This is a genomic window from Thioalkalivibrio sulfidiphilus HL-EbGr7, from assembly GCF_000021985.1.
GTDB classification, from domain to species: Bacteria; Pseudomonadota; Gammaproteobacteria; order Ectothiorhodospirales; family Ectothiorhodospiraceae; genus Thioalkalivibrio_A; species Thioalkalivibrio_A sulfidiphilus.
In genome coordinates this window covers 2,773,763-2,885,543 of the sequence record NC_011901.1, presented here as the reverse complement: position 1 = coordinate 2,885,543, position 111,781 = coordinate 2,773,763, and the positions used below count along the sequence as shown (strand labels likewise).

Below are 111,781 nucleotides of genomic sequence, written 5' to 3'. Positions count from 1 at the left end.
TACCTGCCGAAGCTCGTGATCCTGCGCGGCGAGGCGCAGCGTATCGAGACCTGGCGCGCCGAACTGGAACGGGACTACGCCCCGCGCCGCCTGGTGTTCGCCATCCCCGCCGATGCAAGCGATCTGCCCGAGGCCCTGGCCACCAAGGCGCCGAAGGGCGAGGCGGTGGCCTATGTCTGCACCGGCACCCGCTGCAGCGCGCCGGTGACGGATCTGGATGCGTTGCTGGAATAGCTGGGGTAAGGGCGGTTTGCCACAGAGGCCACAGAGGTCACAGAGGAAAGATCAACGCTTGGTATGCGTAGGTCGGGCTTCAGCCCGACAGCCGAGGCTTCGAGAGGCACCGTTGTCGGGCTGAAGCCCGACCTACGATCATGAGACCCGGCTCGCCTTTTTCTCTGTGACCTCTGTGGCCTCTGTGGCAAAACTGCTGTTTCACCCCAGTGTCACCTGAGCCCCGTCAATACCCCGGTCAACTTCACCGGCTAGACTTTCTCCCATGTCCTCCTTCTTCGCCCGAAACCGTTCCGCCCTCACCATCGCCGGTGTCGCACTGCTGCTGACGCTGTGGATCCTGAGCGGGGTGCTCACCCGCGAGCCGCCGCAGATCAATCAGCGCGCCGAGGCGCAGCCCATGACCGTGGCGGTGATGCGCAGCGCGGCGCAGACCGTGGAGCGCCTGCTCACGCTCCAGGGGGAGGTGCAGGCGGACCAGCGGGTGACGGTGCGCGCGGAGACGGCGGGGCGCATCGCGGCCCTGCCGGTGGAGCTGGGGCAGCGGGTGAGCGCGGGCGAGGTGATCGCGCGCATCAGCATGGACGATCGGGACGCGCGGCTGCGCCGGGCCGAGGCGGCGGTCAGGGGACGGGAGACCGATTACCGCGCCGCCCAGCAACTGGCGCGGGAGGGCTTTCAGGCGCAGCTGCGGGTGGAGACGGCGCTGGCGGAGCTGGAGGCGGCCCGGGCGGAACTGGAAGCCGTGCGCCTGGACATCGCCAACACGCATATCCGCGCGCCCATCGCCGGGGTGGTCAATCATCGCTACGCGGAGGTGGGCGACTTCGTCGGCCGTGCCGACCCGGTGGCCGAGGTGCTGGAGAACCATCCCCTGCGCGCGGTGGTGCAGGTGCCCCAGCACAACGTGCATCGGGTGCAGGTGGGCGGTCCGGCCCACGTGAGCTTCGTGGACGGCAGCGAGCACACCGGCACGGTGCGCTACATCTCGGCTCGGGCGGACACCACCACGCGCACCTTCCGGGTGGAGATCACCGTGCCCAACGAAGAGCGTTCGCTGCCCTCGGGGGTGAGCGTGCAGGTGCGCATCCCGGTGGAGCAGGTGATGGCCCAGCGCATCTCGCCGGCCCTGATCGGTCTGGACGACCGGGGGCGCCTGGGGGTGAAGACCGTGGATGACGACGACCGCGTGGCCTTCCACGTGGTGGACGTGGTGCGCGCCGATGCCGACGGTGTCTGGGTCACCGGTCTGCCGGAGGCTGCGCGCATCATCACCATCGGCCAGGGCTTCGTGAATGCGGGCGAGCCCGTGCGGGTGGTGGACGAAGGCGCCGGTTCATGAACGCACTGATTCAGGCGGCCCTGGATCGCAACCGCACGGTCCTGCTGGTGCTGCTGCTGATCCTCACCGCCGGCGGCATCAGCTACGTCTCCATCCCCAAGGAGGCGGCGCCGGACATCGACATCCCCATCTTCTTCGTCTCGGTCACCTATTCGGGCATCTCGCCGGAGGACAGCGAGCGCCTGCTGGTGCGGCCCCTGGAGCGGGAGCTGATGCCCGTGGCGGGGCTCAAGGAACTGCAGTCCCGGGCCGGCGAAGGCTTCGCGCTCATCCGCCTGGACTTCGAGCCGGGCTACGACAACCGCCAGGCCCTGGCCGACGTGCGCGAGCAGGTGGACCTGGTGCGCGGCGAACTGCCCCAGGGCACCGACGAGCCCCAGGTCATCGAGGTGGACCTGTCCATGTTCCCGGTGCTCACCACCACGCTCTCGGGGCCGGTGCCGGAACGCACCCTGGTGCGCATCGCCCGTGACCTGCGCGACCGTCTGGAGTCCCTGCCCGGGGTGCTGGAGGTGAACATCGGCGGCGACCGGGTGGACGTGCTGGAGGTGATGGTCGATCCCCTGGTGATGGAGACCTACCGCATTCCCTACCAGCAGCTCATCCAGGCCATCGAGCGCAACAACCGCCTGGTGGCCGCTGGCGCCATGGACACCGGCGCGGGACGGGTGACGCTGAAGGTGCCGGGGGTGATCGAATCCCTGGAGGACGTGCTCAACCTGCCGGTGATGGTGGACGCGGGCACGGTGGTCACCTTCGGCGACGTGGCCACCGGGCGGCGCACCTTCAAGGACCCGGAGGGCTTCGCGCGCATCAACGGCCAGCCGGCGGTGTCGCTTGAGATCCGCAAGCGCGGCGGTGCCAACATCATCCACACGGTGAACGACGCCATGGCGGTGATCGAGGCGGCCCGGGCCGACTGGCCCGAGGCGGTGCGGGTGGATCACCTGCAGAACATGGCCGACGACATCGCTGACCTGCTGGGGGACCTGGAGAACAACGTCATTCTCGCCATCGTGCTGGTGATGCTCACCATCGTCGCGGCGCTCGGCGGGCGCTCCTCCTGGCTGGTGGGGCTGGCCATCCCCGGCGCCTTCCTGGGCGGGATACTCGCCATCCATCTCATGGGCTTCACGCTGAACATCGTGGTGCTGTTCTCGCTGATCCTGGTGGTGGGCATGCTGGTGGACGGCGCCATCGTGGTGGTGGAGCAGGCGGACCGTTACCTGGCCGAGGGCATGGACCGGCGCGAGGCCTTCGGGCGCGCGGCGGTGCGCATGTCCTGGCCCATCATCGCCTCCACGCTCACCACGCTCGCCGTGTTCTTCCCCATGCTGTTCTGGCCGGGCATGGTGGGCGAGTTCATGTTCTTCCTGCCCGCCACGGTGCTGGTGACGCTCACCGCCTCCCTGCTCATGGCGCTCATCTTCATCCCCACCCTGGGCAGCCTGGTGGGGGCGCGGGACGCGAGCCGCCCCGCGCAGGTGGCGCGCATCCAGGCCGCCGAGCGGGGCGACTACGACCACATCGACGGCTTCACCGCCCGCTACGTGCGCGCGCTGCGTTACCTGGTCACGCACCCGGGGCAGACCTTCTCGGTGGCGGCCATCCTGGTGGTGGCGGCCTACGCCGCCTACGGCCAGTTCGGCCGGGGCGTGGACTTCTTCCCCCACGTGGAGCCTCGCTTCGCACAGGTGCAGATCCAGGCCCGGGGCGATCTCTCCGTGTGGGAGGCGGACGCCCTGGTGCGCCGGGTGGAGGCGCGCCTGCTGGACGTGCCCGAGATCCAGACCGTCTACGCGCGCACCATCGGTACGCCCCGGGAGCGGCTCATGGCCGACTATGCCGAGGACGTGATCGGGGTGATCCAGCTGGAGCTGATCGACTGGCGCCTGCGCCCGCCCGCCGCCGAGATCCTCGCCCGCCTGCGCGCCGAGACCGCCGACCTGCCGGGCCTGGTGCTGCAGTTCCGGGAACAGGAGGGCGGACCCCAGCAGGGCAAGCCCATCCAGGTGGAGGTCTCGGGCCGGGAGGTGGCGCAACTCTCCGAAGCCGTCACGCGGATACGCGCCCACATGGACCGGCTGGGCGGCTTCGTGGACGTGGAGGATGACCGCTCCCTGCCCGGGGTGGAAGTGCGCGTGGAGGTGGACCACCGGGAGGCGGCCCGCTACGGGGCGGACATCGGCCTGCTGGGCAACGCGGTGCAAATGGTCACCCAGGGGATACGGCTCGGCGGTTACCGGCCCGAGGATGCCGACGAGGAGGTGGACATCCGGGTGCGCTTTCCCTTCGATGAGCGCAACCTGGCGCAGCTGGTGAACCTGCGGGTGCCCACCGCTTACGGGCTGGTGCCCATCAGCAACTTCGTGGAATTCCGCCCCGCGCCCAAGACCGGCATCATCAAGCGGGTGGACGGGCGGCGCAGCTTCACGGTCACCGCCGATGCGGCTGCGGGCCTGCTGGTGGACGACCAGGTGCGCCGCCTGCAGGCGGCGCTGGCCGCGGAACCCCTGCCCGAGGGGGTGGAGATCCGTTTCCGCGGCCAGGCGGAGGAGCAGGCCGAGGCCATGGTCTTCCTGGAGCTGGCCTTTGGGCTTGCCGTATTCCTGATGTTCCTGATCCTGGTGACCCAGTTCAACAGCCTCTACCAGGCGGGGCTGGTGCTCTCCGCCATCGTGTTCTCCACCGCCGGGGTGCTGCTCGGGTTGATCCTGCGCCAGGAGGCCTTCGGCATCGTCATGAGCGGGGTGGGGGTGATCGCGCTGGCCGGTATCGTGGTGAACAACAACATCGTGCTCATCGACACATACAACGTGCTGCGCCGCCAGGGCCTGGACGCGGTCGAGGCGGCGCTGCGCACCGGCGCCCAGCGCCTGCGTCCGGTGCTCCTCACCACCATCACCACCATCCTGGGCCTCACGCCCATGGTGTTCGGGCTCACCGTGGACTTCACCGGGCGGGACTTCAGCATCGGCGCTCCCTCCACCCAGTACTGGGTGCAGCTGGCCACCGCCATCTCCGGCGGCCTGCTGGTGGCCACACCGCTCACCCTGCTGGTCACCCCGGCCATGCTGGTCTGGGGGGATCGGCGCGGACGGGATCATGGGCCGGCTCAATAGTTCAGGGCTATCGGGGTCTTAGTCACAATCTATCTGCCATCTGTCACACAAGGTCTATATTCGTTAGGAGTCTGCGCAATCCTCATGATGCCAGGACCCCTGGCAGGGAGCCGGTTTCCACATGTCCCAGCATGGCCTTCGTGACCACGGTTCAGTACCGCAACGGGGGGCTGACCCCCGGCAGTTGTCGACCTCCCAGGATCTCCATGACAGTTCCGCCCTTGCCATCATCCGGGAGATGCTGGACAAGGCGGACGTGCGCATCAACGGCGACCGCCCCTGGGACATGCTCATGCGCGACGAGTCGGTGGCCGAGCGGGTGCTGGCCTACGGCAGCCTGGGGCTGGGCGAGAGCTACATGGACGGGGACTGGCACGCCGAGCGCCTGGACGAGTTCTTCACCCGGGTGCTGGCCGCCCGGCTCGACCGGGAGGTGGAACACCCCATCCGGCTCGCCATTCATGCCATCCGGCATCGCCTATTCAACCTGCAGAACATGCGCCGCGCCTGGCAGGTGGGCGAGGCCCATTACGACCTGGGCAATGGCTTCTACGAGAAGATGCTGGACCGCCGCATGACCTACACCTGCGGCTACTGGGCGCAGGCCTCGGATCTCGAGTCGGCCCAGGAGGCCAAGCTCGACATGATCTGCCGCAAGCTGGATCTCAAGCCCGGCCAGCGGGTGCTGGACATCGGCTGCGGCTGGGGCAGCTTCATGAGGTTCGCCGCCGAGCACTACGGCGTGGCGTGCGTGGGGGTGACCATCTCCAAAGAACAGGCCGCCCACGGGCAGAAGCTGTGCGAGGGCCTGCCGGTGGAGTTCCGGCTCATGGACTACCGGGAGCTGGACGAGAAGTTCGACCACATCGCCAGCGTCGGCATGTTCGAGCACGTGGGCCACAAGAACCACCACACCTACTTCCAGGTGGCGCGCCGCTGCCTCAAGGACGGCGGCCTGTTCCTGCTGCACACCATCGGCAAGAACCGCCGCCACAGCACCCCCGATCCCTGGATCGACCGCTACATCTTCCCCAACGGCGACCTGCCGTCCCTGGACCAGATCGCCGAGGCGGTGGAGGACCAGTTCATCATCGAGGACCTGCACAACATCGGCGCCGACTACGACCGGACCCTGATGGCCTGGAACGAGAACTTCCAGGCCGCCTGGCCGGAACTCTCCGGACAGTTCGACGGGCGTTTCAAGCGCATGTGGGAGTACTACCTGCAGGCCTGCGCCGGTGCCTTCCGGGCCCGCACCATCCAGGTCTGGCAGCTGGTGCTGAGTCCCGACGGGGTGCCGGGGGGTTACCGAAGACCCCTGTAGGAGGCCCGACCCCGGGCCGAACGGGTATGGTGATCCTGCCGCGCAGATCTGATCACGCAGAGGGCGCAAAGACGCAAAGTGCGCAAAGGATATTGATCGAAAAAACTCTGCGTCCTCTGCGTCCTCTGCGTCTTTGCGCCCTCTGCGTGATCAGCGATACACAGATAACACCTCGGAAGGTCCGCGACAGGGTCGCCGCTCCTACTCATCTCCCTTCTTGCGTTTCAGGAACTGGATCCAGCCTTCCCGGCTCACCGGTCGCGTGCTCCAGTTCAGTTCGATGGACAGCATGCGGATGGCGAAGGTGATCAGGATCGTGAGCCAGCCGGCCAGCACCACGGCCAGCCCTAGCCACTGGGTCAGGGCCATGTAGGAGAAGCAGCCGCCCAGCACTGCCAGGGCATAGAACTGCCCTGGCCGCAGGATCAGGGGCGGATCGCCCGCCAGCACGTCGCGGATCACGCTGCCGCCCACGCCGTTGATCACCCCCACCAGCAGCGCCGTGGGGATGCTCAGGCCCGCCGCGAGCGACAGTTCGATGCCAACCACCGCGAAACCGCCGATACCCGCGGCGTCGATGATGGCCACGCCGCGGCGGTTGAAAAACGGGTGATCACCGAACAGCAGACCCACCAGCGCCGCCGCCGCGATGACGGCCAGGTACTCGGGATTGGTGGCGAACAGGGGCGGACCCTGCTGCAAGAAGAGGCCGTCGCGGATCAGGCCTCCGCCTGCGCCGGTGGCAAGCGCCAGGAAGAACATGCCCACGATGTCGTAGCCCTTGCGGATGGCCACCACCACGCCGGACAGGGCAAACACGAACACGGCGCCCAGATCGAAATAGATGGGCAGGGTGAATCCGTCGGCGGGGGAGAACATGGCTGTGTGGCTCCGGGGTGGCTTGGGTCTGCTGGAAGTCTAGGGGGTTTGAAGTGGGAAGTGGGAATTTGGAAGTGCGAAGCAGGTGGATCGCTTCGCGCCCCGTTTCCCTGGCCTTATCCATAGGGCGCCCCATGGGGCTTTGATGTGCAAAATAGCGCTTTTCAGTTCTCACTTCCCAACTCACGCTTGATTCCGCATTTTGTTTGACCTCGATCAATTGAGCGCCCGGTTTCGCTCCCGGCACGAAGGCTCGGGTTTTAGACTTGGACCAAGTCTTAAACCCGAACCCTCCATCCCAAGCTGCAAGGAGTACATCATGAAACTGAGGCAATCCCTCGGCCTGCTGGCCGGACTGGCCCTGGGCCTGGGTCTCGGCACCGCCGCGGTGGCGGACGCCGACATGGCACGCTACAAGCAGTTCTTCGAGCCCTTGCCCGCCATCGCGCCAATCCCGGCGGACAACAGCCAGACCGCCGTGAAGGTGGAGCTGGGCAAGATGCTGTTCTTCGAGCCGCGCATCTCCGCCAGCGGCGTAATCAGCTGCGCCACCTGCCACAACCCGGCCCTGGGCTTCACCGACCGCATCCCCCGCGCCGTGGGTCACATGGGGCAGGTGGGCGAGCGCAACACCCCACGGTCCTCAACGCCGCGTTCCTGGGCTCGCAGTTCTGGGACGGCCGCGCCGCGACCCTGGAGGAACAGGCCCTGGGTCCCATCGAGGCGGACATCGAGATGGCCATGCCGCTTGAGCAGGCCGTGCAGCGTCTCAGGGAGTTCGATGTCTACCAGGAGATGTTCGCCGAGGTATTCGGCAGTGATGACGCCATCCACGCCGACAACGTGGCCCTGTCCCTGGCCGCCTTCCAGCGCACCCTGATCACCCCCAACTCACCCCTCGACCGTTACCTGGCCGGTGACGAGAAGGCCCTGAGCGATCAGCAGGTGCGTGGCATGCGTGCCTTCGTGGATCGGGGCTGCGTGGCCTGTCATCGCGGACCGGCCCTGAGCGACAGTCAGTTCCATCGCATTCAGGTGCCCGGTTCCACCGATCTCGGCCGTTACCTGGTGACCGGCGAGGAGCAGGACAAGTTCGCCTTCCGCACACCGACCCTGCGCAACGTCGCGCTCACCTATCCCTACTTCAACAACGGCAACGTGAGCAGCCTGGCCGAGGCGATCCGCATCATGGCCCGGGAGATGCTCAATACCGAGTTGCCGGACAATGAGGTGGAGGACATGAAGGCCTTCATGCATGCACTGACCGGGGACATGCCGCAGTTCGCCATCCCGGCCCTGCCGTAACAAACGGATCGGATTCAATCAGCACAGGGAAGTGCCGCATAAGGTGAGAAGTGGGAATTGGGAAGTGCGAAGGAAACTGCCTTCCCACTTCCCATTTCGCACTTCTCACTTTTCACTTCTCACTTCAATCGACCCTTCCCACCTCAAGACGGCATCCGGTAATTCTCCTGGGTCATCAGGTCGATGCCGCATTCCAGGTTGGAGATCCAGTCCAGGAACTGGCCGATCATCTCCCTGCCCCGGAAGGCCGGGCCGTGCTGGGGCACCAGCATGTCCACGTTCATGTGGCGCACCATGTTGGCCCACAGTCGGGTCACCTTGCGCGATACCATGTAGCGGCGGTGGAAGCCCTCCATGTGCGGGATGTGGGCCGCAAAGTCCTCCACGAACGGCGACCCGGCCGGATCGTCCGCCACCGAGGCGCCCATGTCGCCGGAGAACAGGATGCGGCTCACCGGGTCGTAGAACTGGAAGTTGCCCACCGAGTGCAGGAAGTGGGCGGGCACCGCTTTCAGCACCGCATCGCCCATGGGGATGTCGCCGCCGCCGTCGGGCAGGGCCAGGCAGCGGCTGCCCACCTGGCTGCCCAGGTAGCCGGGGATCAGGTGCGGCACGAAGCGCGACCAGAGGCGGGAGCAGACCACCGTGGCGTTGGTGCGCGACAGCCAGCTGGACAGGGAGGCGATGATGTCCGGGTCCTGGTGGGAGGCCACCAGGTAGTCCAGGTCCTGCAGCCGGATGTGCTTGCTGATCTCCATGGACAGGGCGGTGAAGGTCAGGTCGCCGCCGGGATCGATCAGGGCCTCGTGTTCTCCATGGATCATCAGGAACTGGTTGGACTGGATCCCCTCCCCGGTGACCAGGTCGCCGAAGGAAAGGCATCGATGGTTGCCGTCGTCGTAAAGCACCGTGGCCATGGCATAAATGTCCTTGTTGATTGGGGTGTCCTAAAATAACGGGCTTTGCTGTCGGCAGATTTGACACTCGTCAAGATGCCGGTCAATTACCGTCCTGATGCAAGCCGATCCGGAGAGACCATGTCCAAGAGCCTGAGTGATTTCATCAAGGAAGCCCGCGAGCGCGTCGAGGAGGTGAGCGCCGATGACCTGCAGGAGGCCCTGGAGGAGGGCGAGGACCTGCTCCTGGTGGACATCCGCGAGCCCTATGAATTCGAGAAGGCCCACATCCCCGGCAGCCTGCTGATCCCCCGGGGGATGCTGGAAGGCGCCGCCGATCCCAACAACCCCCACCGCATCGAGGCCCTGTACACCGCGAAGGACCGCGCCATCGTGGTGTTGTGCAATACCGGCGGGCGCTCCGCCATGGCCGCCGACACCCTCCAGCAGATGGGTTTCGGCAAGGTGCGCAGCCTCTCCGGCGGGCTGAAGATGTGGGAGGCGGAGGACTACGAGATGGCGGCGGGGGCGTATGAGGGGCAACTGCCGTAAATGAAGTGAGAAGTGGGAATTGGGAATTGGGAATTGGGAAGTTCGAAGTAAAGGCCTTTCAGTTCTCACTTCCCAATTCTCACTTCGTTCATTAATCCGTCACCATCCCGTCACACCCCTGACAAAGGAGGGTCATAGCATGCGCAGCAGTGAGTACCGGAGACTGCACCATGCGCCATGCCGCCCCGCTGTCCGATCAGGACATCGTCCGATCCGAGCCGTCCCATGCCCTGCACGTGGAGCTGGCGGCCACCCGGGCGGACGTGGAGGCCTCCATGCGGCTGCGCTACCAGGTCTTCGCCGAGGAGATGGGCGCGCAGGTGGAGGGTGCCGAAGAGGGTCTCGACCGGGACTACTACGACGCCTTCTGCCATCACCTGCTGGTGCGCGATTCGGTCACGGGTCAGGTGGTGGGCAGCACACGCATCCTCACCGACCAGCAGGCCGGTGCCGCGGGTGGCTTCTACTCCCAGAGCGAATTCGACCTCACTGCCATCCGCGCACTGCCGGGTCGCATCATGGAGATCGGTCGCACCTGCATCCACCCGGACTACCGCACCGGCGGGGCCATCACCATCCTGTGGGCGGGCATGGCGCGCTTCATGGCCATTCACCGTTTCGATTACCTGATGGGCTGCGCCAGCATCGGCATGGCCGATGGTGGCGCGGAGGCCCATGCCATCATGGCGCGCCTGCGCGAGAAGCACCTGTCCGCGCCCGAACTGCGGGTCACACCGCGCCTTGCCCTGCCGCCGGTCAACCGCGTGTCCGACACCGCCAACATGCCGCCGCTGCTCAAGGCCTACCTGCGCATCGGCGCGCGCATCTGCGGCGAGGCCTGCTGGGACCCGGATTTCAAGGTGGCCGACGTGTTCATCCTGCTGAACATGGACCACATCCCCGCCCGTTATCAGCGTCACTTCCTGGACCGCAGCTGGCCGGCCCAAGGGGGACGCGGTCATGAAGTCCTTGAGAGTCACGTTTAGGCTGATGCTGCTGCTCGCCCACATGCTCATCGGAATGGCCGCGATCCTTGCCATCGGCCACCAGCGGGACGGGCATATCCCCCGCGGCCGGTTCGAGCGGGCGGTGCGCTGGTGGCTGGGACGCATCCCGCGTATCGCGGGTGTGCGGGTGCACGCCCGGGGCGTGCCCGCCGACGGTCCGGTGCTGGTGGTCTCCAACCACGTCTCCTGGCTGGACATCCCGGTGCTGGGCGGGCTTGAGTCGGTGGGTTTCCTGTCCAAGGCCGAGGTGCGCCGCTGGCCCATGATCGGCTGGCTCGCGGCACGCACCGGCACCCTGTTCATCCGTCGGGGTGCGAACATGTCGAACGCCGTCAGCGAGGCGATCGCCGGGGACCTGCGGCGTGGCCGCCGGGTGCACGTGTTCGCCGAGGCCACCACCACCGACGGCAGCGACGTGCGCCGCTTTCATCCCCGCCTGCTGGCGGCGGCGCAGGACACGGGCAGCCCGATCCAGCCGGTGGCGATCCGCTACCTGCCCACCCCGGATGGCCGTCCCAGCCCGGCGCCCTACTATGGCGATGCCACGCTGCTGTCGAGCGTGATCCAGGTACTGGCCGAACCGCGCCTGGACGTGGAAGTGAGCTTCCTGCCGGTGATTCACCCCGAGGGGCGAGAGCGCCGTGAACTGGCCGATGCCGCCCACCAGGCGGTGCGTGCCGTGGTGGTGAGTCAGGCCGTCACCGACACTCCGGAGCGCACATGAACCGGTCCCCGAACTTTCCGCAGGCAGGACAGTTCGGGGCGATGCGCGTGGGGCTCGTCACCGAGACCTGGCCGCCGGAGATCAACGGCGTGGCCCACACCCTTCACCACATGAGCGAGGGGCTGCTGGGCCGGGGCCACAGCGTGCACCTGGTGCGCCCCCGCCAGCACCGGGCCGACAGGCCCAACGGCGAAATCACGGGCCTGAGCGAACAGGTGCTGCCCGGTCTGCCCATCCCCGGCTACAAGGGCCTGCACTTCGGCCTGCCCGCCCGTGGCGCGATCCAGAAGGCCTGGGCATCCACCAAGCCCGACGTGGTGTACCTGGCCACCGAGGGACCCCTGGGTCATTCCGCCCTGGCGGCGGCGCGCTCCCTGGGTGTGCCGGTGGTGAGCGGTTTCCATACCAACTTCCACAGCTACAGCCGCTACTACCGGCTGGGCTTTCTCGAGCCCGCCGTGGCAGGCCTGCTGCGCCGTTTCCACAACCGCACCGACTGCACCCTGGTGCCCACGGAGAACCTGCGCGCCGAACTCACCGGCCAGGGCTTTCGCAACTGCGCGGTGCTCGCCCGGGGCGTGAACACCCGCCTGTTCGATCCCGCCCGCCGAGACCCGGACCTGCGTCAGAGCTGGGGCGTGGAGGGCGACGCACCGGTGGTGCTGTACGTGGGACGCCTGGCGGCGGAGAAGAACCTGGGTCTCGCCGTGGAGGCCTTCCGGGCACTGCAAAGCAAATGCCCCGCCGCCCGTTTCGTGCTGGTGGGCGACGGTCCCCTGGCCGCGGAACTCAAGCGCCAGCATCCGGACTTCGTCTTCTGCGGCATGCGCACCGGCGAGGACCTGGCCCGTCACTACGCCAGCGGCGACGTGTTCCTGTTTCCGTCCACCTCCGAGACCTTCGGCAACGTGGTGCTGGAGGCCATGGCCAGCGGTCTGGCCATCGTTGCCTACGACTACGCCGCGGCCCGGGAACACCTGCGCGACGGCCGCTCGGCGGCCCTGGCGCATCTGGATGATGGCCACGGCTTCGTGGCGCGTGCTCGCGCCCTGGTGGAAGACCCCGAGCGCATCCGCGTCCTGGGTGCCGCCGCCCGGGAGCGGGCACTGAGCGTGGACTGGGACCATATCTATGACACCCTGGAGTCACTGCTCCAGGCGCATGCAGCGGGAGGACTATCCCATGGGTCTGTTACAGCGAATCGGTGAAGCGGAAATGAACCTGTGCCTGGTGTTCAACCGGGCCAGCCTGCGTCCCGTCCCGGGACGGATGTTCGCGGTGGTCAGCCGCCTGGGCGATGGCGTGTTCTGGTACGTGCTGATGATCGCCCTGCCCGTGATCCACGGCTGGGAGGCCATCTGGGCCAGCCTGCACATGGCCGTGGTGGGCGCGGTGGCCCTGCCCATCTACAAGTGGCTGAAACAGACCACGGTGCGTTCCCGCCCCTGCGACCGGGATGCTCTGATCCACCGCAGTGTCCCGGCCCTGGACCAGTTCAGCTTCCCCTCCGGTCACACCATGCACGCGGTGGGTTTCACCATCGTGCTGCTGGCCTACTACCCGGAATGGGCGCTTCTGGTGGTGCCCTTCACGGTGCTGGTGGCCCTGTCCCGCCTGGTGCTGGGCCTGCACTACCCGACCGATGTGCTGGCCGGCGCGGGCATCGGTGCCACGGTGGCCCTGGTGAGTCTGGCCCTGTAGCTGAGCCTGCCGGGGCAGCCACGTTCTGGCCGTTCTGCTCCCGGCCCGGGTGCCATCCCGTAGGTCGGGCTTCAGCCCGACGCCGGAGCTTGCGTGGGACACCGCGCTGTCGGGCTGAAGCCCGACCTACTCCGTTCAACCCGCCATCAGGCCGGGTTGTCCGGTGCTCGCCGGCAAGGGTGGCAGATCGTCACGGGAAATTTCCTTGCACTTGAAACCGATTGCCTCCGGCCTCACTCTAAGTCTCATGCCTTCCCGCCTGCAGTGAGGTTTCCCCGGCATGAATACTCCCGGCCATTCCACCGGATGGCGTCCCTGGCTTGCCGCCGCCCTGATGGTCCCGCTCCTGCTCGTGGCCATGATGCTGGGCTTCTTCCTGTTCCTCGCCGTGCTCGGCCTGGCCGCCGTGTTCGCCATCGGCATGGCCGTGCGGCTGTGGTGGCTCAGGCGGCAGTTACACAGGTCCGGTGCCCCCACGGTCCTGGACGCCGAGTACGTGGTGGTCCGTGAGCGGATCACCCACGACCCGCGGCATGACTGACCCGCTCATCCCGGGATGAGGTTGCCCATGCTGGATGCAGTCCGTATCCGCTGGCGCGCCATGCGCAGGCGGGGTCACGTCTGGCTCAGGTCCCATCCCCGTGCACATGCCCTGCTGCACAGCACCGGCAGCCTGCATGGCAGTCCCGAGGCGATCGCCCGTGGCGTCGCGGTGGGGCTGCTGATCGGGCTCACGCCCACGGTGGGCATACAGACCGTCCTGATGATCGCCCTCTGCGTGCTGGTCGCGGGCAACTTTCCCGCCGCCTTCGCCATTTCCTGGGTGAGCAACCCGCTGACCCTCGCGCCCATGGTCTGGGCATTCCACGAACTGGGCGAGGTCCTCCTCTCGCCATGGGCCTCGCTGCTGGCACGGGGCGATGTCTGGTACCTCCGGGGCGCGGGCGACGACATCCTCTGCACCGCCGCCGGCAGCCTGGCGGTGGCCATCCCGGCCGCGATTGCTGGCTATTTCATCGCTCATGTCCTGTCGCAGCGATGGCACAGCCGGCGTCTTCGCCGGCTTCGATCCCAGGGCTCCATCGACTCGGATGTTTGATCCCTCCCGATTCACAGGTGCCGCATGACGCCTGGCATCAACGTCGCCAAAAAGGCCGGGGTCGCGCACACGGTCCACGAGTACGCCCATGACCCTGCCAGCGAGTCCTACGGCCTGGAGGCCGCAGAGAAGCTGGGACTGCCGCCCGAGCGGGTGTTCAAGACCCTGGTGGTGAGTCTCGACGGGCGGGAACTGGTGGTGGGCGTGGTGCCCGTGGCGGCCATGCTTTCCATGAAGCAGATCGCCCGTGCCGCAGGCGCCAAGAAGGCCGCCATGGCCGACAAGGCCGAGGTGGAGCGGGTGACCGGCTACGTGCTGGGCGGGGTGAGTCCGCTGGGGCAGAAGAAGCGCCTGAAGACCTTCATCGACGTATCGGCGCAGCAGTTTTCCAGCATCTTTGTCAGCGCGGGCCGTCGCGGGCTCGAGATCGAGTTGAGCCCTGGAGATCTCGCCCGACTGACGGATGGGCGGTTCGCCGAGATCAGCACCTAGTGTCCTGAGTCAGAGATTCGGAGACACGGCCATGATGAGCAGAAGGCAGTTTATCGCCGCAGCGGCGGTGGCGGGTTCCGGCATCGCCGTGGGTGCCTACGCCCTCCATGCGCAGAACGCCCGCACGCAATACCAGCGGCATGTGGAACAGACCTGGCGGCATGGCAGCAGCGAGACGGTGCAGGGCAGGGAATTGCTGCTCGAACTGGTGCGCTATGCGACGCTCGCGCCCTCCAGCCACAACACCCAGTGCTGGAAATTCCGCCTCGGCGAGTCGGCGGTCACCCTCTTGCCCGATTTCCAGCGCCGATGCCCCGTGGTCGATCCCGACGATCATCATCTGTTCGTGAGCCTGGGCTGTGCCACCGAGAACCTGGTCCAGGCAGCGGCGGCGCTGGGCTGGCATGCCGAGCCGAGCTTTTCCTCTGCACCTGCCGATGCGGTGAACATCCCGCTCTCGCCAACCCGTCCCGAGGTCTCGCCGCTCTATCAGGCCATTCCGGCGCGGCAATCGACCCGGGGCGAATACGACACCAGGCCGCTTTCCAGCGCTGAGCTGAATCTGCTGGAGGCCGCCGGCACCGGCCCTGGCGTCAGCGTGCTCCTGCTGACCGATCGTCAGGTCATGGAGAACGTGCTCGACTTCGTGATCCAGGGCAATAGCGCCCAGGTGCGCGATCCCGCCTTCGTCAGGGAGCTCAAGGACTGGGTGCGTTTCAACGGGGCCCACGCGGCAAGGACCGGGGATGGCCTGTTCGCGGGCTCGTCGGGGAATCCCTCCTTGCCGGCGTGGCTCGGCAGCCTGATGTTCGATCTGTTCTTCACCGAGCAGGCGGAGAATGACAAGTATGCGCGGCAGGTGAGGAGTTCGGCGGGGATCGCCGTGTTCGTCTCCGAACGGGACGACAAGGCCCACTGGGTGGAGGCGGGACGCGCGTTCGAGCGTTTCGCTTTGCAGGCAACGGCCCTGGGAGTGCGCACGGCACATCTCAACCAGCCCGTCGAGGTGGCCTCGCTGCGACCGGCGTTCGCCGGGCTGGTCGGTGCCGCGGGGTCAAGGCCCGACCTGGTCATCCGCTTCGGCCGCGGCCCGGAGATGCCCCGGTCCGTGCGCCGTCCGCTGGAGGCCGTACTGATCTGATTCGGGGCACCCGCCGTGGCCCACATGACGGGCGTGGATGTCTAGCCCGCATCACTCGCAGCGGGTGTGCATCGTCTCCAGCGCACTGCTGTCCAGCCGCGCCAGCGTCATGCGTTGCCCCCACACGCAGCCGGTGTCCAGGCACAGCACGTCATCACCCTGGTAGAGTCCCAGCGTGGACCAGTGGCCGAACACGATGCGTGTTCCCACGCTCCTGCGCCCGGGCACGGCGAACCAGGGCATGAGATGTGGCAGCTGTCCGCCGGGGGCGCCCTTGTATGCCATGTCGACGCTGCCGTCGGCGGTGCAGTAGCGCAGGCGGGTGAAGCAGTTGGTGATGAAGCGCAGTCGCGCCCAGCCCTGCAGTGATTCAGACCACTGGTCCGGCTCGTCGCCGTACATGCGTTCCAGCAGCGTCGGGTGGTCCGGGCCGCGCAGCACGGTCTCGACTTCCGAGGCACAGGCGCGGGCCATGGCCAGATCCCACTGGGGCGGCAGGCCGGCGTGCAGCAGGGTCCACTGGATGCGCGGGTCGTGGTGCAGCAGCGGACGGTGGCGCAGCCAGTCCATGAGCTCGGCGCGATCGGGTGCATCCAGGATGGGCTGCACCGTGTCCTTGCGCCGGACCTTGTGCACACCCTGGTGAATGGCCAGCAGGTGCAGGTCGTGATTGCCCAGCACGGTGATGGCGGCATCGCCCAGATCGCGCACGAAGCGCAGCGCCTCCAGGGATTCCGGCCCACGGTTCACAAGATCACCCACCAGCCACAGCTGATCGGCAGCGGGATCGAAGCGCACCTGCTCCAGCAGGCGCTTGAGCGGAGTAAGGCAACCCTGGAGGTCGCCGACGGCGTAGATGGACATGACCCAAGTGTGAAGGGCGAAGGGTGAATTGGGAAGTCAGAAGGCTCTGCCTTGCTTCTGTTTCCCATATCACAAACTGTGGTGTTCCAGTGTGATGCGCAGGAATCGATGTCTCTGCCAGCGCCCATCTTGACTGGTGTGGAAGCTGATGTTCAGCTCATACCCATCATGGATTGCTGATAGTTTTCGAGGCCGACACGTCCGATCAGCTCAAGCTGTGTTTCAAGCCAATCGATGTGCTCCTCCTCGCCCTCCAGAATCTCCTCGAACAACTCGCGGGTCACGTAGTCCCCGCAGCTTTCGCAATGGGCGATCGCTTCTTTGAGTGTGACATGGCTGTCCATCTCCATCTTGAGATCGCATTCCAGGATCTCTTTCACGGTCTCACCGATGTGCAGCTTGCCCAGGTCCTGAAGGTTCGGTAGGCCTTCGAGGAACAGTATTCGCTCGATCAGTCGGTCGGCATGCTTCATCTCGTCGATAGATTCTTCGTATTCATGGGCGCCGAGTTTCTCCAGGCCCCAGTTCTTGAGCATGCGTCCATGCAGAAAATACTGGTTGATGGCAGTGAGTTCGTTCTTGAGCACCTTGTTGAGATAACCGATGGTCTTCTTATCGCCTTTCATGAGCGTGCTTCCTGGGAGGGTTTGTGCGCCTGGTTGAGTATAGACAGCGGCATGCGACTGGGCCGTTGCGGAAGTCAATGAATCATGGTGTGGCCGGTATCAATGCGTGCTCTGGCAATGGGGTGGGCATGTCCTGCTCATAGAGGCTTTCCCGCAGGATGTTCCTCGCGCACGCGCCACATTTGCCGCATTCCGAACATACGCCCAGACATTGCCTGAGGGCCTTCATGCTTGAGGCTCCCGCGGCTACCGCCTGTTTGATGTCACCATCGGTGACGCCTCGGCACAGACAGACGTACATGATGACTGGACCTCCTGACACGGGGTGAGTGGATGAATGTCAGACTAGATGTTAATGATAATGATTGTCAATAGCGTTCAAGTTTGCGAGGTGCGTGGCTGCGCTTGACAGCTTTAATTAAGAATGATAATCATTAACATTCGATTGTGCGTCTCAGCTCCCAGATGGCGCCCCAGATCAAACCTCGGCCGTCAGCCAGCCCGGCAGCGAAAGCCCCAGTGGCTTTCTCACCCAGTCAGCATCGGCGCAGACATACAATTAGGAGACCTGCGTTATGCCTTGTCGTGTCAGTAAATCCGGTCAGCCTCTCAAGATGCAGAAACATTTCCCTCTCGTGCCAGCGTCATCATTTCGCCCGGTGCCGAATAGCGGCCCCGGGGCCCCATGCAAGGGGGAGTGTGCTGACTGTCCCCGACGCAAGTCGGGGAGGGAGGCGTGACGATGGCCGCAAATCGCATGGAACCCCTATCGCAGCACCAGCGCCACTGGTCCATTGATCTTCGGGATGTGCCCGCCTTGCTCAGGCTTCTGGAGGACCATGCCCTCACGGTAGATATCGGTCTGATCAGCCACGCCGGGGAGGTAGCCATCCGTGCGGCTGGCATCAGCTGCTGTCAGGAGGGGCCATGTCTGCGCTTGGCGGGGCCGGACGCTTCCCTGTGTATAGATCTGGAGAGGCTGTCTACCGCGCGTGCCGTTCGAGATGTCAACGGTTGCTGGGATCGCGTGAGCCTTGAGTTGTTGGCGGAGCAGGGTGAATACCGGATCTCCGTGCCCCGGTGTTTTGATTCAGCAGGTATCTGGGGTCGGGTTATGGAGGCCCTTGCAAGCAGTCATCAGGAGCCGCTGCAACACCTGGCGGACGGCTTCGATACCCAAGGCTGTGTGGATTCGCCGGCTCCCTCACAGTGATCAGGAGGGTAGATCCATGATCGGGAAGGCGCACAGCGATGTGCTTCGAATCGAGATTTCTGCCACGCGCCTGTTCGCGCTGTTGGCGGAGAATCGACTCCATGCCATGGACATACGATGCCTGGATGCAGAATCACGGATATATCTGAGGCGTCTGTTCCTGGATGCCTGCGTCCAAAACTGCAATCGATGTGAGCGGGTCTGTCATCGCAAGGGCGTCGGCACGGACTAGATTTTGTCCAGCACCAGATGCCGGAACCAGCCTCCCGCGAGGGCTGGCGTGTCCTCGACGAGGCGAAGCTCGTCATGCCCTGCCAGCAGTTCCTCGAAGATCACATCGGTGCGGGTGGCCAGGCGACTGATGACGGGGTTGATCATGCGCCGCAGTGGAGCACGCTGTCCCGGACGCAGGAACTTGTCCAGGATCAGCAGTCGCGCACCGGGGCGCGCAACACGAACGGCCTCGGCAAAGGCGCGTGCGGGCTCAGGCACGACAGCGAGGATCAGGTGCAGCACCACCGCATCGAATCGGTCGTTCTCGAAGGGCAGGGCCATGGCATCACCCTCGTGCAGTCCGATCTCGATCCCCAGCTGATCGGCGCGGCTGCGTGCCCGCGCCAGCATGGCGGGGGTCAGGTCGACGCCATGGTAGCGTCCGCCCGCAGGCAGATAAGGCAGGTCCAGACCCGTGCCGATGCCCGGCAACAGGATCTCCTGACCTGCCACCTCACCCAGCCGCGCCAGGCTGCGCCGGCGCGGACCGCGCAAGGCCCGGTCCACGAACAGGTCGTAGATGGGGGCCCAGAGGGTGTAGGTGTGTTTTAGAGACAAGTGGCAAGTCTCAAGTGGCTAGTGGCAAGGAAATGACAATCTTTTGAACTTCCTTGCCACTTGAGACTTGCTACTGGCCACTGCATTCAATGGAGGACACGTGGAATCGAGAGCATGAACGCCGGGATCTCGGCGTCGAACTCCACGCCGTCGTCGGCGCGCATCTGGTAGCTGCCCTGCATGGTGCCCACGGGGGTCTCGATCATGGTGCCGCTGGTGTACTGGAAACCCTCGCCGGGTTTCAGGTAGGGCTGTTCGCCCACCACGCCCTCGCCGCGCACTTCCTGCACCTTGCCGTTGGAGTCGTTGATGATCCAGTGGCGGGTGAGCAGCTTGGCGGGCACGCGGCCCACGTTGCGGATGGTGATGGTGTAGGCGAACACGTAGCGGGAGCCGTCCGGGTCGGACTGCTCCGGGATGTAGGTGGTCTTCACGTCCACTTCGATGTGGTGATCCTGGTTGTGCTGTGCGGTCATGGCCTTATGCTTCGGTCAAATAATTCAAAATTCAAAATTCAAAAGGGAATTACTGCCCACTGCCCGATTCACCCTTCGCACTTGTGAGCGCCCAGCGCGCCGCACCCATCAGCCCGGCATTGGGTTCGTTGATCACCTTCACCGGCAGCCTGGCCAACAGGTGGCTCATGGGCGGCTTGCGGCAGAAGGCGGCGATGAAGTCGCCGTTCTGCAGCAGGGGCAGGATGCGCGGCGCGATGCCGCCGGCGAGATATACGCCGCCGGTGGGCAGCACGCTCAGGGCCAGGTCGCCGGTCTGTGCGCCGTAGAGGCGCACGAACAGGCGCAGGGTCTCCCGGGCCAGGGGTTCGTCGCCGCGCAGGGCGAAACGGCTCAGGGCGGCGGCGGGATCGCCCTCGGCCATGGCCTCGGCCAGGGCGGGGCCGGGCGCGTGGCCCTCGGTCTGCAGGAAGGCGGCGATGCGGGCGATGCCCCGACCCGAGAGCAGGTGTTCACGGGTGCAGCGGCCTTCCTCCCGGGTGACGAACTGCCACAGGCGGATCTGTTGCGCATCGGTCGGGGAGAAGCCGGCATGGCCACCTTCGCCGGGCAGCAGGCCCGCGCCATTGGCGCACACGGCGCAGACCCCGAGACCGGTGCCGGCGCCCACCACCAGGCGCGGGCCGGCGGGATCGGGTTCGCCGGCCTGCAGGGTGGCGAGCGAGGAGGCGGGCAGGTCGTCCACGCTGTGGGCCACGCCTTCAAAATCATTGATCAGCACCACGCGGGCGATGCCCAGTGAGTCGGCCAGGGAGGCGCTGTCCAGCTGCCAGGGCAGGTTGGTGAGCCGGGCCTGCTGACGCTCGGCATCGCCCTCCACCGGGCCGGCGATGGCCAGGCAGGCGCTGCTGATGCGCGCGGGATCGACCCCTTCGTGCTTGAGGAAGGTGCGCGCCAGGGTCTCGAAGTCGGGGAAGGCAGCGCTCTCGAAACGCTGGGGGGTGTCCAGGTGCAGGCGGCCGCGTTCCTGACGGCCCAGGGCGATCAGGGTCTTGGTACCACCGATGTCGGCTGCCAGTACATGCATACGGGTAGTGTACTGCACCGTCCCGGGTCGTGGCTTCAGAGCCCCCGGAAAGCATCGGGGCAATGTCGTCTCAGTCTCCGCCGTCAGCGATCAGGGACCGTGCGGCATCCCGGTCCAGGTGCCACACGGGCGGACGGGCGGGTGCCAGCAGGGCGGCGGGCAGGGCGGCGTCCTCGGCGCCGGCCGGATGCAGCACCCGGGCGACGGTGTCGGCCTTGTCGCTGCCTGTGACCAGGAACCACAGGGCATCGGCCTGCTCCAGCGCCGGCCGGGTCAGGCTGATGCGCCAGTTGTCCTTCTCGGGCACATAGACGGCCGCCACCGGCCGATCCGTCACCGCCAGGATGTCCGTGCCGGGGAACAGGGAGGCGGTGTGCCCGTCCGGGCCCAGGCCCAGCAGCACCAGGTCGAACACGGGCATGCCCTCGCGCCGGGGCAGTTCGGACAGGTGTGCGCCGTAGCGGCGCGCGTCGCCCGCGGGGTCGTTCGGGTCCGTGACCATGGGGTGGATGTGTTCAGGGGCGATCGGCACCCGGTCGAGCCAGGCCTCCCGGGCCATGCGGTGGTTGCTGTCGAGATCGTCCTGGGGGACACAGCGTTCGTCACCGTAGAAGATCTCCCAGTGGGACCAGTCCCCGTGCCCGGGACCGATCTGTGCCAGGTGTTCGTACAGGGCGCGGGGTGTGCGACCGCCGGCCAGGGCGATGCGGAACACGCCGTGCGCCCGGATGCAGCGCGCGGCCAGGTCCAGGACCTCGCTGGCCACGGTCGCGGCCAGCTCCTCCGGGTCCGGGTGGATCCTGAGCTGTGGCTCGCGGGGGTGATTCATCGCTTCCCCTGCCGGGCCTCGGCCAGCACGCCGAGCAGGTGCCGGAAGGCCTTCTGGAAGGCCTCGATGCCCTCGCTCTCCAGGCGGTCGGTGATGCTTTCCAGGTCGATGCCCAGGTCCGCCAGCGCAGCCACCTGGGCCCGTGCCGTCTCCACGCCTTCGGCCAGGGTCTCGGCCACCGAGCCATGGTCCAGGAAGGCCCGGTAGGTGGCTGGGGGCAGGGTGTTGACGGTGTGCTCACCGATCAGGCTGTCCACGTACAGCACGTCGCTGTAGTCGGGGTTCTTGGTGCCGGTGCTGGCCCACAGCAGGCGCTGGGGATGGGCCCCGGCGGCAGTCAGGCGGGTGTGGCGCGCGCCGCCGCGCTGGTCGCGGAAATGGGCATAGGCCAGGCGGGCGTTGGCGATGGCCAGTCGGCCGCGCAGGTGTTCCGCCGGCCGCCCTTCCTGGATGCGTTCCTCGAGCAGCGGGTCCAGGACGCTGTCCACCCGGCTGACGAAGAAGCTCGCCACCGAGGTCACAGTCTCAAGGGCTTCGCCCCGCTCCAGCCGCGCCTCCATGCCGCGCATCCAGGCCTCCAGCACCTGCGCGTAGCGGGCCACGGAGAACAGCAGGGTGACGTTCACGTTCACGCCGTCTGCGATCAGCGTCTCCAGGGCCTCGACCCCGGCGCGGGTGCCGGGCACCTTGATCATGGCGTTGGGCCGGTCCATGCGCGCGAACAGGGCGCGGGCCTCGCGCACCGTGGCCTCGGCGTCGTGGGCCAGGTCCGGGGAGACCTCCAGGCTGACGAAGCCGTCGGCACCGCCGGTCTCCCGGTACAGGGGCAGGAATACGTCGGCGGCCCGCTGCAGGTCCTCGATGGCCAGCCGGAAGAACAGGGCCTCGTCGTTGAGTCCGGGGTCCGCCCGCAGGGCGTCGCGGATGGCCGTGCGGTACAGGTCGGTGCCGGCGATGGCCTTGTCGAAGATGGCGGGGTTGGAGGTGAGCCCGCCCAGGCCGTCCTCGCGGATCAGGCGCGCCAGTTCGCCGGAATCCAGCAGGTCCCGGCGGATGTAGTCATACCAGATGCTCTGACCCAGCGCGCGCAGGGCCCTGATCCGGTTTTCGGCGCTCATGGCGTATCCCGTCCCGTGTGGAGATGGAAAGTCTATTTTTGCCACAGAGGACACAGAGGTCACAGAGAAACAAAACCGAGTCGGGCTCGCTTTTGGATTTTACCTCTGTGTCCTCTGTGACCTCTGTGGCAAAAGGCCTTACGAGCTTTTATGCCAATTCAGACCTGAGCGCGTGGATGCGGTTCGCCAGGGCGACGAACTGGGCGACGCTCAGGGTCTCGGGGCGGGCGGCGGGGTCCAGGCCGGCGGCCTCGATGGTGTCGGCGTCCGCCATGCCGCGCACGGCGTTTCTCAGGGTCTTGCGCCGCTGGGTGAAGGCCTGGTTGACCAGGCTGGCGAACAGGGCCTCGTCGGCGGCCGGGTGGGGCAGGGTTTCCCAGGGGGTCAGGCGCACGTAGGCGGAGTCCACCTTCGGCGGCGGGCGGAAGGCACCGGGACCGACCCGGAACAGGGCCTCGGCCCGGCAGTGGTACTGGGTCATGACGCTCAGGCGGCCGTAATCCCGGGTGTTGGGAGCGGCGGCAAGCCGGTCCACCACCTCCTTCTGCAGCAGGAAATGCATGTCCCGGATGCGCGGCGCGCTTTTCAGCAGGTGAAAGATCAGCGGCGTGGAGATGTTGTAGGGCAGGTTGCCCACCACCCGCAGCTGTCCGCCCTCGGGGGCCAGCGTGGCGAAGTCAAAGCGCAGGGCGTCCGCCTGGTGCACCCGCAGTTCACCCAGCCCCTGGCAGCGTTCCACCAGGGGCGGGATCACGTCCCGGTCCAGTTCCACCACGTGCAGCACCCGGCATCGTTCCAGCAGGGGTGCGGTCAGGGCCCCGAGGCCGGGGCCGATCTCCACCAGGGCCTCCCCCGGCCGGGGCGCGATGGCGGCCACCATGCGTTCGATGATGGCCGTCTCGTGCAGAAAGTGCTGCCCGAAGCGCTTGCGGGGGATGTGCGACTCGCTCAAGGGGGATCAGCAGCGGTAGACGTCGAATACCTGGCGGCCGTCCTGCAGCGGGCCCATGGGCACGATGGTGTTGCCGTTCCAGTCCTTGGCGGCGGCATTGCGGGCGGTGGCCTCGGCCTCCTGGGCGAGCTTCTCCGGGGGACGACGCACGAAGCCTACCTTCTCGGTGATGGTCACGGTGGTGGACCCCAGGCGCTGGCAGTTGCGCACATCCGAGGCGGTGGCCACGCGCACGTGCTGGCCCTCGGTGGTCACGGGCACGAAGGTGCAGGCGCCGAGGCCCAGGGTGATGGCCAGGGCGCCGGTGAGGATGGCGCCGGTGCGGATCGGGGTGTGGATCATGGTCGTCTCCTTGAGTGTGTTGGATGGTTGTTCAAAGACCGTGGGCCGAGCGGGCCATCTCAATGGCCAGGCGCTCAGCCTCCATGAAGCTGCCTGCCTCGGCCCGGCCGCTGCCCGCCAGTTCCAGGGCGGTGCCGTGATCCACGGAGGTGCGGATCAGGGGCAGGCCCAGGGTGATGTTCACGGCGCGACCGAAGCCCGCGTGCTTGAGCACCGGCAGGCCCTGATCATGGTACATGGCCAGGATGGCATCTGCGTGTTCCAGGTGCCGGGGTGTGAACAGGGTATCTGCGGGCAGGGGGCCGATCAGGTGCAGGCCTTGCGTGCGCAGGCGCTCCAGCACCGGGCCGATGACCTCGATCTCTTCCCGGCCCAGGTGACCCCCTTCACCGGCATGGGGATTTAGACCACAGACCAGGATTCTCGGTTCGGAGATCGCGAATTTTGTTTTCAGGTCCTGATTGAGCACCCGCAGTACATGTTCCAGGCCCGCCGGGGTGATGGCATCGGCCACGGCCCGCAGGGGCAGGTGGGTGGTGGCCAGGGCCACGCGCAGCGCGCCGGCCGCGAGCAGCATCACCGGGGTGGGCGCGCCGCTGCGCTCGGCCAGGAACTCGGTGTGGCCGGTGAACGGGATGCCGGCGTCGTTGATGATGCCCTTGTGCACCGGCCCCGTGACCAGGGCGTCGAAGCGCCCGTCCAGGCAGCCGGCCACGGCGCTCTCCAGGGTGGCCAGCACGTGGCGGGCGTTGGCCGTGTCCAGGTGCCCGGGCCGCACCGGGGCGTTCAGGGCATGGGCCATGACCGTGAGGCAGCCCGCCGGGTCGGGGGCGGCCGGGGTCTGCGGATCGAAGGGGCGGATCTCCAGCGGCAGGCCGAGCAGGCGCGCGCGCTCGCGCAGCAGCGCCGGGTCCGACAGCACCACCCGCTGGGCCGCGCACGGCACCTGGGCGACCGCGACCACCAGGTCGGGACCGATGCCGGCGGGTTCACCGGGGGTGATGGCGATGCGAGGGGTGGTGGTCATCCTGGGCGGGTTGGGTCAGAAGGCATTATTCTCTCGCGGAGGCGCAGGGACGCGGAGAAGTGAATTAACAATGATTTTGATTTCCCTGTGACTCTGTGGCTCCGTGAGAGGATGGGTGTGATTGCTGAACACAAAGCCTGTCCTCTCACGGAGCCACGGGGACACGGAGAAAAAATTCTGAATAAAGTCTTTTCCCCGCGCCTCTGCGCCTCCGCGAGAGAAAATGCCGTTACAGCCCGCTCACGCGGGTCTGCAGACGCAACTCCACGTAGGCCTCGTCGCGCAGGCGGCGCAGCCAGAGCTCGGTTTCTTCCTCGCGCTTGCGCTCGCGGATGATCTCCCGGGCCTGGGCGCGCATCAGCTGGCGGGAACTGTCGTAGGTGCGGCGGTCCAGCACCTCCACGATGTGCCAGCCGAAGGGGCTCAGGAAGGGCTCGCTCAGGGTGTTGGGGGCCAGGGCGTTCATGACCTCCTCGAACTGGGGCACCAGGTCGCCGGGATCGGTCCAGCCCAGGTCGCCGCCGCGCATGGCGCTGCCCCGGTCGTCGGAGTGGGCGCGGGCCAGGTCGGCGAAATCGTTGCCCATGAGGATGCGGTTGCGCAGGCCGGCGATCCGCTCCCGGGCGTCCTCCTGGCTCAGGATGGCGGTGGGCTGGATGAGGATGTGCCGGGCGTGGGTCTGGGTGATCTGTGCCCGCTCGCCGCCGCGGCGTTCCTGCAGCTTGATCAGGTGGAAGCCGGAGGGGGAGCGGATCAGCTCGCTCACCTCGCCCTCGCGCATGAGCACCACGTTGCGGGCGAACAGGGTGGGTACCTGGGCGGCAGCGCGCCAGCCCAGGTCGCCGCCTTCCAGGGCCTGCTGACCGGCGGACTCGCTCAGGGCCAGCTCGGAGAAGTTCTCCCCGGCGACGGCACGCTTGCGGATGGCCTCGGCGCGCTCCCGGGCGGCCTGGATGTCGGCGGCATTGGCGCCCTCGGGCAGGGGCACCAGGATGTGGCTCAGCCGGTATTCCACGTCCCGGTCGATGGCGCCGGACTCGCTGGCGATCAGGTCGTCGATCTCCTGCTCGCTCACCTGGATGCGGTTTTCCACCTGGCGGCGGCGCAGCTGGCCGATGGTCATCTCGTCGCGGATCTGTTCCCGGAACACCTGGAAGTCGATACCGTCCGCCACCAGCCGGTCGCGGAACTCCGGCAGGCTCATGCTGTTTTCCCGGGCGATGCGCTCCATGGTCTGGTTGAGGGTGATGTCGTCGATGCGGATGCCGGCGCGGGTGGCCTGCTGCAGCTGCAGGCGTTCGATGATCAGGCGCTCCAGCACCTGCGGAATGAGCACGTCATCCGGCGGCAGTCGTCCGCCGCGGCTCAGGATCTGCTGGCGCACCGTGTCGAGCCGGTTCTGCAGCTCGCTGTGCATGATCACGTCGTCTTCCACCAGGGCCACGATGTGGTCCAGGGGGGCGTCGTCAGCCCGTTGGGCCAGCCCCTGTAAGGGCCAGGCCAGGGCCAGTGTCAGGGCCATGGCGGACAGAAGGAACAGCGTGTTGCGAATCTCAATCATAGGTCTCGTAACCCCGAATGCTTTCCCCCAGGAGGTCGCCCAGGCCCGTGCCCAGGCCGGCCAGTCCCTTGAGGATCAGCTGGAAATAGATGGCGTTATTGTACTCCCGCGCCTCACCCGCCGTCAGATAACGCCGCGCAACCAGGCGGGCCCGCCAGCAGCAGCTCTCGTATTCGAGGCCCGCCAGGACCTCCAGGTCGCGCTCGTCCCGCAGGCTGTAGTTGTAGCGGCCCACCAGATCCCAGCGGGCCGAGACCGGCCAGGCGGCGGACAGGTCCACCTGCTCGATCTCCAGATCCGGGCGCAGCGGGTCCTCGCGCAGGCGGTAGCCCAGGTTGGCGATGCGCCGACCCGGGCCCCGGTACTGCAATTGGGCCGTGGCCAGTTCCGTTTGTTCCCGATGAGGGTCCCACTGGATGGCGCCGCGGGTGGACCATTCCCGGGCGAGGCGCAGGGCCGCCTCCGCCACCAGGCTGGAGCTGTTCTGGGTGGCCGGGGCCTGGCCGGGCGCCAGGGTGACGCGCCGGTCATCGAAATACAGGATCTGGCCGATACTAGCCCGGTAGCGTTCCTCGCCGCTCATGGCGTCCAGGCGCCGGGAGGTCAGGGCGAGGGTGAGTTGGTTGGCGTCGCCCACCCGGTCTGCGCCAGTAAAGCGGTGATCACGGAACAGCTGGTCGAAGCTGAAGTCCATGCGCCCGGTGTCGAACAGGGGCAGCTCGTCCTGGTCCCGGTAGGGCACGTAGAGATAGTAGGCGCGCGGCTCCAGGGTCTGCAGGCCGCCGTCTGCCAGGGGGCGGTCGAAGAACAGGCCGCTGTCCACGCTGACGATGGGCACGCTGCGGTCGGGCCGGGTGTCCGTGCCCGGCGCGGTGTCCTCCAGCTGATAGCTGGTGTAGCGGTACTTCACGCCCGGTGTGAGGAAGCCCCAGGGCTGGCGCAGGGGCATCTTCACTCCGGGCATCAGGTCCAGGCGCTGGCCGGTGAGGGTATCCTGGCGCTCGAAGGCCACCCACTCCGCCCGCAGGCTGCCCTCCAGCAGGCGGGGGGTGGTGGGCGGGGCTGTGGTGAACAGTACCTGGGGCAGGCGCTGGTAGGGGCGACCGGCGGAGGGTATGGCCGGGTCCACGGTCTGGAAGCCCTGGAAACGGGTCAGCAGGTTCCAGCCATCACCCCGATAGTGCAGGTCGGCGCGGCTCTCCAGGTGAGTGGTGCTGGCGATGGCCAGGGAGTTGCCCAGGTCGCTGAGATAGTCGGCGTCGGAGACCTGGTTGACCTGCACGTCCAGGCGGGTGCGCTGGGTGGGCTCTGCCTGGTGGTTCAGGCTCACGGAGCCGCGCTCCTCACCGTAGTCCCGGTCGTCCAGGTATTCCAGGGTCAGCTCGCCGTGGCTGCGCGGGTTCAGGTAGCGGAACTCGCCGCCCAGCATCAGGCCCCGTTCGCCCAGGATGCGCGGGGTCAGGGTCGCATCCCGGTGTGGGGCGATGTTCCAGTAATAGGGCACCGACAGGTCCAGGCCCGAGGCGTCGGAATTGCCGATGCTCGGGTACAGGAAGCCGGACTTGCGCCGGTCGTCGATGGGGAAGCTGATGTAGGGGGTGTAGAACAGCGGTGCGCCCTTGAAGCGCAGCAGCACGTTGCGGGCCCGTCCCTCGCCGCTCTCCCGGTCCAGGTCCACCCGGCTGGCGCGCAGGATCCAGTCATCCTTGCCCTCGTCGCAGGTGGTGTAGCTGGCGTTGCTGAGGCGGAACCGCTCGGCGTCCACGCGCTCCACCCGGCTGGCCGCGCCCCGGGCGTGCATGGGGGCGTAGAAGTAGCGGGCGTCCTCGAACCGGCCCTGGTCCGTGTTCAGCAGCAGGTAGCCGCGCGGGCTTTCCAGGCGGAACTGGCTGTCCTCGAAACGCACCCCGCCCTCCGCTTCGGCCAGCCCCTGCCCCTCGCTGAAACGCAACTCGTCCGCGCTCAGGGTGCGGCCATCCCGGGACAGCTCCGCGTTGCCCCGGAAGATGGAAATCCCCAGCCGGTCAATCAGGGCCTCGTCGGAGTAGAGGTGGATGCGGGTGTCGCCGGCAGGCACCAGGGGGCTGAACGGCGCCTGCTCCGCCGGGCGGCACAGGGCCCAGGGATCAAACTCCTCGGCCAGGACGGGGGTTGAAGCCGCCGCCAGCGTCAGGGTCAACAATGTCCGTTTCAGCAGGTCCACGCTCACTGGTGCTTCCAGGCCGGGATGGCCGCGGCCGTGCCGCACAGCCATCCGGCCAAAAAGACAACGGCCCCGGGTAGGGGCCGTGCCGGATGATCCTGCCGTCTTCGGCAGGTGACCGCGCCGGGCAGGGGCTCAGCGACGGGACTTCTTCTTGGTGACGGCCTTCTTGGGTGCGGCCTTTTTCACGGTCTTCTTGGTGGCGGCCTTCTTGGGCGCGGCCTTTTTCACGGTCTTCTTGGTGACGGCCTTCTTGGGCGCGGCCTTTTTCACCGCCTTCTTGGTGGCGGCCTTCTTGGGTGCGGCCTTTTTCACGGTCTTCTTGGTGACGGCCTTCTTGGGCGCGGCCTTTTTCACCGCCTTCTTGGTGGCGGCCTTCTTGGGTGCGGCCTTTTTCACGGTCTTCTTGGTGACGGCCTTCTTGGGCGCGGCCTTTTTCACCGCCTTCTTGGGTGCGGCCTTTTTCACCGCCTTCTTGGTGACGGCCTTCTTGGGTGCAGCCTTTTTCACCGCCTTCTTGGTGGCGGCCTTCTTGGGCGCGGCCTTTTCCTCGGTCTTCTTGGTGGCGGCCTTCTTGGGAGCAGCCTTGGCGACGGTCTTCTTCTCGCCGGCAGCCTCGCCGGCCTTCTTCCCGGCAGCGGCCTTCTTGGCCTTCACGGCCTCCGCGGCCTGCTTCACGGCACTGACCTTGCGCTTGGGCGCGGGTTTGGCGGCAGGCTTGGCGGGGGCCGCTTCCACCGGCCGCTCGCTGGCGGCCTTGACCAGTTTTTCGGCGCCGCGGGTGACGGCCTGGAAGATCTCATCGATCTCGCCTTCCCCGTCGATGGTCTCCAGCACGCCCCGGCTCTGGTAGTAGCTCACCAGGGGCTTGGTCTGCGCCTCGTAGACGCGCAGACGGTTGCTGATGGTCTCTTCATTATCGTCGGCGCGGTGATGCAGGTTGCCGCCGCACATGTCACAGACGGTGTCGTGGCGCGGGGGCTTTGTGTAGCGGTTGAACACGGCGCCGCAGGATTCGCAGGTCAGTCGACCGCTGAGACGCTGCATGAGCAGGTCGAAGTCCACGTCGATCAGCAGGGTGCCGTCCAGGGGGCGGCCCATCTCTTCCAGCATGCGGTCCAGGGCTTCGGCCTGACTGATATTGCGGGGGAAGCCGTCGAGGATGAAACCGGCGTCGGCGTCGGGCATGGCCAGGCGCTCGCGGATCATGCCCAGGACAATCTCGTCGGGCACCAGCTGGCCGGCATCCATGGCGGCCTTGGCCTGCTGGCCCAGGGGGGTGCCGGCGGTGACGGCACTGCGCAGGAGGTCTCCGGTGGAGATCTGGGGCACCCTGTAGCGCTCCACCATGTGTTTGGCTTGCGTTCCCTTGCCGGATCCCGGCGCTCCCAGAAGCACGATGCGCATGGCGTCTCCCCCTCACTGTTCGCCCGCAGGCGCCACAGCCCGGCAGGCGAGGTTTTTTGGAAGTGTTTGGGCCTGACTTATACCTCCTCGGCCGGTGCCGCGCAAGAGAGTGACGGCCCGCTGTCGGCGGGCCGCGGAGCCGGTATAATGCGCGCTCCACACCGAATTCTCAGGAATCGAGGCATATGAACCTGGATAAGATTTCGGCAGGCAATGACCTGCCCAACGACATCAACGTGATCGTCGAGATCCCGGCCCATGGCGCGCCGGTGAAGTACGAAGTGGACTATGACAGCGGTGCGCTGCTCGTGGACCGCTTCCTGAACGTGGCCATGTTCTATCCCTGCAACTACGGCTTCGTACCCCACACCCTCTCCGAGGACGGCGATCCCGTGGATGTCCTGGTGCTGACCCCGGTGCCGGTCATGAGTGGCTCGGTGATCCGCTGCCGCCCCGTGGGCATGCTCAGGATGACCGACGAGAAAGGTCCGGATTCCAAGATCATGGCGGTGCCCGTCAATGACCTGCACTCCTCCTACGATCATGTCCAGAGCCCCAGTGACCTGCCTCAGTCGCTCCTGGCTCAGATCAGTCACTTCTTCGGCCACTACAAGGAACTGGAGCCCAATAAGTGGGTCAAGATCGACGAGTGGGTCGGTGTCGAGGAGGCCAAGGCGGAACTCGTCGCTTGCCAGAAACGCTTCCAGAAGAGCAAGGTCTGATGCCAGTGGCAAGTGGCTAGTCTCAAGTGGCAAGGAACAAGGGAAACCACCCTCTGACATGAAGGAACATCGTGATGGTTTTCCCTTGCCACTTGCCACTTGCCACTTGTTTTTATAGCCCCAATGGCTGTCCGACAGGCGATCAAGAACCACCAGCAGGAACAGCGCCTGTTCTTTTCCCGTGCCGTGATCATGGTGCTGGTGGTGCTGATCCTGGTCGGCACCCTGGCCACACGGCTCACCTTCCTGCAGGTGGTCAACTATTCCCACTTCACCACGCTTTCCCAGAACAACCGCGTGCGGCTGGAGGCGGTGCCCCCGCCCCGCGGCCTGATCTACGACCGCAACGGCGTGGTGCTGGCTGAGAACCGTCCCTCCTACCAGCTGGAGATCACCCCGGAACAGGTCCGTGACCTGGAGGACACCCTGGCCCGCCTCACGGACCTGCTGTCCCTGGAAGAGGCGGAAATCACCCGCTTCCGCCGCGAGCTGCGCGGCAAGCGCCCCTTCCAGGCGGTGCCGGTGAAGCTCAACATGAGCGACGAGGAGGTGGCGATCTTCGCCATCAACCGGCACCTGTTCCCCGGCGTGGACATCCAGGCGCGCCTGGCCCGGCACTATCCCCTGGGCGAGGAGATGGCCCACGTGGTGGGTTACGTGGGGCGCATCGACGAGCGCGAACTGGCGCGCATCGACCGGCGCAACTACAGCGGCACCACCCACATCGGCAAGATCGGCGTGGAGCGCTTCTACGAGGACGTGCTGCACGGCCGGGTGGGTTATCAGAAGGTGGAGGTCAACGCCCAGGGCCGGGTGCTGCGGGTGCTGGAGCGCGAGGCCCCGGTGCCGGGGCGGGACCTGGTGCTGAGCCTGGACGTGGGCCTGCAGGCCGCCGCGCGCCGGGCCCTGGAGGGGCGCAACGGAGCCGTGGTGGCCATGGACCCCAACACCGGCGAGGTGCTGGCCCTGGTGAGCAAGCCGAGCTTCGACCCCAACCTGTTCGTGCACGGCATCCCCGCCAGCGTGTTCAACGAACTGCGCAACGACCGCTACCAGCCCCTGTTCAACCGCGCCCTCTCGGGCCAGTACCCGCCCGGCTCCACCATCAAGCCCATCGTCGGTCTGGCGGGCCTGGAGGCTGGCGTGACCACGGCGGCACGCACCATGTTCGCCCGGGGCTACTTCCAGTTGCCCAATGACGATCGCCGCTACCGCGACTGGCGCCGGGAGGGACACGGGCTGGTGAACCTGGACAAGGCCATCGCCCAGTCCTCGGACGTGTACTTCTATGACCTGGGGGTGCGCATGGGCATCGACCGCATGTCACCCTTCCTGGGTCAGTTCGGCCTGGGGCAGGTGACGGGGCTGGACACCACCGGCGAGCGCCCGGGCCTGCTGCCCAGCCGGGAATGGAAGCGCGCCACCCAGAACATGCCCTGGTTCCCGGGCGAGACGGTGATCACCTCCATCGGCCAGGGCTACATGCTGGCCACGCCGCTGCAGATGGCCTCCATGACCAGCACCATCGCCACCCGGGGCGAGCGGGTGCGTCCGCACCTGCTGCGCGGCATCATCGACCCGGTGAGCGGCGACCTGCGCCTGCATGAAACCGAGTGGCTGACCCCGGTGCAGGTCTCCCGCCCGGAACACTGGGACCAGGTCATCCAGCCCATGATCAATTCCGTGCACCGCAGCAACGGCACCGCCTACTGGTCCACCGGGCGCTTCATCCGCGGCTATACCCTGGCCGGCAAGACCGGCACCGCACAGGTGTTCGGTCTGGCTGAGGACGAAGAGTACGACGAGGAGGGGCTGGCCAAGCACCTGCGCGACCACGCCCTGTTCATCGGTTACGCGCCGGCGGAGGCGCCGCGCATCGCGGTGGCCGTGATCTCCGAACACGGCGGCAGCGGCGGGCGTGTGGCCGCGCCCATCGCCCGCGAGGTGATCGACTACTACCTGTTGCGGGAGGAGCGCTGATGCGTACCCTGGTTCGGGCCCTGCACCTGGATATGGTGCTGTTCACCGGCCTGCTGTTGCTCGCCGGTGTCGGGCTGGTGGCCCTGTACAGTGCCACCGGCGAGAGCATGGACATGCTCAACCGCCAGCTAGTGCGCCTGGCCGTGGCCTTCACCGCGCTGCTGGTGATGGCCCAGATCCCCGCCGACAACCTCAAGCGCTGGAGCCCCTGGATCTACGTGCTGGGCATCGGCCTGCTGGCGACGGTGCTGGTCATGGGCGAGATGGGCAAGGGCGCGCAGCGCTGGCTGGACCTGGGCTTCGTGCGCTTCCAGCCCTCGGAACTGATGAAGATCGCCGTGCCCATGATGGTGGCCTGGTACCTGGCCGACCGGCCCCTGCCGCCGCGTTTCCTGGAGGTGGTGGCGGCGGGCCTGCTGGCACTCATTCCCATGGTGCTCATCGCGCGCCAGCCGGACCTGGGCACGGCGCTGCTGGTGGGCGCCGCCGGGCTGCTGGTGGTGTTCCTGGCCGGCATCCGCTGGCGCATCATCTTCGCCCTGGGCGCGCTCGCCCTGGTGGCGCTGCCGGTGCTGTGGCATTTCATGCGCCCCTACCAGCGCCAGCGGGTGCTGACCCTGCTCAACCCGGAAAGCGACCCCCTGGGTGCGGGCTATCACATCATCCAGTCCAAGATCGCCATCGGCTCCGGCGGGCTGTACGGCAAGGGCTGGCTCAACGGCACCCAGTCCCAGCTGGAGTTCCTGCCGGAACGCTCCACGGACTTCATCTTCGCGGTCTATGCGGAGGAGTTCGGCCTGCTCGGCGGGCTGCTGCTGCTGAGTCTGTACCTGCTGGTCATCCTGCGCGGCCTGTACATCTCCGTGAAGGCCCAGGACGCCTACGCGCGGCTGCTGGGCGGTTCCCTCAGCCTGACCTTCTTCGTCTACCTGTTCGTCAACGTGGGCATGGTCAGCGGCCTGCTGCCGGTGGTGGGCGTGCCCCTGCCGCTGGTCAGTTACGGCGGCACCTCCATGGTGACCCTGCTGGCGGCATTCGGTATCCTCATGTCCATTCACTCCCATCGGAGGCTGCTGGCCCGATGAGCCTGACTTCCCTTGCGTTCGCAGACCACCCCATGTCCCGTTTCCTGACTGTCCTGCTGCTTTCCCTCGCGCTGTCCGGCGCGGCCTGGGCGCAGCCGGCCTTCGTGGCCGGAGATCCGCCCTACCTGGAACGCGAGGCGGTGCAGCAGTTCATCGACGAGATGGTGGCCGAGGGTTTTGAGCGCCGCGAACTGGAGGCCCTGTTCCGGGGCGTGGAGCCCCAGCAGCGGGTGCTGGACCTGATCTCTGCACCTGCCGAGGCGCGGCCCTGGTACCGCTATCACCCCATCTTTCTCACCGAGCAGCGCATCCGCGAGGGCGAACGTTTCTGGCGCGAGCACGACGAACTGCTGGCGCGCGCCGAACAGGAGTTCGGTGTGGAAGCGGCGGTGGTGGTGGCGATCATCGGCGTGGAGACCTTCTACGGCCGCAACCAGGGCGGTTTCCGGGTGCTGGATGCCCTGGTCACCCTGGGCTTCGACTATCCGCCCCGGTCGCGCTTCTTCCGCTCCGAGCTGGGACACTTCCTGCGCCTGGCCCGTGAAGAGGGCCTGGACCTGCGCGACACCCGCGGCTCCTACGCCGGCGCCATGGGGCGCGGCCAGTTCATCTCATCCAGCTACCGGGAATACGCGGTGGATTTCAGCGGCGATGGCCGCCGGGACCTGATCGGTTCCTGGCCCGATGCCATCGGCAGCGTGGCCAACTATTTCCGCCGTCACGGCTGGGCCCAGGGCGAACCGGTGGTGGCCCGCGCCGAGGTGCAGGGCGAGGCCTACCGGGCACTCATGGGCGGCGGCTTCCAGGCCCGCCACAGCCTGGAGGACCTGGCCCGGCACGGCGTGACGCCCCGGGAGCCCGTGCCCGAGGACGGGCGTTTCTCCATCATCGAACTGGAGACGGAAAACGGCACCGAGGTCTGGCTGGGCTATCCCAACTTCTACGTGATCACCCGCTACAACCGCAGCCCTCTGTACGCCAAGGCGGTTCACCTGCTGGCGCAGGAGATCAGCCGGTCCATGACCAATTGAGGTGATGCGTGAAGCGTGAGGAGACAGGCGTGAGGCGTGCAAAGATGAATGCGGCTGTTCTGCTCAGGGCGGCGCTGCTGGCCCTCGCTGCCCTGACGCTGGCCGCCTGCGGCAGTCCCGGGTCAAAGAAACCGGCCTCGTCCACGGCCGGGCCGGCACCGGCGCATGTACAGGACGGTGCCCCCCGTCATCGTCCCGCGGATCTGTCCAGCATCCCCGACGCGGTGCCCCGTGTGGAGCCGCGCAGCCGCTACGGCAACCCCGCCACCTACGAGGTGTTCGGCGTGACCTACCGCGTCATGGATTCCGCCGATGGCTACGTGGAGCGGGGCGTGGCCTCCTGGTACGGCACCAAGTTCCACGGCCGGCGCACCTCCAGCGGCGAACCCTACGACATGTTCGCCATGACCGCCGCCCACACCCGCCTGCCCCTGCCCACCTACGTGCAGGTCACCAACCTGGAGAACCGCCGTTCCGTGGTGGTGCGGGTCAATGACCGGGGCCCGTTTGCCCGGGGCCGCATCATCGACCTCTCCTATGCAGCGGCATATCGCCTGGGCATGCTGGAGCAGGGCACGGCACTGGTGGAGGTGCGCGCCATCGATCCGCGCGCGCCGGGCACCCAGATGGCCCAGACCCAGCCCGCGCCCCTGGCCGGGAACACCGGCGGCGCGCCGTCGGTCTACGTGCAGGTGGGCGCCTTCAGCAGCCGCCACAATGCCGAGCAGCTGCTCGCCCGGCTCAATGGCCACAACCTGGGCCGGGTGGCGATCCACGAGGCGCCCGATCTGTCCGTCTACCGGGTGCGCATCGGCCCCCTGGCCAGCGTGGATCTCGCCGACAGCGCCGCCCGGGACCTGGAACGCATCGGCTTTCCCGACTACCGCATCGTCGTGGATTGACCGCCGTCCCGTTCCCGGCGGGAACGGCTGTGGTAGTGTACGGGGCCGGTGCATGGCCCCGTCGATGCAGCCTCTTCTCCCCAAGTGAACCCTGTCCGAACCCGAGAGTCCGACCCGATACCATGATTCAGCGCATTCTCCTCAGCCTCATCTGCCTCCTCCTGATCGCGCCCCTGGGCCAGGCCCTGGCCCAGTCCACCGTACGCGTGCCGCCGCCCTCGGACCTGGAGTCGCGCAACTACCTGATCATGGATCACCTGAGCGGCATGGTGCTGGCCGAGCGCGCCGCCGACGAGCGGGTCGAACCCGCCAGCCTGACCAAGCTCATGACCGCCTACCTGGTGTTCCAGGAGATCGAACGCGGCACCATCTCCCTGGACGACGAGGTGCGCATCAGCGAGCGCGCCTGGCGCACCGGCATGCAGGGCGCCTCGCGCATGTTCATCGAGGTCAACAACCGGGTGCGGCTGCAGGACCTGTTGCGCGGCCTGATCATCCAGTCGGGCAACGACGCCAGCGTCGCCCTGGCCGAGCACGTGGGCGGCACCGAGGGGGCCTTCGTGGACCTGATGAACGCCCAGGCCCGGGCCCTGGGCATGGTCAATACCCATTTCACCAATTCCCACGGCCTGCCCACCGAAGAGGCCCAGTACACCTCCGCCCGGGACATGGCCCTGCTGGCCAGCGCCCTGATCCGGGATTTCCCCCAGCACTACGGCTACTACTCCGAGCGCAACTTCACCTTCAACGGCATCACCCAGTCCAACCGCAACCTGCTGCTGTGGCGGGACAGCCAGGTGGACGGCCTGAAGACCGGCTGGACCCGTACCTCGGGCTACAACCTGGTGTCCTCCCGCGAGCAGGAGGGCATGCGCCTGGTGGCGGTGGTGATGGGCATCGATGCCCCCAGCCATCAGCAGGGCGGCATCAAGCGCGCCAACGAGTCCCAGGCCCTGTACAGCTGGGGCTTCCGCCAGTTCGAGACCCACCGCCTCTACGAGGCCGGCGCCGCGCTGACCGACGCGCGGGTGTGGAAGGGCGCCACCGACCGGGTGCCCATGGGCCTGAGCGAGGACCTGTACGTCACCGTGCCCCGTGGCCGCTACCGCGACATGCAGGCGCAGATGGAGCTGGACGCGAGCCTCGAGGCCCCGGTGCAGGCCGGCGAGGTCTACGGCGAGGTGCAGCTCATCCTGGACGGCGAGATCCTGAGCCGCCGCCCCCTGGTGGCCCTGGAATCCGTCGAGACCGGCGGCATCTTCCGCCGCCTGCTGGATTCCGTGCTGCAGATGTTCTAAGCATGACAGTACGTACCGGGCGGGCACGGCCCGCCCACTTGTATCTTGTCACTTGCCTCTTGTCTCTGGGCCTTTATGACTGTCTATCTCAACGGCGAATTTCTCCCTGAATCCGAGGCGAAGATCTCGGTGCTGGACCGCGGCTTCCTGTTTGGCGACGGGGTCTACGAGGTGGTGCCCGTGTTCGGCGGTCGCCTGTTCCGCCTGGAGCAGCACCTGGACCGCCTGGATCGCAGCCTGTCGGCAATACGCATCGACCCGCCCCTGGACCGCGCCGGCTGGACGCGCATGCTGGAAGACCTGGTGGCGCGCAATCCCGGCGACGACCGTTCCGTCTACCTGCAGGTGACCCGGGGCGTGGCGCGCCGGGACCATGCCTTCCCGCCGGACGTGCCGCCCACCGTGTTCGCCATGGTCAGTCCCATCAAGGCCCCGGACCCGGCCCTGTTCGCGCAGGGCGTGTCGGCGCTCACCGTGCCCGACACCCGCTGGAACCGCTGCGACATCAAGGCCATCACCCTGCTGGCCAACATCCTCGCCCGCCAGCAGGCGGTGGAGGCCGGTGCCGCAGAGGCCATCCTGGTGCGCGGCGGTTTTGCCACCGAGGGCGCGGCCAGCAACCTGTTCGTGGTGGCCGACGGGGTGATCGTCACCCCGCCCAAGGACACCAGCCTGCTGCCCGGCATCACCCGCGACCTGGTGGTGGAGCTGGCCCATAAACACGGCCTGCCGGTGATGGAAAGCGCCATCCCCGAGGCCAGCCTGCGCGACGCCGAGGAGATCTGGCTGACCAGTTCCACCAAGGAGATCCTGCCCGTGACCCGCCTGGACGAGCGCGCGGTGGGCGAGGGCCGGCCCGGCCCCGTGTGGCGGCGCATGTTCGACCTCTACCAGGACTACAAGCGGAAGCTGCGGACCGGCGAGCATGGCTGACGAAACCCTGATGGAATTCCCCTGCCGCTTCCCCCTGAAGATCATGGGGGCCGCGGTGCCGGAGTTTCATGCCCAGGTGGCCCGCATCGTCGAACGCCACGTGCCGGGCACCCCCGAAGAGGCCTACACCCAGCGGGCCTCCAGCGGCGGCCGCTACCTGGCCATCACCGTGGTGGTGGAAGCCCACAGCCAGGTGCAGCTGGACGCCCTGTACCGGGAGCTGACCGCCTGCGAGCTGGTGACCATGGTGCTTTGAAAGGAGAATTCAAAATTCATAATTCAAAATTCAAAGGGAAGGCCGCAGGTGCCTGCGTGGGTGGTACTGAGGTCCTCCTTTGAATTTTGAATCTTGAATTTTGAATCGCCCTTCCCGTGCCCGACATCATCCTCAAGCAACTCGGCCTCTGCGACTACGACCCCGTCTGGCGTCGCATGCAGGCCTTCACCGATACCCGCGATGAGACCACCGCCGACGAACTCTGGCTGGTGGAACATCCCCCTGTCTTTACCCTGGGTCTGAACGGCAAGCCCGAGCACGTGCTCGACCCCGGCCCGATCCCCGTGATCCCCGTGGACCGTGGCGGCCAGGTGACCTACCACGGCCCGGGCCAGGCGGTGCTCTACGTGCTGGTGGACCTGCGCCGCCGCGGCCTGGGCGTACGCGCCCTGGTCACCTTGCTGGAACAGGCGGTCATCGCCTTCCTCGCCGATCACGGCATCCGGGCAGAGGCGCGGCCCGACGCCCCGGGTGTCTATGTAAACGGCGCCAAGATCGCCGCCCTGGGCCTGCGGGTGCGCCGCGGCGCCAGCTATCACGGCCTCGCCCTCAACGTGGACCCGGACCTGTCCGCCTTCGCGCGCATCAACCCCTGCGGTTACGAAGGACTCGAGACCACCTCACTCAAGGCGCTCGGCGTGGAGATGGACGTGGAAACCGCGGGCAGGGCAGTGGCAGACAAACTGACGCAAAGCCTCACCCCGTAGGAGCGGCGACCCCGCCGCGAATGGCCCGTGCTCGCGGAAGCGTCATGGGGGATAGCTATGGGTGTCCCAAAGCATACCCGCTTCGGTCGCCCGCCCGGCGTATCAGGGCGTCGCATCTCCACCGGGATTGCCATGCCGCGTCACCAGAGGCTAAAGTCCCTGCAGGTACAAAGGGAGTCTTGTCCTGGTGGCACCTGCACACACCGCTCATTCAGCCCCCATCCAGCGGGCTGCGCACCGCCAGCCCGCCCCGGTTCAGGACGTGGGTGTAGATCTGTGTCGTGCGCACGTCGCTATGCCCCAGCAATTCCTGCACGGTACGGATGTCGTAGCCGTCCTCAAGCAGATGCGTGGCAAAGCTGTGGCGGAGCGTGTGGCTGCTGGCCGGTTTGAGGATACCGGCGGCGCGCACAGCCCCCTTGATGGCCCGTTGCACCGCCGACTCATGGAGGTGATGCCTGCGGCGGATACCAGACCGTGGATCGATGCCCGGCTGGCTGGCAGGAAACAGAAACTGCCAGGCCAGTTCCTTGCCCGCATTCGGGTACTTGCGCGAGAGGGCGTGAGGCAGGTAGACCGCCGCCAGGTTGTTGTCCCGGTCAAGGGCATGGATCGCAGCCACTTTCTCCCGCTGCCGTGTCAGCGGCTCCACCAGCGTGCCCGGCAGCATCGTGCGCCGATCCTTGCCCCCCTTGCCCTCGCGGACGGTCACCTCCCGGCGTTCAAGATCCACATCCTTCACGCGCAGGCGAAGCGCCTCCATCAGCCGCAAGCCGGAACCATACATCAGGCTCGCAAGCAGCCAGTACATGCCATCAAGCTGCGCAAGCAGGGCACGGACCTCGTCCCGGTTCAGCACCACGGGGAGTCTGGGTGGTTTCTTCGCACGGGTCACGCCGTCAAGCCAGGGCAGCTCGATACCCAGTACATCGCGGTAGAGAAACAGGATGCCCGCAAGCGCCTGGTTCTGGGTGGAGGGCGCCACGTCCTCCTGGACCGCCAGGTGCGTCAGGAATGCCTCGACCTGGGGCGCCCCCATGTCGAGGGGATGGCGTTTGCCGTGAAACAGAATGTAACGGCGGATCCAGTGGGTATAGGCCTGCTCGGTGCGCAGACTGTAATGCCTGACGCGACAGCGCTCGCGCACCTGATCGAGCAGCCGCGGTTGACGGGGTGCCTCCATGGCAGTGTTTCCTCCGTGAATGATCGCAGTGTTCCTGCGGCTCGTATCGTGCTGAATCAAGGGGTTACGGAGCCGCAGGAAGATTATACGACGATAATGTCGTGTTACAACACGCCACTTTTATGGCAGAAATCTAGTTAGGTTTCCAGGAGAGCTGGTGCAAACTGATTCAGAAATCAACAAGCTCATTAAAACGAAGCTTGCTTACATTGACCAAGACTGCGAGAGCGAGACTCGCAAAGAAGTTAATGATCTGTATTCGAATATCAAATACGAAAGCGGGCGGCTTCGTGTACCCGATTTTCAGAGTGTGGCGAATATTATGGTTTCGGTCATTTCATGCAAAGAAAAGCGGTTTAATGCTGAGATATCGCGAATCCTAAGCACCTCCGGTGGATTCCATAGCACGGATGAGCTGGAGCGCGCCAAGAAGCATGTTGCAGGCTACTTTGAGGGGGAGCGGTATCTTCATAGATTTGAAGGTTTCCTTGGAGGTGTTGAACGGGCGGCAGCACGCTACGGGCTAAAGTTTGACCGTCGAGCATATAGAACCGATATTGCGTCATCGCTGTACGAGGCAGGGGTACAAAATTCAACGCGGCGCGCATTGGCTTCAGTTCACGCGGAGCTCGCTATTCACCTGCGCAATGATCGGGTTAAAACCCCGGAAATTTTGCCTGGAGCAAACGATATCGTCGATCTGAAACCAAACTTCATGGGGTTGGGAATAAATTTCAATGCGCTAATAAAACGGATACAAGCGAAGTGCCGGAATGATAAAACCTAACAATGCCAGGCACAGCGACGGCTTTTTCGTTCCGGCTGCGCCTACACTACAAAGATGCACGTGCTGGCGGCGTTAGGCATACAAGCACTGTGGAGAGATTATGGACTTTCTAAAGGGTGCGAAAGAATTTGCAAGAAATCCATTAGGAATCATTGCGCTTTTTATTTCGCTCATATACGGATTTGCTAGCTTGTTACTGAACTCGGCTGCTGAAAAATTGACGGCCGCAGAACGATGGCCTTTGATTATTTTTATAGTTATTTTTCCAATAATGGTCTTAGTTTCTTTCTATTGGTTAGTAAAAAGCCATCATGGAAAACTTTATGCGCCGGGAGATTTTAAAGATGATAAATCATTCCTGCGAACATTAAGTCCTGAAGAGCAAGAAAAGAAACTGGACAAGGAGGTAAAGGAGTCATTAGTAGAAGATGATAAAGAGGTTGAAATAAAATGCGAATCTGTCTCTAGTAGCCAATCTTCAGCGGTAAAAGGCAGAGATTCTAAAATAGAGGAGCATCGTCGCTTTAGAGAAGAATTGAGTACAATTGAAAGCGCGGTAATTCAAATGATTTCTTCTGAGTTTAAAGTCAACGCCTCTCCTAATATAGGCATAGATGGAACAGATGCGCAGTTTGATGCGATGCTCCACACTGTGGAGCCATTTACCTTTCTCGAAATTAAAGTCTTAAGGTCATCTTTCCCGTCCAGTATGATTCTTGACCGGGTTTTATATCACGCTGTCATAGCCGACAAGTTCTTCGAGTCTAAATTTAAATTAATTATTGTGGTTGTTTACTATTTCGAAGATAGTCAGTTAGATCGCGTTGAGAGAATGTGGCGCCGAAAGGTAGATAATTGTCCGGCTGATATAGAACTTAGATTTATTCCGAAATCTAAGGTGGTAAATGCCTAACAAGGCACTCGTGCGGACAAAAACTACGCTGCGCTTCGTTTGTTCCGCACAGCTTAAACGTTAGTGGTCAAAAGGGAAACTCTTATGCAAGTAGAAGAACTATATGATTTAACAAGCTGGATACAAGCCGAGATTGTAGATAAACAAATTGTGCAAAAGTATCAGCAATTGCATAAAGTGCTCCAAGTCAACACTCAGCCAAATCAGCAAAAACAACCTTTTGAAGAGCAAAAATAGCAATTGATAAAAGCATTACAGAGTGTTGCTTTAGTTGAGTTATCAAATGGTCAAATCGAAGTTCTGAAAGAAATTGGTATCGCAGACAACGTGGGGCAGGAAGGCGTTGATCTATTAGAAGATACATTATTTAGAAATGCATTAGATATTGCTCACGCAGCAGAACGAGTTCAACAGTCAATCCAAAAAATTAGCGAAGGCGTTCAGTGGTCTCAGAAAACTAGAGAGCTACTTAATAAAATAATTACCACTGAGGAAGTAACCGAAATTGGCAATGCTGTTTTATTGCGAGTTCACTTTACCCGCGAGGCACACCTTTCAAATCTTACCGAATTAAAAGATTGGGGTAAAACATGGTGGGATATAGGGCGTGGAATAGGAATGGCGCATGGTCAGGCGCCAGAAGATATTCAAGTGGTTGGCGCCAGCAAAGGGTCATTGATTGTTAGCTTATTAAGCGCCTATCCAATCGCCAAAACTGTAAGCGCAATAATCATGGACGCGTTGAAAGTCATTGAAAAAGTCTATGATATAAAGAAAAAAGCTCAAGAAGTACGTGCATTAGAACTTGCTAATGACGAAGCCGAGAAAAGCCTAATGGAAGCAGCGGAGGCTGAAAAACAAAATGGTGTTGAAACAATAATTACTAAGAATATTGATGAAATTGGCTTGGATAGAAAGGCGGAAGGTGACAAGGTTAACGAATTAAGTAGCGCAATAAAGAAATTAGTAGATTTTGTAGAAAAAGGAGGCGAAATTGATTTCGTCATGCCTGACGAAGAGGAAAGGGGAGAAGGTGAAGAGCCTGATCAGAGTGCGCAAGAACGTGATGCATTACGTGTAATGTTTAAGGAAGTTCGTCGACTTGAAAAGAAAGTTCACCAGCTCGAGCACAAAGACCACTAACAAGTCGCTCGTCCGGACGCAAACTACGCGGCGCTTCGTTTGCGCCGCACAGCTACAACGTTGGGCGCAAATACCATGACCTCAAAGAAAGACTTCGTCCAATCTGCCATCACTGAACATCTAGCTCCTGTTCTCACCAAAGCGGGCTTCTATCGGTATCGGCCTAAGCACTTCTTGAGAATCCGCAGAGAGATGGTCGACTCCGTTGGTTTTCAGATGTCGAAGTGGGGTGGGCACGATTTCTATGTTCATTACTACATTAACCTGCTTTCCGACCCGCTCATGGATATTGATACTTATCGCATAGGCAAAAGAGTCGATGCACCGCCCGACAGAGACATCAATTGGGCCGGACCAGATGAGGCAACTGCCACAATCGCCATACAGAGCGTCACCAAAGTCGTTGAAGACAGCATCCTGCCCTGGTTTGAATCTGTGAGCACAGTCCGTGACTTTGTTGTCGAATACGTAGCCAAACCCGATACCCAACTGGACAGTCTGGATTTGAGCATTGCACTCCTGCATATCGGGTTCACCAATCGGCCTTGGTGGTCATGCGAGGCAATAAAAGATGCAAAACGATACAGTGAACCACCGGAGGCACACGAACGGGCCCAGATGGAGTACGCCGTTCAGTTGCAGCAGGCCATTGACTCCTTTAAGTATGAGGAATTATTGGCTCTGTGGCGAAGACAAAATGTCGATAAGTTCAAGTTGGCATGGATGCCGGCCGGTTTGGGACACCCATAATCCCCATAATCCTGGACTGGGGGCGGTTTGGGACACCCATAATCCCGGACTGTGGATGTCCCAAAGCACTAATCCTGGACTGGGGGCGGTTTGGGACACCCATAATCCTGGACTGTGGATGTCCCAAAGCAGGCCTAATGAGCATTGTTTGATCAGGGCCATGTGCGATGAGCCGAGATTCTGATGCTGCGGAGCAGCTTCGCGCCAGCTGGAACGCCAATGCCGATGCATGGAGCACGGCCGTACGCGAACACAGGATCGAGAGCCGGCGCATTGCGACAGATGCCTCGATTGTTCAGGCCGTACTCGCCCGCTCTCCCGAGCGGGTGCTGGATGTCGGGTGCGGGGAAGGGTGGCTCGCCCGTGTACTGGCCGCGGCGGGTGCAGAGGTGGTCGGCGTGGATGGTTCAGCCCGCCTCGTCGAAGCCGCACGCCAGCAGGGGTCGGGTATTTTTCATGAGATCACCTATGCCGAACTGGTGGCAGAGCCTGAACAGTTCGGCAAGGACTATTCCGCCGTGGTTTGTAACTTCGCCCTCTTGGAAGAGGACGTGGTGCCACTGCTCTCAGCGCTGCGACGTGTGGTCGCGCCGGATGGTGTGCTGTTCATTCAGACAGTCCATCCCTGGAGTGCGTGTGGGGAGGCCGGTTACCGCAATGCCTGGCGTATCGAAACATTCAGTGGCTTCGAGCAATGCTTCGCGGAACCGATGCCGTGGTACTTCCGCACCCTGGCATCGTGGGTGGACGTGTTGCAAACGGCTGAGTGGCAGGTCACAGAAATACAGGAACCGCTTCACCCCGATACCGGCAATCCCTTATCACTGCTGCTCATCTGCAAGACAAATGTCGCTGTGGTGTGAGTCTGAATGATAAAGATGTCACCTTTTCCTTGAATGACGACGATGAGTCTCCTCGATGTAATCCTTCTGTTTTCAGTCATGTCCCTTTTGGCGCTGGTTCCAAGTGCCAGCGTTGCTCTGGTTGTTACTCGTTCATCAACCGCAGGATTCCCGCATGGGGCAGCAGTCGCCGCCGGGATTGTGTTGGGCGACCTGGTGTTTGTTTGTCTGGCGGTGCTTGGATTGGCGGTGATGGCGGAGGCGATGGGGGGATTCTTTGTGGTCGTCAAGTACCTGGCAGGGGCCTACCTGATCTGGTTCGGTCTGTCTCTGCTGAGAGCCAAGCGGCCAACACTGGCGGGTACGCGTGATCGAAGCACGTCATCTTTGACGGTGAGTTTTTTCTCTGGCCTCATCCTGACCCTGGGGGATATCAAGGCAATATTCTTCTACGCAAGCCTGTTCCCCGCGTTTGTCGATCTGTCCTCCATATCTGCAACAGACCTTGCCTCGATTGTGGTGATAACCCTGCTTGCGGTTGGCGGTGTGAAAGTTGGTTATGCATACGCCGGAGTCAGAGTGGCAAGCCTGGCAGGCGGGCGCGGGGCTGGGCGCGGCGCAAAGGTTGCTGCGGGCGGTCTGATGATCGGTGTCGGAGCGTACCTGGTCGCGAAGGCATGACAGACAAATAGGGGTTGGTATTGGAGTTCTCCATGAAGATCGGTGTCTTCGGTGCACAGGGCCGACTGGGTGCGATGATCCTGCGAATCCTGGCGGGCCAAAACAGTGTGCGGGCCGCAGGGTTCGATGCATCCCCTGAGGGTCTCGATGCGATCATCAATGCCGCTCCGTTGCGAGACGCAGCGTTGCATCGGCGAGCCCTGAATTGCGGTTGCCATGTGATCGATGTGACTGTCGATCGCGGATTGATTCGCGAATTGCTCGCGCTAGATGACCTGGCGAGGCAGCAGGGCCGTTGTATGATGGCGATGGCAGGACTCTCCCCGGGGTTGACCGGCCTACTCGCGCGCGACATGCAGGCACGGGTCCCCAAGGCTGCTTGTATCCAGGTCAGCCTCTTACAGAGCAGTGCCGGAACCGCAGGTGAACAGGGAACCCGTGAAATGATTGACCTTCTCACCCGCTCCGGATGCGAATTCAAACAGCGGCCTTATCCCCAGCGTCCAGGAGAGCCGCCATCAATCCGAAAGCTGTTCGACCTGGATGGCCCGGAACTCGAATTCCTGGACGGAGCAGTGAGTGTGAGACTCGTGACTGGATTCGACAGTCGGCACATGAATACGATCATCAGCATTCTCGCGTTGCTCCGCGGTACTGCGCCGCAGATCTACAGCCGCTTGCGCGACACCATTGCACGGAGGAAGGCGCAAGCCGGGGAGTCTGGTGTCGAAGCCATCGAATTAGGCGCCGTGGCCCTAACTCGGGACGGCAATGTGTTGGCGAGCCGAATGTTAAGTCTGGCCTCCGATTACGGGGCGACGGCAGCTATCGCCTCTGCCTCGGCTATGCTTGCTGTCCAAGGCCGCACACAGACGGGCGCTGGCCATCTGCGTGATTTCATCGGCTTGGAGCCCCTTCTTGACCACCCCGTCGTGCGAGCCCAGGTGCTCTAGGAAACAAAAAAGGCAAAAAGGGGTCGGTGACAAATGGTTCTCATTTGTCACCGACCCCTTCGTCGTTCAACAACCTCTGCGCCCTTTGCGCCTCCGCGCCCTCCGCGTTAAATCTCCCTAACCCAAATCACCCCTCAGGAATCACCTTCTGCGCCTGCTGGTCCGCATGGTACGAGGACCGCACCATCGGCCCACTGGCCACCTGGCTGAAGCCCATTGCGTAGCCGATCTCGGCGAGACGGTCGAATTCCTCCGGCGTCACGTAACGCTTCACCGGCAGGTGGTGCAGGCTGGGCTGCAGGTACTGGCCCAGGGTGAGCATGTCGCAGCCGTGGTCGCGCAGGTCGCGCATCACCGCTTCGACCTCGTGCATCTCTTCGCCCAGTCCCAGCATCAGGCCCGACTTGGTGGGCACCTGGGGATGGGTCTCCTTGAAGCGCTGGATCAGGTCCAGGGACCAGTCGTAGTCGGAGCCGGGGCGGGCCTCACGGTACAGGCGGGGCACGGTCTCCAGGTTGTGGTTGAAGACGTCCGGCGGGGCCTCGTTGAGGATGGCCAGCGCCACGTCCATGCGGCCGCGGAAGTCCGGCACCAGGATCTCGATGCGGATGTCGGGGCTGTGGGCGCGGGTGGTGCGGATGCAGTCCACGAAATGGCGGGCACCGCCGTCGCGCAGGTCGTCCCGGTCCACGGAGGTGATCACCACGTAGCGCAGACCCATGGCGGCGATGGTGCGGGCCAGGTTCTCGGGCTCCTCGGCGTCGAGCGGCTCGGGACGGCCGTGGGCCACGTCGCAGAACGGGCAGCGCCGGGTGCAGATGTCGCCCATGATCATGAAGGTGGCGGTGCCGTGGCCGAAGCATTCGCCCAGGTTCGGGCAGGAGGCCTCCTCGCACACGGTGTGCAGGCGCTGTTCGCGCAGCACCCGCTTGAGGCGCTGTACCTCGGGGCTGCCGTGGGTGCGGGCGCGAATCCAGGCGGGCTTGCGCAGGGGTTTTTCCGTGGGCGCGATCTTGACCGGGATGCGGGCCACCTTGTCGGCGGCGCGCAGCTTGACTCCGGGCTCCGGTGACTTGCGGGTATCGGTCATGTCGGTTGTGTCTCGGTGTTGTAGGGTATGAACTGCGGGCATCAGTCGCCGCGCAGCATGTCCATGACGGCGCGGATCTCGGCCTCGGCCTCTTCCACGGGATCGATGCGGTCGCCGGCGCAGACCTCCGAGAGGCACAGGCGGGAGAAGGCGGGCACGGCGTCGAAGCGTGGCACGTCGTTGCGGCCCGCCTTGGCGTAGGCGTAAAGCTGGGCCACCTGGATCACGTCGCAGTAATCGACCTTCTCGCCGCCGGCGCGTTCCCAGTGATCCGCCTCGCGCACCACCAGGCTCATGTCAGGCCCCAGACCCCAGTGGTTGATGACCAGTTCGCCGGTCAGGGCGTGCAGGCGCGCGATGATGCGCTCGAGTTCCTCGGGATCGATGTCCGGCTGGTGTTTGCCCACGTAGTCGAGGATGGGCACCACGCCCACGTCGTGCAGCAGGCCGGCCAGCAGGGCGTGCTCGGCATCCAGGCGGCCGCAGTGGCGGGCGATCACGTAGCACAGGGCGGAGACGTGCACGCTGTGGTCCCAGAGGGTGTGCATGCGTTGTTTCAGGGACGGCACGTCGGTCTTGAACACCTGGCCCATGGCGATGCTGATGACCAGCTGCCGAGTGGCGTTCGTGCCCAGGCGCCGGATGGCGTCACGCACGTGGTTGACCGGCGCGGTGCCGCCGTACATGGCGCTGTTGGCGGCCTTGATCAGCCCGCCGGTGACCGCCATGTCCATCTGCACGATGCGCGCCAGGTCGTTGAGGTCCGTGGCCGGGTCCTCGGTGGCGCGCTGGATCTTCAGGGCCACGTCGGGGACGCTGGGCAGGTCCAGCTGGTTGCTCATGCAGTCCTGGTAGAGCCGGGCGATGATGGCGCCCTCGGTGGGGCCGTACTCCACGTCTTCCAGTTCGATGCCGGTGCTGGTCTCGTCCGCCTTGAAGGTCTCGAACAACTGGCGGTCCACCCGCAGCAACCGGCCCTGGGTGAGTGCCACGGCGTAGTCCTGCAGGCGCTCGTCGCCGAACAGGGGGCGCAGGGCACGGCTGGAATCCGCCTCCAGCACGTGGGGCTTGCCGTTGCTCATCAGGTTGACCTTGCCGGTCAGCAGGTAATTGATCCAGCGGTGTTCGTCCCGGGCGTTGAGACGCAGGCCGGGGTTCAGGTCCACCAGCTTCGCCTTCTCGGCCAGCCGCACACGATTCTCGGCCTTCAGTTCCTGCAGAGGCCAGAGCCGCGACAGGAGCTGGTCCAGAGGCTCATGCGTTGAGGACATGCTTGATGGCTTCCAGTTCGTCCCGGACCTCGTCCAGGATCGCCAGGTTCATGTCCGCGTCCACGCTGCCGATGTCCATCTTCTTGAAGGCGGGCACCTGGTTCGGGTCGGGCAGGCTGGCCATGCGCGGGGTGTTGAGGTAGCTGAGCAGCTGGCTGACGATCACCAGGTCGCAGTAGTCGGGCTTTTCGCCGGTATCGCGCATCCAGTTGTCCGCTTCCTCGGCCACGGTCACCAGTTCCGGGTCCATGCCCCAGTAGTTCATCACCAGCACGCCGGTCATGCCGTGCAGCTTGAACAGGGTGGATTCCAGGGCCTCGGGCGAGAGCTTGGTGCCCTGGTTCTCCATGTACTTGAGGATCGGGATCACGCCGATGTCGTGCATCAGGCCGGCCAGCAGGGCGCGCTCGGGATCGAACTTGCGGCTCTTGCGGGCCAGCACGTAGGCGATGGCGGAGACGTTGACGCTGTGTTCCCAGAGCTGGCGCATGCGTTCCTTGACCAGGGCCGAGTCGGCCTTGAAGGTCTGGCGCATGGCGATGTTGGTGGCCAGCATGCGGGTGGTCTTCAGGCCCAGGCGCACCACGGCGTCGCGGATGTTGGTGATGGGCTGGGCGCCGCGGTAGAGGGGGCTGTTGGTGGCGTGCAGCAGGGCACCGGCCACGGCGGCGTCCATCTGCACCACCTTGGTCAGTTCCGGGATGCCCACGTCCGGGTCGTCGGCCATGCGCTGGATGCGGATGGCCACCTCGGGCATGGGCGGCAGCTCCAGGCGGTTGTTCAGGGTGGCCTCGTAGATCTCCTGGAAGATGCGCCCCTCGTCGGCGTTGATCTCCACGTCGTTGACCTCGAAGCCGGCGGTGCGCTCGTCGTTGAGTCGTTCCGCGAACGCGGTCTTGTCGATCACCAGCAGCCGGCACGCGCTCTCGGCCACGGCGAACTCGTTGCTGATGCGCTCCGGGAACAGGGGCAGGCGGGCGCGGGGGGAGTCGGCAGTCACCCGGTTGGCCTTGCCCTGGCTCACCAGGCCCAGGCTGCCTTCCAGGAGATAGACCAGGTGCTCGCGGTGGTCGGTGGCGTTGATCTTGGCACCGGCGGCCAGGGTGTCCTGTCCGGCCTGCTGCAGGAGGGCCGCGCGGCCCTGCTCGCTGAGTTCCTTGAGGGGCACGAATTCACTGGCGATCTGCTCAAGTGATTGGGTCATGGTGCAGGTTCCCGGTGCTGCTGGTGGTTGGTTGAAAAATGATGCCCTGCATTCTCTCACAGGGTGGCGGCAATCCCAATTCCACGGTCCTGCCCGGGCGATGGGCGCGGTCCGGGCCCGGACAGGCGTGGATGTGCGCGCATCAGCGCTGGCGAAGCCTGCCGGTGAAGGCCTGGTCGGCGTCCACGAGGCCGTGCGCCTGGAGCCATGCCCGCGCGTCCTCGGCGTCGCCGTGGAACCAGGCCCGGGTATCGCCCAGGCGGAAGCTGTAGCCCCAGGCGTCCATGTCGTCCATGAGCCGTTCGCGGCCCACGCCGGGCAGGTGATCCGCCAGCAGGATTTGAAGGTAGCAGACCGCGCTTTCCTCGAGATCATCGCCGCCGGCGTCGGTGTGCAGGCCGCTGCGCCGGGCCGGGTCCATGCACAGGTAGTGGCAGGCCTCGTGCAGGGCCGAGTGCACCGGGGTGTCCGGGCGCACGTGCAGCACGTCGCCCACCAGCCCGGCCTCCGGCGCGCCCCAGTAGGAGCCCGGCAGTTCGGCGCCCTCGGGATGCACCCGGATCTCCAGCCCCAGCGGCTCGAACAGATCCCGCAGGCTGCTCAAATGCCCTGCTTCACAGACCAGCACGTCCATCATTACTGTTTGTCAGTTGTCAGTTGTCAGTTGTCAGTTGCAGGAGGGGTGGCTTGCGATCTTTCAGACCGGGCGGGCAGTGCTCCGGATGCCGCCGGTACCAGTCCATGGCCGCGTCCACGTAGGCGCGCAGGCCGGAGGTGACGTAGAAGCGCGCCTGGCTGGCGTCGTGGATGGGCGGGCTGCCGTTCTCGGCGATCACGGCCGCCTTGAGCAGGGCCAGGATGGTGGTGGCCGCCTGGCGTTGTTCCATGGCGGTGATGGCTTCCCAGGCGGCGGGTTCGAAGTACAGGCGCATCAGGTCGGGGCGCTGGCTGAGCAGCATGCGTGCCACCTGCTTCAGGGTGCGGTCGGCGCCTTCCCAGTCCTGGACCAGGCCGGAGCCGAGCAGGGTGCGCAGTTCCTCCCGGCCCTTGGCGGAGATCATGACACGACTTGAAGAGTCGGCCCCGGAGTCTCGCGGCTGAGGTATTGGTGGATGACGTCGGCGAGCTTCACGCCCAGGGGCTCCAGGCCGCCGTTGCCGAACAGCACGTTGAATTCCAGGATGAAGGGGTGGCCGTCCACCAGGGCCACGTCGAAGCCGGCGTGGTCGATCTTCAGCCGGCGGGCGAGATCGGCCACCAGGCTCACCGCCTGGGGCGGCACGTCCTCGAAGATCAGTTCTCCGCCCCGGGCGATGTTGTTGTGGAAACCGCCCTGGGGGGCCTTGCGCCAGTAGGCGGCCACCACCTGGTCGCCCACCACGGTGACGCGCACGTCCCGCTCGATGGGCAGGCGTTCCTGGGCGTACAGCACGTCGTGGGTCGCCGCCCAGTCGCGCAGGGCCTGGCGGTCCTCGATCAGCGCCACGCCGCGCCCCTCGGCGCTGCGCGGTTCCTTGAGTACCAGGGGGAAGCTGAAGGTGTCGAGGATCTCCTCCAGCGCCGCCGGCGTGGAGGGCAGGATCAGGGTCTCGGGCACGTGGGCGGGGGCGGCGGCCCACAGGGCGCGGGTCATGCGCACCTTGTCGTGGCCCAGGTGGTAGCTCTGGATGCTGGGGAACAGTCGCTTGTTGTACACCCAGGCCAGCACGTCCACCTGCCAGGAGGCGGGGAACAGCAGCCAGTCGGCGGCCAGGATCTCGGCCTCGTGCCGGTACATGAGTTCCGGCTTGAGATAGCGGGTGTCCGGGATGCCGAAGGAACGGTAGGCGTCGAAGGACAGCAGGCGCATGGGCGTGGAACGGACCGGGACAGGGGAGGGCGCCGGGGCGCCCGATGTCATCAGCCGTTGCTGGCCTCCCACTGGGCAGGGGTGAAGGGCTTGATGCTCAGGGCATGGATGGCGCCGCTGGCGATCTCGTTGCCCACGGTGGCGTAGACCCGCTGGTGGCGCTTGACCGGGTTCAGGCCTTCAAACTCGGCGCTGATCACCGTGGCCTCGAACTTGCCGTCGCCGCCGGTGACGGAGACCCGGGCGTCGGGCATGCGGCTGCTGATCAGTTGCTGGACCTGTTCGGGAGTCATGGGATGGGTATTCCTGGTGGCTTGAATCGAGCGGCCAATGATAGCGCCTGCCGGGGTTCTGCGTCAGCCGGCGTCCGCGTCCCGGGCGTCGCTGTGCTGGGCCTCGATCCCCAGGTAGGCGCGCAGGCTCGGCCACTGGCGCGCCAGCACCTGGTCCATGTAGGCGGACAGGAGGTGGGCGCGGTCGACGCCCTCCACCCAGCCGTAGATGGACTGGCGCAGGTCCGCGGGTCCGTTCACGTTCACGTGCAGGTCGTGCACCACCCGTTGCCATTCCGCCAGGGTGGGGCGCAGGTCCAGGGCGCGGAACAGGGCCTCCAGGCTCTGGATCATGGGCCGGGCATTCTCCGCCAGGCCCAGCTTCGCCGGTGTGATCGCCTCGTCCGGGTCGTCCCGCTGACCCAGCCACAGGCTGAAGGCCGCCTGGCGCAGGCTGTGGTAGAGGGGTTCGTCGGAGATGAAGCTCACCAGCAGGTTGCGCCGGTGGGCCTTGAGCGCCACCTCGCCATAGCGCCAGGTGCCGTCGCGCACGAACTCCGCCAGGCGCAGGTGGGTCTGGAAGGGTGCCCTGTGCAGCTGGTCCAGGATCAGGAAGGCGGGGTCGCCCTCGCTGAGCGCGCAGGCCTCGGCCATCACCCGGTCCAGGGCATCCATGGGCGCTTCGCCCGGGGCCTCCTGGGCGGGTTCGGCAGGGTCCATGCGTACCGGCGGCTGCGGCGGCGGGTCGGTGAATTCGTGGTAGAGCACGTGGCCGTGGCCCAGGGCGTGGCCCAGGGCATAGGCGAAGGCGCTGCGCCGCCGGCCGCTGTCGCCCTCCAGGTTCAGGCAGCGCAGGTGATCCCCGGGCGCGGACAGCAGGCACTGCACGGCATAGTCGTAATCCTGGTCGGAGACGAAGCCGTGTTCCGCAAGCCTTTGTTTCAGTGCCGTCATTTGGTCATGTCCCGGGAAGCTGCCATGATTATTGGTGCGCCCCGCTGGTTCATCAAGCCGGGGCCTGCCTGCGCCGACGGACGGCGCGCAGGGCCCGTTAAGATGTCATTCAAAGATGGAGGTCCCCATGCATTTCAAGCAGCTGTTCGAACCCGACTCTTCCACCTACACCTACCTGCTGGCCTGCGCCGAGACCAGCGAGTGTGTGCTCATCGACCCGGTGATCGAGACCGTGGAGCGGGATCTGGCGGTGATCAACGAGATGGGGCTCAAGCTCACCTGTGCCCTGGAGACCCACATCCACGCCGATCACATCACCGGCGCGCGCAAGCTCAAGGCCTTGAGCGGCTGCAGGATCGCCGGCCCCGCCATGGACGATCTGCCCTGCCGGGACATCGGCGTGCGCGAGGGCGAGCCGTTTCGCGTCGGCGGCATCACCCTCAATCCCCTCTACACCCCGGGGCACACGGACACCCACCATGCCTTCCTGCTGGAACACGGTGGCCTGAACCTGCTGTTCTCCGGCGATGCCCTGCTCATCGAGGCCTGCGGGCGCACCGACTTCCAGTCCGGCGATGCGCGCACCCTCTACCAGTCCATCCACGACAAGTTCTTCTCCCTGCCCGACGAGACCCTGGTCTATCCCGCCCACGACTACGAGTCCCGCCAGATCACCACCATCGGCCAGGAGAAGATGCGCAACCCGCGCCTGGGCCGGGGCAAGACGCTCGAGGAATTCGTGAAGATCATGGACGAGATGGACCTGCCCTATCCGCGCAAGATCGATTTCTCGGTGCCCGGCAACGAGCGCTGCGGCGAGTGCCCGGACAACGTGCCGGACGAGATGAAGCGGCTGTGCGAGGTGAGTAGGCAGGGGTGAGGGCAGTGGCTAGTGGCTAGTGGCTAGTCTCAAGTGGCAAGGAAAACCGGTTTTTTTCCTTTCCTTGCCACTAGCCACTTGAGACTTGCCACTGGCCCGTTGGTGAGCGCCTTTTCAGGCGCTCACCAACGGGCCTTTTCCCACATCTCCGGATTCGCCCAGTATCGCGGGTTCAGCCAGTCCGGGGTCTTCTTGTAGTCCTTGAGGTTGAAGCGGAACAGGTGGATGTTGCCTTGTGCCTGAGCGTAGCTGCGCACCCGGGTCAGGCCCAGGGCGATCAGGTCCTGTTCATGCCATCCGTTCTCGCCGCCCTCGGGCATGAGCACGTACAGGCTCTCGCTGTTCAGATCCCGCAGGCGGGCGATCATGTGGGTGGCCTGGTCGCGGTCCAGTGCCGTCAGGGCATCCAGCACCAGCACCAGTTCGTGGCGGTCCACGTCCTCCAGGGCGGGGTAGGCCTCGGTGGTGAACAGCCAGGTGATGGGCAGTGTGGGCAGGCGCGCGTGGATGGCCTCGGGCAACGGGTTGTCGGGCCCGCTGATCACCAGCAGGGAGCGGGGGCCCAGTTCCTCGGGCAGGTGGGTCAGGTCGGCGAGGATGCGCGGGTCCATGAAATCCCCCAGGTGTTGTCGATGAATGTGGCGGGCTGCCGGTATACTTCTGACAGCAAATTTTCCGTTCCAGTATATCGCGAGGACCCGCCATGTCGTTCGATGCCAAGCTCAACGAATTCCTGAGCAAACACCCCATGTCTGCCTCCCTCACCCCCAGCGAAGTGAGCATCCTGCTCGAATACCTGGACGAGGCCAGCTTCAAGAGCAAGCAGGTGATCGCGGAGATCGGCGAGGTGGGCGAGGCCCTGTATTTCGTGGTGGACGGCGAGGCCGCCCTGTACCACGACGACGCCGGGCGCGAGGTGGAGGTGGGGCGCATGAAGGAGGGCGAACTGATGGGCGAGATGTCCTTCTTCGACCGGGTGCCCCGGGCGGTGCGCATGCGCGCCCTGAAGAATGGCACCCGGGTGCTTAAGCTCACCCGCTCCATGTATGACCGCCTGCGCGTGGAGCGCCCCTACATCGCCGTGAACCTGCTGGAGTTCGCCATCATCAGTCTCGACCACCTGATCCGCCGGGTGAGCGAGGACGTGGCCACCTTCAACCGCTATTTCTACGCCCCGGGCAAGAAGTAGCCTTCGCGTCCATCGCCGGCGCGTCCCGTGCAGGTCCTCGAACTGCTCATCCTGCCGCCCGCCAGCGGCTTGATCGCCATCGTGCTCGGGCTGCTGTTCTGGGGGCGCCGTCTGGGCAAGGGGCTGGTGTTCGCCGGCATCGCCTGGCTCTACGTGGCGGCCACGCCCCTGTTCGCGGGCTGGCTGCTGGCGGGACTGGAGCGCGGCTACCCGGTCGCGCCGCCGCTGCCCGAGGCCGCCGGCGCCATCGTGGTGTTGGCCGGTGGCCGGCACCCGGATGCGCCCGAATATGGCGGCGAGACCGTCAGCCCCCATTCCCTGGAGCGCCTGCGCTATGGCGCGCGCCTGCATCGCGACACCGGCCTGCCGCTGCTGGTGAGCGGCGGGCGGGTGCGCGGGGATGAACCCGCCGCCGAGGCGGACCTGCTGGCAGACGTGCTGGAAGGGGAGTTGGGTGTGGCGGTGCGCTGGCGGGAGACCGAAAGCCGCAATACCTGCGAGAACGCGCTGTTCAGCGCGCACCTGCTGGCAGAGGCGGGCATCGAACATGCCCTGCTGGTGTCCCACGCCCTGCACATGCCCCGGGCCGTGTGGTGTTTCCAGCGCACGGAACTGGCGGTCACGCCGTTCCCCACCCTGCCGATGGGCGACCTGTCGCGCCATCGCGGCATCACGGTCGTGCTACCCCAGCCCCGCGCCCTGTGGCTGACGGGGCAGGCGCTGCATGAGTACCTGGGCCTGGTGTGGTACCGGGTGAAGTGGGAAGTGAGAATTGGGAAGTAGGAATAAAGACATCGAAAGCCATTCTTCGCCCTTCCCAATTCACACTTCCCACTTCAACTGTGCCATCCGCACTGGCATCCGCCGTTCCCCCCAATCGCCCGGCTGCGCTTCGAACACGCCGGGCAGCTTCGTGTCGCACCTCGGGCAATGACCCTCGGCGGTGAGCTGCCAGTGGGTGATGCGGTAGCCGTCGCGGCCTATGAGCCGTTCGCCGCAGCCGTGGCAGTAGGTGCTGGCGCCCAGCTCGTCGCGCACGTTGCCGGTGTAGGCGTGGTGCACGCCGTTGCGCCGGGCGATCTCCCGGGCGCGGGTCAGGGTGCTGGCCGGGGTGCGCGGCACGTCGGTCATCTTCCAGTCCGGGTGAAAGGCGGTGAAGTGCATGGGCACGTCCGGGCCCAGGTTTTCCACCACCCAGCGGGTCATGCGATCCAGTTCCGCATCGGAGTCGTTGTGGCCGGGGATCAGCAGGGTGGTCAGCTCCAGCCACACCTCGGTTTCGTGGCGGATGTAGCGCAGGGTCTCCAGCACCTTGTCCAGGTGGGCGCCGCAGGTCTTCCAGTAGAAGTCCTCGGTGAAGGCCTTCAGATCCACGTTCGCGGCGTCCATGTGGGCGAAGAAGTCCTCCCGGGCGCCGGGTGAGATGTAGCCCGCGGTCACCGCCACGGATCGGATGCCCCGCTCGCGGCAGGCGATGGCCGTGTCCACCGCGTATTCCAGGAAGATCACCGGGTCGTTGTAGGTGTAGGCCACCGAGCGGCAGCCCAGCCGCTCCGCGGTCCGGGCCAGGGCCTCGGGGGAGGCCTGGTCCATGAGGGTGTCCATCTCCCGGGATTTGCTCATGTCCCAGTTCTGGCAGAACTTGCAGGCCAGGTTGCAGCCGGCGGTGCCGAAGGAGAGCACCGGCGAGCCGGGCAGGAAGTGGTTGAGCGGCTTCTTCTCGATGGGGTCCACGCAAAAGCCGCTGGAGCGTCCGTAACTGGTCAGCACCACCCGGTCGTGTTGCCGGGCGCGCACGAAGCACAGTCCCTGCTGACCCTCGTGGAGCTTGCATTCACGGGGGCAGAGGTCGCACTGGATGCGCCCGTCCGGCAGGGCATGCCAGTAGCGGGTGGGGACGGTGGTCTGAATCTGGGGGGTGGTCATGGGAGGCGGGCCGGCCGGGCCGGCGGGGCAGGATAGTCCAATGAGATATGGGTCCCAGGATGGAGAATTTCAATCGGGTATTTCCTGTGCAGACACTATACTCGGGTGACGGACGCCGGAATTGCCGGCTCCCCGGGCACGCCAACAAGAACAACAATCCCAGCCGTTGGTCAAATACATACCCTATAAAATTCATGGGGTTGGTGATGGCCGTGTCTCCAGGTGTCGTGCAGGAGGAGTATCGAATGATCAGAATGGAAGCGAGGAGTTTGCAGGGTGCCGTCCGCCCGGCGGCGGTGGCAGGTCATTTCTATCCGGCGGACGCCGGTCTGTTGCGTACCGTCGTCGAGGGCCTGCTCTCGGACTTCGCCGAGGCCGAGCCCCCGGCGCGTCCCCCCAAGGCCCTGATCGTCCCCCATGCGGGTTATGTGTATTCCGGCGCCGTGGCTGCCCGGGCCTATAACCGGCTGCGGGGCGCCAATGGCATTCGCCGGGTGGTACTGGTGGGGCCGGCCCACCGGGTGGGATTCTATGGCATCGCGGCCCCCGAGGCCGCCTGGTTCGAAACCCCGCTCGGCCGTGTGCCCGTAGACCAGCCGGCGGTGGAACAGGCCTGCGAGCTGTCCTCGGTGTTCCGCTATGATGCCGCCCACGCACCCGAGCACTGCCTGGAGGTGCAACTGCCCTTTCTGCAGCGCACCCTGAGCGAGGACTTCACCCTGGTGCCCCTGGTGGTGGGCGGTGCCACCACCAATGACATGGCCCGGACCCTGGAGGCCGTGTGGGGCGGACCCGAGACCCTGGTGGTGATCAGCTCCGACCTCAGCCATCACCTGGATTACGACGCCGCGCGCATCGTGGACGAACGCACCAGCCGGGCCATCGAGACCCTGGACGAGGAGGGCATCGAGGCGGGCATGGCCTGCGGCCGGGTGCCCATCCAGGGCCTGCTGCGCCTGGCCCGCCAACGGGGCCTGGCGGCCGAGCGCCTGGACCTGCGCTGCTCCGGGGATACCGCCGGCCCGCGCGACCGGGTGGTCGGCTACGGGGCCTATGCCTTCGGTGACTGAGGCCCTGGCGCCCGGCGCCGGGCGCGAGCTGCTGGCGGTCGCCCGGGAGTCCATCCTGCATGGTCTGAGCCAGGGCGTGCCATCAAGCCCCGATCCCGCCGACTATGACCATCCCCTGCAGGCGCCGGGGGCGAGCTTCGTCACCCTGCGCTCCGCCGGCGGTGATCTGCGGGGCTGCATCGGGCACCTGGAGGCCCACCGGCCGCTGGTGCTGGACGTGGCCGGCAATGCCTTCTCCGCGGCCTTCCTGGATCCGCGCTTCTCACCGGTCAACGAGGCGGAGTTCACCCAGCTGGACATCCACATCTCCGTGCTCGGCCCTTCCGAGCCCCTGCCGGCGGACGCCTGGCGGGACCTGCCGTCCTACCTGCAGCCCGGCCACCATGGCCTGATCATCCAGCTGGGATCGCGCCGGGCCACCTTTCTGCCCGCGGTCTGGGCACAGCTTCCCGAGGCGCAGGAGTTCGTGGCGGCGCTGTACCGCAAGGCGGGTCTCGAGGCCTTTGCCGATGCCTCGGGTCGCATCACCGGCTTGAGCGCCTGGGTGTACACGGTCCACGAGATCCACTCGCAGACCTCGGCTTTCAGCTGAGCCAGCCCGTCAGTTCCCCAGCAGGCATGGGCCGGGCGATGAAGAATCCCTGGACCGCATCGCAGCCGTGTTCGCGCAGGAAGCTGGCCTGTTCCCGGGTCTCCACCCCCTCGGCGATCACCTGAAGTCGCAGGGTGCGGCCCAGGGCGATCACCGCCTCGGCGATGGCGGCATCGTCACTGTCCTGGCCGATACCGTCGACGAATTCCCGGTCGATCTTGAGCGCGTGCACGGGCAGGCGCTTGAGGTAGGCGAGGGAGGAATGCCCGGTACCGAAGTCGTCGATGGACACCCGCACGCCCAGTCGGGCGATGCGGCTGAGGGTGTCCACGGTGTGTTCCAGGTCCACGATGATCAGCCGCTCGGTGATCTCCAGCTCCAGACGCTCCGCCTCCAGCCCCGATTCCGCCAGCACGCGCTCCACCATGCCCGGCAGGTCCGGGTGACGGAACTGGCGGGGAGAGAGGTTCACGCTCAGGTTGAGGGCCGGCAGCCCCCGGTCCTGCCAGCCGCGCACCTCCCGCGCCGCGGTGCGCAGCACCCATTCCCCCAGGGGCTCGATGAGGCCCGTGTCCTCGGCCATCGGAATGAATTCCGCGGGCGGGACCAGGCCCCGCTCCGGGTGCTGCCAGCGCACCAGGGCCTCGACACCGCAGATGCGTCCGCTGCGCAGGTCCATCTGGGGCTGGTAGTGGACCTGGAACTGGCCCAGTTCCAGGGCCTGGTGCAGCTGGTTCTGCAACAGCAGGCGCTCCATGGCCCGGGTGTTCATGTCCGGGGTGTAGAAGCGGTAGCCGGCGCCACCCTGGGCCTTGGCCAGGTACATGGCGCTGTCGGCGTGGCGCACCAGGTCCTCCGGGTGCTCGTCGTCTTCCGGGTACAGGCTGATGCCGATGCTCACGTTGCAGAAATGCTCGTGCTCGCCCAGGCGGAAGGGGCGGCGCATGGCCTGCACCACGCGCTCGGCGGACAGGCTCGCCTGTTCGCTGTGCTCGATGTTCTCCAGGAGGATGATGAACTCGTCGCCGCCGAATCGGGCCACGGTGTCGCCCTCGCGCACGCAGCCCAGCAGCCTCTCCGCGGTCTGGCGCAACAACTCGTCGCCCATCATGTGGCCCAGGCTGTCGTTGACGTTCTTGAACTGGTCCATGTCCAGGAACAGCAGGGCCACCAGGCGCTGGTTGCGCGTCGCGTTGGCCAGGGCGTGCTGCAGGCGGTCCTTGAACAGGGTGCGGTTGGGCAGCCCGGTGACCGGGTCGAAGTTGGCCAGGTGCCTGAGCCGGTTCTGGTAGTCGTGGCGTTCGGTGATGTCCTGGGCGGTACCGCGCAACAGCAGGGGTTTGCCCTCGTCGTCGTAGACCAGCTCGCCGTCCTCGTGGAGGATGCGCTCGCTGCCGTCCGGGCAGGTGATGCGATGGTCGATCTCGTAGGGCAGGCCGTGCTCGAGGCAGCGGGCGATGGCCTCCTGCAGCCGCTGCCGGTCGTCCCCGGGGATCATCTCCAGGAAACGCTCGTAGTCCGGCGTGGTGAATTCCGGGCCCAGGCCCAGGAGGTTGTAGACCTCGGCGGACCAGTACAGCCGGCCGGTGGCGATCTCCCATTCCCAGTGGCCGAGGCGCGCGATGCGCTGGGCGTTGGCCAGGCGCTGCTCGCTCAGGCGCAGGGCGGACTCCACCCGGGTGCGTTCCTCGATCTCCCGGCGCAACTGCCTGACCACCTCGGTGAGGTTTTCGGTGCGCGCCTCCACCTGCCGTTCCAGGGCGTCCCGGCTGCGGCGCAGGGCCTGTTCGCTCTCCTTGAGCGCCGTGGCATCGGCAAGCACGGCGATGCACTGGCTGATCTCGCCGCGCTCGTTGAAGATGGGCGAGAGGGTGACATCGTTCCAGAACAGGCTGCCGTCCGGGCGCTGGCAGCGCAGGGTCCTGCGCATCGAACCACCGGTGCGCATCTGTGAGACCATCGCCGTGCAGGTCTGCCCGTCCTCGCCCTCGCAGGCCAGCAGGGTCAGGCTCCGTCCGAGCAGGTCCACCGCCGGGATGCCGGTGATCTGGGCGAAGGCGGCATTGGCGTAGCTGATGCGCTCGCCCTCGGCGTCCACGTCTGCGATGGCGATGCCGTTGTAGGCACTGTCCATGGCCCTGCGGAACAGGGCCAGGGTCTGGTGAAACTGGTGGCGCTCGCTGATGTCCCGCACGATCCCGGCAAACAGGTGCTCGCCACCGGCCTTGACCTCGCTCACGGCCAGCTCCATGGGGAACAGGCTGCCGTCCTTGCGCTGACCGTGGACCGTGCGGCCCACGCCGATGATGCGGCCCTCGCCGGTCTGCAGGTAGTTGCGCAGATACTGGTCGTGGCGCTCCCGGTCCGGCGAGGGCACGAGCAGACTGACGTTGGCACCCAGCATCTCCTTGCGTTCATAGCCGAAGATGCGCGTCACCGCCGGGTTCACCTCGCGGATGATGCCCAGGCGGTTGATGAGCACCACGCCGTCCACCATCTCCTCCAGGACGGCCCGCAGGACACCTTCGTTCAGGGTGTCGTAGCGGGACATCAGGTCCAGGGGCTGGGACTGATCGGTCATGGAAAGGTCCGGGGCGGGGAATATGTGATGCAGATCACATTATCTATGTTTTTATGGGCCAGTGAATAGTCGCTGGCCGACGGGATGGTGCGGATCATTGACAGATGTCATCAACACGACCGGTATTCCCTTGATCGCCTATCGGGTCCATCTTCAGGCCATGCTCCAACGCCTCCCGCGCCCTGTCGTCCTTGCCCTGTGTCTGGTGCTGCTGGCGGCGCCTGCCCGGGCCGTCGAGACCCTGGTGCTGGCGGTGGAATCCGTGGAAGGGGAGGGTTTCTCCCTCGCGGACCTGCGGGCCGAACTGCGCCCCGGCGAGGGGCGCCACGGGCTGAGCCTCGAGATCGGCCAGCTGCGGCTGGGCGATGAGATGCTGCTGGAGCGGGTGCGTCTGGAATGCCCCGCCCTGGCCTTGCAGGGCCTGGGCGGCACCTGCGAGCGGGGCAGCGTCCGGTTCGACCATCCCTGGCTGGGATCCCAGTCGCTCACCGCGGCCTTCACCTATGCCCATCCGGGCGTGCTCTCCCTGGAGCTGCAGGGCCTGCGTCTGGCCGGCGGGCGGGCGCAGTTGAGCGTCCGCCTCGACGGGGATCGCTGGCAGCTGCGCGGCAGGGGCGAGGGGCTGGACCTGGCGGGGCTGTCCCGGGTTTCCGGGCTTGCAGGCCATCCCTGGCCGGTGGCCGCCACCGGCTTTGCTGCATTCCGGCTCGATGCCCGGGGACGAGGGGCGCTGCCGGACAGCGCGACCCTGCAACTGGATCTGGCGGGTGCGGATTTCGCCAGCGAGGACGGGCTCAAGGCGGGCGAGGCACTGGCGCTCGGTGTCAATCTCGCCCTGCGCCGGGAGCGCGCCGACTACCGGGTCGAGCTGGCCGCGCGCTGGCACGCCGGTGGGGTCTACGTGCACCCGGTGTTCGTGGAGGCGGATGCACCCCTGAGTCTCGACCTGCGTGGCCGGATCAGGCCGGCCGACCGCCATCTCACCGTGGACAGCCTGCGTTTCGAGCAGCCCGGCGTGGCGATCCTGTCCGCCCGGGGCAGTTGGGCCACGGCGCTGGGTCTGGCGGGCCTGGATGCCACCCTGGACCTGGAGCGCCTGCGCCTGCCGGCGGCCTTCGATACCTATGCCCTGCCGTTCCTGCCGGGCACGGCCCTGGATGCCCTGGACAGCGAGGGCCTGCTGGCCGGGCGGGTGCGTCTGGGACAGGGGCAGCCCGTGGAGGCGGCCGTGCAGGTCGTGCGCCTGTTCGCGCACGACCGCATGGGGCGCTTCGCCCTGGATGGGGTGGACGCCGCGCTGAACTGGCGGGCCGACGGCACCGCGCCCGCCTCCCGGGTCGCCATGGACGGCGGGCATGTCTACGGCATCGCCCTGGGCGCGATCCGGTTCCAGCCGCAGATCGGTCGGGACGGGGTACGCCTGCCAGAGCCCGTGCACGTGCCGATTCTGGACGGCGCCCTGGAGATCCGCGGGTTCGAGGTGGCCGGTCTGGGCAGTGGGGCGACCCGTTGGGCCTTCGATGGCGGGCTCACGCCCATCAGCATGGAACGGCTCACCCAGGCCCTGGGCTGGCCGCTGCTCTCGGGTACCCTGGCGGGCATCATCCCCGACGTGCGTTACGAACAGGGCCTGCTCACCGTGGGAGGGCGTCTGCTGGTGCGCGCCTTCGACGGCACGGTCACCCTCGGTGACCTGCGCCTGCGCGATCCCCTGGGCGTGGCGCCGGAGCTTTCCGCCCAGATCCAGGTGCGCGGGCTGGACCTGGCGGAACTGACCCGCACCTTCGACGTGGGCCGGATCACCGGCCGCCTGGACGGTGACATCCGGGACCTGGTGCTGGTGCGCTGGTCGCCGGTGTACTTCGACGCGGTATTCCGCACGCCTCCCGGCGACCCCACGCCGCGACGCATCAGCCAGCGGGCCGTGGACAACCTGACCCGGGTGGGCAGCGGTGTGGGGGGTGCGCTCTCGGGCGGATTCCTGCGTTTCTTCGAGGACTTCTCCTACCGCCAGCTGGGCCTGAGCTGCCGCCTGGTGGGCGAGGTCTGCACCATGGACGGCGTCGCCCCCGCGCCCCAGGGTTACTACATCGTCCAGGGCTCGGGCCTGCCGCGCATCGACGTCATCGGCTTCACCCGCGAGGTGGCCTGGAGGGACCTGGTCAACCGGCTGGCCACGGTGGCGCTGGAGGGTGGCGGGCCGGTGGTGAGGTAAGGGGCAAGTCTCAAGTGGCTGGTGGCAAGGAGGGCCTGATATTCCGATGCGGAATGCCTTGGAGGAAGGGGCTCCATCCCTTAAATACTGTACAATTATTATGCTAATTATGACGTCATGGGCAGGTATTCGAAGCATTCTCCAATCATTGTATCTCAGAAATAGTTACTTAACTTACTGAAAAACAAAAATTAGTGCACTATTCCTGAGGCTTGTGCAAAAGAACACCTTGACCTGTGCGAAACATGTACTAAAGTTATGCACTCTTACACATAGTGTACAGGAGTGCGGCGTCATGAAACGAATCCTCGTATTGATGGTTTTCCTGCTGGCGGCGCTGTCGCTGGCGGGGTGCAACAGCAGTTCCTCTTCATCCTCATCCTCCGACCCGACGACCCAGGTGCGCGTCCTGCACGCTTCTCCCGACGCGCCCGCGGTCAACATCCTGGCGGGTGGTTCGCCCGTGCTGGAAGGCGTGGATTACAAGGATGGTTCCGGTTACCTGACCGTCCCGGCCGGCAGTCTTGAGGTGGCCGTCGACGGCCTTCTGCCTGGTGGAGCAACGTTGACCGTCATCGGTCCTCTGGACATTGATCTGGAGGCCGGGACCCAGTACACGGTGGTGGCGTTCGGGGAGGTGACGGAAATCAAGCCTCTGCTGATCACTGTCGACCGCGTGACCGTGGGTGCCGGCGAAACCCGCATCCAGGTATTGCACGCGGCACCCAACGCCCCTGAGGTGGATGTCTATCTGCTGCCTCCCGACACCAACACCGTTCCCGAAGGTGTCGCACCCGTCGGCACCTTCGAGGCTGAAGGCGTGCTCGGTCCCGTCAACGTCCAGGCGGGCAGCTACCAGATCATCGTGACCCTCGCGGATGATGCCGACACCATCGTGTTTGACTCCGGCACGGTTGATTTGCCCGGTGGCGCCGATCTGCTGGTGGTCGCGGTGCAGAATACAGCTGCCGGTGACGCTCCCATCAGCCTGGTGGTGATGGATGGCGAAGGTTCCACTGAGATCCTGGACAAGAACAGTCCGGCCAATGTACGGGTGGTGCATGCCTCGGCTGATGCGCCCAATGTGGACGTGGTGGCCAATGATGTTGTCACGCTGGTCAATGATCTTGCCTTCCCGGAGTTCACTGCATACCTGGCGCCTGCCCCTGATACCTACAACATCAAGGTTGGCCCCACGGGCAACGCCGTGGGCAACCCGGTCATCGAGGCGGATCTGACCCTGGAGGCCGGGCAGAGCTACACCGTGATTGCTGTAGGTACGCTGGCCGAGATCGAGCCCCTGGTCCTGGTGGACAACCGGCGTCGGATCGCCACCGAGGCCCGCGTGCGCATCGTGCATGCTTCGACGCTGGCCGGGAATGTGGATATCTTCGTGACCGATGCGGCCGATACCGATCTGACCACTGTCGATCCGGTGTTCAGCGATGTGCCCTTCAAGGCTGAGACCGGTTATGTGTCGCTGGCAGCCGGCACCTACTTTGTGACCGTGACGCCTGTTGGCGAGCCGGAAACAGCTGCCATCGGTCCCGTGGAGCTGGAACTCGAGGCAGGCGGCCTCTACGGCGCCATCGCCCGTGATCCGCTCCCGCCCGAAACTGACTTGGGACTTATCCTGCTGGACGACCTGGCGGAGCCCATCTAAGTCAGATCTGGGCTGCTCTGACAGTTCAGTCAAGAAGAGACTCGAAGGCCCGGCATGTCCGGGCCTTCGTTTTTTGCAGATCAATGCTCAGCATCCCTAGCGTGCAACACCTGCGGCACGCATCCTCCTTAGCTAGCCACTAGCCACTAGCCACTAGCCACTAGCCACTAGCCACTAGCCACTAGCCACTAGCCACTGCCCTCAAGCCCTATGCCGACTCTCCCCCGTCGTCACCCCGCCCGCGATCATGTGCGCCACGCGCAGGGGTTCGGGCATCAGTCCGTTGATCTGCAGGTTCTCGATCAGGCGTCGCGCCTGGGTCTCACCGATGCCCTGGCGTTGCACGAACACTCCCGCCAATGGCTCCATCGGGCCGGCCGCCTCGATGAGCCGCCACTTGCGTTTGCCACCCGGCACGTGATCCAGCAGCGCCCGGCGAATGGTGGAAAGGGACGGCTTTCGGCGCGCCACCACCAGCACCGGAAGCCCGGTCTCCCGGTGCAATCCCTCCAGGTCCACCACGTTGAAGCCGGCGAAGGCGATGCCCTGCAGCAGCACGGCGTGCAGCTGGGCGTGAAACTTCGAGGCGATGATGCAGGCAGCCAGGCGCCCGGTGGCATTGGCGCCGTCACGGCGCACCCGGGTGGAGAGCACGCCGTCCAGGCGTGCGCCGGCGAATACGGCACCCGCCACCAGCACGTCACCGCGATGGCTGCGCGCGAAGGGCGCGTCATCGAAACCCACCACGTGGGACAGCTGTTTGCTCATGGACCGGCTCCTGTGGCCTGCGTCGGCGCGCGCAGGTCGGGATCTGGACTACATAGTTGGAGTTGACCGCTGACCTGACCGGCCATGATCCCATGAGCGCCATGCAACTCACACCCTACGCACCGGGCCAGGCCCGGGGCACGCTCCGGCGTCCCCGGTCCGGCCCCGGGATCCTGGTCCTGGAGCATGGCGAACTGGACGGGCTGTCCGGGCCGTTCACGGGCCTCGTGATGGTGAGCGCCGCGCCGTTTTCCCATGCCATGATCCGGCTGCTGGATCTGGGCGTGCCGGTGGTCATGGCGGACCGTGCCCAGGCCGATCGCTTGCCCTTGGGTGAGCAGGTCTGGCTGGACGGCGAGCGGGGCCTGCTGGTCCATCCGGCAGGGGACATGGCCCTCGCATCACCACCCGCGTGGACAGCGGTCCCTGCCCGGACCGGGGACGGCGAGCGCATCGAGCTGCGCTGCACCGTGGGCGATGCCTCCGCAGCCGGTCGGGCGCGGGCGGCGGGGGCCACGGCCATCGGCCTGGTGCGTACCGAATACCTGCTGCCGGCGGACGACGCCGTGCCCGACGAGGCCTACTATCAGCAGGCGTTCGCGGACATCTGCCAGGCGGCCAACCCCCTGCCGGTGACTTTGCGCTTGCTGGATATCGCCGCCGACAAGCGGCCGTCCTGGCTGAGTGGCGCGGCGCTGCCCGGCGGCGCGTTGGGCATGCAGGGAGCGCGGCTGTTCAACGAGATCGAAGTGCAACGCATCGTCCAGGCCCAGGTGCGGGCGGCGGGCCGTGTCGCTCGCCAGCATCAACTGCGCCTGCTGATCCCCTACCTCACCTCGGTGGAGGAGTTCCTGCGCTGGCGCGAGGTAGTGCTGGCCGACCTGCCGGACCGGCTGCCCATCGGCGCCATGGTGGAGACGCCAGCCTTGGCCATGATGCTGGACCGGCTGATGGACGAGGCCGACTTCGTTGCCCTCGGCCTCAATGATCTGATGCAGTGCCTGTTCGCTGCGGACCGGGACCAGCCGGCGCTGGGGCCCTGGCTGGATCCCCACGCGCCGGCCCTGTACCGTTTTCTCGACGGGGTGGCCGAGGCCGCCGGTGCGCAGGTGGGGGAGATCCAGTTGTGCGGCCTGCTGCCCCAGCTGCCGGGCATTCTGCCGGTGTTGCTGGGTCTCGGCTTTCGCACCTTTTCCGTCACCGCCCACGTGCTGCCCTATCTGCATCGGCGCGCGGCACGGGTGCCCATGGCCGAGGCCCGGGCCCTGGCACAGCAGGTCTGTTGCGCGACGGATTCCGATGCCGTGCGTGCCATGTTGACGTCTTTCATGGAACAGAGCCGTCTTGACCCGTTGATTGCCGAAGACTAGTGTCCTGTCTGACAATTATCTTGCCATTCAGAGCCTCGCAAAAGCGCCAAGGCAAGGCGCGCACCGCAGCCAATGGCAAGCCCTTGGCAAGGTGCGCAACGCCGCACAGCCACGCTGAATGGCAAGATAATTGTCAGACAGGACACTAGCTTCACAGGAGAGGCCGATCTTTGCGATGCCTTGCATGGCATCCCGTCCACCGGCGCAAGCTCACCCAGGATCAGGGTGACGATCAGCCAGCCCCCCATCTCTTCGAGGATTCGAAACCATGCCCGCTTCATTGTCTGATACCCAGATCAGGGAACTGGAGGCACGCCTGAAGGACCGCCTCACGACGCTGGTGGAAGAGACCCGCCAGATCCTGCTGGCCTCCGACAAGGAACCCTACATCCGACTCGCGGGCGAGGTGCACGACATCGGCGAGCAGTCCGTGGCGGACCTGCTGGTGGACCTGGATCTGGCGGACGTGGACCGCCACGTGGAGGAGGTCCGTGATGTGGAGGCCGCGCTGCTGCGCATCGCCGGCCAGAGCTACGGCATCTGCACCGACTGCGGCGACGCGATTGCCTATGAGCGCCTGGACGCCTATCCCACCGCCAAGCGCTGCGCCCGCTGCCAGGCGCAGCATGAAAAGACGTTCATCTCGCCGGGGCATCCTTCCCTTTAAGTAAGCATGAGTGCCGCAGGGCGGATCCGGCGGTCTGTGTTGGTAATGAGGATCACGCAAAGAACGCGGAGACGCAGAGGACGCAAAGTGTTTTGATCAGGAATCCTTCGCGTCCTCTGCGCCTCCGCGTGCTTTGCGTCATCGGATCTGCTGAGGCTGGAACATGTCGGATACGTCGTTAAGTCATCGTTCATTCAACTGCCCGTACGCTCAGACTAGAATCAGTCATACACGACACTTTTCCTTCCCATGAGGAGTCCTGGATGAAAACCCTGCGAGTCGCACTCTGGATGCTGGTGGCCATGGCCCTGTCCGCCTGCGTGACCGTGAACATCTACTTCCCGGCGGCCGCCGCCGAGGATGCGGCACGCACCATCGTGCGCGACGTACTGGGCGCGCCCGAGGCCGCGCCTGCCCCTGCGCCCACACCGGAACCCGGCGCCCGCAATCGCGGCGCGGCCGTGCAGCTGGCGGGCAGCCTGTTGAACCTGGTCATCCCCCCGGCCCAGGCCCAGCAGCCGAACATCGACATCCGTTCCCCGGCCATCGACGCCCTGCGCGCCTCCATGCGCGCCCGCTCCCCGCAGCTGGCACCCCACTACCGCGCCGGCGCCGTGGGCTTCGGCCGCGACGGCCTGCTGGGTATCCGGGATCTGAATGCCGTGCCCCTGCGTGACCGGGCCACGGTGCAGCGCCTGGTGGCCGACGAGAACAACGACCGTACCGCCCTGTATCGCGAGATCGCCCGGGCCAACGGCCATCCCGAGTGGGAGGCCAACATCCGCGACACCTTTGCCCGGGTGTGGGTGGAAGAGGCCCCGGCCGGTTACTGGTACCAGGACGCCGGGGGCAACTGGCGGCAGAAGTAGGCTGCCATGAGCCAGACCGGTGATCCAGGCAACGGGCCGCCGTCGCTGCCCCTGCAGCCGGCGGCCCGGGACGTCTGGGACCGCAAATACCGGCTGCGGGATGCCACCGGCCGTCCCCTGGAGGACACGCCTGCCGAGACCCTGGCCCGGGTCGCCCGGGCCCTGGCCGACGTGGAGGCCACCCCGGCGCTGCGCGAACACTGGCGCGAACGCTTCCTCTGGGCCCTCAACCACGGCGCACTGCCCGCCGGGCGCATCCTGGCCAACGCCGGGGCCCGGGATCACAAGCGCGGCACCTCCACCATCAACTGCACCGTCTCCGGCACGATCCACGACACTCTGGACGAGATCCTCGGCAAGCTGCGCGAGGCGGGCCTGACCCTGCAGAGCGGCGCGGGCATCGGCTACGAGTTCTCCACCCTGAGGCCCAAGGGCGCCTGGGTGGCGGGCGCCGGGGCGCGCAGTTCCGGCCCGCTGTCCTTCATGGACGTCTACGACCAGATGTGCCGCACCATCGCCTCGGCCGGCGACCGGCGCGGTGCCCAGATGGCCACCTTCCACATCGGCCACCCGGACGTGCTGGAATTCATCGAGGCCAAGCGCGAGCCCGGGCGGCTGCGCCAGTTCAACCTCTCCCTGCTGGTGCCCGACGCCTTCATGGCGGCCCTGGATGCGGGCGCCGACTGGCCCCTGGCCTTCCCCCTGAGCCCCGCCGAGCAGGCGCGCACCGGCGCGGACCTGCAGGATCCGAAGCAGGTGGTCTGGCGCCACTGGCCCGAGACCGAGGGTTACATCACCGACGGCCACGGCCGCGTCGCCTGCCGGGTGCAGCAGTGGATACCGGCGGCGGCGCTGTGGGAGCAGGTGATGCGCGCCACCTACGACCATGCCGAGCCCGGCGTGATCTTCATCGACCGGGTGAATGCCGAGAACAACAACGGTTTCTGCGAATCGATCCGCGCGGCTAATCCCTGCGTAACAGCGGACACTTGGGTACAAACGGACCAGGGGCCGCGCCAGGTAAGAACGCTGGTTGATAGGGCATTTAATGCTCGATTGGATGGTAACGATCATCCAAGTGGGAGTGAGGGATTTTTTTTCACCGGCGTCAGGCCTGTCGTCATAGTGAGGACTGGTGAGGGTCACGCATTGCGTTTGACCGAGGACCATCGTGTGCGTCGCGTCATCCGGTTCACGCGTCATACACAAGAGACTGATTGGTGTTCTGCAGGGGAATTACATCCAGGCGATTTGATTCAACTCAATGATCATCGGGCCAATGCGCAATGGCATGGGAATTTCACAGCATCACAGGGCTATCTGCTTGGCCTCTTAGTGGGTGATGGGACGCTGAAGTCAGATGCGGCGGTTCTATCGGTATGGGCAGGGTCGTCCAAGGCTGACGATGCCGGTGATGGGACAATATCGTCCGGCGTTAAGGCAATCATGCGCAAGGCTGAACAGGCTGTCCGTGGCCAAAAGCATCGTAGCGATTTCGCCGGCTGGAGTAAGGTAGCCGGACGTGGTGAGTACCGTCTGAAGTGCGTCGCTTTGCGCGATTTGGCGTTCGAGGTTGGTATGCGCCCGGGCAACAAGCCAATCACGCCGGCCATAGAGTGTGGTTCCAGCGAATTTTGCCGATCCTTCCTGAGAGGTTTTTATGACGCGGACGGATCGGTGCAGGGTTCTCAGATCAAGGGTGTCAGTGTTCGTTTGGCGCAGTCGGATATCGCTCGTCTTGAGGCCGTTCAGCGCATGCTGCTAAGGCTCGGTATTGCCTCCAAGCTTTACAGGAATCGCCGAATCGAGAGGGAGTGCTATTTGCCCGATGGAAAGGGGGGTGAGAAAGCCTATACAACGCGAGCCCAGCATGAACTGATCATCAGTGGCGAGAATATTCTACGTTTTGCAGAGTTTGTCGGTTTTGGAGACACCGACAAGCAGGCTAGCCTGGAGAGGTTGATACAGGCCTACCGGCGTAGACCCAACCGTGAGCGTTTTGTCGCTCGTGTGGCGTCGGTTACGGTTGATGGGGAAGAACCCGTTTACGATGTTCGAATACCGGGCATCAACGCCTTTGATGCCAACGGATTCCATACGCATAACTGTGGCGAGCAGATGCTCCCGCCCTACGGCGCCTGCCTGCTGGGTTCCGTGGACCTGACCCGTTTCGTGCAGCATCCCTTCACCGGCAAGCTGCGCTTCGACTGGGACACCTACCGGGAGGTGGTGGCGGTGTTCACCCGCATGCTGGACAACGTGGTGGAGATCCACGGCCTGCCCCTGGCGCAGCAGGCCGAGGCCCTGGAGCGCACCCGGCGCCACGGCATGGGTTTCCTCGGTCTGGGGTCGGCGCTTGCCATGATGGGTATCCGCTACGACAGCCCCGAGGCGGCGGCCTTCACCGAGCGGGCCGCCCGGGAACTGGCGCTCACCGGCTGGCGCACGGGCCTTGAACTGGCGAGGGAAAAGGGGCCGGCGCCGCTCATGTACGAGCGCTTCACCGTCACCGAGCACCTGCTGGCCCGCTATCCCGCCCTTGCCGAGGACGGCATCCGGGTGGGCGACGTGCTGCCCGGCCGGGTGCTGCATGCCCGCTACAGCCCCTACATGCGCCGCATCGCGGGCCTCGATCCGGCCCTGGTGGCCGCGCTGGCCGAGGAGGGCGCCCGCTTCACCCACCACAGCGCCATCGCCCCCACCGGCACCATCGCCCTGTCCTTCGGCAACAACGTCAGCAACGGCATTGAACCGAGCTTCGCCCACACCTACCTGCGCAACATCCTGGGCCGGGACGGCGCCACCCGGGACACGGTGCCCGTGACCGCCTACGAGCTGCTGGCCTGGCGCGCCCTGGTGGACCCGGACGCCGACCCGGAGGCGAAGCAGGGTCCCCACCGCCTGCCCGAGGCCTTCGTCACCGCCGGCGACATCGCCCCCCGCGCCCATCTCGCCATCCAGGCCGCCGCCCAGCCCTGGATCGACGCGGCCATCTCCAAGACCATCAACGTGCCCACCGACTGCCCCTTCGAGGACTTCCGCGACCTGTACCGGGAGGCCCATGCCCTGGGTCTCAAGGGCTGCACCACCTATCGTCTGAACCCCGCCGCCTTCCAGGGCGTGCTGCTGCGCCCGGAGGACCTGGCCCACAGCCGCTACCGTTTCATCCTGCGTGACGGCCGCTGCCTGAGTCTTGCCGGCGACCGCTGGGTGCGTTACGGCGAGCACCGCGAGCTGGCCGCGAACCTCTACGGACAACTGCGCGAACGGGGCATCCGCGAAACAGGCGGGGAATTGCCGGCGCTTTCGCCCGAGTGCATCGATCCGCCCGGGGATCCACTGGAGATCAACGTACTGGTGGTGGAGGTGGCCTGCGAGACGCCCCACGGGGTGTCGCCGGTGTGTCCGGTGTGTGAATGAAGGCGCAGAGACAAGGGGCGAGATACAAGAGAAAAGTGAAGGCGTGGGTTGTGTCGCACGGTTGTGGTGGCGTTTTGCTATGTACGCCCCGGGCGGAGGGCACGTAGAATGAATTTTACGCCAGATCCATGGTGTCCTTTGGGTACGCCTGATCTGCGGAGTTGGCTGTTGCATGGGCTTGAATCATGCTGGAGTGCAAAATGTTGCTTGACGAGATCCGTTCAAACAAATCCTCCATCGTTGCGCTGGGTGAGCAATTCGGCGCGCGGCACATACGTGTCTTTGGCTCCGTGGCCCGGGGTGAAGAGCGCCCGGACAGCGATGTGGATTTCCTGGTGGAATTCCCCCGAGGCTATGACCTGTTCGAACAAAGACTGCCATTGACGGACCGCTTGTCTCATTTGCTGGGTCGCCGCGTGGAAGTGGTGCCGGAGCACGAGCTCAATCGCCACATCCGCGAACAGGTACTTAAAGAGGCCGTGGATTTGTGACCAAACCCTGGCAGCCCTATGCGCGTCATATTCTCGATGCCATTGCGAAGATTCATCGCATCGAGGCGCGTGGTGATCTGACTCAGGACGAGGTCCTCTATGATGCCGCGTTGCGCAATCTGCAAACCTTGTCCGAGGCGACTCAGTTGTTGCCGGAGGATAAGAAGGCAGCTTATCCGGATATTCCCTGGCGGGAAATCATTGGGTTCCGCAATATCCTGGTGCACAACTATCTGGGTGAAATTGACCCACTGACCGTCATGACGGTCGTCAGTCGACACCTGGCATCACTGGAAGCAGCCGTACGAGCCATGCTGGAGAATGAGCCAGACTCACCTTCTGGTGAGTGTTCTTGATTCAGGGAGTGGAGAAAAGCATATGGGCAAAACGATCGGCCGCGTATTCGTTCTTGCCTCCCTGAGCTATCTCTTTCTTATCATTCTTTTCGGTGCGATCTTCCAGGTACTGGATCCGGGTTCTGCAGGTGGGGTCGGGTACGCGACACCATTCCTGTGGTGTATCGCAGCCGTGCTAGCTGCAAACGTTTTCTTCAAATTCAATGGCAGGGATTTCTCGAATCAGGAAAGGCGATTCCTTCTTGGCACGTTGTTGGCATTCAATGCCCTGATCTACGCTGTCTCGCTCATTTCAACAGCAACTCTCAGCCTCGGGGTCGATGAGGCAATTGTGCTCACACTGTCGTTCTGGCTTGACGGCCTGGTGCTGTTCCTGACCCTGAAGTACGCATGGGCATTTTATGTTTACGGGAATTGATGCCCGCCAATGAGCTCGAAGGTGAGCCCTCCCCGCGTCCCTGCGCCTGAGCGAGAGAACTTTTTCTCAGGTGATCACACAAATAGCCTGATGCCCTCGCACAGACATCAGGGGGCAGGGTTGTCATTCATATGCCTTTCCACCGTGTCTCCGTGTCCCCGTGAGAGGATCGCCTTTCGGGGTTGCCGGTCCTGGCGGCTGACGCACCCCTGACGGGCTCTGTTACGCTTAATCAATCTATGGATACCCTCTCCACAGGACGTTTGAGTCGGCGCGCGGCACGGGCGAGGCGCTTTGCCATCACCCTGGTGCTGGCGGCGCTGCTGTGGTGGGTGCTGGCAGGCCATGCCTCGCTGCTCTCGCCCCTGGCCTGGCTCGCGATCCTGGGCGCGGCCGTCTCCACCCTGTTCCTGCCCCTGGGCCGACCCTTCCGCCTGAGTCTCTCGGCGCTGCCGGGTTTCGCCGTGTATTTCCTGAGCGCCTCGGTGGCCGGCGGCGTGGACGTGGCGCGCCGGGCCCTGTCGCCCGCCATGCCGCTCAAGCCCGGCTTCGTCTCCTACACCACCGAGCTGCCCCACGGTGCGGCGCTCACCTTCTTCATGGCGGTCATCAGCCTGTTGCCCGGCACCCTGAGCGTGCGCCTGGAGGGGCGTCTGCTCACGGTGCACGTACTGGATACCCGGCTGCCGATCGAGACTTCCCTGTCGGACCTGGAAGGTCACATCACCCGGGTGTTCATCATGGCACCAAGGCCGGGAGGGGCCGCATGAGCGGATTCCTGCTGGCCTCGGCCCTGTTCCTGCTGATCACCATCGCCGCGGGCATGGTGCGTGTGCTGCGCGGGCCCACCGACAGCGATCGCATGCTCGCGGCACAGCTGTTCGGCACCACCGGCGTGGCCATCCTGCTGCTGCTTGGCGAGGCCCTGGCCATGCCGGCGCTGGTGGATGTGGCCCTGGTGTTCGCGCTGCTCGCGGCGGTGGCCACGGTGGCCTTCGTGCGCCAGCGGGGCGGGCGGGAGACCGGAAATGATTGATGTGCTCAGCATCCTGCTCATCGCCGCGGGCCTGGTGTTCTTCGCCGCCGGCACGGCGGGCCTGTTGCGCTTCCCCGATGTCTACACCCGGCTGCACGCGCTCACCAAGGCGGACAACCTGGGTCTGGGTCTGGTGGTGCTGGGCCTGCTGATCCGTGCCGATGCCCTGGCGCCCATGTTCAAACTGGTGCTGGTCTGGGCCCTGGTGTTGGTGGCCGGGGCGGCGGCCTGTCACCTGGTGGCCCAGCGGGCCTGGACCCGGCTGGATGGGGAAGACCGGTCGTGAGCGCCTGGCTGTGGGCCTTCGACGCCGTGCTGCTGCTCACCCTGGTGTGGGTGGCCTGGCGCGTGCTGGCGCACCGGGAAGGGGAACTGTTCCGGGCGGTGGTGCTGTTCATCGCCTTCGGGCTGCTGCTGGCCGTGGCCTGGGTGCGCCTGAAGGCACCCGACATCGCCCTTGCGGAGGCGGCCATCGGCGCGGGGGTGACCGGGGCGCTGCTGCTGGTGACGCTCGGTCGGCTGAAGCGGCCTGCAGACCCTGAAACCGGGCGGGAGAAGGGCTCGTGACCCGAGCCGCGTCCCTGGCTTGCGGCGTGTTCGCGCTGCTCATCGGCGGGCTGCTCGCCGCCGTGCTCCTGCCCCTGCCGGATAACGCCGGTCTGCGCGCGCCGGTCAGTGAACACATGCACGTCTCTGGCGTGGACCACCCGGTGACCGCCGTACTGCTCAACTTCCGCGCCTACGACACCTTCCTGGAACTGGGTGTGCTGCTGCTGGCGGTACTGGGTGCCTGGTCCCTGGGGCGGCACACGCCCCTGCCGGCCCGTCCGGTGCCCGGCCCGGTGATGCCCGGCACCATTCGCCTGCTGGTCCCCGTGGCGGTGGTGATCGGCGTGTACCTGCTGTGGGCCGGCAGTCACGCCCCGGGCGGCGCCTTCCAGGCGGGGGCGGTGCTGGGCGCGGCCGGGGTGCTGTGGGTGTTGTCCCGGCCCCGGGACCTGCCCGCCCCGCCACCGCCCCTGCTGCGTCTAGGTCTGGCGGTCGGCGCCGTGCTGTTTCTCGCCGTGGGAGTTGCGGGCCTGCTGCTCGGATTCGGGTTCATGGGCTATGCGCCGGGGCAGGCCTACGTGTTCATTCTGCTCATCGAGACGGCGGCCACGGTGTCCATTGCGCTGACCCTGGTGGCCTTGTTTCTGGGCGGGGCGCCTGAAAAGTGAGAAGTGGGAATTGGGATGTGGGAAATGAAGGGCGAAATGTGAATTTGGAGGTGCGAAGTGAATAACGGTTTGCGAACTGAGATGACTTCACGAAAGCAAATTCATGACCCTGCGGTTTCGGGGTTGTGGACCTTTCTTCCCACTTCCAAATTCTTACTTCGCAATTGATCCCTCTCTACCTCATCGGCGGCGCCGCGCTGTTCGCCCTGGGCCTCTACGCCCTGGTGGTGCGCCGTCACCTGGTCCTCAAGGTGCTGGCCCTGAACGTCATGGGTTCCGGGGTGTTCATGGTGCTGCTGGCACTGGCGGCCCGGGGTGGGGCACAGCCGGACGCCGTGCCCCATGCCCTGGTGCTCACCGGTATTGTCGTCGCGGTGAGCGCCACGGCCTTCGCCCTGGCCCTGATCCTGCGGGTGAAGGCGGTCACCGGGCGGGCCTATCTGCCTGAGCGCAACGGGGACGATCCAGCGTGATGTTCGCCACGGGACTCGACTGGGCCGCCTGGGCGGTGGCCGTGCCGCTGGTGGGCGCGCTCCTGGCCGGGCTGCTGCCCCGGCTGGGACCTGTGCTGGGTCTGGTGTTTTCCCTGCTCACCGCGCTGGCCGTGGCCGGCGCGGTGATGGCTGTCTGGCACGAGGGGCCGGTGCGCGCGGGTCTCGGCGGCTGGGATGTGCCCCTCGGCATCGCCCTGTCCCTGGACGGGCTCGCCGCGCTGATGCTCGCCATGACCGCCGTGGTCGGGCTCGCTGTCAGCATCTATGCCCTGGGGTACCTGCACAGCTCGCAGACGCGCGGCAAGTTCTGGACCCTGTGGCTGTGGCTCTGGGCGTCCATGAATGCCCTGTTTCTCTCCGGGGACGTGTTCAACATCTACGTGACCCTGGAGCTGGTGGGGCTCGCGGCGGTGGCGCTCACCGCGCTCTCGGGGGGCGCGGCGGCCCTGGGTGCGGCCATGCGCTACCTGCTGGTGAGCCTGCTAGGCTCGCTGGCCTATCTCATGGGCGTGGCGCTGCTCTATGGCGGCTACGGGGTGCTGGACCTGGCGGCCCTGGGCGCGGCCATGGAACCGGACAAGGTCTCGCGCCTGGCGGCCGTGCTCATGACCGTGGGGCTGTTGATGAAGACGGCCCTGTTTCCCCTGCACGTCTGGCTGCCGCCGGCCCACGGCAGCGCGCCGGCACCGGTCAGCGCGGTGCTCTCGGCGCTGGTGGTGAAGGCCTCCTTCTATCTCATTCTGCGCCTGTGGCTGGACGTGTTTCCCGCGCTCACCGTGCCGGGCTTTGAGCTGTTCATGGGGGCGCTGGGGGCCGGTGCCCTGTTGTGGGGTTCGGTACTGGCCCTGCGCGCGGCGCGGCTCAAGCAGGTGGTGGCCTATTCCACCGTGGCGCAGCTGGGTTACCTGTTCCTGGTGTTTCCGCTCATGGCGGTAACGCCCGGGGCCTGGCAGGCGGTGGTGTTCTTCGCCCTGGCCCATGCCTGCGCCAAGGCCACGGTGTTCCTGGCCGCCGGCAGCCTGCAGCAGGCCGCCGGACACGACCGGCTGGCGCAACTGGGCGCCGTGATGCGCAAGGAACCGGTGACCGTGTTTGCCTTCGGCATCGCCGGTGCGAGCCTGGTGGGACTGCCGCTCACCGGCGGCTTCATTGCCAAGTGGCTGCTCGTGGATGCGGCGCTGCAGGGGCATGCCTGGGGCTGGGCATCGCTGGTGCTGGCCGGCGGCTTGCTGGCCGGGGGCTACGTCTTCCGTGTGCTGGGCCATGCCTTCGGGCGCGGTCCGGTAGACCCGGATCACCGCCCGGTGCCGGCCGTGATGGTCTGGTCGACCCTGGTGCTGGCCCTGGTCTCCGTGGCCCTGGGGTTTGCCGGTGCTGCCAGCCTTGAGCTCCTGGCGTTGCATGGAGGCCAGACATGAACTCGTCCTGGTTGCTGATCTTCATCCTGATGAGCTCCCTGGTGCCGGGGCTGCTGATCTTCTTCCTGCGCGAGGAGAGCCATGGCCTGCGCACGGCGCTCAACCTGGGTGGCGCGGGTCTGAAACTGATCCTGGTCGGATACCTGCTGCTGGGGGTGCAGCGGGGTGATGTTTACGAACTGCGGGCGGTGTTGCTGCCCGGCGTGGAACTGGTGCTGGCGGCAGATTCCCTGTCGCTGCTGTTCGCCACCCTGTCCTCGCTGCTCTGGTTCGTGACCACCATCTACGCGGTGGGTTACCTGGAGGGCTCTCCCAACCGCAGCCGCTTCTTCGGTTTTTTCAGCCTGTGCGTGAGCGCCACGGTGGGCATTGCCTTCTCCGGCAACCTCATCACCTTCCTGATCTTTTACGAGATCCTGACACTGGCCACCTGGCCCCTGGTGGTGCACCGGGGCACCGCCCAGTCCCTGCGCGCCGGGCGAATCTATCTCGCCTACACCCTGGCCGGCGGCGCGCTGCTGCTGGCTGCCATGGTCTGGCTGGCGCTGCTGGCCGGCTCCGGGGACTTCAAACCCGGCGGCTATCTCATGGGTCTTGAGCAGGAATTCCCGACCCAGCTGAAGCTCATCTTCGCCATGCTGGTGGCGGGTTTCGGGGTGAAGGCGGCGCTGGTGCCGCTGCACAGCTGGCTGCCCCGGGCCATGGTGGCGCCGGCGCCGGTGAGCGCCTTGCTGCACGCGGTGGCGGTGGTCAAGGCCGGCGCCTTCGGCATCGTGCGCGTGGTGGATGACGTCTACGGTCTCACCCTGGTGCTGGAGCTGGGGCTCGATCTGCCGCTCATGGCGCTCGCGGTGATCACCATCGTCTACGGTTCCGTGCGCGCCCTGTTCGCCGATGACATCAAGCGCCGGCTGGCGTTTTCCACCGTCAGCCAGGTCTCCTACATCGTGCTGGGGGTGGCGCTCGCCGGTCCTCTCGGGGCGGTGGGCGGCCTGGTGCACCTGGTGCACCAGGGGCTGATGAAGATCACCCTGTTCTTCTGCGCCGGCAACTTCGCCGAGACCCTGCACATCCACAAGGTCAGTGAGCTCAAGGGGGTGGGGCGGCGCATGCCGCTGACCATGCTGGCCTTCACCCTCGGCGCCCTGGGCATGATCGGTGCGCCGCCGCTGGCCGGGTTCATCAGCAAGTGGTACCTGGGGCTCGGTGCCCTGCAGATGGAGCAGCACTGGGTGCTCGCGGCCCTGGTGGTGAGCAGCCTGCTCAACGCCGCCTACTTCCTGCCGCCGGTGATCCGCGGCTGGTTCGGCCGGCGCGAGGAACCCTGGCACGACGAGCACATGAAACATCATCGCTTCGAGACCCACTGGATGCTGCTGGGTCCGACCCTGTTCGTCGCGGCCGTCGCCGTGGCGGCCGGGGTGCTGGCGGGCATGCCCTACAGTCCCCTGGACTGGGTGAGCCTGATCGTGGAGCGTGAGTACGCGCCCACGGGGGGTGGCCTGTGACCGCCGCGCTGCTGCTCGCCGTGCCCTTGCTGCCCCTGCTGCTGGCGGCGCTGGTGCCGTGGCGGGGCATGACCCGGCTGCAATGGCTGACGCCGCTGGCGGTGCTGCCCGGGCTCGCCGTGGTCCTGTTCCTGCCGGATGGCAGCCACGCCAGCTACTCCTGGCTGATCATGGGCATGGACCTGCAGCTGGATGCCACCGGGCGGGTATTCCTGCTGTTGACCACCCTGCTGTGGGGGGCGGCTGGTCTCTATGGTCTGGGTTACCTGCGTGGCCAGGACCACACGTCCAGGTACCACCTGTTCTTCCTGCTGGCCATGTCCGGCAACCTGGGCCTGGTGCTGGCCGCCGATGCCATGGGTTTTTACCTGTTCTTCGCGCTGATGAGCCTGTCCTCCTACGGGCTGGTGGTGCATGCCGGGGGCGACGCGGTCTATCGCGCCGGACGCATCTACCTGATCATGGCGGTGGTCGGCGAGCTGCTGCTGTTCGCGGGCCTGGTGCTGCATGTCTCCGCGGCAGGCGGCTACCACTTCAGCCTGATGGCGGCCACGCCCCTGCAACCCGTCACGGCCGCCCTGCTGCTCATCGGCTTCGGGATCAAGGCGGGTCTGATCCCCCTGCACGTGTGGCTGCCCCTGGCCCACCCGGCGGCGCCCACGCCGGCCAGCGCGGTGCTCTCCGGGGCCATGATCAAGGCGGGCCTGCTGGGCTGGCTGCGCCTGTTGCAGCTGGAGGGGCCCGGTTGGGAGGCCATGGGCTGGTTGCTGGTGACACTGGGGCTTGCGGGCGCCTTCCTCGCCGCGCTGGTGGGTGTGCTCCAAAGCCGCCCCAAGACCATCCTGGCCTACTCCAGCATCAGCCAGATGGGTTTGATGATCTGCGGCGTGGGACTGATCTTCCTGCTGCCCGATCTCGGCGACCTGCTGCTGGCGGCGGTGGTGCTCTATGCCCTGCACCACGGGCTTGCCAAGGGCGCGCTGTTCCTCGGCGTCGGCATCGTGGAGCGCAATCGTGCGCCCTGGGTCCTGGCGGTGCTGGCCTTGCCCGCCCTGGCCCTGGCCGGACTGCCCTGGACCAGCGGGGCCCTGGCCAAGCAGTCGCTCAAGTCCCCCCTGTATGAGGCGCTCCCGGCCTGGGCAGGCACGGTGGAGTCGCTGCTGACCCTGGCCGCCGTGGGCACCACCCTGCTCATGGCCCGTTTCCTGTGGTGTCTGTGGATCAAGGGCGCAGCCAGGCCGGGCCACCTGCCCTGGCAGATGTGGATGCCCTGGCTGGTGTTGTCATTCGCGGCCCTGGTCCTGCCCTGGGTCTGGGTGGGGCAGGCGGGTCCGGCCTGGTCCCTGATCTGGCCCTTGTCCCTGGGCGTTGTGCTGTCCCTGGCGGGTCTGCTGGCCTGGCGTGGCCGGCGGGTGCCGCAGGTGCCGGAGGGGGATGTGCTGTTGCCGGTGGAAGGCCTGGCACGCTGGCTGGCACGCACCGTCCGGTCCGCGCCCCGCCTCTGGCAGACCGCCGGTGACGGCCCCGCCCGTGCCCGCCTGCGCCTGGCCTGGCGCCGCACCCGTCAAGGCGCGGCGCGTCTGGAGGCGGGCCTGGGTCGCTGGGAGACCGTGGGCATCGTCTTCATGGCGCTGCTGGTGGGGGTGTTCGTGAGTCTGTGGGTTTGAGGGTGCTTGAAGGCGTTTAGCCACAGAGGACACAGAGGTCACAGAGAAAAAACCAAACGGCAAAACATGGGTCTCTCGCAAAGACGCGAAGCCGCAAAGAGAACTTTTTAAATGATCTTTTGTTTACTTCGCGACTTTGCGTCTTCGCGAGAGAAATGAGTTTTTTCTCTGTGTCCTCTGTGCCCTCTGTGGCTAAAACATCACAGCCCCCGCAAGCAGCCATGACAGGGTATCCTTAGCGATTTCCCACGTGCCCCTGTCCACATGCCGTTAGATCCGCTCAATATCCTCGTCATCTCTCTCGCCGCCCTGGTGGCCGGCGCCATCAACGCGCTGGCGGGCGGCGGCAGTTTTCTGACCCTGCCTGCCCTGGTGTTCACGGGCGTGCCGCCGGTGGCGGCCAATGCCACGGGCACGGCGGCGCTGTTGCCCGGGTATCTGGCCAGTGCCTGGAGCTACCGGGACCTGATCCGTGCGCCGGGCATCGGCCTGTCGGTAACGGCTGTGGTGGTGCTGGGCACCCTGGGCGGGGCGCTGGGCGCGACCCTGCTCCTGTTCACCTCCAACGAGGCCTTCCGGGTGATCGTGCCGTGGCTGCTGTTGTTCGCCACCCTGCTGTTCGCCTTCGGCTCACGCATCCACGCCCTGCTGTCCCGCCGCGCCTCGGCGGGCAGGGGTGGTTTCTGGGGGAAGCTGGGGATCGTGGGTGTATGCGGCTACGGCGGTTATTTCAACGGCGGCATGGGCATCGTCATGCTGGCCATGTTCCGCCTGCTGGGGGTGAAGGATCTGAACGTGGCCAACGGCCTGAAGAACCTGCTCTCGGCGGTGCTGACCCTGATCGCGGTGCTGATCTACGCCGCCGGCGGGGTGATCTCCTGGCCCGAGACCGTGCCCATGGCCATCGCCGCCACCGTGGGCGGCATCGTCGGCGCCTGGATCGGCCGGGCCATCCCGCCGCAACTGCTGCGCAACGGCATCGTGGTGGTGGGCGCCATCACCACGGTGCTGTTCTTCCTGGATATTTGAGGGGCGAATTCAAAATTCAAAATTCAAAGGGTAATCGCGGCCTCCCCCGTTGAATTTTGAACTTTGAATGTTGAATTGCCTTCAACTCACCAGCCAATGGCCTGCGGCAGCCACAGGGTGATGGCCGGGAACAGGATGATCAGGCCCAGGGCGACGATCTGGATGATCACGAAGGGCACGGCGCCCTTGTAGATGTGCGCGGTGGTGATGCCTTTCGGCGCCACCCCCTTCATGAAGATCAGTGACCAGCCGAAGGGGGGCGTGAGGAAGGAGGTCTGCAGGTTCATGGCGATCAGGATCGCGATCCACACCATGGAGAACTCCGGTACCCCGGCCAGGAAGGGCAGGAACAGGGGCACCACGATGAAGGTGATCTGGATCCACTCCAGGAAGAAACCCAGCAGGAAGATCAGCAGCATCATGAACAGCAGGGTGCCCATGGGGCCGCCGGGCACGAAGTCCACCATGGCCTCGATCAGGAACTCGCCGTCCAGGCCCCGGAAGGCCAGGGCGAATACCTGGGAGGCGATCAGCACGAAGAACACCATGGCGGTGATGCGCACCGAGACCATCACCGCCTCGATGAAGGTCTTGCGTTCCAGGCGGCCCATCAGGGCGGCCACCACCACGGCGCCCACGGCACCCACGGCGGCGGCCTCGGTGGGGGCGGCGATGCCGCCGATGATGGAGCCGAGCACCGCCAGCACCAGGGCGAGCGGCGGCAGCACCGAGGTGACCAGGTCCTTCAGCAACTGCACCGTGCTCACCTGGGCCCGCTCCTCGGCGTCGATGGCGGGCACGTCGGCGGAATTCCACCAGGCCAGGGCCAGCAGGTAGACCACGTACAGGCCGGCGAGCATCAGGCCGGGGATCAGGGCGGCGGCGAACAGGCTGCCGACGGACAGGTTCATGGTGTCCGCCAGTACCAGCAGCACCAGGCTGGGCGGAATGATCTGGCCGAGCGTTCCCGAGGCGCAGATGGTGCCGCAGGCCACGGACTTCTTGTAGCCGCGTCGCAGCAGGGTGGGCAGGGCCATGAGGGTGAGGGTGACGATGGCCGCGCCCACGATGCCCGTGGCCGCGCCCATCAGCACGCCCACCAGGATCACCGCCAGGGCCATGCCGCCGGGCAGGCCGCCGGCGGCATGACCGATCACATCCAGCATGCGTTCCGCTACCCGGGTCTTGTCCAGCATCACCCCCATGAACACGAACAGCGGGATGGCCAGCAGGGTGTAGTTGGTGATGGTGCCGAAGATGCGTGAGGGCAGCAGCTCGAACAGCCAGCCGTCGAAACCGATGAAGCCGAACACGAAGCCTACCGCGGCGATGGCGAAGGCCACCGGCATGCCGGTCAGTACCAGCACGAAGAAGGCCACCACCATCATCAGGGCGATGTACTCAAGCGGCATGGCGCGGATTCTCCTTGTCGTTGCGGGACGGCGTGCGGTAATGGAACACCAGCTTGCGCGCAGCGCGCAGGGCCTGGCGCAGGGCCTCGGCGATGATCAGCACGAAGCCGATGAGGATCATCATCTTGGGCAGGAACAGCCAGGGCATGCCGCCGGGGTTGGGCGAGCCCTCGTTGCGGGTGTAGGAGACCATCATGTAGTCCCAGCCGTAGAAGATCATCAGCGCGGAGACGGGCAGGGCGACCAGCACCATGGTGAGCAGGTCGAGCCACAGTTTCCCGACGCGGCTGAAGTTGTGAGAGAAGATGTCCACCCGCACGTGTTCGTCGTAGCGCATGGCGTAGGAGATGCCGGTCATCACCGACAGGGACAGCAGGTACCACTCCAGTTCCTGCAACCACATGGCGCCCATGCCCAGGGCATAGCGGGCGAACATGTTGGAGAAGATGAGCAGGATCATCAGCACCATGGCAATGCCCGAGATCCAGCCGGAGAAACTCGTGATCCAGTTCAGGCCCCGTTCAAGGCCCAGTGTCAGTCGTAACATGGAATTCCCCGACCGGGGCGGGCGGTGACGCCCGCCCCGGTTGCCAAGGGTTTAGGGAATGGCTCAGCTCAGGATTTCCCGGCCCAGGTCGCGGATCTGGGTCTGGAACATGGTCTCCGAGTTGGCCTGCCAGCGGTCGTGCTTGGCCTTGAACTTGAAGTAGCTCTCGTGGACCTTCTTCACCAGCGGATCCCGGTTGGCCTGGGTGGTGAGGATGTCCTTGGTGGCCTCCAGCAGGGCCTTGATGACGTCATCGGGCAGCGGGCGGAAGTTCACGCCATGGTTGTTGATGAGGTCGTCCAGGGCGTCCGCGTTGCGGGCCTCCAGGGTGGTGTGGGAGGTGATGTTACAGGCCGCGGCGCAGTTGCGCATGATGGCCTTGAGGTCGTTGGGCAGGGAGTCCCAGGCGGCCCGGTTGACCACCACCTCGGTGCTGGTGGCGGGCTCGTGCCAGCCGGAGGAGTAGTAGTTCTTGGCGGCGTTGTGCAGACCCAGCTCACGGTCGGAGTAGGGGCCCACCCATTCCACGGCGTCGATGGCACCACGCTCCAGGGCGGCGAACAGCTCACCACCGGGCAGCAGGCGGGGGTTGGCGCCGATGGCCCGGTAGATGTCACCGGCCAGGCCGGGCATGCGGATGTTCAGGCCGCGGAAGTCGGCCAGGCTCTCCACCGGGCGGCGGAACCAGCCCACCGGCTGCACGCCGGTGCAGCCCACCACCAGGGGCACCAGGTTGAAGGGACGGTACACCTCTTCATACAGCTCGTAGCCGCCGCCCTCGTTGAGCCAGGCGTTGTGGCCCTGGAAGGTCATGCCGAAGGGCACGGTGGTGAAGTACTGGGCGGCGAAGGACTTGTTGGCCCAGTAGTAGGCGCAGCCGTGGTTGAGCTGCACCTGGCGGCCGGCGGAGGCGGCATCGAAGCCCTCGAAGGCGGGTACCAGCTCACCGGCGGAGTACACGCGGATGCGGATGCGGCCGTTGGACATCTCCTCCACCCGGCGGGCGAAGTCGGTGGCGCTGCCGGGGCCGGCCTGGAAGAAGGGCAGACCGGCGGGCCAGGTGGTGGTCATGCGCCAGTTGAAGCGCTCCTGGGCCTTGACGATGGCGGGGCACCGACGATGGCGGCACCGGCGGCCGCGGCGGTACCTTTCAGAAAATCACGACGCTTGATGGACATGTGAGTGATTCCTCCGACTGTGTATCAGTTTTATTCTCAGACCGCCGGGAGGCGGGCCGGTTTTTCGACGCCGGAATGGGGTCCGGGTTCCGTTCAGCCGCGCAGCTTGGCTGAATCAATGAGTCTAGCAGGCCGCGTGGCGCTGCATCCACAGGACATGGGCGCGGGCGCCTGCCCCTGCAGGCTGTGGCACACTGTGTTCCGGGGTGACGCATTTGCACCCTGGACGTGTGGGATTTCCGGGGTGAGACGATGATGTTATTCAGGAGACCGGGGGAGGGCCCATGAACTACAGCGTCACGGACCTGATCGGCAACATCGGCGTGGCCATGGTGGTGTTCGCCTATTTCCGCCTGCAGATCGGGCGCTGGGGCTTCCATGACCTGCCCTACCTGCTGTTCAACCTGTGTGGTTCGTCGCTGATCATCGTGTCCCTGGTGTTCGACTTCAATCTCTCCACCATGATCCTGCAGATCTTCTGGATCGGCATCAGCCTGATCGGCCTGATGCACCTCTACCGCAAACGCACGGAGGCCGGCCCATGACCCTCAATGACATCCAGGTCCGCATGCGGGCCGTGCTGGAATACCGGGACCTGCGCAGCCTGCCGCGCTGGAAGCGCCCCCTGATCGGTGCCCTGCGCATCGCCTGGGGCATCGGCCGGGAGGTCACCGAGGGGCAGCTCACCCTGCGGGCCATGAGCCTGGTCTACACCACATTGCTGTCCATGGTGCCCCTGCTGGCCCTGTCGTTTTCCGTGCTCAAGGCCTTCGGGGCTCACAACCAGCTGGAGCCCCTGCTGCTCAGCCTCCTGGAGCCCCTGGGTCCCCAGGGGGTGGAGGTGGCGGAAAACGTCATTGGTTTTGTGGATAACATGCGTGTCGGCGTGCTGGGCTTTATCGGCCTGATATTCCTTATCTATACCGTGATCGCGCTGGTGCAGAAGATCGAGAGCGCCTTCAACTACACCTGGCGCATCAACGGCACCCGGGGCCTGGCCCAGCGTTTCAGCAATTATCTGAGCGTGATCCTGGTGGGTCCGGTGCTGGTGGTCTCGGCCCTGGGGATCACCGCCTCCATCATGGCCACCTCGGTGATGCAGCAGGCCATGGAGGTGCAGCTGCTGGGCGAGGCGGTGCAGCTGGCCGGGCGCATGGTGCCCTACCTGCTGATCATGGGCGCCTTCATGTTCGTCTATGTGTTTGTGCCCAATACCCGGGTGAAGCTCCTGCCCGCCCTGGTGGGCGCCGTGGTGGCGGGTCTGCTCTGGCAGAGCACCGGCTGGATCTTCGCCGCCATGATGGCCGGCTCCACCCGCTACGCGGCCATCTACTCCAGCTTCGCCATCATGATCATGCTGCTCATCTGGATCTACCTGAGCTGGCTGATCCTGCTGATCGGTGCCAACGTGGCCTTCTTCGTCCAGTATCCGGAGTACATGCTGGTGCGTCGCGGGCAGGTGCAGCTCTCCAGCGCCCTGAAGGAGCGCCTGGCCCTGCGGGTGATGAAATCCATCGGCACGCGTTTTCACGAGGGCAGGGGCCCCACGCCTCTGGACGACCTGGCCCATGAACTGGACATGCCCGTGGAGGCCGTGGAGCGGGTCACCGACGCCCTGCGCAAGGCGGGCCTGCTGGTCACCGCCGGTCAGGACCCGGTCAGTTTCGTCCCCGGCCGGGACACCGGCCAGATCACCCTCAAGGCCTGCCTGGACGCCGTGCGCGGCGCCGACAGCACCGTGCCGGGACCCCGGGGGGAGGACGAATCGGTGGACACGCTCATGGAGGCGCTGGATCGGGCACTGGGCGAGCGGCTGGAGGGGGTGACACTGGCGGCGCTTGTTGAGCGCCAGGGGAAGTGAGAAATGTGAATTAGGAAGTGGGAATTTGCGGCTTCATTCTCCTTGCCCATTAAGGCAGGGGGTGAGCTTGAGTTCACTTCGCACTTCCCAATTCACACTTCCGACTTCAAACGCGCTTCCACGCGCCCCACGATCTCCTCGCTGAGCTTGCGCACCAGGGGCGTGGCGGCCTTGTTGACCGCCTTCTCCATGAGCCGGCTCTTCAGGCTGTATTCCAGGCTCAGGGTGATGCGGGTACCGCCTTCCACGGCGCTGAGCCGGTAGCTGCCCTGGTTCCTCACCCCGGTGACCGAGCGCCAGGCCAGGTGTTCGTGAGGCACGCATTCGGTCACCTCCACCTCGAAGCTCATGGCCATGCCCAGGGCCCGCACCTGCCAGCGGTAGCGGTCCTCCCCCAGGGGGATCACCTCCTCCACGGAGTCGGTGTACAGGGCGAAGTCCTCCACCCGGCTGATCAGCGCGAACACCGCCTCGGGGGCGGCGTCGATCTCGACTTCATGTTCGATGACAGGCAAGGGATACCACTCAATTCAAGATTCAAGATTAAAAATTCAAAGGTAAATCATGTGGTTATCTGATTTTTGGCGAGGGGTGGGCATTGGCTTTTCCTTTGAATTTTGAATATTGAATCTTGAATTGCCCGTCCTGCGCCAGCCCTGTCACAAGATTGTCACATTCCGTTCATAAACTTGACACCCGAGCTCCCCATACTGCGTCCCGTCGACATGACCTGACGGACGGGAATCAGTCCATCGGCTCCCGACGAGATCGCCAACCACCCAGTTGAGGGAAATGCTCATGAGTCTGAAAAAAGTCTTCACCGCCGGCATCGCCGCCACCCTGCTGACCTCCGGCGCCGTGCTCGCCGAGGTCGATCCCAACCTGCCCGGTTACCAGCGTGTCGCCGGTATCTCCGGCAACCTGAGCTCCATCGGCTCTGACACCCTGAACAACATGATGACCCTGTGGGCGGAAGAGTTCGCCAAGTTCTACCCCAACGTCAACATCCAGATCCAGGGTGCTGGCTCCTCCACTGCGCCCCCGGCCCTGATTGAGGGTACCGCCAACCTGGGCCCCATGAGCCGCGCCATGCGTGCCTCTGAGATCCGTACCTTCGAGGACCGCCACGGCTACGCCCCCACCGAGATCCCGGTGGCCATCGACATGGTTGCCGTGTACGTGAACAAGGACAACCCGATCCAGGGTCTGTCCCTGCCCCAGGTGGACGCCATCTTCTCTGCCACCCGCGCCTGCGGTTACGCCAACGACATCACCACCTGGGGTCAGGTGGGTCTGACCGGCGCCTGGGCCAACCGTGACATCACCCTGTACAGCCGCAACGCCGTGTCCGGCACCTACGGCTTCTTCAAGGAAAACGCCCTGTGCGGCGGTGACTTCAAGTCCACCATCAACGAGCAGCCCGGTTCCTCCGCCGTGGTGCGCGGTGTGGAGCAGACCATCAACGGCATCGGCTACTCCGGTATCGGCTACAAGACCTCCGGTGTGCGCGTGGTTCCGCTTGCCAAGGAGCACGGCGGTCAGTTCGCCGAGGCCAATGGCGAGAACGCCGTCTCCGGTGACTATCCGCTGGCCCGCTTCCTGTACGTCTACGCCAACGCCAACCCCACCACCGGCATGGCCCCGCTGGAGCGCGAGTTCTTCCGCATGGTGCTGTCCAAGGAAGGTCAGGAAGTGGTCCACCGCGACGGCTACGTGACCCTGCCTGCCTCCGTGGCTGCCCGCTTCATGAAGGAAAAGGGCCTGGAGTGATCAGGGCCTGAAGTCTGCGGGCCCCGTCGCCGATGCGGCGGGGCCCGTTTTTTAGTTCGATCGGTCAAGACATCACGAAAACGCATTCAGGAACCAGATCATGTCCGCGATCCTGCCCGAAGAGCATGCACCCCGCGCCTCGCTGCTGCCGAGTGCCGAGCGTCGCGAAAAGCTGCGCAAGATTCGTGGCATCCGCGACGGTGTCTCTCTCTATGGGGTGGGCGCTGGAGGCATCGGTGTCATCTTCGCCCTCGCGCTGATCTTTGTATATCTGTTCTACGAAACCGTCCCGTTGCTCAAGCCGGTGACGATGGAAGTGGTTTCCGAGATTTCCGTGCCCGGTGACGAGTCGCCGGCACCAACGGTCCACCTGACCCTGGACCGCTTTGAAAATATTGGTGGCCGTTTCTCCAGTTCCGGCACCATCACGTTCTTCTCTCCGCACAGTGGCGAGATCCTGTCTCGCGAGACGGTGGCCGTGCCCGAGGGTGAGTCCGTCACCTCCTTCGGGCGTTCAGAGAGCCGGCGCAGCCTGTACGTCTACGGCTTCTCCGACGGTAGTGTGTTGCCGCTGAAGGTGGATTACGTGCAGAGTTTCCCGGACGGTGTGCGGGTGGTGACACCGGAACTCAGCTTCCCACTGGGCGAGGCGGCGATTCGCATTGGAGACCGCGAGGCAGGTGATTACAGCGCCCTCTCGGTCATGGAAGGCCGGGGTGGTTACGTGGTGGCGGCCGGTACCCGGGAAGGCGACATCGCCATGGCCCTGTACGCGACCCGCCGCAACATGCTCACCGGAGACGTGCAGGTCAGCCGCGAGGACTATGCGTTGCCCGCCATCGCCCGCCCGGTGCGCCAGCTGCTGGTCAACGAATCCCTGCGCGACCTGTTTGCCATCGACGATCAGGGGGTCCTGTATCACTTCGACATCGTCAACAGGAACAACCCGCGTCTGGTGGAGACCGTCACCCTGGTGCCTGAAGGCGTCACGGTCACGGCCGCGGAGTTCCTGGTGGGCTCCCGTTCCCTGATCGTCGGCGGCTCCGATGGCAGTCTCAACCAGTGGTTCCTGGTGCGGGACGAGGCCACCAACGAGGCCCGTCTGACCCGTATCCGCAGCTTCCGCAGCCAGCCGGGAGCCATCACCTTCATCGAACCGGAATACACCCGCAAGGGCTTCCTCGCCGGTGATGCCAGCGGCACCGTGGGTCTGCACTATGCGACTTCCAGCGTGACCCTGAAGATGATCCCGGTTGCGGATCGGCCCATCAACCGCATCGCCGTCTCGCCCATCAACCAGACCGTGCTGGTGAAGAGCGAGGAATCCGAGGTACTCAGGGTGCTGGCGGTGGATAACCCGCATCCCCAGACCTCCCTGAGCGGTCTGTGGGGGCGCGTCTGGTACGAGGGACGCAGCCAGCCGGAGTTCATCTGGCAGTCCTCCTCGGCGGATGACGCCTTCGAGTCCAAGCTGTCCCTGGTGCCCCTGACCGTGGGCACCCTGAAGGCGGCCCTGTTCGCCATGCTGCTGGCCACGCCGCTGGCCATCATGGGCGCCATCTACACGGCCTACTTCATGGCCGGTCCCATGCGTCGCATCGTCAAGCCCTCCATCGAACTCATGGAGGCCCTGCCCACCGTGATCCTGGGCTTCCTGGCGGGTATCTGGCTGGCGCCCTATGTGGAGAACAACCTGCCCATCCTGGTCACCGTGCTGGTGCTGCTGCCGCTCGGCATGCTGGTCTTCGGCTACGCCTGGACCCGGTTGCCGAGCAATCTGCGTCACATCGTGCCGCCGGGCTGGGAGGCGGCCCTGCTGGTACCGGTCGTGCTGATTCTGGGCTGGGTCGCGGTCAGCGCCAGTCCCTGGATCGAACTGGCCTTCTTTGGCGGCTCCATGCGCCAGTGGTTCACCGACGTGGGCATTCCCTACGACCAGCGCAACGCCCTGATCGTGGGCCTGGCCATGGGCTTCGCCGTGATCCCCACCATCTTCTCCATTGCCGAGGATGCGGTGTTCAACGTGCCCAAGCACCTGACCCAGGGCTCCCTGGCCCTGGGCGCCACCGCCTGGCAGACGGTGGTGGGCGTGGTACTGCCCACGGCGAGCCCGGGCATCTTCTCGGCGGTGATGATCGGCTTCGGCCGCGCGGTGGGCGAGACCATGATCGTGCTCATGGCCTCGGGCAACAGCCCTATCGTGAACTTCAACCTGTTCGAGGGCATGCGTACGCTCGCGGCCAACATCGCCGTGGAATTGCCCGAGACCGCGGTGGGCTCCACCCACTTCCGGGTGCTGTTCCTCTCCGCGCTGGTCTTGCTGGTGCTGACCTTCCTGCTCAACACCGCGGCAGAACTCGTGCGCCAGCGGCTGCGCAAGCGTTACGCGTCCCTGTGATCCCGGACCCGATTCGAGGCTGAACGACAATGAAAGAGTGGTGGAAGAGCGGTTCTCCCTGGATCTGGCTGAACGGCGGTGCCGTGAGCATCAGCATCATCATGGTGTTCGGCCTGCTGACGCTGATCCTGGTGCGGGGGTTCGGGCATTTCTGGCCCCACGCGGTGGTGGAGTTCAGCTACGAGATGCCGGGCCAGGAGCGCGTCCAGGTGATCGGCGAGCTGCGCCGTTCCGAAACCCTGACCGGCCAGGCCCTGCGTGAGGCCGGCGTGCCGTTGCCCCAGGCCCAGCTGCTGGCCACACGGCACCTCTTCAAACTCGGCAACCGGGACGTGACAGGGCGGGACTTCTCGTACTACATCGACGACTTCATGGGCGAGTGGCGTTATCCCCGGGACATGGCCGTGCTGGAGCGCCGTGAGTGGGGTGATTTCTACGGGCGGCCCCTGCGAATCCTGGAAGGCACGGTGGTCGTGGCTGAAGGTGAGGCGGTCTGGGACGAGTTGCAGGCACGCATCAAGCGCACCACCAGCCTGTTCGATGAGATCCGGCGTATCGAGCGCCACGAGATCGGCAACATCAACTTCCGTCTCGAACGGGTGCGCCTGGACCAGCGTCGCGCCGAGTTGCGCGATACGCTGACCCCTGAGCTGGAACGGGACTTCGCCGGACGCCGTGCGGCCCTGAATCAGGAATACGCAGTGCTGCAGGAGCGCCTGGACAAGCTCATTGCCGAGGCCCAGCGGGACTCCCTGGTCATGCTCGTGGCCGGTGGCCGCGAGGTGACCATCCGCATGGATCGCATCGTGAAGGCCTGGCAGCCCAACAACATGTCGATCCCCTCGAAGGTGGTCTTCTACGCCAAGACCTTCTTCGACTTCATCTTCGGCTACCCCCGCGAGGCCAACACCGAGGGCGGCATCTTCCCGGCCATCTTCGGCACCGTGACCATGGTGCTGGTGATGTCCATCATCGTGACCCCCTTCGGCGTGCTGGCGGCCATCTACCTGCGCGAGTATGCCAAGCAGGGGCCGTTGCTCAGGACCATCCGCATCTCCGTGTATAACCTGGCGGGCGTGCCCTCCATCGTGTTCGGCGTGTTCGGTCTGGGATTCTTCGTCTACGTCATGGGCGGGGGCATCGACCGGATCTTCTATCCAGAGGCCCTGCCGGCACCCACCTTCGGCACCCCGGGCCTGTTCTGGGCCTCCCTGACGCTCGCCCTGCTCACCCTGCCGGTGGTGATCGTCTCGACAGAAGAGGGGCTGGCGCGCATCCCGTCCACCATCCGCCAGGGCTCACTGGCCCTGGGCGCCACCAAGGGTGAGACCCTCTGGAAGGTGGTGGTGCCGCTTGCAACCCCCGCCATGATGACCGGTCTGATCCTGGCCATCGCCCGGGCGGCCGGCGAGGTGGCGCCGCTGATGCTGGTGGGCGTGGTCAAGCTCGCGCCGACCCTGCCCATCGACGGCAACTTCCCCTTCGTGCATCTTGAGCGCAAGATCATGCACCTGGGCTTCCACATCTACGATGTCGGATTCCAGAGCCCCCATGCGGAGGCCGCCGAGGCGCTGGTCTATGCCACGGCCCTGATCCTGGTGCTGCTGATCGTGATGCTCAACCTCACGGCCATCACCATCCGAAACCACCTGCGCGAGAAATACCGCGCGGAATCCGACTGATCACCGAACCTGTCGGACACAAAAGAGATCACAGATATGGACGGGACTAATTCCATGAGCCAGCAGAACACCATGACCCACAGCATGGGCAACAAGCTCTTCGAAGGCCTCGAGCGCAAGAAGCTGAATCTCGACAACGAGGACATCTCGATCGAGGTGAAGGGTCTGAACCTCTACTACGGGAACGACATCGCGCTCAAGAACGTCAGCATGAAGATTCCGCGCAAGCGTGTGACGGCCTTCATCGGGCCCAGCGGCTGTGGCAAGTCGACGCTGCTGCGCTGCTTCAATCGCATGAATGACCTGATCGACAGCTGCCGTGTGGAAGGTGAGATCGCGCTGGATGGCAACGACATCTATGCCCGCGGTGTCGATGTGGCGGAACTGCGTCGCCGGGTGGGCATGGTGTTCCAGAAGCCCAACCCCTTCCCCAAGAGCATCTACGAGAACATCGCCTACGGCCTGCGCCTGCAGGGTGTGAAGGATCGCAAGGTGCTCGACGAGGTGGTGGAGCGTTCCCTGAAGGGCGCCGCCCTCTGGGACGAGGTCAAGGACCGTTTGCACGAGAACGCCTTCGGCCTGTCCGGCGGTCAGCAGCAGCGTCTCGTGATTGCCCGGGCCATCGCCATCGAGCCCGAGGTGCTGCTGCTCGACGAGCCGGCTTCCGCCCTGGACCCTATCTCCACGGCCAAGATCGAGGAGCTGATCGACGAGCTCAAGGATAACTACACCATCCTGATCGTGACCCACAACATGCAGCAGGCGGCTCGCGTGTCCGACTACACCGCCTACATGTACCTGGGCGAGCTGGTCGAGTTCGACGACACCCTGACGGTGTTCACCAACCCGGCCCAGAAGGCCACCGAGGATTACATCACCGGCCGGTACGGCTGATTTGATAGACGTCGCAGTGTGGCAAAAATCGAAATCATTCGGCAGGATGACCTGATTAACAGGATTCAAAGACGTCTTTCCAAGCGCTTCTGATTTAATCCTGCAAATCATGTAAATCCAGTCAAATTATGTTTCTCTGCGACAGATAGCAGTTATCTTGATTCCACCCGGAGCATAGTGTCATGGAAAAAACCCGTCTTGGCGGTCACTACCTGGAGAAATACGACGAGGAACTGGAGTCGGTGCGCAACCGGGTGCTGTCCATGGGTGGGCTGGTCGAGGAACAGATCAGCAATGCCATCCTGGCCCTGGGCAGCGGCGATGCCAAGCTGGCCGAAGAAGTCATGGCCAATGACATGAAGGTCAACGGCTTCGAGGTGGCTATCGACGAGCAGTGCTCCCAGATCCTGGCCCGTCACCAGCCCGCCGCCACCGACCTGCGTTTCCTGCTCGCCGTCATCAAGACCATTACCGACCTGGAGCGCATCGGCGACCAGGCCGAACGCGTGGCCCGTATGGCCATACACCTGGCCGAGAAGGACCGTCCCAAGAACCAGTATGCCGACGTGGTGGCCCTGGGCGAGCGTGTGCTCAAGATGGTCCACGAGGCTTTGGACGCCTTCGCCCGCATGGACGTGGGAGCCGCCGTCGCCGTGGCCCGCTCCGATGCCGCCGTCGACAACGACTACGAAGCCATCATGCGCCAGAGCATCACCTTCATGATGGAAGACCCGCGCACCATCAGCCGTGCCATGGACGTGATCTGGGCGATCCGCGCGCTGGAGCGCATCGGGGATCACTCTCGTAACATGTGCGAGTACGTGGTGTATCTGGTCAAGGGCAAGGATGTGCGGCACATCAGTATTGATCAGATGGAAGAGGCGGCATTGGGGAAACGGGCGGAGTGATTCTTTCGCTGGTGTCTTTGTCGGGTCGTAGATCCGGGTTGTTTTGATTCGCAGTGGGTTTTTCTTAGAGCTTAAGTCAAAGGCTTCCGATCCCCGCGATGCGGGGCTCGGGTTACTTTCTTTGCTTGTCCAAAGAAAGTAACCAAAGAAAGGACACCCGAGTTTCTCGCCCCTGCGGGGTGCCCTGCGCGCGGGGGCGTTCCGGGGAGGTCGGCTGACAGGCCGTCCGTGGCCTGACAGCCGACGCGCCGCATCCTTGCGGCGCCCCTGCGGGCTTTAACCCCGGAACACCCCCGTGCTCGGCGAGAAAAACGGGGGGGACGTCAAAGGCAGCAACCTCCTTAACCTGGGTATTTTGTTGTCCTTTCGTAGGAGCCCCGACCCCGGGGCGAATTTCCCACCATTCGCCCCGGGGTCGGGGCTCCTACAATGAAAACCAAAGACTGATCGAAGCGGTTTTGACCTGCCTCCCCCTTATGCCGCACCGAGTAGCGCAGGCTTCGAGGGAAACAGCCCGAAGGGGCGCCGCAGGGACGCGGCGCGTCGCCTGCCAGGCCATGGACGGCCTGTCAGGCGACCCCCTCGAAGCCGAGCAACGCAGGGCACCCGCGATCAGCGGGTGCGGCATCGGGGTGTCCTTCTTTTGGTTACTTTTCTTGGACAAGCAAGAAAAGTAACCCGAGCCCCGCAACGCGGGGATCGGAAGCCTTTGACTTTAAACCCGCGCAACGCGCATACACCACGTCCGCTTCACATTCCCCCTCCACCAAGCTACCATCCGCCCCCATCCATCCCCGTGATGGAGACACCCGCCGGTCCCCGACCGGCACACATAACCCACCAGGTGTTCCGCCCCGACGCACTCGGGCGTGGAATTAAACGGGAAGCAGGTGAGAAACCTGCGCTGCCCCCGCAACGGTAAGGGAAGGGTCGCCGGCCAGCCATGGCCTGCGGCGCCGCGAGACACACACGCCACTGCGCATTCGCGTGGGAAGGCGTCTCGCGGGATCGATCCGATCGATACTCCCCGAGCCCGGAGACCGGCCTGACGGGTTGCAACCGGACCGCGGTGGGCCGTCCGGCGGATAACGGCGTTACGACTCCCGTGACGCCGCCCGCCTGTATCTGTCCACCCGGCCTATTTCAATGGCTGCGGAGGGCAACCATGCAAGGGCTTCATTTCAGATCCCGGATCACCGGGGCGTTTGTGCTTTCATCCTGCCTGTTCGTCGCACCGCTTGAGGCCGCCGACGAACTGGAACCCATCATCGTCACCACGCCGATGCGCATGGCGCAGACCGTGGATGACAGCCTGCACCCGGTATCGGTCATCACCCGGGAAGACATCGAACGACTGCAACCGAACAGCGTGCCGGAGCTGATCCGTGGCCTGCCCGGTGTGCAGGTCGGCGCCAGTGGCGGCTTCGGCAAGCAGACCGGTGTGTTCCTGCGTGGCGCCAATGCCAACCAGATGATCGTGCTGGTGGATGGTGTGCGCGCGGGTTCCGCCACTGCCGGCGGCGCCGCCTGGGAATTCATCCCGGTGGATCAGATCGAGCGCATCGAGGTGGTGCGCGGTCCGAGGGCCAGCGCCTACGGGGCCGATGCGGTGGGCGGCGTGATCCAGATCTTCACCCGCAGCCCGGCGCGTGAGCCCGTGCGCGAGCTTATGGTGGGCTACGGGCGCTACAACACCCGCCAGGCCAGTGCGTCCGTCTCGGCGGACAGCGGTGCCTGGCGCTACCACCTGGGCGCCAGTCACCTGGCCAGCGACGGCTACGATGTGCTGCGCGGCGGCGACCCTGACGATGACGGTTATCGCAACGATGCCGTCAATGCACGCCTGGGCTACCGTATGGACAACGGCGTTGACCTTGAGTGGCGGCTGTTGCGCGCCCAGGGTCGCACGGAGTTCGACTCCTTGTGGACGTCCGGAACACACGAGGAGGACTTCGTCCAGCAGGCCGCCTCGGTGCAGCTTTCCGGCCCGGCGGGCAGTGCGGGCGGCTGGCGCGTGATCGCGGGCGAGACCCGTGATGAGCGCGACACCCTGGATGGCGATGGCCGTTATCGCTATGACACCCGCCGCCGCAATCTCAGCGCGCAGACGGACTGGCTGTTGAGCCGTACACAGCTGAGCCTGGGGGCGGATTATCTGCATGACCAGGTCTCCGGCAGCACGGACTTTGCCCGGGACAGTCGCGACAGTCGCGCCGTGTTCGCGCAGCTGCACTCGGAGTGGTCCCGCCATCAGTTCGGCGCGGGCCTGCGCAACGACTGGTACAGCGATTTCGGCACCCATGGCACCGGCGACCTGGCCTGGGCCTACAGGCTCGACGAGGCCTGGCGGATCCGGGGCAGCGCAGGCACGGCCTTCAGGGCACCGACCTTCAACGACCTGTACTTCCCCTGGGGACTCGGCAACCCGGACCTCGACCCGGAACGCGCCCGCAATCTGGAGGCGGGCCTGGAGTACGGCCGGGCAGGCCACCGGCTGGGTCTGAATGTCTTCGAGAATCGGGTCCGTGATCTGATCATCTATGACACGGACACGTTCACCATGCAGAACATCAACCGGGCCCGCATCACCGGTGCGGAGGCCAGCTGGCAGTGGGCCGGGCGGGACTGGCAGCTCGCGGCCAGCTACACCTGGTTGCATGCCCGGGACGAGGCGACCGGCAATCAGTTGCCCCGTCGCGCACGTCACAGTGCCCGCCTGGACGCGGACCGATCCCTCGGCGCACTGCGCTACGGTCTCAGCCTGATCGGGCAGGGACGACGCTATGACGATCCGTCCAATACCCTCGAACTGCCCGGCTATGTCACCATGGACCTGCGCGGGGGGTACCGGCTGGATCGTCACTGGGAACTCTCCGCCGCCTGGAACAACGTGTTCGACCGGGACTACGAGACCGTGGCCGGTTACCGTCAGCCGGGGCAGGCATTGAACGTATCCCTGCGCGGCAGGTTCTGATCCAACACACAACCAAGAGGTCGCCATGGGCAACCGACTCACCCGCATCTATACCCGCACCGGCGACGATGGCAGCACCGGGCTGGCCACGGGGCTGCGCGTGCCCAAGGACTCGGCGCGCATCGAGGTGATGGGCGACGTGGACGAACTCAACAGCCTGCTCGGCGTCATGCTGGCCGAGCCGGTGCCGGTGCAGCTTTCGGAGCTGTTGCTGGAGGTCCAGCATGACCTGTTCGACCTGGGTGGCGAACTGGCCATGCCCGGGGAGTCCCTGATGCAGGCTGCCCGGGTGGCGTGGCTGGAGACGCGCCTGGATCAGATCAACGAGACCCTGCCCCCGCTCAAGGAATTCATCCTCCCGGGGGGCGGCCGGGCCGCCGCGCTCTGCCAGCTGGCCCGCGCCGTGTGCCGCCGCGCGGAACGTCACCTGGTGCACCTGTCGCGGGATGAGCCCGTCACCGAGGTGTCCCGGCAGTACCTGAACCGGCTCTCCGACCTGCTGTTCGTCATGGCCCGGGTGCTGGCCCGGGAGGTGGGGGAGGGGGAGGTGTTCTGGAAAAGCAGAAGGATGAAGGACGCGGAGAAGTGAGAAGGGCGAATTGGGAAGTGGGGGCTGTGGGCAGAGTCCTCTGCGTGCTTTGCGTCTCTGCGCCCTCCGCGTGTTCAGCGATGCCGGGTTGACGATCCCATGTACCGCATCGGCATCGACCTGGGGGGCACCAAGACCGAGATCATCGTGCTGGACGGGCAGGGCCGCGAACACCTGCGCCGCCGGGTGCCCACGCCGCGGGACGACTATGAGGCAACCCTCTCCACCATCGTCTCCCTGGTGCGCGAGGCGGAGACCGATCTGGGGGCCACGGCGACCGTGGGCATCGGTACGCCCGGCGCCGTCTCGGCGCGCACCGGGCGCATGAAGAACTGCAATTCCGTGTGGCTCAACGGGCAACCCCTGCGGGAGGACCTGGAGGCGCGCCTGGAGCGGCCGGTGCGCCTCGCCAACGATGCCAACTGCCTGGCCCTGTCCGAGGCCACCGACGGGGCGGGAGCGGGGGCCGGGACGGTGTTCGCCGTGATCCTGGGCACGGGCACCGGGGCGGGGATCGTGGTCAATGGCCGGGTGCTGACCGGTGCCAATGCCATCGCCGGGGAATGGGGCCACAACCCCTTGCCCTGGCCCCGGGACGAGGAGCGCCCGGGCCCGGCCTGCTACTGCGGGCGGCAGGGCTGCCTGGAGACCTGGCTGTCGGGGCCGGGCATCGCGGCGGATCATCTGCGCATGACCGGCGAGGCCCTGGACACCCGTGCCATCGCGGCGCGGGCCGCCGGGGGAGACCGGGATTGCCTGGCAACCCTGGCCCGACACCAGGATCGCCTGGCCCGGGGTCTGGCCCACGTGGTCAACATCCTCGATCCGGACGTGATCGTGCTGGCCGGTGGCGTCTCCGGGCTGCCCGGGCTGATCCCGGGGGTGATGGCCCGCTGGGGCAACTATATCTTTTCGGATCAGGTGGATACGCGTCTTGAGCTCGCCCGGCATGGGGATTCCAGCGGGGTGCGGGGCGCGGCCTGGCTGTGGGCCATGGTTTCCCGGGAGGGTGCAGGCTGACGCCTACCCCCCAATGGGATACTTTCAAAAAGTCAGACGCTTGACTATAGTCAATGAATCCCTCGAAAGAGAGGGGGCTGAAAGCCCCCCGGATCAGGGGGCAATCCACCCTAGCAGGAGTGATTCATGTCTGAGAAAAAGCTGGCCATTATCGCAACGAAGGGCTCTCTGGATTGGGGCTATCCTCCCTTCATTCTGGCCTCCACCGCTGCTGCCCTGGGTTACCAGGTGCAGATCTTCTTCACCTTCTACGGCCTGCAGCTGCTCAAGAAGAAGCTGGACCTGAAGGTCACTTCCCTGGGCAATCCGGGCATGCCGATGCCGATGCCCATGCCGGTCCTGCTGCAGGCCCTGCCGGGTATGCAGAGCATGATGACCATGATGATGAAGAAGAAGATGGCCTCCAAGGGCGTTGCCAGCCTGGAAGACCTGCGTGAGCTGTGCAGCGAGGCGGAAGTGAAGATGATCGCCTGCCAGATGACCGTGGACCTGTTCGAGATGGATCCTTCCCAGTTCATCGACGGTGTTGAATATGCCGGTGCCGCCGCGTTCTTCGAGTTCGCCGGCGAATCCGATATCTGCCTGTTCATGTAATGGCAGAGCAGGCGGACAAGCGTCAGCCTGTGGAGGCGGGCGGCCGAGGTGCGGAGAACCGGGAACGGATCGTCGCCGCGGCCGACCGCCTTTTTTATGAAAAAGGCTTCCAGGCCACCTCCTTCAGCGACATCGCCGATGCCGCCGGGGTGCCCAAGGGCAACTTCTACTACTACTTCAAGACCAAGGATGCCCTGCTCGAAGGGGTCATCGACTGGCGCCGCCAGTGTCTGAAGAAGCTCCTGAGCGGCCTCAACGCCCAGTACGATGATCCCCGCGAACGGCTCATGACCCTGCTCACCGGCCTGTGCGCCGGCGAGGACGACATCGTGCGCTATGGCTGTCCCATGGGCACCCTCAGCGCGGAACTGTGCAAGACCGGCCACGAGATGAAGGAACAGGCCCAGTCGCTGCTGGAGACCATCCGCGAGTGGATCGCCACCCAGCTGCAGGCCATGGGCCGGGATGATGCCCCGGAATTTGCCCGCGAGATCCTGACCCGCAGCCAGGGCGTGACCCTGCTGGCCCACGCCTACGGCGATCACCACCTGCTGGTGGAGGAGATGGCCCGTGTACGCCACTGGGTCACCGCAGTGCTCGACGGGCAACCCCATTGAGCGAAACCCGCTCCAGACAAACTGATTCCCCCTACCTCGCCGCCTTCCAGGGCGGTTTTTCCGGTGTGCTGCGCTGGCATCAGCTGGATGCCCTCTGGGAACGTCTGCGCGCGCGGGGCGGGGAGGGCTGGTATGTCTATGCCGTGGGTGAACCGCCGCCCGCGTCACCGGCCGATGCCGAGTCCCTGCTGCGTTTCATCGATGAAGTGGACGCCCTGCTGCGCAGGGAGCACGACGAGGACTACTGCGGCGTGGTCTACGCCGATGATCTGCAGCAGCCCCGCTTCGTGAAGATCTACGATCCCAACCACCTGGGCAGCAGTTGCGGCAGCAGCGGCCTGCGCGTACTGCCCGGCTGGACTCTGTCCCTGATCCCGCCCGTGGACCTGCCCGAGGCCCTGCCCCAGACGGGCAACCGTCGGCGCTGGTGGCAGAAGCTGTTTGGCAGTGGGAAGTGAGAACGGGGAAGTGGGAATGGAATACCTATGAATCCGGTCACTGGTTTTCACTTCGCCCTTCCCTGTTCTCACTTCCGACTTCCAATCTCACTTCCCACTTCCATTCATCCTTCCTAGCACCTCCCGCCCACGAAGTTCCTCCAGGATCTCCAGGCCACCCTGGATCACCACCTGCGGATCGGCATGTCCCAGTTCCCCTGTTATCTGTTCCAGCAGGCTCCGCGCCGTGCGGTCTTGATTGTTCTGGATCAGGTACACCAGGTGGGCGGTCACCGGGTTGAGTTCCAGAAAGGCGATGCCATCCTGTGGCGTGCGGTGCACCAGCAGGTGATGGGGTGTCTGCGAAGCCTGTTCGGGGCGATGGTCCGCGCCGATGCGGTGCACCGGGAAGCGATACCCCAGCAGCCAGGCTAGGGGGGAGAGGGTCGGGCGGATCTCCAGCAGATCGTCCTGTTCTGCCGCGGGCACCCAGTCCGGCGGGGCCTCGGCCACGCTGAGGGCCACTTCCATGTATTCGTAATGGGCCAGTTCCGCGAGAAACGGGGGGTCTTCGCCCTGGGAGGTGCGCACGTCCTGCAGCCAGGCCACGAACTCCCGGCCGATCTCCAGGAAGTAGGGGGTGTGGGCCCGGTGGCTGCGCAGGAAATCCCGCACCAGGGCGTGCCAGGACGTGTCGTCGTAGAGGCTGCGGATGACCGGGAAGCCGTTGCGCAGAAATCCTTCCACGTTGTTGTAGATCAGTTCCCGGTAGACCCGGATGCGCCGCTCCTCAACGACCTCCGGCGGCGGATGGCCTTCGGGGTCACGCAAGTGCGCGGTGAGTGCCCGTTGCAGCTGCTGGAAACGCGGTTCCGACATCAGCGCCACGCCCCTGTCTGGATGCGGCGAATGGTGTCCACCTCAGCCAGCAGGCGCTCAACCGGCGGGAAATTGAAATCCCGCTCCAGCAGGGTGGGGAACACGCCGAAATGTCGGTAGGCGGTGTCGAGCAGGGACCAGACCGGGTCGATCACGTCCGCACCGTGAGTGTCCACGATCAGATCCTCGGCCTCCTTGTAGTGCCCGGCCACATGGGCATAAACGATGCGCTCGCCGGGCAGTCCCCTGAGAAAGTTCACCGGGTCGTAAGCGTGGTTCACGCTGTTGACGTAGACGTTGTTCACGTCCAGCAGCAGGTTGCAGTCGGCCTCCGCGAGCACGGCGTTGATGAATTCCAGTTCGCTCATCTCGGCCCCGATACTGGCGTAGTAGGAGGCGTTTTCCAGGGCGATGCGCCGTCCCAGGATGTCCTGGGCGCGGCTTACCCGTCCGGCCACGTAGTGCACGGCCTCTTCGGTGAAGGGGATGGGCAGCAGGTCGTAGAGGTGCCCGTCATCGGAGCAGTAGGAGAGGTGCTCCGTGTAGAGATCGATGCCGTGCGTGTCCAGGAAGTCCCGGATGTCGTGCAGCAGGGCCTCGTCCAGGGGGGCAGGGCTGCCGATGGACAGGGACAGGCCATGACAGACGAAGGGGTAACGCTCTGTGAAGGCGCGAAACTGCCGGCCCATGGCACCGCCCACGCCAATCCAGTTCTCCGGTGCCACCTCCATGAAATCCACCCGCCCGGGGGCGGCGGTCTGCAGTTCTTTCATCAGATCCCGGCGCAGTCCCAGACCGGCTCCTTGAACGGCATGGCGCACGCCTGAGGATCGGATGTCTGACATGGGTGTAGTCCGTCAGTGATGGGTTCTATTCAGGATACGGGCGAGATGGGCGAGTGGATGCGATGAAACCAGATTCAAGATTCAAAGGCGGGTGGCACCCGCCTTTGAATCTTGAATCTTGAATTGTATTTGCTCACTTCGGCGGCAACTGGCAGGCCGTGGCCGAGTCGATGGGCACGTCGTGCACCACCAGGATGGGCAGCCTGGCGTGGCGCACCAGGTATTCCGTGGCGGAGCCGGACAGGAAGTTGGCCAGGGTGCCGCGTCCTCGGGTGCCCATGACGATCAGGTCCGCCTGCCATTCCTCGGCGTGCTGCATGATGGCGTCGGCGGGGCTGCCCACGGCGAAGGCCACCTCGTCGTCGTTCAGGGCCCAGCTGCGCAGTTTTTCCAGTATCTGTTCCTCCAGGGCGCGGCGGCTGTCCTTGGCGTGGATGGGGGAACCGCTGTTGGACTGGGCCAGGTCCTTGGGCTGGATCACGTGCAGCAGGCGCTTCACGCCCCCGGGGCAGTACTGGCGGGCCACCGCCAGGGCCTCGGCGGAGGCGGACGAGAAATCCACAGGAATCAGGACGCGACGCAGCATGTTTTTCCCCTGCAATGGTCAGGACGGCGTGGACGCCGGCTCGTGATGGGATGGCCTTGCCTTGATGGGCCCGGGGCTGGCCGATAGAATACAGCCCCTCGATAGTCGGATACCCGCATCATAACAAATGCGCGTCTGCCCATGCTGGCCGACGCCACACCGGGTTCTAAACCTTTCCCGCTACAGACAGGCTGGCCAGAAGTTGATGCCGGTCGGCTCTTCGCTGGATCCATCCGGATCGAACCACCAGTAATGCGCGTCGCATCGCTTGCCGCAGATGGTCGTGACCTGAATTCATTTCTCCAGAGGGCGAGTCCGTGGACATTTCGGACAGGATCCGCCGGGCTTGGTCATCGACCCGCCGGGTGTGGTTTTTCAATGTGCGGGGCGATCTGATTGCGGGCATCATGGTCGCGCTCGCGCTCATTCCCGAGGCCATCGCCTTTTCCATCATCGCCGGTCTCGACCCCAAGGTGGGTCTGTATGCCTCCTTCTCCATGGCGGTGGTCATCGCCTTTGCCGGCGGCCGCCCGGGCATGATCTCGGCGGCCACCGGCGCCATGGCCCTGCTCATGGTCACCCTGGTGGCGGAGCACGGACTGCAATACCTGCTGGCTGCGACCATCCTTACGGGCCTGCTCCAGGTGCTGTTTGCCTGGCTCAAGCTGGCCCGTTACATGATGTTCATCCCCCACACGGTGATGGTCGGCTTCGTCAACGCGCTGGCCATCCTCATCTTCCTGTCTCAGGTCCCTTATCTGATCGACGGTGATGTCACCATGTGGCTCCTGGTGGGCGCGGGGCTCGCCATCATCTACGGCCTGCCCATGATCCCGGCCTATCCCAAGTCCCTGCCGCCGCCGCTGGTGGCACTGGTGGTGCTGACCCTGGTGGTGATCTTCGGCGGCATGCCGACGCTCAGCGTGGGAGACATGGGCGACCTGCCCGATGGCCTGCCGGTCTTCCTGCTGCCGGACGTGCCCCTGAATCTGGACACCCTGCAGATCATCCTGCCCACCGCCGTGGCCCTGGCCCTGGTGGGTCTGCTGGAATCCCTGCTCACCGCATCCATCGTGGACGATTTCACCGACACTCCCAGCGACAAGAACCGCGAGGCCCAGGGCCAGGGCATCGCCAACATCGCCACCGGTTTCCTGGGCGGCATGGCCGGCTGCGCCATGATCGGCCAGTCGGTGATCAACGTGAAATCCGGCGGACAGGGGCGTCTCTCGACGCTCTCGGCGGGCGTGTTCCTGCTGTTCCTCATCGTGGTACTGGGCGACGTGGTGTCCATGATCCCCATGGCCGCACTGGTGGCGGTGATGCTGTTTGTCTCCTTCGCCACCTTCGACTGGCGCTCCATCCCCAGTCTGCGCCGCCTGCCGCGTACCGACGCCACGGTGTTGATCGTCACCGTGGCCGTGGTGGTGATCACCCACGATCTGGCCAAGGGGGTGTTCGCCGGCGTGCTCCTGAGCGCGGTGTTCTTCGCCCGCAAGATCGCCAAGGCCATCCAGATCGAGAGCGAACTGGATGAAGCCACCAGGGTGCGCACCTACCACCTCTACGGCCAGCTGTTCTTCGTGGCGGTGGACAAGTTCATCGCCGCCTTCGACTACAGCGAGAAGGTGAACAAGGTGATCATCGATCTGCGTCATGCCTGGCTCTGGGACAGCTCCGCCATCGCCGGCATCGACAAGGTGGTGAGCAAGTTCCGCCGCAACGGCATCGAGGTGGAGGTCCTCAGCCCCGAAGGCGAGAGCGGCGACCTGCACGACAAACTGGCCCTGCATGACAAGGGCAAGGACATCGGAATTGGGCATTAAGGCGCTGATTGCTTGTCGCTTGTCGGTATGTAAGGACTTGCCGCAGAGACGCTGGGGCGCAGAGAAAACAATTCAATCGACAGGATTTACATGATTAACAGGATTATTGAAAAGGGTTTTTAGCCTTTGCCTTAATCCCGTTAATCATGTAAATCCTGTCAAAGAACTTCTGCGCCTCCGCGTCTCTGCGGCAAGCGGTTTCAGGGCCGGGTATACTGTCCCGCCCTCAGTACACACGACACGCCATGTTTGAAAAAGCCTCCCGTGAACAACTCCGCCGCATGTACGCCGATGCCTGGCGCAAGCACCGGGCGGGGGAGGCCCTGGAGCCGCTGGAAAAGCAGATCGCCGAACTGGTGGCCGAGCATCCCGAATACCAGTCGCTGATCGAGGACCCCGATGGGGTGCTCGCAGCCGAGTTCACCCCCGAGGGCGGCCAGAGCAATCCCTTCCTGCACATGGGCATGCATCTCGCCATCCGTGAGCAGGCGGGCACCAATCGTCCCGCCGGTTTCACCGCCGCCTATCAGAACGCCGTGCGCAAGCTGGGCGCCCACGAGGCCGAGCACGCCATCATGGAATGCCTCGGCACCGCGCTCTGGGAGGCCCAGCGCTTCGGTCGCCCCCCGGATGAGCAGGCCTATCTGGAGTGCGTGAAGAGGCTTTCCTGATCCGCAGGCAGGGCATGGGCTTCACGATGACTCCCCGCCGCGAATCTGTTTTCGCGCAAAGCCGCCAAGAACGCCAGGAAGAGCTTTAAGAACTCTCCTGTCTTCGCGTTCTTTGCGACTTGGCGAGAGATATCTTTTCCCTGCCCCGAGATTCACCGCTGTCCACACAGCTTACGATATGCACTTCATAGGGCGGGCCGTGCCCGCCGTCCCGTGCCCGCCGTCCCCTGCCGCCGTCCTGTGGCAAAGGCATTCCCCGTCGCAGGTCTCAGCGGACGGAGAGGCGCCGCTTGATGAGCGCATCGACGCTCAGTTTGCCCGGGCCCGTGAACAGCAGGGTCACCAGCATGACCAGGAAGAACAGGGGCAGCAGCCAGCCGTTGTCGCATACGTTGTAGCCGTTGCCGGCGTGCACGCTGTGCCAGGCCACGATGTCCAGGATGATGAGCGAGATCACGGCGAAGCGCATGCCCAGGCCGATGATCAGGGCGATGGCGGCCAGGATCTCCGTCCAGGTGGCCAGGAACCAGGACAGGCCCACCGGGATGATGTTGAACGGGAACATGAAATCATCCTTGATGAACTCGAACCAGTTGTCCCCGCCCAGTTTTTCCAGACCCGCCCGGCCGAACTCGAAGGCCAGCAACAGTCTCAGTCCCACCGGCGCAAGCCATTGCCCGGCCTGATCCAGTCCGCCGAACACCCGTCTTGTCAGTTCAATCAACCACATGGCGTAATGCCTCCTCAGCCCGTATCGGGTTTGTCGTCACCGTATGTAAGTACGCAGATAAACCTGCTGTGGATGCAGTATTACGGCCGTATGGCCTGAGAAGGTCGAGCCCGCATATCTCACCGGGATCGCGGGAGCAGGCGAAGGATTCGTGTCTGTAGGCGCCGCTCTGGAGCGAAACCCATAGCAATCGCTATGGGTTGAGTGAAGAGCAAGCCTACGGACGCGAAGACGAGCCTGAACCGCGATAGGACTCCGGCGGGAACAGACTGTCATGCTGAGGTTGCCGACCATTTCAGTGTATTCCACTTGCGTTTCAGCCTGTTACGCGCCCGCCGGTGACCGACCGGTGAGATATGCGGGCTAGCTCCGTGGAGGGGTATGAGAAGGTGCCACGGGCTGCCCGGGATCGCTGTCGCGGGCGTGAGTGTTCGCCGGCGTCGGGTCGTCAGCAGGGGCAGTCCGGTGCATGGGTGATCGGGATATGGCAAAAAAAGGCCGCGATCCCGGATGGGTCGCGGCCAGTGGTGATGCCGGATGGGAATCCCGTTTCAGAGCAGGTCTTCAGCGGCTGCCGCAACGGCCCTCGCCACACTTGCCCTCCTGGGTCTTCTGCTGTTCCTGTTTCGTGTCGCCTGCGGCAGCACCGCCGCAACGGCCCTCGCCGCACTTGCCTTCGCGGCCCTTCTGTTCCTGCTGCTGCTCCTGCTGCTGAGTGGCCGAACCACCACAGCGACCCTCGCCACAACGGCCCTCACCGCCGCGCGCGTGGTTGTTGGCCACGGCGTAGCCGCTCTGAAGGCTTTGCATGCCGAAGGGGTTCTCGACTGCGCTGGCCATGGGGGCTGCTGCCAGGGAACCGACGAACAGGGCGCCCAGGGCGGCGGCGCCGAGGGGCTTGCGAATGTTGTTGGACATGATCTTGCTCCTTCTCTTTGGATAGTGAGGTCGTGACCCGATGCCTCAGGCCGATCGAGTCACTGGATGATACGCGTGGCGTTGTCTGGCGGATTCAGGTAGTGGAAGCTATTTTCTGGATGCTTACAGCTGCATCCAGGGGCCGGAAAACACCTTGGGTCCGGCAGGGCGGGTCATGGGCAGCTCACTGCTGCGTTCGATGGTGACGGCGACCTGTGCCTGATAGGGCTGTCTGTCCATGGCGGGCATGGGCAATCTCATCTCCCCTTCTTCGGGCAATACGCCGATGGCGCGCACTGCGCCGTCGGGCCATACCAGCCATAGGACACACACCTCACCCTCGGGCATGGCCGGTGGGGATATGGCGCGGGCCATGATCTGTTGGCCACCTGCGGCAGCGGTGATGAGCCAGCTTGCGGATTCGCTGCCAGCCTCCGTCACCATGGCGACACGTTCGGGCATGGCATCCGGCGCGGATGGCTGTGGCCCTGGCAGGATGAGCAGGACCACGGCCAGGACGGAGGCGACCATACCCAGTCCGCGCCAGAAGGCCAGGCTGTTCCACAGACCCGGGCGCTGCCTGTTGGGCATGGGCTGAATCCGCTGCTGGATGGCCGACCAGTTGCGATCAGGGACCCGGACCACGGGTGCGCTGCTCCAGGCCATGTGGGCCAGGCGCTCCTCCCAGGCCGCCACCCGGGCGCTCAGCTCGCTGTCCCGGGCCATGAGTCGCTCAAAGCGGCGCCGTGCGGCGCCACGCAGGGTGCCCAGGGCGTACTCGGCTGACAGGCGCTCACGGAGTTCGGGATGCTTGTAGTTCATGGCCGCATACTCATGTTGGTGTCAGACTGAGGCATCGAGACACCTCCTCAATTCCTGCAGTCCGCGACGTATCCAGGTCTTGACCGTGCCCAGCGCATTGCCGGTGCGCTCGGCCACTTCGCCATGGCTCAGTCCTTCAAAATAGGCGATCTCGATGCAGCGCCGCTGGTCTTCGCGCAGCTGCTTGAGGCACTCCCTGAGCAGAACGGCATCGCTCTCCTCGCCGGCCGGGCCCGGGGCCGTGGCATGTTCGTCCATGAGGAATTCCAGGTGGGCGGGGTCGGCCAGCTCCAGCTGGCGACGGTTGCGACGCAGGCGGTCCAGGGCACCGTTGCGCACGATGGTCACCAGCCAGGTGACCGGGCTGGCCAGATGGGGTCGGTAGTCCCCGGCCCGCTGCCAGATCTTCACATAGGCGTCCTGCAGACACTCCTCCGCCTGGGCCTCGCTCCCCAATATACGCACGGCGATGCCAAAGAGTTTCGGCGAGGTGGCCAGGTACAGCCGCTGAAACGCGTCCCGGTCACCCAGAGCACAGGCGGAGAGCAGTTTTTCCAGATCAGGGTTGGGATCGGTCACCGGGGTGTCGGGTTTGGGCGCCGAGACACGATACAAGAAGCTGGAGAGGAGAGGAATCCGGCGGGTGGGGGCGCCTGACCGGGGCATTCACTTGCGGGGTTTGACCATCACCCGCTTGGGCCTCGGTGCGGGCGGCGGGGTCTTGTCCTTGTATTCACACAGATCCGCGATCAGGCACTCCGGGCATTTCGGACTGCGCGCCGTGCAGGTGTAGCGACCGTGCAGGATCAGCCAGTGGTGGGCGTCCTTGAGGAACTCCGCGGGGATCACCTTGAGCAGCTTCTTCTCCACCGCGAGCACCGTCTTGCCCGGTGCGATCCTGGTGCGGTTGGCCACCCGGAAGATGTGGGTGTCCACGGCCATGGTGGGTTCGCCGAAGGCGGTGTTGAGGACCACGTTGGCGGTCTTGCGGCCCACGCCGGGCAGGGCCTCCAGCGAGGCGCGATCCCGGGGTACCTCGCCGCCGTGTTGCTCGACCAGGATGGCGCAGGCCTTGATGATGTTCTCGGCCTTGCTGTTAAAGAGGCCGATGGTCTTGATGTAGTGCTTGAGCCCGTCCACGCCCAGATCCAGGATGGCCTGGGGCGTGTTGGCCACGGGGAAGAGCTTGTCGGTGGCCTTGTTGACCCCCTTGTCGGTGGCCTGGGCGGACAGGGTGACCGCCACCAGCAGCTCGAAGGGCGTGCGGTAGTTCAGCTCGGTGGTGGGATGGGGATTCGCCGCCCGCAGGCGTTCAAAGATCTGGCGGCGTTTATGGGCGTTCATCTCATGAACGCAGAGGCAAGTAACAAGAGGCAAGATACAAGAGGGTCGTGTCCTTAACTTGTATCTTGCCTCTAGCCACTTGTCTCTGCGCCTTTATGCGCTTTTAGATGTGGCGGAACAGACCCACGTCCGGGGAGGGCTCGCGGGGGTTGCTGGCCTTCTCGGCTTCCAGGTCCTTGAGCAGCTTGTGGTGGGCGTCTTCCAGCTTGTGCATGGCATCACCGTCCAGCTTGGGGAAGATGGTGTTGGCGATGTAGGAGCCCAGCTCGTCCATGCAGGAGGGCCAGTACTTGCCGTTCAGGTGGAAGGCGTGGTGGGCGTGCTGACCCATGGGGTAGCTGTCGAAGCGACGGATCATGGTGAAGGACAGGTCGGCGTCCTTCTCGGTGAAGTCCTTGGCCCAGTCATACCACCACTTGTAGTACTTCTCCTGCACGGCCTCGCTCATGTCGTGGGCCTCGAAGAAGGCGGCCATGGTGCTGCGCGGGGCCAGCCCGTAGCGGGTGCCGCGCTTGCCGGCGAAGGGGAAATGTCCAGCCATGTGTAAGTCCTCTTGCGGTCTTGCAGGTTCAGAGGCCGCACTTGCAGCCCTTGGGAAAATTAGAAACCGCTGAAGTTTACCGATTCACCGCCGCAACGCCAAGCGGGGGATGGGAAGTGCGAGGTGTGAATTTAGAGGTGGGAAGTAGGGTTTTTCCACGCTGTTCGCGGTCCGGGGCGCGCGTCAAAAGCAAACCCCATGTTCTCGCGGAGGCGCGGAGACGCGGAGAAAAGCACGAGAAATGGGGATCCTCCGTGTCCCCGTGGCTCCGTGAGAGGACGGGTTTCCCAGAGCCAGATTCGAAAATCCATCCTCTCACGGAGCCACTGAGGCACGGGGAAAACGAAAGATGATGATTTATGCGGTTCTCAGCGTCTCCGCGCCTCCGCGAGAGAACAGGCTCTGGATCTTTCTCAGCCCGCCGCTTCCACAGGCACCGCGGCCTGGGCAGGTTGGCGCTTCTGCAGGCGGGCGTCGATGATGTTCTTCAGCGCGATCAGCAGGCCCAGGGCGATGAAGGCGCCGGGGGGGAGCAGGGCCAGCAGGAAGCCCCGGTATTCCTCGAACAGGGTCAGGCTGAAGCCCCGCGCGGCCTCGCCGAACATCAGGTGCGCGTCCGCCAGCAGGGTGCCGTGGCCCACCGCCTCGCGCAGCGCCCCCAGGGCCACCAGCACGCAGGTGAAGCCCAGGCCCATGGCCAGGCCGTCGGCCAGGGCCTTGGGGATAGGCTGCTTGGAGGCGAAGGCCTCGGCGCGGCCGATGATGGCGCAGTTGGTGACGATCAGGGGGATGAAGATGCCCAGGATCAGGTACAGCTCGTGGAAGAAGGCGTTCATGGCCAGCTCGATGGCGGTCACCACCGAGGCGATGATCAGCACGAACACCGGGATGCGGATCTCCGGGCGCACCCAGTGACGGATCAGGGATACGGTGACGTTGGAGGCCACCAGGGTGAGGGTGGTGGCCAGGCCCAGCCCCAGGGCGTTGACCACCGTGCCGGAGATGGCCAGCAGCGGACACAGGCCCAGCAGCTGTACCAGCCCCGGGTTGTTGTGCCAGAAGCCGTTGGCATTGATCTCGCGGTAGCTGATGTCACTCACGGGGGCTTGCCTCCATTAGTGCTTCTGTCTGGACTGCTTCAGTCTGGGCTTCTTCAGCCGGGGCTGCGTCGACGGGCTGCGCGTCGGGCAGGGGTGCGAACACGATGTCACGGTGGGACTCGAAGTATATCAGCGCGTCGCGCACGGCCGTCACCACGGCCCGTGGGGTGATGGTGGCGCCGGTGAACTGGTCGAACACGCCCCCGTCCCGGCGCACCGCCCAGCGGTCGTAGAAGGGGTCGAGCAGGCTGCGTCCGTCGAAGGACAGGATCCAGTCGGAGCGGCCCACCTCGATGTCGTCGCCCAGCCCCGGGGTCTCCCGGTGGCTCACCACCCGCACGCCGTCGATCTCGCCGAACACATTGATGCCCACCAGCAGGCGGATGGGGCCGCCGTAGCCGGCCGGCGCAACCACGGTGAACACTGCCGCCACCGGCTCTGCGCCCAGGCGCGCCCGGTAGACCCGCAGGTCCCGCCCGCCCAGCAGTTCGTGGGAGAGCAGGAGGCTGTCCGCGAGGATGTCATTGTCATAGGCCTCGTGGCTGAGGATCTCGTGCAGGCTGTTGAGGGTCGCCGCCTCGATGTTGGCGGCGATGCGATCCTCCGTGCCCTGGTACACGAAGGCCACCAGGGC

At 65.3% G+C, this 111,781-nt stretch carries 110 protein-coding genes, 4 pseudogenes and 1 riboswitch (2 of these 115 cut by a window edge); of the genes and pseudogenes, 69 read left to right on the top strand and 45 right to left on the bottom strand.

The genetic code is table 11. From position 1 onward, the window contains the following. The 4 genes from TGR7_RS13775 to cfa form a co-directional block, all read left to right on the top strand. Positions 1 to 234, top strand: the 3' portion of a protein-coding gene (locus tag TGR7_RS13775) for a thioredoxin domain-containing protein (protein ID WP_012639293.1). 1,797 nt of this gene lie to the left of the window's left edge; only the last 234 of its 2,031 coding nucleotides appear in the window; its start codon lies off the left edge, out of view; it ends in the stop codon at positions 232 to 234. 265 nt (positions 235 to 499) lie between these two features. Beyond that, a complete protein-coding gene (locus tag TGR7_RS13770) occupies positions 500 to 1,576 on the top strand; it encodes an efflux RND transporter periplasmic adaptor subunit (protein ID WP_012639292.1) in 1,077 nt (358 codons plus the stop codon). Further along, on the top strand, positions 1,573 to 4,698 hold the full coding sequence (locus TGR7_RS13765) for an efflux RND transporter permease subunit (protein ID WP_012639291.1): 3,126 nt from the start codon (positions 1,573 to 1,575) through the stop codon (positions 4,696 to 4,698). The genes TGR7_RS13770 and TGR7_RS13765 overlap by 4 nt, the downstream gene beginning before the upstream one ends. Before the next feature lie 121 nt (positions 4,699 to 4,819). Further along, positions 4,820 to 6,022 carry a cyclopropane fatty acyl phospholipid synthase gene (gene cfa, locus TGR7_RS13760; protein WP_012639290.1) on the top strand — a complete coding sequence of 401 codons (1,203 nt, stop codon included), beginning with the start codon at positions 4,820 to 4,822 and terminating at the stop codon, positions 6,020 to 6,022. 201 nt (positions 6,023 to 6,223) lie between these two features. Here cfa and TGR7_RS13755 read toward each other — a convergent pair whose 3' ends face one another. Then, the gene (locus tag TGR7_RS13755) at positions 6,224 to 6,901 is read right to left on the bottom strand and encodes a trimeric intracellular cation channel family protein (protein WP_012639289.1); all 678 of its coding nucleotides are present in this window, start codon (positions 6,899 to 6,901) and stop codon (positions 6,224 to 6,226) included. 319 nt (positions 6,902 to 7,220) lie between these two features. Here TGR7_RS13755 and TGR7_RS13750 point away from each other — a divergent pair. After that, positions 7,221 to 8,206 (top strand): annotated as a pseudogene (locus TGR7_RS13750) (cytochrome-c peroxidase). Between the two features lie 143 nt (positions 8,207 to 8,349). On the opposite strand, the gene TGR7_RS13745 reads toward TGR7_RS13750, so the two are convergent. After that, a complete protein-coding gene (locus tag TGR7_RS13745; protein ID WP_012639288.1) occupies positions 8,350 to 9,123 on the bottom strand; it encodes an oxygen-binding di-iron domain-containing protein in 774 nt (257 codons plus the stop codon). A 120-nt stretch (positions 9,124 to 9,243) separates the two neighbouring features. Between TGR7_RS13745 and TGR7_RS13740 the strand changes: the two genes are divergently transcribed. The 9 genes from TGR7_RS13740 to TGR7_RS13700 all read left to right on the top strand — a co-directional run bounded on the left by TGR7_RS13740 (position 9,244) and on the right by TGR7_RS13700 (position 15,818). After that, positions 9,244 to 9,654, top strand: a complete 411-nt coding sequence (locus TGR7_RS13740; RefSeq protein WP_012639287.1) for a rhodanese-like domain-containing protein — start codon at positions 9,244 to 9,246, stop codon at positions 9,652 to 9,654. 170 nt (positions 9,655 to 9,824) lie between these two features. Next, positions 9,825 to 10,640 carry a GNAT family N-acetyltransferase gene (locus TGR7_RS13735; RefSeq protein ID WP_012639286.1) on the top strand — a complete coding sequence of 272 codons (816 nt, stop codon included), beginning with the start codon at positions 9,825 to 9,827 and terminating at the stop codon, positions 10,638 to 10,640. Positions 10,641 to 10,644: 4 nt separating this feature from the next. Continuing rightward, positions 10,645 to 11,385 (top strand): lysophospholipid acyltransferase family protein, encoded by a 741-nt coding sequence (locus TGR7_RS13730; RefSeq protein WP_049764678.1) that lies wholly within the window; start codon positions 10,645 to 10,647, stop codon positions 11,383 to 11,385. A 41-nt stretch (positions 11,386 to 11,426) separates the two neighbouring features. Further along, positions 11,427 to 12,593 (top strand): glycosyltransferase family 4 protein, encoded by a 1,167-nt coding sequence (locus TGR7_RS13725; RefSeq protein WP_041441932.1) that lies wholly within the window; start codon positions 11,427 to 11,429, stop codon positions 12,591 to 12,593. Beyond that, positions 12,568 to 13,086 (top strand): phosphatase PAP2 family protein, encoded by a 519-nt coding sequence (locus TGR7_RS13720; RefSeq protein ID WP_012639283.1) that lies wholly within the window; start codon positions 12,568 to 12,570, stop codon positions 13,084 to 13,086. The genes TGR7_RS13725 and TGR7_RS13720 overlap by 26 nt, the downstream gene beginning before the upstream one ends. 280 nt (positions 13,087 to 13,366) lie before the next feature. Then, positions 13,367 to 13,627, top strand: coding sequence for a hypothetical protein (locus tag TGR7_RS13715; protein WP_012639282.1), 261 nt, complete (start codon positions 13,367 to 13,369; stop codon positions 13,625 to 13,627). A gap of 27 nt (positions 13,628 to 13,654) precedes the next feature. Beyond that, a complete protein-coding gene (locus TGR7_RS13710; RefSeq protein WP_012639281.1) occupies positions 13,655 to 14,185 on the top strand; it encodes a DUF2062 domain-containing protein in 531 nt (176 codons plus the stop codon). A gap of 24 nt (positions 14,186 to 14,209) precedes the next feature. Beyond that, positions 14,210 to 14,677, top strand: coding sequence for a Cys-tRNA(Pro) deacylase (ybaK, locus tag TGR7_RS13705; protein ID WP_012639280.1), 468 nt, complete (start codon positions 14,210 to 14,212; stop codon positions 14,675 to 14,677). Positions 14,678 to 14,708: 31 nt separating this feature from the next. Next, positions 14,709 to 15,818, top strand: a complete 1,110-nt coding sequence (locus TGR7_RS13700) for an Acg family FMN-binding oxidoreductase (protein ID WP_012639279.1) — start codon at positions 14,709 to 14,711, stop codon at positions 15,816 to 15,818. A gap of 51 nt (positions 15,819 to 15,869) precedes the next feature. Here TGR7_RS13700 and TGR7_RS13695 read toward each other — a convergent pair whose 3' ends face one another. From TGR7_RS13695 to TGR7_RS17820, 14 genes and pseudogenes are all read right to left on the bottom strand, one after another. Next, a complete protein-coding gene (locus TGR7_RS13695; protein ID WP_012639278.1) occupies positions 15,870 to 16,682 on the bottom strand; it encodes a symmetrical bis(5'-nucleosyl)-tetraphosphatase in 813 nt (270 codons plus the stop codon). A gap of 152 nt (positions 16,683 to 16,834) precedes the next feature. Continuing rightward, entirely contained in the window at positions 16,835 to 17,308 is a 474-nt protein-coding gene (gene bfr / locus TGR7_RS13690; RefSeq protein WP_012639277.1) for a bacterioferritin, read from the bottom strand. A gap of 82 nt (positions 17,309 to 17,390) precedes the next feature. Further along, positions 17,391 to 17,609, bottom strand: a complete 219-nt coding sequence (locus tag TGR7_RS17275) for a bacterioferritin-associated ferredoxin (protein ID WP_012639276.1) — start codon at positions 17,607 to 17,609, stop codon at positions 17,391 to 17,393. Positions 17,610 to 18,749: 1,140 nt separating this feature from the next. Next, positions 18,750 to 19,352 carry a class I SAM-dependent methyltransferase gene (locus tag TGR7_RS13675; protein ID WP_012639273.1) on the bottom strand — a complete coding sequence of 201 codons (603 nt, stop codon included), beginning with the start codon at positions 19,350 to 19,352 and terminating at the stop codon, positions 18,750 to 18,752. A gap of 86 nt (positions 19,353 to 19,438) precedes the next feature. Further along, positions 19,439 to 19,828 carry a Co2+/Mg2+ efflux protein ApaG gene (gene apaG, locus TGR7_RS13670; protein WP_012639272.1) on the bottom strand — a complete coding sequence of 130 codons (390 nt, stop codon included), beginning with the start codon at positions 19,826 to 19,828 and terminating at the stop codon, positions 19,439 to 19,441. Positions 19,829 to 19,877: 49 nt separating this feature from the next. Then, positions 19,878 to 20,894 (bottom strand): glucokinase, encoded by a 1,017-nt coding sequence (gene glk / locus TGR7_RS13665; protein ID WP_012639271.1) that lies wholly within the window; start codon positions 20,892 to 20,894, stop codon positions 19,878 to 19,880. 70 nt (positions 20,895 to 20,964) lie between these two features. After that, complete coding sequence (gene pgl, locus TGR7_RS13660; protein ID WP_012639270.1) at positions 20,965 to 21,723, bottom strand: 6-phosphogluconolactonase; 759 nt, start codon at positions 21,721 to 21,723, stop codon at positions 20,965 to 20,967. Then, complete coding sequence (gene tal / locus TGR7_RS13655) at positions 21,720 to 22,841, bottom strand: transaldolase (protein WP_012639269.1); 1,122 nt, start codon at positions 22,839 to 22,841, stop codon at positions 21,720 to 21,722. The genes pgl and tal overlap by 4 nt, the downstream gene beginning before the upstream one ends. Positions 22,842 to 22,989: 148 nt before the next feature. Then, positions 22,990 to 23,793 carry a 16S rRNA (adenine(1518)-N(6)/adenine(1519)-N(6))-dimethyltransferase RsmA gene (rsmA, locus tag TGR7_RS13650; protein ID WP_012639268.1) on the bottom strand — a complete coding sequence of 268 codons (804 nt, stop codon included), beginning with the start codon at positions 23,791 to 23,793 and terminating at the stop codon, positions 22,990 to 22,992. A gap of 6 nt (positions 23,794 to 23,799) precedes the next feature. Further along, entirely contained in the window at positions 23,800 to 24,135 is a 336-nt protein-coding gene (locus TGR7_RS13645; RefSeq protein WP_012639267.1) for a DUF4156 domain-containing protein, read from the bottom strand. A gap of 31 nt (positions 24,136 to 24,166) precedes the next feature. Next, positions 24,167 to 25,162, bottom strand: coding sequence for a 4-hydroxythreonine-4-phosphate dehydrogenase PdxA (pdxA, locus tag TGR7_RS13640; RefSeq protein WP_012639266.1), 996 nt, complete (start codon positions 25,160 to 25,162; stop codon positions 24,167 to 24,169). 229 nt (positions 25,163 to 25,391) lie between these two features. Next, complete coding sequence (locus tag TGR7_RS13635) at positions 25,392 to 26,723, bottom strand: peptidylprolyl isomerase (protein WP_012639265.1); 1,332 nt, start codon at positions 26,721 to 26,723, stop codon at positions 25,392 to 25,394. Further along, on the bottom strand, positions 26,716 to 28,932 hold the full coding sequence (locus TGR7_RS13630) for an LPS-assembly protein LptD (protein ID WP_245522992.1): 2,217 nt from the start codon (positions 28,930 to 28,932) through the stop codon (positions 26,716 to 26,718). The genes TGR7_RS13635 and TGR7_RS13630 overlap by 8 nt, the downstream gene beginning before the upstream one ends. 777 nt (positions 28,933 to 29,709) lie before the next feature. Continuing rightward, positions 29,710 to 30,333: pseudogene (locus TGR7_RS17820) on the bottom strand (adenylate kinase); the annotation flags it as partial. Between the two features lie 185 nt (positions 30,334 to 30,518). Between TGR7_RS17820 and ppa the strand changes: the two are divergent. From ppa to lipB, 9 genes are all read left to right on the top strand, one after another. Beyond that, a complete protein-coding gene (gene ppa, locus TGR7_RS13620) occupies positions 30,519 to 31,055 on the top strand; it encodes an inorganic diphosphatase (protein WP_012639262.1) in 537 nt (178 codons plus the stop codon). Positions 31,056 to 31,178: 123 nt separating this feature from the next. After that, positions 31,179 to 33,035, top strand: coding sequence for a penicillin-binding protein 2 (gene mrdA / locus TGR7_RS13615; RefSeq protein ID WP_012639261.1), 1,857 nt, complete (start codon positions 31,179 to 31,181; stop codon positions 33,033 to 33,035). Further along, entirely contained in the window at positions 33,035 to 34,120 is a 1,086-nt protein-coding gene (gene rodA, locus TGR7_RS13610) for a rod shape-determining protein RodA (RefSeq protein ID WP_012639260.1), read from the top strand. The genes mrdA and rodA overlap by 1 nt, the downstream gene beginning before the upstream one ends. Beyond that, entirely contained in the window at positions 34,117 to 35,151 is a 1,035-nt protein-coding gene (gene mltB, locus TGR7_RS13605) for a lytic murein transglycosylase B (RefSeq protein ID WP_012639259.1), read from the top strand. Before rodA ends, mltB begins: the two co-directional genes overlap by 4 nt. A 44-nt stretch (positions 35,152 to 35,195) precedes the next feature. Beyond that, the gene (locus TGR7_RS13600; protein ID WP_012639258.1) at positions 35,196 to 36,053 is read left to right on the top strand and encodes a septal ring lytic transglycosylase RlpA family protein; all 858 of its coding nucleotides are present in this window, start codon (positions 35,196 to 35,198) and stop codon (positions 36,051 to 36,053) included. A gap of 122 nt (positions 36,054 to 36,175) precedes the next feature. Further along, positions 36,176 to 37,351 (top strand): D-alanyl-D-alanine carboxypeptidase family protein, encoded by a 1,176-nt coding sequence (locus TGR7_RS13595; RefSeq protein ID WP_012639257.1) that lies wholly within the window; start codon positions 36,176 to 36,178, stop codon positions 37,349 to 37,351. A 75-nt stretch (positions 37,352 to 37,426) separates the two neighbouring features. Further along, complete coding sequence (locus TGR7_RS13590) at positions 37,427 to 38,284, top strand: D-amino acid aminotransferase (protein ID WP_012639256.1); 858 nt, start codon at positions 37,427 to 37,429, stop codon at positions 38,282 to 38,284. Then, on the top strand, positions 38,277 to 38,540 hold the full coding sequence (locus TGR7_RS13585) for a YbeD family protein (protein ID WP_012639255.1): 264 nt from the start codon (positions 38,277 to 38,279) through the stop codon (positions 38,538 to 38,540). The genes TGR7_RS13590 and TGR7_RS13585 overlap by 8 nt, the downstream gene beginning before the upstream one ends. Before the next feature lie 116 nt (positions 38,541 to 38,656). Continuing rightward, the gene (lipB, locus tag TGR7_RS13580) at positions 38,657 to 39,268 is read left to right on the top strand and encodes a lipoyl(octanoyl) transferase LipB (RefSeq protein ID WP_012639254.1); all 612 of its coding nucleotides are present in this window, start codon (positions 38,657 to 38,659) and stop codon (positions 39,266 to 39,268) included. A gap of 211 nt (positions 39,269 to 39,479) precedes the next feature. Here the strand turns inward: lipB and TGR7_RS13575 are convergent, their stop codons facing one another. Beyond that, the gene (locus TGR7_RS13575) at positions 39,480 to 40,451 is read right to left on the bottom strand and encodes an integron integrase (RefSeq protein WP_012639253.1); all 972 of its coding nucleotides are present in this window, start codon (positions 40,449 to 40,451) and stop codon (positions 39,480 to 39,482) included. A gap of 157 nt (positions 40,452 to 40,608) precedes the next feature. Here TGR7_RS13575 and TGR7_RS17525 point away from each other — a divergent pair, with 157 nt between their 5' ends. The 8 genes from TGR7_RS17525 (at position 40,609) to TGR7_RS13555 (ending at position 46,520) form a co-directional block, all read left to right on the top strand. Beyond that, a complete protein-coding gene (locus TGR7_RS17525; protein ID WP_012639252.1) occupies positions 40,609 to 41,238 on the top strand; it encodes a hypothetical protein in 630 nt (209 codons plus the stop codon). 100 nt (positions 41,239 to 41,338) lie between these two features. After that, positions 41,339 to 42,151, top strand: coding sequence for a hypothetical protein (locus tag TGR7_RS17265; protein WP_012639251.1), 813 nt, complete (start codon positions 41,339 to 41,341; stop codon positions 42,149 to 42,151). 84 nt (positions 42,152 to 42,235) lie between these two features. Continuing rightward, entirely contained in the window at positions 42,236 to 42,388 is a 153-nt protein-coding gene (locus tag TGR7_RS17650) for a hypothetical protein (RefSeq protein ID WP_187148401.1), read from the top strand. Positions 42,389 to 42,391: 3 nt separating this feature from the next. Beyond that, positions 42,392 to 43,294 (top strand): hypothetical protein, encoded by a 903-nt coding sequence (locus tag TGR7_RS17520; protein WP_148211511.1) that lies wholly within the window; start codon positions 42,392 to 42,394, stop codon positions 43,292 to 43,294. 75 nt (positions 43,295 to 43,369) lie between these two features. Further along, the gene (locus TGR7_RS13570; RefSeq protein WP_012639250.1) at positions 43,370 to 44,044 is read left to right on the top strand and encodes a DUF4304 domain-containing protein; all 675 of its coding nucleotides are present in this window, start codon (positions 43,370 to 43,372) and stop codon (positions 44,042 to 44,044) included. 167 nt (positions 44,045 to 44,211) lie between these two features. Further along, positions 44,212 to 44,907, top strand: a complete 696-nt coding sequence (locus TGR7_RS13565; RefSeq protein ID WP_012639249.1) for a class I SAM-dependent methyltransferase — start codon at positions 44,212 to 44,214, stop codon at positions 44,905 to 44,907. Between the two features lie 42 nt (positions 44,908 to 44,949). Continuing rightward, positions 44,950 to 45,567 carry a LysE family translocator gene (locus TGR7_RS13560; protein WP_245522991.1) on the top strand — a complete coding sequence of 206 codons (618 nt, stop codon included), beginning with the start codon at positions 44,950 to 44,952 and terminating at the stop codon, positions 45,565 to 45,567. A gap of 32 nt (positions 45,568 to 45,599) precedes the next feature. Further along, on the top strand, positions 45,600 to 46,520 hold the full coding sequence (locus TGR7_RS13555) for a saccharopine dehydrogenase family protein (RefSeq protein ID WP_012639247.1): 921 nt from the start codon (positions 45,600 to 45,602) through the stop codon (positions 46,518 to 46,520). A gap of 127 nt (positions 46,521 to 46,647) precedes the next feature. Here the strand turns inward: TGR7_RS13555 and lipA are convergent, their stop codons facing one another. The 8 genes from lipA to TGR7_RS13515 all read right to left on the bottom strand — a co-directional run bounded on the left by lipA (position 46,648) and on the right by TGR7_RS13515 (position 53,160). Then, the gene (lipA, locus tag TGR7_RS13550; RefSeq protein ID WP_012639246.1) at positions 46,648 to 47,610 is read right to left on the bottom strand and encodes a lipoyl synthase; all 963 of its coding nucleotides are present in this window, start codon (positions 47,608 to 47,610) and stop codon (positions 46,648 to 46,650) included. 41 nt (positions 47,611 to 47,651) lie between these two features. Continuing rightward, entirely contained in the window at positions 47,652 to 48,881 is a 1,230-nt protein-coding gene (locus TGR7_RS13545) for an HDOD domain-containing protein (protein WP_012639245.1), read from the bottom strand. Then, complete coding sequence (locus TGR7_RS13540; protein WP_012639244.1) at positions 48,865 to 50,085, bottom strand: HDOD domain-containing protein; 1,221 nt, start codon at positions 50,083 to 50,085, stop codon at positions 48,865 to 48,867. The genes TGR7_RS13545 and TGR7_RS13540 overlap by 17 nt, the downstream gene beginning before the upstream one ends. Before the next feature lie 142 nt (positions 50,086 to 50,227). Continuing rightward, on the bottom strand, positions 50,228 to 50,722 hold the full coding sequence (locus tag TGR7_RS13535) for a hypothetical protein (protein ID WP_012639243.1): 495 nt from the start codon (positions 50,720 to 50,722) through the stop codon (positions 50,228 to 50,230). Between the two features lie 16 nt (positions 50,723 to 50,738). Further along, the gene (locus tag TGR7_RS13530) at positions 50,739 to 51,146 is read right to left on the bottom strand and encodes a hypothetical protein (RefSeq protein ID WP_012639242.1); all 408 of its coding nucleotides are present in this window, start codon (positions 51,144 to 51,146) and stop codon (positions 50,739 to 50,741) included. Further along, the gene (locus tag TGR7_RS13525; RefSeq protein WP_245522990.1) at positions 51,143 to 51,985 is read right to left on the bottom strand and encodes an ATP-grasp domain-containing protein; all 843 of its coding nucleotides are present in this window, start codon (positions 51,983 to 51,985) and stop codon (positions 51,143 to 51,145) included. The genes TGR7_RS13530 and TGR7_RS13525 overlap by 4 nt, the downstream gene beginning before the upstream one ends. Next, positions 51,985 to 52,227 carry a BolA family protein gene (locus TGR7_RS13520; protein ID WP_012639240.1) on the bottom strand — a complete coding sequence of 81 codons (243 nt, stop codon included), beginning with the start codon at positions 52,225 to 52,227 and terminating at the stop codon, positions 51,985 to 51,987. Before TGR7_RS13520 ends, TGR7_RS13525 begins: the two co-directional genes overlap by 1 nt. A gap of 63 nt (positions 52,228 to 52,290) precedes the next feature. Beyond that, positions 52,291 to 53,160, bottom strand: coding sequence for a hypothetical protein (locus TGR7_RS13515; protein WP_012639239.1), 870 nt, complete (start codon positions 53,158 to 53,160; stop codon positions 52,291 to 52,293). 127 nt (positions 53,161 to 53,287) lie between these two features. Here TGR7_RS13515 and TGR7_RS13510 point away from each other — a divergent pair, with 127 nt between their 5' ends. Continuing rightward, positions 53,288 to 54,040, top strand: a complete 753-nt coding sequence (locus TGR7_RS13510; RefSeq protein WP_012639238.1) for an MBL fold metallo-hydrolase — start codon at positions 53,288 to 53,290, stop codon at positions 54,038 to 54,040. Between the two features lie 122 nt (positions 54,041 to 54,162). On the opposite strand, the gene TGR7_RS13505 is transcribed toward TGR7_RS13510, so the two are convergent. Further along, positions 54,163 to 54,651, bottom strand: coding sequence for a DUF6231 family protein (locus TGR7_RS13505; protein ID WP_012639237.1), 489 nt, complete (start codon positions 54,649 to 54,651; stop codon positions 54,163 to 54,165). A gap of 92 nt (positions 54,652 to 54,743) precedes the next feature. On the opposite strand from TGR7_RS13505, the gene TGR7_RS13500 reads away from it, so the two are divergent. Next, on the top strand, positions 54,744 to 55,229 hold the full coding sequence (locus TGR7_RS13500) for a Crp/Fnr family transcriptional regulator (RefSeq protein WP_012639236.1): 486 nt from the start codon (positions 54,744 to 54,746) through the stop codon (positions 55,227 to 55,229). A gap of 27 nt (positions 55,230 to 55,256) precedes the next feature. Further along, complete coding sequence (locus TGR7_RS13495; protein WP_012639235.1) at positions 55,257 to 56,012, top strand: YdcF family protein; 756 nt, start codon at positions 55,257 to 55,259, stop codon at positions 56,010 to 56,012. Between the two features lie 39 nt (positions 56,013 to 56,051). On the opposite strand, the gene amrS is transcribed toward TGR7_RS13495, so the two are convergent. Then, on the bottom strand, positions 56,052 to 57,155 hold the full coding sequence (gene amrS, locus TGR7_RS13490) for an AmmeMemoRadiSam system radical SAM enzyme (RefSeq protein WP_012639234.1): 1,104 nt from the start codon (positions 57,153 to 57,155) through the stop codon (positions 56,052 to 56,054). A 245-nt stretch (positions 57,156 to 57,400) separates the two neighbouring features. On the opposite strand from amrS, the gene amrB reads away from it, so the two are divergent. After that, positions 57,401 to 58,225, top strand: coding sequence for an AmmeMemoRadiSam system protein B (gene amrB, locus TGR7_RS13485; protein ID WP_012639233.1), 825 nt, complete (start codon positions 57,401 to 57,403; stop codon positions 58,223 to 58,225). Beyond that, on the top strand, positions 58,209 to 58,817 hold the full coding sequence (amrA, locus tag TGR7_RS13480) for an AmmeMemoRadiSam system protein A (RefSeq protein WP_012639232.1): 609 nt from the start codon (positions 58,209 to 58,211) through the stop codon (positions 58,815 to 58,817). Before amrB ends, amrA begins: the two co-directional genes overlap by 17 nt. Here amrA and TGR7_RS13475 read toward each other — a convergent pair. Then, on the bottom strand, positions 58,810 to 61,398 hold the full coding sequence (locus tag TGR7_RS13475; protein WP_012639231.1) for a sensor domain-containing protein: 2,589 nt from the start codon (positions 61,396 to 61,398) through the stop codon (positions 58,810 to 58,812). The genes amrA and TGR7_RS13475 overlap by 8 nt on opposite strands. Positions 61,399 to 61,558: 160 nt before the next feature. Here TGR7_RS13475 and TGR7_RS13470 point away from each other — a divergent pair, with 160 nt between their 5' ends. Then, complete coding sequence (locus TGR7_RS13470) at positions 61,559 to 63,613, top strand: hypothetical protein (protein ID WP_012639229.1); 2,055 nt, start codon at positions 61,559 to 61,561, stop codon at positions 63,611 to 63,613. 295 nt (positions 63,614 to 63,908) lie between these two features. Further along, positions 63,909 to 65,276, top strand: a complete 1,368-nt coding sequence (locus tag TGR7_RS13465) for a DUF4397 domain-containing protein (RefSeq protein ID WP_012639228.1) — start codon at positions 63,909 to 63,911, stop codon at positions 65,274 to 65,276. 201 nt (positions 65,277 to 65,477) lie between these two features. On the opposite strand, the gene TGR7_RS13460 is transcribed toward TGR7_RS13465, so the two are convergent. Continuing rightward, on the bottom strand, positions 65,478 to 66,044 hold the full coding sequence (locus TGR7_RS13460; protein ID WP_012639227.1) for an endonuclease dU: 567 nt from the start codon (positions 66,042 to 66,044) through the stop codon (positions 65,478 to 65,480). 56 nt (positions 66,045 to 66,100) lie between these two features. Here TGR7_RS13460 and TGR7_RS13455 point away from each other — a divergent pair, with 56 nt between their 5' ends. From TGR7_RS13455 to TGR7_RS13375, 16 genes and pseudogenes are all read left to right on the top strand, one after another. After that, positions 66,101 to 67,414 carry a putative PEP-binding protein gene (locus tag TGR7_RS13455; protein WP_245522989.1) on the top strand — a complete coding sequence of 438 codons (1,314 nt, stop codon included), beginning with the start codon at positions 66,101 to 66,103 and terminating at the stop codon, positions 67,412 to 67,414. Positions 67,415 to 67,682: 268 nt separating this feature from the next. Further along, positions 67,683 to 68,081, top strand: coding sequence for a TraR/DksA family transcriptional regulator (locus tag TGR7_RS13450; RefSeq protein ID WP_012639225.1), 399 nt, complete (start codon positions 67,683 to 67,685; stop codon positions 68,079 to 68,081). A 263-nt stretch (positions 68,082 to 68,344) separates the two neighbouring features. Beyond that, positions 68,345 to 68,950, top strand: a complete 606-nt coding sequence (locus tag TGR7_RS13445) for a YdbL family probable chaperone protein (protein WP_012639224.1) — start codon at positions 68,345 to 68,347, stop codon at positions 68,948 to 68,950. Positions 68,951 to 68,956: 6 nt separating this feature from the next. After that, positions 68,957 to 72,370, top strand: a complete 3,414-nt coding sequence (locus tag TGR7_RS13440; protein WP_012639223.1) for an LAGLIDADG family homing endonuclease — start codon at positions 68,957 to 68,959, stop codon at positions 72,368 to 72,370. A gap of 200 nt (positions 72,371 to 72,570) precedes the next feature. Next, positions 72,571 to 72,861, top strand: coding sequence for a nucleotidyltransferase family protein (locus TGR7_RS13435; protein WP_012639222.1), 291 nt, complete (start codon positions 72,571 to 72,573; stop codon positions 72,859 to 72,861). Next, a complete protein-coding gene (locus tag TGR7_RS13430; protein WP_012639221.1) occupies positions 72,858 to 73,217 on the top strand; it encodes a HepT-like ribonuclease domain-containing protein in 360 nt (119 codons plus the stop codon). Before TGR7_RS13435 ends, TGR7_RS13430 begins: the two co-directional genes overlap by 4 nt. Before the next feature lie 22 nt (positions 73,218 to 73,239). Next, positions 73,240 to 73,635 carry a hypothetical protein gene (locus TGR7_RS13425; protein ID WP_012639220.1) on the top strand — a complete coding sequence of 132 codons (396 nt, stop codon included), beginning with the start codon at positions 73,240 to 73,242 and terminating at the stop codon, positions 73,633 to 73,635. 239 nt (positions 73,636 to 73,874) lie between these two features. Then, complete coding sequence (locus TGR7_RS13420) at positions 73,875 to 74,405, top strand: Na+/H+ antiporter subunit E (RefSeq protein ID WP_012639219.1); 531 nt, start codon at positions 73,875 to 73,877, stop codon at positions 74,403 to 74,405. Continuing rightward, on the top strand, positions 74,402 to 74,671 hold the full coding sequence (locus TGR7_RS13415) for an MrpF/PhaF family protein (protein WP_012639218.1): 270 nt from the start codon (positions 74,402 to 74,404) through the stop codon (positions 74,669 to 74,671). The genes TGR7_RS13420 and TGR7_RS13415 overlap by 4 nt, the downstream gene beginning before the upstream one ends. Further along, positions 74,664 to 74,957 (top strand): cation:proton antiporter, encoded by a 294-nt coding sequence (locus TGR7_RS13410; protein WP_012639217.1) that lies wholly within the window; start codon positions 74,664 to 74,666, stop codon positions 74,955 to 74,957. The genes TGR7_RS13415 and TGR7_RS13410 overlap by 8 nt, the downstream gene beginning before the upstream one ends. Further along, positions 74,954 to 75,888, top strand: a pseudogene (locus tag TGR7_RS13400) (hydrogenase subunit MbhD domain-containing protein). Before TGR7_RS13410 ends, TGR7_RS13400 begins: the two are co-directional and overlap by 4 nt. Before the next feature lie 149 nt (positions 75,889 to 76,037). Continuing rightward, positions 76,038 to 76,358 (top strand): annotated as a pseudogene (locus TGR7_RS13395) (NADH-quinone oxidoreductase subunit K); the annotation flags it as partial. A gap of 2 nt (positions 76,359 to 76,360) precedes the next feature. Next, positions 76,361 to 77,800, top strand: coding sequence for a complex I subunit 5 family protein (locus TGR7_RS13390; RefSeq protein WP_012639213.1), 1,440 nt, complete (start codon positions 76,361 to 76,363; stop codon positions 77,798 to 77,800). Beyond that, complete coding sequence (locus TGR7_RS13385) at positions 77,797 to 79,308, top strand: complex I subunit 5 family protein (RefSeq protein ID WP_012639212.1); 1,512 nt, start codon at positions 77,797 to 77,799, stop codon at positions 79,306 to 79,308. Before TGR7_RS13390 ends, TGR7_RS13385 begins: the two co-directional genes overlap by 4 nt. Continuing rightward, entirely contained in the window at positions 79,305 to 80,975 is a 1,671-nt protein-coding gene (locus TGR7_RS13380; RefSeq protein WP_012639211.1) for a complex I subunit 5 family protein, read from the top strand. The genes TGR7_RS13385 and TGR7_RS13380 overlap by 4 nt, the downstream gene beginning before the upstream one ends. Before the next feature lie 264 nt (positions 80,976 to 81,239). Continuing rightward, positions 81,240 to 82,004: a sulfite exporter TauE/SafE family protein gene (locus TGR7_RS13375; protein WP_012639210.1), complete on the top strand. Its 765-nt coding sequence runs from the start codon at positions 81,240 to 81,242 to the stop codon at positions 82,002 to 82,004. An 86-nt stretch (positions 82,005 to 82,090) separates the two neighbouring features. Here the strand turns inward: TGR7_RS13375 and TGR7_RS13370 are convergent, their stop codons facing one another. The 4 genes from TGR7_RS13370 to TGR7_RS17815 all read right to left on the bottom strand — a co-directional run bounded on the left by TGR7_RS13370 (position 82,091) and on the right by TGR7_RS17815 (position 85,141). Continuing rightward, positions 82,091 to 83,416, bottom strand: a complete 1,326-nt coding sequence (locus TGR7_RS13370) for a TRAP transporter large permease (RefSeq protein ID WP_012639209.1) — start codon at positions 83,414 to 83,416, stop codon at positions 82,091 to 82,093. Next, positions 83,406 to 83,963 (bottom strand): TRAP transporter small permease subunit, encoded by a 558-nt coding sequence (locus TGR7_RS13365; RefSeq protein ID WP_012639208.1) that lies wholly within the window; start codon positions 83,961 to 83,963, stop codon positions 83,406 to 83,408. Before TGR7_RS13365 ends, TGR7_RS13370 begins: the two co-directional genes overlap by 11 nt. A 63-nt stretch (positions 83,964 to 84,026) precedes the next feature. Then, positions 84,027 to 85,034 (bottom strand): TRAP transporter substrate-binding protein, encoded by a 1,008-nt coding sequence (locus TGR7_RS13360; RefSeq protein WP_012639207.1) that lies wholly within the window; start codon positions 85,032 to 85,034, stop codon positions 84,027 to 84,029. Next, entirely contained in the window at positions 85,031 to 85,141 is a 111-nt protein-coding gene (locus tag TGR7_RS17815) for a twin-arginine translocation signal domain-containing protein (RefSeq protein WP_245522988.1), read from the bottom strand. The genes TGR7_RS13360 and TGR7_RS17815 overlap by 4 nt, the downstream gene beginning before the upstream one ends. 284 nt (positions 85,142 to 85,425) lie before the next feature. Here TGR7_RS17815 and TGR7_RS13355 point away from each other — a divergent pair, with 284 nt between their 5' ends. Continuing rightward, entirely contained in the window at positions 85,426 to 85,686 is a 261-nt protein-coding gene (locus TGR7_RS13355) for a CBU_0592 family membrane protein (RefSeq protein ID WP_012639206.1), read from the top strand. Beyond that, positions 85,683 to 87,002, top strand: coding sequence for a YhjD/YihY/BrkB family envelope integrity protein (locus TGR7_RS13350; protein ID WP_012639205.1), 1,320 nt, complete (start codon positions 85,683 to 85,685; stop codon positions 87,000 to 87,002). The genes TGR7_RS13355 and TGR7_RS13350 overlap by 4 nt, the downstream gene beginning before the upstream one ends. 92 nt (positions 87,003 to 87,094) lie before the next feature. Here the strand turns inward: TGR7_RS13350 and TGR7_RS13345 are convergent, their stop codons facing one another. Beyond that, entirely contained in the window at positions 87,095 to 87,517 is a 423-nt protein-coding gene (locus tag TGR7_RS13345) for an SRPBCC family protein (protein ID WP_012639204.1), read from the bottom strand. 283 nt (positions 87,518 to 87,800) lie between these two features. On the opposite strand from TGR7_RS13345, the gene TGR7_RS13340 reads away from it, so the two are divergent. The 11 genes from TGR7_RS13340 to TGR7_RS13285 all read left to right on the top strand — a co-directional run bounded on the left by TGR7_RS13340 (position 87,801) and on the right by TGR7_RS13285 (position 100,906). Next, positions 87,801 to 88,772: a PstS family phosphate ABC transporter substrate-binding protein gene (locus tag TGR7_RS13340; protein ID WP_012639203.1), complete on the top strand. Its 972-nt coding sequence runs from the start codon at positions 87,801 to 87,803 to the stop codon at positions 88,770 to 88,772. A 100-nt stretch (positions 88,773 to 88,872) separates the two neighbouring features. Then, positions 88,873 to 91,170, top strand: coding sequence for an ABC transporter permease subunit (locus TGR7_RS13335; protein ID WP_012639202.1), 2,298 nt, complete (start codon positions 88,873 to 88,875; stop codon positions 91,168 to 91,170). A gap of 29 nt (positions 91,171 to 91,199) precedes the next feature. Then, positions 91,200 to 92,852: a phosphate ABC transporter permease PstA gene (gene pstA, locus TGR7_RS13330; protein WP_012639201.1), complete on the top strand. Its 1,653-nt coding sequence runs from the start codon at positions 91,200 to 91,202 to the stop codon at positions 92,850 to 92,852. 36 nt (positions 92,853 to 92,888) lie between these two features. Then, positions 92,889 to 93,746, top strand: a complete 858-nt coding sequence (gene pstB, locus TGR7_RS13325) for a phosphate ABC transporter ATP-binding protein PstB (RefSeq protein ID WP_012639200.1) — start codon at positions 92,889 to 92,891, stop codon at positions 93,744 to 93,746. A gap of 182 nt (positions 93,747 to 93,928) precedes the next feature. After that, positions 93,929 to 94,654 (top strand): phosphate signaling complex protein PhoU, encoded by a 726-nt coding sequence (gene phoU / locus TGR7_RS13320; protein ID WP_012639199.1) that lies wholly within the window; start codon positions 93,929 to 93,931, stop codon positions 94,652 to 94,654. A gap of 825 nt (positions 94,655 to 95,479) precedes the next feature. Further along, positions 95,480 to 95,717, top strand: a riboswitch (cobalamin riboswitch). Between the two features lie 144 nt (positions 95,718 to 95,861). Continuing rightward, positions 95,862 to 97,628 (top strand): TonB-dependent receptor domain-containing protein, encoded by a 1,767-nt coding sequence (locus TGR7_RS13310; protein WP_148211509.1) that lies wholly within the window; start codon positions 95,862 to 95,864, stop codon positions 97,626 to 97,628. 25 nt (positions 97,629 to 97,653) lie between these two features. Continuing rightward, positions 97,654 to 98,217 carry a cob(I)yrinic acid a,c-diamide adenosyltransferase gene (locus TGR7_RS13305; protein ID WP_012639197.1) on the top strand — a complete coding sequence of 188 codons (564 nt, stop codon included), beginning with the start codon at positions 97,654 to 97,656 and terminating at the stop codon, positions 98,215 to 98,217. Between the two features lie 99 nt (positions 98,218 to 98,316). Further along, entirely contained in the window at positions 98,317 to 99,237 is a 921-nt protein-coding gene (locus TGR7_RS13300; RefSeq protein WP_012639196.1) for an ROK family protein, read from the top strand. A 126-nt stretch (positions 99,238 to 99,363) separates the two neighbouring features. After that, positions 99,364 to 99,831 carry a sulfur carrier protein DsrE2 gene (gene dsrE2, locus TGR7_RS13295; protein WP_012639195.1) on the top strand — a complete coding sequence of 156 codons (468 nt, stop codon included), beginning with the start codon at positions 99,364 to 99,366 and terminating at the stop codon, positions 99,829 to 99,831. Then, a complete protein-coding gene (locus TGR7_RS13290; protein WP_012639194.1) occupies positions 99,831 to 100,448 on the top strand; it encodes a TetR/AcrR family transcriptional regulator in 618 nt (205 codons plus the stop codon). The genes dsrE2 and TGR7_RS13290 overlap by 1 nt, the downstream gene beginning before the upstream one ends. After that, entirely contained in the window at positions 100,445 to 100,906 is a 462-nt protein-coding gene (locus tag TGR7_RS13285; RefSeq protein ID WP_012639193.1) for a hypothetical protein, read from the top strand. The genes TGR7_RS13290 and TGR7_RS13285 overlap by 4 nt, the downstream gene beginning before the upstream one ends. Before the next feature lie 87 nt (positions 100,907 to 100,993). Here the strand turns inward: TGR7_RS13285 and TGR7_RS13280 are convergent, their stop codons facing one another. The 3 genes from TGR7_RS13280 to TGR7_RS13270 form a co-directional block, all read right to left on the bottom strand. Then, entirely contained in the window at positions 100,994 to 101,764 is a 771-nt protein-coding gene (locus tag TGR7_RS13280) for an HvfC family RiPP maturation protein (RefSeq protein WP_012639192.1), read from the bottom strand. Next, positions 101,764 to 102,609, bottom strand: a complete 846-nt coding sequence (locus tag TGR7_RS13275; protein ID WP_012639191.1) for an HvfB family MNIO-type RiPP peptide maturase — start codon at positions 102,607 to 102,609, stop codon at positions 101,764 to 101,766. The genes TGR7_RS13280 and TGR7_RS13275 overlap by 1 nt, the downstream gene beginning before the upstream one ends. 133 nt (positions 102,610 to 102,742) lie before the next feature. After that, a complete protein-coding gene (locus tag TGR7_RS13270) occupies positions 102,743 to 103,195 on the bottom strand; it encodes a universal stress protein (RefSeq protein WP_012639190.1) in 453 nt (150 codons plus the stop codon). Between the two features lie 323 nt (positions 103,196 to 103,518). On the opposite strand from TGR7_RS13270, the gene TGR7_RS13265 reads away from it, so the two are divergent. Both TGR7_RS13265 and TGR7_RS13260 read left to right on the top strand, forming a co-directional pair. Then, on the top strand, positions 103,519 to 105,021 hold the full coding sequence (locus TGR7_RS13265; RefSeq protein ID WP_049764736.1) for a SulP family inorganic anion transporter: 1,503 nt from the start codon (positions 103,519 to 103,521) through the stop codon (positions 105,019 to 105,021). 245 nt (positions 105,022 to 105,266) lie between these two features. Further along, complete coding sequence (locus TGR7_RS13260; RefSeq protein WP_012639188.1) at positions 105,267 to 105,692, top strand: DUF1841 family protein; 426 nt, start codon at positions 105,267 to 105,269, stop codon at positions 105,690 to 105,692. A 268-nt stretch (positions 105,693 to 105,960) separates the two neighbouring features. Here the strand turns inward: TGR7_RS13260 and TGR7_RS13255 are convergent, their stop codons facing one another. The 8 genes from TGR7_RS13255 to rsxG all read right to left on the bottom strand — a co-directional run. After that, on the bottom strand, positions 105,961 to 106,422 hold the full coding sequence (locus TGR7_RS13255) for an HvfX family Cu-binding RiPP maturation protein (RefSeq protein ID WP_012639187.1): 462 nt from the start codon (positions 106,420 to 106,422) through the stop codon (positions 105,961 to 105,963). 564 nt (positions 106,423 to 106,986) lie between these two features. Further along, positions 106,987 to 107,340, bottom strand: a complete 354-nt coding sequence (locus TGR7_RS13250) for an HvfA family oxazolone/thioamide-modified RiPP metallophore (RefSeq protein ID WP_012639186.1) — start codon at positions 107,338 to 107,340, stop codon at positions 106,987 to 106,989. 123 nt (positions 107,341 to 107,463) lie between these two features. Then, entirely contained in the window at positions 107,464 to 108,162 is a 699-nt protein-coding gene (locus TGR7_RS13245) for an anti-sigma factor (RefSeq protein WP_012639185.1), read from the bottom strand. A 21-nt stretch (positions 108,163 to 108,183) separates the two neighbouring features. Beyond that, positions 108,184 to 108,741: a sigma-70 family RNA polymerase sigma factor gene (locus TGR7_RS13240; protein WP_041443095.1), complete on the bottom strand. Its 558-nt coding sequence runs from the start codon at positions 108,739 to 108,741 to the stop codon at positions 108,184 to 108,186. Between the two features lie 87 nt (positions 108,742 to 108,828). Further along, a complete protein-coding gene (gene nth, locus TGR7_RS13235; RefSeq protein WP_012639183.1) occupies positions 108,829 to 109,506 on the bottom strand; it encodes an endonuclease III in 678 nt (225 codons plus the stop codon). A gap of 103 nt (positions 109,507 to 109,609) precedes the next feature. Continuing rightward, entirely contained in the window at positions 109,610 to 110,047 is a 438-nt protein-coding gene (locus TGR7_RS13230) for a hypothetical protein (RefSeq protein ID WP_012639182.1), read from the bottom strand. A 413-nt stretch (positions 110,048 to 110,460) separates the two neighbouring features. Next, positions 110,461 to 111,147, bottom strand: coding sequence for an electron transport complex subunit E (locus TGR7_RS13225; RefSeq protein WP_012639181.1), 687 nt, complete (start codon positions 111,145 to 111,147; stop codon positions 110,461 to 110,463). Continuing rightward, a protein-coding gene (gene rsxG, locus TGR7_RS13220) for an electron transport complex subunit RsxG (protein WP_012639180.1) crosses the window boundary here: on the bottom strand, positions 111,140 to 111,781 show its 3' portion. The gene runs 60 nt beyond the window's last position; only the last 642 of its 702 coding nucleotides appear in the window; its start codon lies beyond the right edge, outside the window; the stop codon is at positions 111,140 to 111,142. Before rsxG ends, TGR7_RS13225 begins: the two co-directional genes overlap by 8 nt.

Excerpts from the sequence above, each read along its gene's own strand:
- TGR7_RS13770 (WP_012639292.1), top strand. The coding sequence starts at position 500 with ATGTCCTCCTTCTTCGCCCGAAACCGTTCCGCCCTCACCATCGCCGGT.
- TGR7_RS13765 (WP_012639291.1), top strand. The coding sequence starts at position 1,573 with ATGAACGCACTGATTCAGGCGGCCCTGGATCGCAACCGCACGGTCCTG.
- cfa (WP_012639290.1), top strand. The coding sequence starts at position 4,820 with ATGTCCCAGCATGGCCTTCGTGACCACGGTTCAGTACCGCAACGGGGG.
- TGR7_RS13755 (WP_012639289.1), bottom strand. The coding sequence starts at position 6,901 with ATGTTCTCCCCCGCCGACGGATTCACCCTGCCCATCTATTTCGATCTG.
- TGR7_RS13745 (WP_012639288.1), bottom strand. The coding sequence starts at position 9,123 with ATGGCCACGGTGCTTTACGACGACGGCAACCATCGATGCCTTTCCTTC.
- TGR7_RS13740 (WP_012639287.1), top strand. The coding sequence starts at position 9,244 with ATGTCCAAGAGCCTGAGTGATTTCATCAAGGAAGCCCGCGAGCGCGTC.
- TGR7_RS13735 (WP_012639286.1), top strand. The coding sequence starts at position 9,825 with ATGCGCCATGCCGCCCCGCTGTCCGATCAGGACATCGTCCGATCCGAG.
- TGR7_RS13730 (WP_049764678.1), top strand. The coding sequence starts at position 10,645 with ATGCTGCTGCTCGCCCACATGCTCATCGGAATGGCCGCGATCCTTGCC.
- TGR7_RS13725 (WP_041441932.1), top strand. The coding sequence starts at position 11,427 with ATGCGCGTGGGGCTCGTCACCGAGACCTGGCCGCCGGAGATCAACGGC.
- TGR7_RS13720 (WP_012639283.1), top strand. The coding sequence starts at position 12,568 with ATGGGTCTGTTACAGCGAATCGGTGAAGCGGAAATGAACCTGTGCCTG.
- TGR7_RS13715 (WP_012639282.1), top strand. The coding sequence starts at position 13,367 with ATGAATACTCCCGGCCATTCCACCGGATGGCGTCCCTGGCTTGCCGCC.
- TGR7_RS13710 (WP_012639281.1), top strand. The coding sequence starts at position 13,655 with ATGCTGGATGCAGTCCGTATCCGCTGGCGCGCCATGCGCAGGCGGGGT.
- ybaK (WP_012639280.1), top strand. The coding sequence starts at position 14,210 with ATGACGCCTGGCATCAACGTCGCCAAAAAGGCCGGGGTCGCGCACACG.
- TGR7_RS13700 (WP_012639279.1), top strand. The coding sequence starts at position 14,709 with ATGATGAGCAGAAGGCAGTTTATCGCCGCAGCGGCGGTGGCGGGTTCC.
- TGR7_RS13695 (WP_012639278.1), bottom strand. The coding sequence starts at position 16,682 with ATGTCCATCTACGCCGTCGGCGACCTCCAGGGTTGCCTTACTCCGCTC.
- bfr (WP_012639277.1), bottom strand. The coding sequence starts at position 17,308 with ATGAAAGGCGATAAGAAGACCATCGGTTATCTCAACAAGGTGCTCAAG.
- TGR7_RS17275 (WP_012639276.1), bottom strand. The coding sequence starts at position 17,609 with ATGTACGTCTGTCTGTGCCGAGGCGTCACCGATGGTGACATCAAACAG.
- apaG (WP_012639272.1), bottom strand. The coding sequence starts at position 19,828 with ATGACCGCACAGCACAACCAGGATCACCACATCGAAGTGGACGTGAAG.
- glk (WP_012639271.1), bottom strand. The coding sequence starts at position 20,894 with ATGCATGTACTGGCAGCCGACATCGGTGGTACCAAGACCCTGATCGCC.
- pgl (WP_012639270.1), bottom strand. The coding sequence starts at position 21,723 with ATGAATCACCCCCGCGAGCCACAGCTCAGGATCCACCCGGACCCGGAG.
- tal (WP_012639269.1), bottom strand. The coding sequence starts at position 22,841 with ATGAGCGCCGAAAACCGGATCAGGGCCCTGCGCGCGCTGGGTCAGAGC.
- TGR7_RS13645 (WP_012639267.1), bottom strand. The coding sequence starts at position 24,135 with ATGATCCACACCCCGATCCGCACCGGCGCCATCCTCACCGGCGCCCTG.
- pdxA (WP_012639266.1), bottom strand. The coding sequence starts at position 25,162 with ATGACCACCACCCCTCGCATCGCCATCACCCCCGGTGAACCCGCCGGC.
- TGR7_RS13635 (WP_012639265.1), bottom strand. The coding sequence starts at position 26,723 with ATGATTGAGATTCGCAACACGCTGTTCCTTCTGTCCGCCATGGCCCTG.
- ppa (WP_012639262.1), top strand. The coding sequence starts at position 30,519 with ATGAACCTGGATAAGATTTCGGCAGGCAATGACCTGCCCAACGACATC.
- mrdA (WP_012639261.1), top strand. The coding sequence starts at position 31,179 with ATGGCTGTCCGACAGGCGATCAAGAACCACCAGCAGGAACAGCGCCTG.
- rodA (WP_012639260.1), top strand. The coding sequence starts at position 33,035 with ATGCGTACCCTGGTTCGGGCCCTGCACCTGGATATGGTGCTGTTCACC.
- mltB (WP_012639259.1), top strand. The coding sequence starts at position 34,117 with ATGAGCCTGACTTCCCTTGCGTTCGCAGACCACCCCATGTCCCGTTTC.
- TGR7_RS13600 (WP_012639258.1), top strand. The coding sequence starts at position 35,196 with ATGAATGCGGCTGTTCTGCTCAGGGCGGCGCTGCTGGCCCTCGCTGCC.
- TGR7_RS13595 (WP_012639257.1), top strand. The coding sequence starts at position 36,176 with ATGATTCAGCGCATTCTCCTCAGCCTCATCTGCCTCCTCCTGATCGCG.
- TGR7_RS13590 (WP_012639256.1), top strand. The coding sequence starts at position 37,427 with ATGACTGTCTATCTCAACGGCGAATTTCTCCCTGAATCCGAGGCGAAG.
- TGR7_RS13585 (WP_012639255.1), top strand. The coding sequence starts at position 38,277 with ATGGCTGACGAAACCCTGATGGAATTCCCCTGCCGCTTCCCCCTGAAG.
- TGR7_RS13575 (WP_012639253.1), bottom strand. The coding sequence starts at position 40,451 with ATGGAGGCACCCCGTCAACCGCGGCTGCTCGATCAGGTGCGCGAGCGC.
- TGR7_RS17265 (WP_012639251.1), top strand. The coding sequence starts at position 41,339 with ATGGACTTTCTAAAGGGTGCGAAAGAATTTGCAAGAAATCCATTAGGA.
- TGR7_RS17650 (WP_187148401.1), top strand. The coding sequence starts at position 42,236 with ATGCAAGTAGAAGAACTATATGATTTAACAAGCTGGATACAAGCCGAG.
- TGR7_RS13570 (WP_012639250.1), top strand. The coding sequence starts at position 43,370 with ATGACCTCAAAGAAAGACTTCGTCCAATCTGCCATCACTGAACATCTA.
- TGR7_RS13565 (WP_012639249.1), top strand. The coding sequence starts at position 44,212 with ATGAGCCGAGATTCTGATGCTGCGGAGCAGCTTCGCGCCAGCTGGAAC.
- TGR7_RS13560 (WP_245522991.1), top strand. The coding sequence starts at position 44,950 with ATGAGTCTCCTCGATGTAATCCTTCTGTTTTCAGTCATGTCCCTTTTG.
- TGR7_RS13555 (WP_012639247.1), top strand. The coding sequence starts at position 45,600 with ATGAAGATCGGTGTCTTCGGTGCACAGGGCCGACTGGGTGCGATGATC.
- lipA (WP_012639246.1), bottom strand. The coding sequence starts at position 47,610 with ATGACCGATACCCGCAAGTCACCGGAGCCCGGAGTCAAGCTGCGCGCC.
- TGR7_RS13545 (WP_012639245.1), bottom strand. The coding sequence starts at position 48,881 with ATGTCCTCAACGCATGAGCCTCTGGACCAGCTCCTGTCGCGGCTCTGG.
- TGR7_RS13540 (WP_012639244.1), bottom strand. The coding sequence starts at position 50,085 with ATGACCCAATCACTTGAGCAGATCGCCAGTGAATTCGTGCCCCTCAAG.
- TGR7_RS13535 (WP_012639243.1), bottom strand. The coding sequence starts at position 50,722 with ATGATGGACGTGCTGGTCTGTGAAGCAGGGCATTTGAGCAGCCTGCGG.
- TGR7_RS13530 (WP_012639242.1), bottom strand. The coding sequence starts at position 51,146 with ATGATCTCCGCCAAGGGCCGGGAGGAACTGCGCACCCTGCTCGGCTCC.
- TGR7_RS13525 (WP_245522990.1), bottom strand. The coding sequence starts at position 51,985 with ATGACATCGGGCGCCCCGGCGCCCTCCCCTGTCCCGGTCCGTTCCACG.
- TGR7_RS13520 (WP_012639240.1), bottom strand. The coding sequence starts at position 52,227 with ATGACTCCCGAACAGGTCCAGCAACTGATCAGCAGCCGCATGCCCGAC.
- TGR7_RS13515 (WP_012639239.1), bottom strand. The coding sequence starts at position 53,160 with ATGACGGCACTGAAACAAAGGCTTGCGGAACACGGCTTCGTCTCCGAC.
- TGR7_RS13510 (WP_012639238.1), top strand. The coding sequence starts at position 53,288 with ATGCATTTCAAGCAGCTGTTCGAACCCGACTCTTCCACCTACACCTAC.
- TGR7_RS13505 (WP_012639237.1), bottom strand. The coding sequence starts at position 54,651 with ATGGACCCGCGCATCCTCGCCGACCTGACCCACCTGCCCGAGGAACTG.
- TGR7_RS13500 (WP_012639236.1), top strand. The coding sequence starts at position 54,744 with ATGTCGTTCGATGCCAAGCTCAACGAATTCCTGAGCAAACACCCCATG.
- amrS (WP_012639234.1), bottom strand. The coding sequence starts at position 57,155 with ATGACCACCCCCCAGATTCAGACCACCGTCCCCACCCGCTACTGGCAT.
- amrB (WP_012639233.1), top strand. The coding sequence starts at position 57,401 with ATGATCAGAATGGAAGCGAGGAGTTTGCAGGGTGCCGTCCGCCCGGCG.
- amrA (WP_012639232.1), top strand. The coding sequence starts at position 58,209 with ATGCCTTCGGTGACTGAGGCCCTGGCGCCCGGCGCCGGGCGCGAGCTG.
- TGR7_RS13475 (WP_012639231.1), bottom strand. The coding sequence starts at position 61,398 with ATGACCGATCAGTCCCAGCCCCTGGACCTGATGTCCCGCTACGACACC.
- TGR7_RS13470 (WP_012639229.1), top strand. The coding sequence starts at position 61,559 with ATGCTCCAACGCCTCCCGCGCCCTGTCGTCCTTGCCCTGTGTCTGGTG.
- TGR7_RS13465 (WP_012639228.1), top strand. The coding sequence starts at position 63,909 with ATGAAACGAATCCTCGTATTGATGGTTTTCCTGCTGGCGGCGCTGTCG.
- TGR7_RS13460 (WP_012639227.1), bottom strand. The coding sequence starts at position 66,044 with ATGAGCAAACAGCTGTCCCACGTGGTGGGTTTCGATGACGCGCCCTTC.
- TGR7_RS13450 (WP_012639225.1), top strand. The coding sequence starts at position 67,683 with ATGCCCGCTTCATTGTCTGATACCCAGATCAGGGAACTGGAGGCACGC.
- TGR7_RS13445 (WP_012639224.1), top strand. The coding sequence starts at position 68,345 with ATGAAAACCCTGCGAGTCGCACTCTGGATGCTGGTGGCCATGGCCCTG.
- TGR7_RS13440 (WP_012639223.1), top strand. The coding sequence starts at position 68,957 with ATGAGCCAGACCGGTGATCCAGGCAACGGGCCGCCGTCGCTGCCCCTG.
- TGR7_RS13435 (WP_012639222.1), top strand. The coding sequence starts at position 72,571 with ATGTTGCTTGACGAGATCCGTTCAAACAAATCCTCCATCGTTGCGCTG.
- TGR7_RS13425 (WP_012639220.1), top strand. The coding sequence starts at position 73,240 with ATGGGCAAAACGATCGGCCGCGTATTCGTTCTTGCCTCCCTGAGCTAT.
- TGR7_RS13420 (WP_012639219.1), top strand. The coding sequence starts at position 73,875 with ATGGATACCCTCTCCACAGGACGTTTGAGTCGGCGCGCGGCACGGGCG.
- TGR7_RS13415 (WP_012639218.1), top strand. The coding sequence starts at position 74,402 with ATGAGCGGATTCCTGCTGGCCTCGGCCCTGTTCCTGCTGATCACCATC.
- TGR7_RS13410 (WP_012639217.1), top strand. The coding sequence starts at position 74,664 with ATGATTGATGTGCTCAGCATCCTGCTCATCGCCGCGGGCCTGGTGTTC.
- TGR7_RS13390 (WP_012639213.1), top strand. The coding sequence starts at position 76,361 with ATGTTCGCCACGGGACTCGACTGGGCCGCCTGGGCGGTGGCCGTGCCG.
- TGR7_RS13385 (WP_012639212.1), top strand. The coding sequence starts at position 77,797 with ATGAACTCGTCCTGGTTGCTGATCTTCATCCTGATGAGCTCCCTGGTG.
- TGR7_RS13375 (WP_012639210.1), top strand. The coding sequence starts at position 81,240 with ATGCCGTTAGATCCGCTCAATATCCTCGTCATCTCTCTCGCCGCCCTG.
- TGR7_RS13370 (WP_012639209.1), bottom strand. The coding sequence starts at position 83,416 with ATGCCGCTTGAGTACATCGCCCTGATGATGGTGGTGGCCTTCTTCGTG.
- TGR7_RS13365 (WP_012639208.1), bottom strand. The coding sequence starts at position 83,963 with ATGTTACGACTGACACTGGGCCTTGAACGGGGCCTGAACTGGATCACG.
- TGR7_RS13360 (WP_012639207.1), bottom strand. The coding sequence starts at position 85,034 with ATGACCACCACCTGGCCCGCCGGTCTGCCCTTCTTCCAGGCCGGCCCC.
- TGR7_RS17815 (WP_245522988.1), bottom strand. The coding sequence starts at position 85,141 with ATGTCCATCAAGCGTCGTGATTTTCTGAAAGGTACCGCCGCGGCCGCC.
- TGR7_RS13355 (WP_012639206.1), top strand. The coding sequence starts at position 85,426 with ATGAACTACAGCGTCACGGACCTGATCGGCAACATCGGCGTGGCCATG.
- TGR7_RS13350 (WP_012639205.1), top strand. The coding sequence starts at position 85,683 with ATGACCCTCAATGACATCCAGGTCCGCATGCGGGCCGTGCTGGAATAC.
- TGR7_RS13340 (WP_012639203.1), top strand. The coding sequence starts at position 87,801 with ATGAGTCTGAAAAAAGTCTTCACCGCCGGCATCGCCGCCACCCTGCTG.
- TGR7_RS13335 (WP_012639202.1), top strand. The coding sequence starts at position 88,873 with ATGTCCGCGATCCTGCCCGAAGAGCATGCACCCCGCGCCTCGCTGCTG.
- pstA (WP_012639201.1), top strand. The coding sequence starts at position 91,200 with ATGAAAGAGTGGTGGAAGAGCGGTTCTCCCTGGATCTGGCTGAACGGC.
- pstB (WP_012639200.1), top strand. The coding sequence starts at position 92,889 with ATGGACGGGACTAATTCCATGAGCCAGCAGAACACCATGACCCACAGC.
- phoU (WP_012639199.1), top strand. The coding sequence starts at position 93,929 with ATGGAAAAAACCCGTCTTGGCGGTCACTACCTGGAGAAATACGACGAG.
- TGR7_RS13305 (WP_012639197.1), top strand. The coding sequence starts at position 97,654 with ATGGGCAACCGACTCACCCGCATCTATACCCGCACCGGCGACGATGGC.
- TGR7_RS13300 (WP_012639196.1), top strand. The coding sequence starts at position 98,317 with ATGTACCGCATCGGCATCGACCTGGGGGGCACCAAGACCGAGATCATC.
- dsrE2 (WP_012639195.1), top strand. The coding sequence starts at position 99,364 with ATGTCTGAGAAAAAGCTGGCCATTATCGCAACGAAGGGCTCTCTGGAT.
- TGR7_RS13290 (WP_012639194.1), top strand. The coding sequence starts at position 99,831 with ATGGCAGAGCAGGCGGACAAGCGTCAGCCTGTGGAGGCGGGCGGCCGA.
- TGR7_RS13280 (WP_012639192.1), bottom strand. The coding sequence starts at position 101,764 with ATGTCGGAACCGCGTTTCCAGCAGCTGCAACGGGCACTCACCGCGCAC.
- TGR7_RS13275 (WP_012639191.1), bottom strand. The coding sequence starts at position 102,609 with ATGTCAGACATCCGATCCTCAGGCGTGCGCCATGCCGTTCAAGGAGCC.
- TGR7_RS13270 (WP_012639190.1), bottom strand. The coding sequence starts at position 103,195 with ATGCTGCGTCGCGTCCTGATTCCTGTGGATTTCTCGTCCGCCTCCGCC.
- TGR7_RS13260 (WP_012639188.1), top strand. The coding sequence starts at position 105,267 with ATGTTTGAAAAAGCCTCCCGTGAACAACTCCGCCGCATGTACGCCGAT.
- TGR7_RS13255 (WP_012639187.1), bottom strand. The coding sequence starts at position 106,422 with ATGTGGTTGATTGAACTGACAAGACGGGTGTTCGGCGGACTGGATCAG.
- TGR7_RS13250 (WP_012639186.1), bottom strand. The coding sequence starts at position 107,340 with ATGTCCAACAACATTCGCAAGCCCCTCGGCGCCGCCGCCCTGGGCGCC.
- TGR7_RS13245 (WP_012639185.1), bottom strand. The coding sequence starts at position 108,162 with ATGAACTACAAGCATCCCGAACTCCGTGAGCGCCTGTCAGCCGAGTAC.
- nth (WP_012639183.1), bottom strand. The coding sequence starts at position 109,506 with ATGAACGCCCATAAACGCCGCCAGATCTTTGAACGCCTGCGGGCGGCG.
- TGR7_RS13230 (WP_012639182.1), bottom strand. The coding sequence starts at position 110,047 with ATGGCTGGACATTTCCCCTTCGCCGGCAAGCGCGGCACCCGCTACGGG.